The organism is Bordetella genomosp. 4 (genome assembly GCF_002261185.1).
Taxonomy (GTDB): Bacteria; Pseudomonadota; Gammaproteobacteria; order Burkholderiales; family Burkholderiaceae_B; genus Bordetella_A.
This window is the reverse complement of sequence record NZ_NEVQ01000020.1, coordinates 1-113420: the sequence shown is the minus strand read 5'-3', so window position 1 is coordinate 113420 and position 113420 is coordinate 1. Positions and strand designations below refer to the sequence as shown.

General features: G+C 58.1%; 107 protein-coding genes and 1 riboswitch. Of the genes, 73 read left to right on the top strand and 34 right to left on the bottom strand.

Going from position 1 to position 113420, the window contains the following annotated elements; genetic code table 11:
- The first annotated feature begins 51 nt into the window (after positions 1-51).
- Complete coding sequence (locus CAL20_RS20035; protein ID WP_094822823.1) at positions 52-972, top strand: LysR family transcriptional regulator; 921 nt, start codon at positions 52-54, stop codon at positions 970-972.
- 44 nt (positions 973-1016) lie between these two features.
- Here CAL20_RS20035 and CAL20_RS20030 read toward each other — a convergent pair whose 3' ends face one another.
- Positions 1017-1769, bottom strand: coding sequence for an anti-sigma factor family protein (locus CAL20_RS20030; RefSeq protein ID WP_094822822.1), 753 nt, complete (start codon positions 1767-1769; stop codon positions 1017-1019).
- A complete protein-coding gene (locus tag CAL20_RS20025; RefSeq protein WP_373558313.1) occupies positions 1766-2320 on the bottom strand; it encodes a sigma-70 family RNA polymerase sigma factor in 555 nt (184 codons plus the stop codon). The genes CAL20_RS20030 and CAL20_RS20025 overlap by 4 nt, the downstream gene beginning before the upstream one ends.
- 234 nt (positions 2321-2554) lie before the next feature.
- Between CAL20_RS20025 and CAL20_RS20020 the strand changes: the two genes are divergently transcribed.
- Positions 2555-3658 (top strand): catalase family peroxidase, encoded by a 1104-nt coding sequence (locus CAL20_RS20020; protein ID WP_094822820.1) that lies wholly within the window; start codon positions 2555-2557, stop codon positions 3656-3658.
- Positions 3655-4209 carry a cytochrome b gene (locus CAL20_RS20015; RefSeq protein ID WP_094822819.1) on the top strand — a complete coding sequence of 185 codons (555 nt, stop codon included), beginning with the start codon at positions 3655-3657 and terminating at the stop codon, positions 4207-4209. Before CAL20_RS20020 ends, CAL20_RS20015 begins: the two co-directional genes overlap by 4 nt.
- 21 nt (positions 4210-4230) lie before the next feature.
- Here CAL20_RS20015 and CAL20_RS20010 read toward each other — a convergent pair whose 3' ends face one another.
- On the bottom strand, positions 4231-4602 hold the full coding sequence (locus CAL20_RS20010) for a Rap1a/Tai family immunity protein (RefSeq protein WP_094822818.1): 372 nt from the start codon (positions 4600-4602) through the stop codon (positions 4231-4233).
- 145 nt (positions 4603-4747) lie between these two features.
- On the opposite strand from CAL20_RS20010, the gene CAL20_RS20005 reads away from it, so the two are divergent.
- The 3 genes from CAL20_RS20005 to dbpA all read left to right on the top strand — a co-directional run bounded on the left by CAL20_RS20005 (position 4748) and on the right by dbpA (position 7869).
- On the top strand, positions 4748-5203 hold the full coding sequence (locus CAL20_RS20005; RefSeq protein ID WP_179266706.1) for a bleomycin resistance protein: 456 nt from the start codon (positions 4748-4750) through the stop codon (positions 5201-5203).
- Between the two features lie 191 nt (positions 5204-5394).
- A complete protein-coding gene (locus tag CAL20_RS20000) occupies positions 5395-6372 on the top strand; it encodes a Bug family tripartite tricarboxylate transporter substrate binding protein (protein ID WP_094838770.1) in 978 nt (325 codons plus the stop codon).
- A gap of 108 nt (positions 6373-6480) precedes the next feature.
- The gene (dbpA, locus tag CAL20_RS19995; protein WP_094838769.1) at positions 6481-7869 is read left to right on the top strand and encodes an ATP-dependent RNA helicase DbpA; all 1389 of its coding nucleotides are present in this window, start codon (positions 6481-6483) and stop codon (positions 7867-7869) included.
- Here dbpA and CAL20_RS19990 read toward each other — a convergent pair.
- Positions 7826-8752, bottom strand: coding sequence for a LysR family transcriptional regulator (locus tag CAL20_RS19990; protein ID WP_094822815.1), 927 nt, complete (start codon positions 8750-8752; stop codon positions 7826-7828). The two genes, dbpA and CAL20_RS19990, sit on opposite strands and share 44 nt — an antisense overlap.
- Before the next feature lie 104 nt (positions 8753-8856).
- Positions 8857-9768 carry a LysR substrate-binding domain-containing protein gene (locus tag CAL20_RS19985; RefSeq protein ID WP_094822814.1) on the bottom strand — a complete coding sequence of 304 codons (912 nt, stop codon included), beginning with the start codon at positions 9766-9768 and terminating at the stop codon, positions 8857-8859.
- Positions 9769-9876: 108 nt separating this feature from the next.
- On the opposite strand from CAL20_RS19985, the gene metC reads away from it, so the two are divergent.
- From metC to CAL20_RS19935, 10 genes are all read left to right on the top strand, one after another.
- The gene (gene metC / locus CAL20_RS19980; RefSeq protein WP_094822813.1) at positions 9877-11028 is read left to right on the top strand and encodes a cystathionine beta-lyase; all 1152 of its coding nucleotides are present in this window, start codon (positions 9877-9879) and stop codon (positions 11026-11028) included.
- Between the two features lie 73 nt (positions 11029-11101).
- Complete coding sequence (locus tag CAL20_RS19975) at positions 11102-12181, top strand: amino acid ABC transporter substrate-binding protein (RefSeq protein ID WP_218830720.1); 1080 nt, start codon at positions 11102-11104, stop codon at positions 12179-12181.
- A gap of 24 nt (positions 12182-12205) precedes the next feature.
- Positions 12206-13348, top strand: a complete 1143-nt coding sequence (locus CAL20_RS19970; protein WP_094838768.1) for an amino acid ABC transporter permease — start codon at positions 12206-12208, stop codon at positions 13346-13348.
- 65 nt (positions 13349-13413) lie between these two features.
- A complete protein-coding gene (locus tag CAL20_RS19965) occupies positions 13414-14439 on the top strand; it encodes an amino acid ABC transporter permease (RefSeq protein ID WP_254924280.1) in 1026 nt (341 codons plus the stop codon).
- Between the two features lie 50 nt (positions 14440-14489).
- Positions 14490-15197 (top strand): amino acid ABC transporter ATP-binding protein, encoded by a 708-nt coding sequence (locus tag CAL20_RS19960; RefSeq protein WP_094838794.1) that lies wholly within the window; start codon positions 14490-14492, stop codon positions 15195-15197.
- Between the two features lie 142 nt (positions 15198-15339).
- Positions 15340-16545: a chromate efflux transporter gene (gene chrA, locus CAL20_RS19955; RefSeq protein ID WP_094838767.1), complete on the top strand. Its 1206-nt coding sequence runs from the start codon at positions 15340-15342 to the stop codon at positions 16543-16545.
- A gap of 27 nt (positions 16546-16572) precedes the next feature.
- Positions 16573-16962 (top strand): VOC family protein, encoded by a 390-nt coding sequence (locus CAL20_RS19950; protein WP_094822809.1) that lies wholly within the window; start codon positions 16573-16575, stop codon positions 16960-16962.
- A 76-nt stretch (positions 16963-17038) separates the two neighbouring features.
- The gene (locus CAL20_RS19945; protein ID WP_094838766.1) at positions 17039-17854 is read left to right on the top strand and encodes an alpha/beta fold hydrolase; all 816 of its coding nucleotides are present in this window, start codon (positions 17039-17041) and stop codon (positions 17852-17854) included.
- A 198-nt stretch (positions 17855-18052) separates the two neighbouring features.
- Complete coding sequence (locus CAL20_RS19940) at positions 18053-19009, top strand: tripartite tricarboxylate transporter substrate binding protein (RefSeq protein ID WP_094838765.1); 957 nt, start codon at positions 18053-18055, stop codon at positions 19007-19009.
- Between the two features lie 18 nt (positions 19010-19027).
- Positions 19028-19912 (top strand): amidohydrolase family protein, encoded by an 885-nt coding sequence (locus tag CAL20_RS19935; protein WP_094838764.1) that lies wholly within the window; start codon positions 19028-19030, stop codon positions 19910-19912.
- A gap of 127 nt (positions 19913-20039) precedes the next feature.
- Here the strand turns inward: CAL20_RS19935 and CAL20_RS19930 are convergent, their stop codons facing one another.
- The gene (locus CAL20_RS19930) at positions 20040-21425 is read right to left on the bottom strand and encodes a type III secretion system effector BopA family protein (protein ID WP_094838763.1); all 1386 of its coding nucleotides are present in this window, start codon (positions 21423-21425) and stop codon (positions 20040-20042) included.
- 236 nt (positions 21426-21661) lie between these two features.
- Complete coding sequence (locus CAL20_RS19925; RefSeq protein ID WP_254924279.1) at positions 21662-21997, bottom strand: glycine zipper 2TM domain-containing protein; 336 nt, start codon at positions 21995-21997, stop codon at positions 21662-21664.
- Between the two features lie 238 nt (positions 21998-22235).
- Here CAL20_RS19925 and CAL20_RS19920 point away from each other — a divergent pair, with 238 nt between their 5' ends.
- The 5 genes from CAL20_RS19920 to efeO (CAL20_RS19900) all read left to right on the top strand — a co-directional run bounded on the left by CAL20_RS19920 (position 22236) and on the right by efeO (CAL20_RS19900) (position 27154).
- A complete protein-coding gene (locus CAL20_RS19920) occupies positions 22236-22646 on the top strand; it encodes a lysozyme inhibitor LprI family protein (protein ID WP_256981654.1) in 411 nt (136 codons plus the stop codon).
- Positions 22647-22951: 305 nt separating this feature from the next.
- Entirely contained in the window at positions 22952-23785 is an 834-nt protein-coding gene (efeU, locus tag CAL20_RS19915; RefSeq protein ID WP_094822802.1) for an iron uptake transporter permease EfeU, read from the top strand.
- A gap of 24 nt (positions 23786-23809) precedes the next feature.
- Positions 23810-24967, top strand: coding sequence for an iron uptake system protein EfeO (gene efeO / locus CAL20_RS19910; protein WP_094822801.1), 1158 nt, complete (start codon positions 23810-23812; stop codon positions 24965-24967).
- A 23-nt stretch (positions 24968-24990) separates the two neighbouring features.
- Positions 24991-26286, top strand: a complete 1296-nt coding sequence (gene efeB / locus CAL20_RS19905; RefSeq protein WP_094822800.1) for an iron uptake transporter deferrochelatase/peroxidase subunit — start codon at positions 24991-24993, stop codon at positions 26284-26286.
- A gap of 40 nt (positions 26287-26326) precedes the next feature.
- Positions 26327-27154 carry an iron uptake system protein EfeO gene (efeO, locus tag CAL20_RS19900; RefSeq protein WP_094822799.1) on the top strand — a complete coding sequence of 276 codons (828 nt, stop codon included), beginning with the start codon at positions 26327-26329 and terminating at the stop codon, positions 27152-27154.
- 68 nt (positions 27155-27222) lie between these two features.
- Here efeO (CAL20_RS19900) and CAL20_RS19895 read toward each other — a convergent pair whose 3' ends face one another.
- Complete coding sequence (locus CAL20_RS19895) at positions 27223-28128, bottom strand: dihydrodipicolinate synthase family protein (protein WP_094838761.1); 906 nt, start codon at positions 28126-28128, stop codon at positions 27223-27225.
- Positions 28129-28265: 137 nt separating this feature from the next.
- Here CAL20_RS19895 and CAL20_RS19890 point away from each other — a divergent pair, with 137 nt between their 5' ends.
- From CAL20_RS19890 to CAL20_RS19845, 10 genes are all read left to right on the top strand, one after another.
- The gene (locus CAL20_RS19890) at positions 28266-29333 is read left to right on the top strand and encodes a LacI family DNA-binding transcriptional regulator (RefSeq protein WP_094838760.1); all 1068 of its coding nucleotides are present in this window, start codon (positions 28266-28268) and stop codon (positions 29331-29333) included.
- A 113-nt stretch (positions 29334-29446) separates the two neighbouring features.
- The gene (locus CAL20_RS19885; protein ID WP_094838759.1) at positions 29447-30592 is read left to right on the top strand and encodes a YbfB/YjiJ family MFS transporter; all 1146 of its coding nucleotides are present in this window, start codon (positions 29447-29449) and stop codon (positions 30590-30592) included.
- Positions 30593-30626: 34 nt separating this feature from the next.
- Positions 30627-30718: riboswitch (TPP riboswitch) on the top strand.
- 68 nt (positions 30719-30786) lie between these two features.
- Entirely contained in the window at positions 30787-31869 is a 1083-nt protein-coding gene (locus tag CAL20_RS19880) for a LuxE/PaaK family acyltransferase (protein ID WP_094822795.1), read from the top strand.
- Positions 31866-33329, top strand: a complete 1464-nt coding sequence (locus tag CAL20_RS19875) for an acyl-CoA reductase (RefSeq protein WP_094838758.1) — start codon at positions 31866-31868, stop codon at positions 33327-33329. Before CAL20_RS19880 ends, CAL20_RS19875 begins: the two co-directional genes overlap by 4 nt.
- Positions 33326-34090 carry an ABC transporter ATP-binding protein gene (locus CAL20_RS19870; RefSeq protein ID WP_094838757.1) on the top strand — a complete coding sequence of 255 codons (765 nt, stop codon included), beginning with the start codon at positions 33326-33328 and terminating at the stop codon, positions 34088-34090. The genes CAL20_RS19875 and CAL20_RS19870 overlap by 4 nt, the downstream gene beginning before the upstream one ends.
- Positions 34087-34851, top strand: a complete 765-nt coding sequence (locus tag CAL20_RS19865) for an ABC transporter permease (RefSeq protein WP_094838756.1) — start codon at positions 34087-34089, stop codon at positions 34849-34851. The genes CAL20_RS19870 and CAL20_RS19865 overlap by 4 nt, the downstream gene beginning before the upstream one ends.
- 19 nt (positions 34852-34870) lie before the next feature.
- Positions 34871-35887, top strand: a complete 1017-nt coding sequence (locus CAL20_RS19860; protein WP_094838793.1) for an ABC transporter substrate-binding protein — start codon at positions 34871-34873, stop codon at positions 35885-35887.
- 1 nt (position 35888) lies between these two features.
- Positions 35889-36668: a 3-oxoacyl-ACP reductase gene (locus CAL20_RS19855; RefSeq protein ID WP_094838755.1), complete on the top strand. Its 780-nt coding sequence runs from the start codon at positions 35889-35891 to the stop codon at positions 36666-36668.
- 62 nt (positions 36669-36730) lie between these two features.
- Positions 36731-38203, top strand: a complete 1473-nt coding sequence (locus CAL20_RS19850) for an L-lactate permease (RefSeq protein ID WP_094838754.1) — start codon at positions 36731-36733, stop codon at positions 38201-38203.
- A 93-nt stretch (positions 38204-38296) separates the two neighbouring features.
- Positions 38297-38914 carry a cysteine dioxygenase gene (locus CAL20_RS19845; protein ID WP_094838753.1) on the top strand — a complete coding sequence of 206 codons (618 nt, stop codon included), beginning with the start codon at positions 38297-38299 and terminating at the stop codon, positions 38912-38914.
- Positions 38915-39006: 92 nt separating this feature from the next.
- Here CAL20_RS19845 and CAL20_RS19840 read toward each other — a convergent pair whose 3' ends face one another.
- The gene (locus tag CAL20_RS19840; RefSeq protein WP_094838752.1) at positions 39007-41427 is read right to left on the bottom strand and encodes an ankyrin repeat domain-containing protein; all 2421 of its coding nucleotides are present in this window, start codon (positions 41425-41427) and stop codon (positions 39007-39009) included.
- 233 nt (positions 41428-41660) lie between these two features.
- On the opposite strand from CAL20_RS19840, the gene CAL20_RS19835 reads away from it, so the two are divergent.
- Positions 41661-42608, top strand: coding sequence for a LysR family transcriptional regulator (locus CAL20_RS19835; protein ID WP_094838751.1), 948 nt, complete (start codon positions 41661-41663; stop codon positions 42606-42608).
- On the opposite strand, the gene CAL20_RS19830 is transcribed toward CAL20_RS19835, so the two are convergent.
- Complete coding sequence (locus CAL20_RS19830) at positions 42580-44253, bottom strand: thiamine pyrophosphate-binding protein (RefSeq protein ID WP_094838750.1); 1674 nt, start codon at positions 44251-44253, stop codon at positions 42580-42582. The two genes, CAL20_RS19835 and CAL20_RS19830, sit on opposite strands and share 29 nt — an antisense overlap.
- Before the next feature lie 244 nt (positions 44254-44497).
- On the opposite strand from CAL20_RS19830, the gene CAL20_RS19825 reads away from it, so the two are divergent.
- From CAL20_RS19825 to CAL20_RS19815, 3 genes are all read left to right on the top strand, one after another.
- Positions 44498-45742, top strand: coding sequence for an alpha-hydroxy acid oxidase (locus CAL20_RS19825; protein WP_094838749.1), 1245 nt, complete (start codon positions 44498-44500; stop codon positions 45740-45742).
- 117 nt (positions 45743-45859) lie between these two features.
- Positions 45860-46858 carry a Bug family tripartite tricarboxylate transporter substrate binding protein gene (locus tag CAL20_RS19820; protein ID WP_094838748.1) on the top strand — a complete coding sequence of 333 codons (999 nt, stop codon included), beginning with the start codon at positions 45860-45862 and terminating at the stop codon, positions 46856-46858.
- 271 nt (positions 46859-47129) lie between these two features.
- Positions 47130-48692: an ABC transporter substrate-binding protein gene (locus CAL20_RS19815; protein ID WP_094838747.1), complete on the top strand. Its 1563-nt coding sequence runs from the start codon at positions 47130-47132 to the stop codon at positions 48690-48692.
- Between the two features lie 30 nt (positions 48693-48722).
- Here CAL20_RS19815 and CAL20_RS19810 read toward each other — a convergent pair whose 3' ends face one another.
- Positions 48723-49637, bottom strand: coding sequence for a LysR family transcriptional regulator (locus CAL20_RS19810; protein WP_094822782.1), 915 nt, complete (start codon positions 49635-49637; stop codon positions 48723-48725).
- Positions 49638-49821: 184 nt separating this feature from the next.
- Here CAL20_RS19810 and CAL20_RS19805 point away from each other — a divergent pair, with 184 nt between their 5' ends.
- From CAL20_RS19805 to CAL20_RS19770, 8 genes are read left to right on the top strand one after another with little or no spacing between them, the layout of a single operon-like run.
- Positions 49822-50961: an NAD(P)/FAD-dependent oxidoreductase gene (locus tag CAL20_RS19805; protein ID WP_094822781.1), complete on the top strand. Its 1140-nt coding sequence runs from the start codon at positions 49822-49824 to the stop codon at positions 50959-50961.
- On the top strand, positions 50942-51238 hold the full coding sequence (locus CAL20_RS19800; protein ID WP_094822780.1) for a (2Fe-2S)-binding protein: 297 nt from the start codon (positions 50942-50944) through the stop codon (positions 51236-51238). The genes CAL20_RS19805 and CAL20_RS19800 overlap by 20 nt, the downstream gene beginning before the upstream one ends.
- On the top strand, positions 51235-52635 hold the full coding sequence (locus CAL20_RS19795; RefSeq protein WP_094838746.1) for an NAD(P)/FAD-dependent oxidoreductase: 1401 nt from the start codon (positions 51235-51237) through the stop codon (positions 52633-52635). Before CAL20_RS19800 ends, CAL20_RS19795 begins: the two co-directional genes overlap by 4 nt.
- A complete protein-coding gene (locus CAL20_RS19790) occupies positions 52632-53771 on the top strand; it encodes an NAD(P)/FAD-dependent oxidoreductase (protein WP_094838745.1) in 1140 nt (379 codons plus the stop codon). The genes CAL20_RS19795 and CAL20_RS19790 overlap by 4 nt, the downstream gene beginning before the upstream one ends.
- Positions 53768-54709 (top strand): ABC transporter permease, encoded by a 942-nt coding sequence (locus CAL20_RS19785; protein WP_094822777.1) that lies wholly within the window; start codon positions 53768-53770, stop codon positions 54707-54709. The genes CAL20_RS19790 and CAL20_RS19785 overlap by 4 nt, the downstream gene beginning before the upstream one ends.
- Positions 54706-55578 carry an ABC transporter permease gene (locus tag CAL20_RS19780; RefSeq protein WP_094838744.1) on the top strand — a complete coding sequence of 291 codons (873 nt, stop codon included), beginning with the start codon at positions 54706-54708 and terminating at the stop codon, positions 55576-55578. Before CAL20_RS19785 ends, CAL20_RS19780 begins: the two co-directional genes overlap by 4 nt.
- Positions 55575-56570 (top strand): ABC transporter ATP-binding protein, encoded by a 996-nt coding sequence (locus CAL20_RS19775; RefSeq protein ID WP_094838743.1) that lies wholly within the window; start codon positions 55575-55577, stop codon positions 56568-56570. The genes CAL20_RS19780 and CAL20_RS19775 overlap by 4 nt, the downstream gene beginning before the upstream one ends.
- Positions 56567-57577: an ABC transporter ATP-binding protein gene (locus tag CAL20_RS19770; protein WP_094838742.1), complete on the top strand. Its 1011-nt coding sequence runs from the start codon at positions 56567-56569 to the stop codon at positions 57575-57577. The genes CAL20_RS19775 and CAL20_RS19770 overlap by 4 nt, the downstream gene beginning before the upstream one ends.
- 62 nt (positions 57578-57639) lie before the next feature.
- On the opposite strand, the gene CAL20_RS19765 is transcribed toward CAL20_RS19770, so the two are convergent.
- From CAL20_RS19765 to CAL20_RS19745, 5 genes are all read right to left on the bottom strand, one after another.
- Positions 57640-58455 (bottom strand): aspartate dehydrogenase, encoded by an 816-nt coding sequence (locus tag CAL20_RS19765; RefSeq protein ID WP_094838741.1) that lies wholly within the window; start codon positions 58453-58455, stop codon positions 57640-57642.
- 96 nt (positions 58456-58551) lie between these two features.
- Complete coding sequence (locus CAL20_RS19760; protein WP_094838740.1) at positions 58552-59118, bottom strand: FumA C-terminus/TtdB family hydratase beta subunit; 567 nt, start codon at positions 59116-59118, stop codon at positions 58552-58554.
- A 9-nt stretch (positions 59119-59127) separates the two neighbouring features.
- On the bottom strand, positions 59128-59970 hold the full coding sequence (locus tag CAL20_RS19755; protein ID WP_094838739.1) for a fumarate hydratase: 843 nt from the start codon (positions 59968-59970) through the stop codon (positions 59128-59130).
- 21 nt (positions 59971-59991) lie between these two features.
- Entirely contained in the window at positions 59992-61158 is a 1167-nt protein-coding gene (locus tag CAL20_RS19750) for an enolase C-terminal domain-like protein (protein WP_094838738.1), read from the bottom strand.
- A gap of 73 nt (positions 61159-61231) precedes the next feature.
- On the bottom strand, positions 61232-62194 hold the full coding sequence (locus CAL20_RS19745) for a Bug family tripartite tricarboxylate transporter substrate binding protein (protein ID WP_094838737.1): 963 nt from the start codon (positions 62192-62194) through the stop codon (positions 61232-61234).
- 174 nt (positions 62195-62368) lie between these two features.
- Between CAL20_RS19745 and CAL20_RS19740 the strand changes: the two genes are divergently transcribed.
- The gene (locus CAL20_RS19740; RefSeq protein WP_256981646.1) at positions 62369-63151 is read left to right on the top strand and encodes a GntR family transcriptional regulator; all 783 of its coding nucleotides are present in this window, start codon (positions 62369-62371) and stop codon (positions 63149-63151) included.
- Positions 63152-63210: 59 nt separating this feature from the next.
- The gene (locus tag CAL20_RS19735) at positions 63211-64227 is read left to right on the top strand and encodes an MBL fold metallo-hydrolase (RefSeq protein ID WP_256981645.1); all 1017 of its coding nucleotides are present in this window, start codon (positions 63211-63213) and stop codon (positions 64225-64227) included.
- Between the two features lie 85 nt (positions 64228-64312).
- Here CAL20_RS19735 and CAL20_RS19730 read toward each other — a convergent pair whose 3' ends face one another.
- A complete protein-coding gene (locus CAL20_RS19730) occupies positions 64313-64813 on the bottom strand; it encodes a MarR family winged helix-turn-helix transcriptional regulator (RefSeq protein ID WP_256981644.1) in 501 nt (166 codons plus the stop codon).
- Between the two features lie 220 nt (positions 64814-65033).
- Between CAL20_RS19730 and CAL20_RS19725 the strand changes: the two genes are divergently transcribed.
- The 9 genes from CAL20_RS19725 to CAL20_RS19685 are packed head-to-tail and all read left to right on the top strand — an operon-like array spanning position 65034 to position 73717.
- Positions 65034-66218, top strand: a complete 1185-nt coding sequence (locus tag CAL20_RS19725; RefSeq protein WP_094838734.1) for an amino acid ABC transporter substrate-binding protein — start codon at positions 65034-65036, stop codon at positions 66216-66218.
- 30 nt (positions 66219-66248) lie between these two features.
- Positions 66249-67133 (top strand): branched-chain amino acid ABC transporter permease, encoded by an 885-nt coding sequence (locus CAL20_RS19720; RefSeq protein ID WP_094838733.1) that lies wholly within the window; start codon positions 66249-66251, stop codon positions 67131-67133.
- Positions 67130-68080, top strand: a complete 951-nt coding sequence (locus CAL20_RS19715) for a branched-chain amino acid ABC transporter permease (RefSeq protein ID WP_094838732.1) — start codon at positions 67130-67132, stop codon at positions 68078-68080. Before CAL20_RS19720 ends, CAL20_RS19715 begins: the two co-directional genes overlap by 4 nt.
- Entirely contained in the window at positions 68077-68820 is a 744-nt protein-coding gene (locus CAL20_RS19710) for an ABC transporter ATP-binding protein (protein WP_306431402.1), read from the top strand. Before CAL20_RS19715 ends, CAL20_RS19710 begins: the two co-directional genes overlap by 4 nt.
- Complete coding sequence (locus CAL20_RS19705) at positions 68804-69517, top strand: ABC transporter ATP-binding protein (protein ID WP_094838730.1); 714 nt, start codon at positions 68804-68806, stop codon at positions 69515-69517. Before CAL20_RS19710 ends, CAL20_RS19705 begins: the two co-directional genes overlap by 17 nt.
- 59 nt (positions 69518-69576) lie before the next feature.
- The gene (locus CAL20_RS19700; protein ID WP_094838729.1) at positions 69577-70617 is read left to right on the top strand and encodes a porin; all 1041 of its coding nucleotides are present in this window, start codon (positions 69577-69579) and stop codon (positions 70615-70617) included.
- A gap of 48 nt (positions 70618-70665) precedes the next feature.
- Positions 70666-71649, top strand: coding sequence for a VOC family protein (locus tag CAL20_RS19695; protein ID WP_094838728.1), 984 nt, complete (start codon positions 70666-70668; stop codon positions 71647-71649).
- Positions 71650-71690: 41 nt separating this feature from the next.
- A complete protein-coding gene (locus tag CAL20_RS19690) occupies positions 71691-72833 on the top strand; it encodes an FAD-dependent oxidoreductase (protein ID WP_256981642.1) in 1143 nt (380 codons plus the stop codon).
- Complete coding sequence (locus CAL20_RS19685) at positions 72830-73717, top strand: alpha/beta hydrolase (RefSeq protein ID WP_094838727.1); 888 nt, start codon at positions 72830-72832, stop codon at positions 73715-73717. Before CAL20_RS19690 ends, CAL20_RS19685 begins: the two co-directional genes overlap by 4 nt.
- 25 nt (positions 73718-73742) lie before the next feature.
- Here the strand turns inward: CAL20_RS19685 and CAL20_RS19680 are convergent, their stop codons facing one another.
- The 3 genes from CAL20_RS19680 to CAL20_RS19670 all read right to left on the bottom strand — a co-directional run bounded on the left by CAL20_RS19680 (position 73743) and on the right by CAL20_RS19670 (position 76615).
- Positions 73743-75041, bottom strand: coding sequence for a TRAP transporter large permease (locus CAL20_RS19680; protein ID WP_094838726.1), 1299 nt, complete (start codon positions 75039-75041; stop codon positions 73743-73745).
- Positions 75038-75502, bottom strand: coding sequence for a TRAP transporter small permease (locus CAL20_RS19675; RefSeq protein ID WP_094838725.1), 465 nt, complete (start codon positions 75500-75502; stop codon positions 75038-75040). Before CAL20_RS19675 ends, CAL20_RS19680 begins: the two co-directional genes overlap by 4 nt.
- A gap of 96 nt (positions 75503-75598) precedes the next feature.
- Entirely contained in the window at positions 75599-76615 is a 1017-nt protein-coding gene (locus CAL20_RS19670; RefSeq protein ID WP_094822764.1) for a TRAP transporter substrate-binding protein, read from the bottom strand.
- A gap of 255 nt (positions 76616-76870) precedes the next feature.
- On the opposite strand from CAL20_RS19670, the gene CAL20_RS19665 reads away from it, so the two are divergent.
- From CAL20_RS19665 to CAL20_RS19640, 6 genes are all read left to right on the top strand, one after another.
- On the top strand, positions 76871-77938 hold the full coding sequence (locus CAL20_RS19665; protein WP_094822763.1) for a LacI family DNA-binding transcriptional regulator: 1068 nt from the start codon (positions 76871-76873) through the stop codon (positions 77936-77938).
- A 2-nt stretch (positions 77939-77940) separates the two neighbouring features.
- Positions 77941-78954, top strand: a complete 1014-nt coding sequence (locus CAL20_RS19660; protein ID WP_094822762.1) for an NAD(P)-dependent oxidoreductase — start codon at positions 77941-77943, stop codon at positions 78952-78954.
- Positions 78955-78971: 17 nt separating this feature from the next.
- Positions 78972-79802, top strand: coding sequence for an amidohydrolase family protein (locus CAL20_RS19655; RefSeq protein ID WP_094838724.1), 831 nt, complete (start codon positions 78972-78974; stop codon positions 79800-79802).
- Positions 79803-79821: 19 nt separating this feature from the next.
- Positions 79822-80262 (top strand): DUF6314 family protein, encoded by a 441-nt coding sequence (locus CAL20_RS19650; RefSeq protein ID WP_094838723.1) that lies wholly within the window; start codon positions 79822-79824, stop codon positions 80260-80262.
- Positions 80263-80382: 120 nt separating this feature from the next.
- Positions 80383-81927, top strand: a complete 1545-nt coding sequence (locus CAL20_RS19645) for an acetolactate synthase large subunit (RefSeq protein ID WP_094838722.1) — start codon at positions 80383-80385, stop codon at positions 81925-81927.
- Positions 81928-81994: 67 nt separating this feature from the next.
- Positions 81995-82975, top strand: coding sequence for a Bug family tripartite tricarboxylate transporter substrate binding protein (locus CAL20_RS19640; RefSeq protein WP_094838721.1), 981 nt, complete (start codon positions 81995-81997; stop codon positions 82973-82975).
- On the opposite strand, the gene CAL20_RS19635 is transcribed toward CAL20_RS19640, so the two are convergent.
- Positions 82927-83136 (bottom strand): hypothetical protein, encoded by a 210-nt coding sequence (locus CAL20_RS19635; protein WP_094838720.1) that lies wholly within the window; start codon positions 83134-83136, stop codon positions 82927-82929. The genes CAL20_RS19640 and CAL20_RS19635 overlap by 49 nt on opposite strands.
- On the opposite strand from CAL20_RS19635, the gene CAL20_RS19630 reads away from it, so the two are divergent.
- From CAL20_RS19630 to CAL20_RS19615, 4 genes are all read left to right on the top strand, one after another.
- A complete protein-coding gene (locus CAL20_RS19630; RefSeq protein ID WP_094838719.1) occupies positions 83135-84286 on the top strand; it encodes a metallophosphoesterase in 1152 nt (383 codons plus the stop codon). The genes CAL20_RS19635 and CAL20_RS19630 overlap by 2 nt on opposite strands.
- Positions 84287-84353: 67 nt before the next feature.
- A complete protein-coding gene (locus CAL20_RS19625; RefSeq protein ID WP_094838718.1) occupies positions 84354-85010 on the top strand; it encodes a response regulator in 657 nt (218 codons plus the stop codon).
- Between the two features lies 1 nt (position 85011).
- A complete protein-coding gene (locus CAL20_RS19620; protein WP_094838717.1) occupies positions 85012-86418 on the top strand; it encodes an ATP-binding protein in 1407 nt (468 codons plus the stop codon).
- Positions 86419-86558: 140 nt separating this feature from the next.
- On the top strand, positions 86559-86984 hold the full coding sequence (locus CAL20_RS19615; RefSeq protein ID WP_094822754.1) for a YgiW/YdeI family stress tolerance OB fold protein: 426 nt from the start codon (positions 86559-86561) through the stop codon (positions 86982-86984).
- An 89-nt stretch (positions 86985-87073) separates the two neighbouring features.
- On the opposite strand, the gene CAL20_RS19610 is transcribed toward CAL20_RS19615, so the two are convergent.
- Positions 87074-88513: an NAD-dependent succinate-semialdehyde dehydrogenase gene (locus tag CAL20_RS19610; protein ID WP_094822753.1), complete on the bottom strand. Its 1440-nt coding sequence runs from the start codon at positions 88511-88513 to the stop codon at positions 87074-87076.
- 359 nt (positions 88514-88872) lie between these two features.
- Positions 88873-90159 (bottom strand): MFS transporter, encoded by a 1287-nt coding sequence (locus CAL20_RS19605; RefSeq protein ID WP_094838716.1) that lies wholly within the window; start codon positions 90157-90159, stop codon positions 88873-88875.
- A 336-nt stretch (positions 90160-90495) separates the two neighbouring features.
- Here CAL20_RS19605 and frmR point away from each other — a divergent pair, with 336 nt between their 5' ends.
- The gene (frmR, locus tag CAL20_RS19600) at positions 90496-90771 is read left to right on the top strand and encodes a formaldehyde-responsive transcriptional repressor FrmR (protein ID WP_094822875.1); all 276 of its coding nucleotides are present in this window, start codon (positions 90496-90498) and stop codon (positions 90769-90771) included.
- Positions 90772-90825: 54 nt separating this feature from the next.
- Positions 90826-91935 carry an S-(hydroxymethyl)glutathione dehydrogenase/class III alcohol dehydrogenase gene (locus tag CAL20_RS19595; RefSeq protein WP_094838715.1) on the top strand — a complete coding sequence of 370 codons (1110 nt, stop codon included), beginning with the start codon at positions 90826-90828 and terminating at the stop codon, positions 91933-91935.
- 74 nt (positions 91936-92009) lie between these two features.
- On the opposite strand, the gene CAL20_RS19590 is transcribed toward CAL20_RS19595, so the two are convergent.
- From CAL20_RS19590 to CAL20_RS19560, 7 genes are read right to left on the bottom strand one after another with little or no spacing between them, the layout of a single operon-like run.
- Positions 92010-92732 carry a carboxymuconolactone decarboxylase family protein gene (locus tag CAL20_RS19590; protein ID WP_094838791.1) on the bottom strand — a complete coding sequence of 241 codons (723 nt, stop codon included), beginning with the start codon at positions 92730-92732 and terminating at the stop codon, positions 92010-92012.
- Positions 92729-93907 carry an SDR family NAD(P)-dependent oxidoreductase gene (locus CAL20_RS19585; protein ID WP_094838714.1) on the bottom strand — a complete coding sequence of 393 codons (1179 nt, stop codon included), beginning with the start codon at positions 93905-93907 and terminating at the stop codon, positions 92729-92731. Before CAL20_RS19585 ends, CAL20_RS19590 begins: the two co-directional genes overlap by 4 nt.
- Position 93908: 1 nt before the next feature.
- Complete coding sequence (locus CAL20_RS19580; RefSeq protein WP_094838713.1) at positions 93909-94667, bottom strand: SDR family NAD(P)-dependent oxidoreductase; 759 nt, start codon at positions 94665-94667, stop codon at positions 93909-93911.
- A gap of 9 nt (positions 94668-94676) precedes the next feature.
- A complete protein-coding gene (locus CAL20_RS19575; protein ID WP_094838712.1) occupies positions 94677-95621 on the bottom strand; it encodes an acyl-CoA dehydrogenase family protein in 945 nt (314 codons plus the stop codon).
- A complete protein-coding gene (locus CAL20_RS19570) occupies positions 95618-96823 on the bottom strand; it encodes an acyl-CoA dehydrogenase family protein (RefSeq protein WP_094838711.1) in 1206 nt (401 codons plus the stop codon). The genes CAL20_RS19575 and CAL20_RS19570 overlap by 4 nt, the downstream gene beginning before the upstream one ends.
- An 8-nt stretch (positions 96824-96831) precedes the next feature.
- A complete protein-coding gene (locus CAL20_RS19565; protein WP_094838710.1) occupies positions 96832-98964 on the bottom strand; it encodes an acetate--CoA ligase family protein in 2133 nt (710 codons plus the stop codon).
- Between the two features lie 2 nt (positions 98965-98966).
- Positions 98967-99737, bottom strand: a complete 771-nt coding sequence (locus CAL20_RS19560; protein WP_094822873.1) for an enoyl-CoA hydratase/isomerase family protein — start codon at positions 99735-99737, stop codon at positions 98967-98969.
- Between the two features lie 274 nt (positions 99738-100011).
- On the opposite strand from CAL20_RS19560, the gene CAL20_RS19555 reads away from it, so the two are divergent.
- Positions 100012-100890, top strand: coding sequence for an SMP-30/gluconolactonase/LRE family protein (locus tag CAL20_RS19555; RefSeq protein ID WP_094822872.1), 879 nt, complete (start codon positions 100012-100014; stop codon positions 100888-100890).
- Here CAL20_RS19555 and CAL20_RS19550 read toward each other — a convergent pair.
- On the bottom strand, positions 100887-101834 hold the full coding sequence (locus CAL20_RS19550; protein ID WP_094838709.1) for a LysR family transcriptional regulator: 948 nt from the start codon (positions 101832-101834) through the stop codon (positions 100887-100889). The genes CAL20_RS19555 and CAL20_RS19550 overlap by 4 nt on opposite strands.
- A gap of 109 nt (positions 101835-101943) precedes the next feature.
- On the opposite strand from CAL20_RS19550, the gene CAL20_RS19545 reads away from it, so the two are divergent.
- Together CAL20_RS19545 and CAL20_RS19540 are read left to right on the top strand one after the other, a co-directional pair.
- Positions 101944-103008, top strand: coding sequence for an LLM class flavin-dependent oxidoreductase (locus CAL20_RS19545; protein WP_094838708.1), 1065 nt, complete (start codon positions 101944-101946; stop codon positions 103006-103008).
- A gap of 11 nt (positions 103009-103019) precedes the next feature.
- The gene (locus tag CAL20_RS19540; RefSeq protein WP_094822743.1) at positions 103020-103817 is read left to right on the top strand and encodes a flavin reductase family protein; all 798 of its coding nucleotides are present in this window, start codon (positions 103020-103022) and stop codon (positions 103815-103817) included.
- Between the two features lie 103 nt (positions 103818-103920).
- Here the strand turns inward: CAL20_RS19540 and CAL20_RS19535 are convergent, their stop codons facing one another.
- The gene (locus tag CAL20_RS19535; RefSeq protein ID WP_094822742.1) at positions 103921-104883 is read right to left on the bottom strand and encodes a tripartite tricarboxylate transporter substrate binding protein; all 963 of its coding nucleotides are present in this window, start codon (positions 104881-104883) and stop codon (positions 103921-103923) included.
- 245 nt (positions 104884-105128) lie between these two features.
- Complete coding sequence (locus CAL20_RS19530) at positions 105129-106070, bottom strand: 2-hydroxyacid dehydrogenase (protein ID WP_094838707.1); 942 nt, start codon at positions 106068-106070, stop codon at positions 105129-105131.
- 403 nt (positions 106071-106473) lie between these two features.
- On the opposite strand from CAL20_RS19530, the gene CAL20_RS19525 reads away from it, so the two are divergent.
- Together CAL20_RS19525 and araD are read left to right on the top strand one after the other, a co-directional pair.
- Positions 106474-107553 (top strand): mannonate dehydratase, encoded by a 1080-nt coding sequence (locus CAL20_RS19525; protein WP_094838706.1) that lies wholly within the window; start codon positions 106474-106476, stop codon positions 107551-107553.
- 15 nt (positions 107554-107568) lie between these two features.
- Positions 107569-109302, top strand: a complete 1734-nt coding sequence (araD, locus tag CAL20_RS19520) for an L-arabinonate dehydratase (protein WP_094838705.1) — start codon at positions 107569-107571, stop codon at positions 109300-109302.
- A gap of 83 nt (positions 109303-109385) precedes the next feature.
- Here the strand turns inward: araD and CAL20_RS19515 are convergent, their stop codons facing one another.
- Entirely contained in the window at positions 109386-110393 is a 1008-nt protein-coding gene (locus CAL20_RS19515) for a LacI family DNA-binding transcriptional regulator (RefSeq protein WP_094838704.1), read from the bottom strand.
- 142 nt (positions 110394-110535) lie between these two features.
- Here CAL20_RS19515 and CAL20_RS19510 point away from each other — a divergent pair, with 142 nt between their 5' ends.
- Both CAL20_RS19510 and CAL20_RS19505 read left to right on the top strand, forming a co-directional pair.
- Positions 110536-111516, top strand: a complete 981-nt coding sequence (locus CAL20_RS19510; RefSeq protein WP_094838703.1) for a Bug family tripartite tricarboxylate transporter substrate binding protein — start codon at positions 110536-110538, stop codon at positions 111514-111516.
- A gap of 37 nt (positions 111517-111553) precedes the next feature.
- Positions 111554-112750, top strand: a complete 1197-nt coding sequence (locus CAL20_RS19505; protein ID WP_094838702.1) for an L-talarate/galactarate dehydratase — start codon at positions 111554-111556, stop codon at positions 112748-112750.
- The last annotated feature ends 670 nt before the right edge of the window (positions 112751-113420 follow it).

Sequence of the window (113420 nt, the reverse complement as noted above, 5' to 3'; positions counted from 1 at the left end):
TGGACGTAATAGTCCTACAATGGTGTTTTCATTTGTGCCGGATAGTCATCAATGGCGGTCGAACACTTTCACGGCCTCTCGGCATTTGTCCGGTCAGTCGAGGCCGGTTCATTTACAGGTGCAGCCAGGCTGCTGGGTACTACGCCGTCTGCTGTATCGAAAAGCATCGCCAGGCTGGAACAGCGCTTGGGCGTCCGATTGTTTCAGCGCTCGACCCGCGCTTTTGTTTTGACTGGCGATGGGCAGGCCTATTACGAGCGCGTCGCTCCGTTGGTGCGGGGCTTGGAAGAGGCCGGCGCGGAGCTAAAAACGCCAAATACTGCGGTCGGGACATTGCGAGTGAGCATGCCGGTCGATCTCGGGCGTTTATTGCTAGAGCCTATCACCTCGCGGCTCATGCCTCATCATCCGGCCTTGGCGCTCGATGTCAGCCTGAGCGATCGATATGTCGATCTGATCCGGGAGGGGTTTGATCTGGCATTGAGAGTTGGCACGATGATGGATAGTGGATTGCACGCCCGCAAGCTGATCGACTTGCCGCTGGTGCTCGTCGCATCCCCGCAATATCTCGCTCGGCATGGTGAGCCGCAAACGGTTGCCGATCTCGCCGCACATCGCCATGTGCGTTATCGACTAGATGGCCAGGTGTTGCCCATCATGTTGGCCAAGGGAGAGCGCGTCCCAATCGACGGGATGTTCGACGCCGATAGCGGGCAGGCGATGCGCATCGCGGCGGTCAATGGACAAGGCATTGCGCAAATCCTGAAAACGACAGTACAGGATGACCTCGACAGTGGAAGACTATGTCTTGTATTGACGCACTTGCCGCTCATGCCCGTTCCCCTGCAGGTGGTGCATGGATTCGGACGTCATCTGCCGATCAGGGCAAAGATATTCATAGATTTCATTGCCTCGCATCTCGCACCATTGGCCACGTCTACGCGCGCAAAATCACGCCGTCCGGGCCGCTGAAGCGTACGCCGAGGTGTTGGCCATTACACGTGGATTTTCGTCGCCTAGCTGCGCACCGCGTTCGACGGTGGCAGGACTTCGTCCGCTGCGCCATCACCCGCAGTCACCAATGCATAGTTGTATCCCTGTCCCGACCAATACCGAGCCAGCAGATCCCCATCGCGCCGACTGCCTCGTGGCAGAAACTGTTTGCCGGGCCCTGGTGGGCGGATGTAGAACGTCGCACGCTGTCCTGCATTGTCGTAAATCACGATTGCGGCGGGCCCTTGATCGGTTGCCAGTAGGCGAGCCGCAACGGGCTGAAAGCCGCTGGCGCTCAGATTAGGCAGGCGTTCGGCGTTAGCAAAATATTCGTCCAGCCAGCCTTGCAGATCTGCGGTATCGGCGCGCACATCGGGTTGCGGAGCATCCGCTGAAGCAAACAAACGATAGGCTTGCATGGCATCCTGCATGGGCAGTGGGCGGTTGGCAACTACCGCCGTGTCGCGCGCGCTCCAGCCAGTGACGCCGCCGATCGCCAGCGCCATGACGAGGCTGGCCGCCATCGCCAGGCGGCGCCGTGAGCGGGTGCGCAGCCGAGCGCGTACTGCCGTGGGGTCCAAGGCGGGATTCGGCGGCAGGCTATCGTGGCTACCCATTGCGCGCAGCCGCTGCGTATCGCGCTGCCAGGCGTCGAGTTCTTGCGATTCTTCAGGATGTTCCCGCAGATAGGCTTGCACGGCTTGCCGTTGTGCGGGATCAAGTTGGCCATCCACAAACGCGTTACGCGCCAGATCGTCGATAGAGCGTTCGTTCATTTCAAGATCCTCAGGTGGGACTCACCGTCCCGGCCTTCATGCAAATCGCGCAACGCCCTGCGTGCGCGGGACAGTCGAGACATCACAGTACCTAGCGGGACGTCGAACATGTCAGCGACGACCTTGTAGCTCAGGCCCTCCACACAAATCAGCCACAACAAGGTACGTTGCGCTTCGGGCAAGCGTTCGAAGGCATCCAGCGAAGCGCGTGCAATCGCCGTCCGTTCTGCCGATGGCACTGCTGCCTCGGATCCGGTGAACCAGTCGAGTAGCCGCGCATAACGGCGCGACCGCCGTTGGGAATCCAGAAACTGGCGGTACAGAATGGTGAACAACCAAGCACGTACGTTGCCTTGTGGGCGGCGGCTGGGCCAGCGCGTCAGGGCTCTTTCCAGCGCGGATTGCACCAGATCGTCAGAAGAGACGGGATCACGCGTCAAATGCAGCGCAAATCGCCGCAGCCGAGGCAATAGCTGGCGTACGACGGCATCGGACAATTCGTCCGCCTCTATCGCGTCATCATCGGAGGGTAACGCTTCGTGTATCGGCATGCGTACCGGCTGATTCATCAAATGCCTCAATAAACCCCGTATCAAACCGGGGAAGAGGGCGCGGAGAGAGAAGGAACGGCCACGCTGTTCCCGTCCAGGCGCTGCACCCGTGGCGTCAAAGATTGACAGGCTAATGTCGTGAGACGCCGCTCCCGTGAGTTTATTCCCTCACGGAATAAATTTTTTAGCTTGCCGTCCTACAGGGGTATTCGACGCCCCAGGGCAAGGACTCTCATGCACCAAGGATCTGAACGCGACGCCCGGCCGCTCAATGCCCGGCAAACCTGTCTTCGCCTTGCCGCAATCGGCGCTATCGTAGTGGTTTCCGGCACGGCTTTTGCCTATGTAGGCGGCTGGCTGGACCCGGATCGTTTGACTCCGGACCGGGTGGTAGATGCGCTGGAGGCCAATAGCGGCGTTCACGCAGGCTTTCGGCGTAATCACGCAAAAGGCGTCTGTGTCGTTGGTCATTTTGAAAGCAATGGCGCGGCGCATGCCCTGTCCACGGCAGCCCTGTTCGAGCGCGGCAATACCCCGGTAATAGGGCGGTTGGCGCTACCCGGCGGCAATCCCTATGCCCCGGACTCCAGTGTTCCTATCCGCAGCTTTGCTCTGCAGTTCACCTCGCCGAATGGCGAGCAGTGGCGCACCGGAATGAACAGCATGCCGGTATTTCCGCTGGCCACTCCGCAAGCGTTCTATGACCAGCAGCTTGCTGCTCGGCCCGACCCGAATACGCACAAGCCGGATCCAAAGCGCATGGGGGCGTTTTTCGCCGCGCATCCCGAGGCAGGGGCCTTTCTGGCGTGGGTCAAGACCGCAAAACCATCGGCCAGCTATGCGACGGAAAGCTATTACGGCCTGAATGCCTTTTACTTTGTCGATGCGCAGGGCAAGCGGCAAGCCGTGCGCTGGCATCTGGAGCCTTTGGGCGCTGAGGCCGCGCCAGCCGCCCAGCCGCAACATGACGCCAACTATTTGCAGGGCGACCTGCAGAGGCGCTTGGAACAGGGGCCTTTGCGCTGGCGTTTGGTCGTGACACTGGGGGCTGCCGGGGATCCTACTGACGATGCGACCAAACAGTGGCCGGCAGATCGGCCCACTGTCGATGCTGGCACTGTGGTGATAACTCGCAGCGCGCAGCAAGACGACGGCCCGTGCCGTGACGTGAACTACGATCCGACCGTATTGCCACGCGGCATTGCGATTTCCGATGACCCGCTGTTGCCGGCGCGTTCTGCAGCCTATGCTTCGTCTTACGAGCGTCGTACCAGTGAGGGGCCGCCTCAGAGCGCGCTGGCCCCATCTCATTCCAGTCAACCGGAGCGCGCGCAATGAACTTTTCTGTTTATCCCACTCACCGAGCACCCGCTAAATTCAGCTTTTTTGCTCGCCTGTTGCATTGGTTGATGGCCATCGGGATTGTGGCGATGTTGTTTATCGGCGTAGGCATGGTGGCCTCCGTTTCGGAACGGCATCAATGGCTGATGCAGATTCATAAACCTTTGGGACTGGCTCTGTTGGCGTTGGTGTGCCTGCGCCTGGGTAGACGTCTTGTTTATGGCGTCCCGGCCTTGCCGGCGGATATTCCGGCCTGGCAGCGCGTGGCAGCGTTGGGATCGCATATCCTGTTGTACGTCTTGATGTTCGCAATGCCGTTGATCGGCTGGGCAATGGTGTCCGCCGGCGGTTATCCGGTGATGGTGGGCAGTTGGCAGCTGCCTCCTATTGCGCCGACCGATGCTTCGTTATTTGCCTGGTTGCGGGGCGCGCATCGGTATCTCGCGTTTTTGTTGTTTGCCACAGTACTGCTGCATCTGGCTGCTGCTTTGTTCCATGGCTGGATACGGCGTGACGGTGTTCTGGAATCGATGACGCGAGGCCGGTAGCGATTATTTGTCCGGACGATCTCAGCGCTGCGAGCAGGGCAGCTCTTTCTGCAAGGCCTCGCCCACAAGCGAGGCCGCATTGCCACGTAGCTGTTCGGTCGACAGGCCCGACAGATAGGTATGGACGCGATCTGCCATCTCGTGTGGCAGGATGCCGGTGCTGGAACACCAACGCTTGCCGCGTGTGTCGTCAGCCACACCGAGGATATAGGCTTGCCCATACGCGCTCGAAAATTGACGCTGTGCCTCACCCTCGTGAAATTGAGTGGGCATTTTGCCTTCCAATGCAAGCGCCAGGTCAGAGCCTGACATCGCCCAGGTGCGGGTCATGTCAGCATGACAAGCCGAGGTAGCACTCAGCCCGAGAAAAACAGCCAGCATCTGTTTGCGCATCAATATTTCTCTGCCGCTCGTGTTTCCAATCAGGAGGAAGGCGATTTTCCACCTGTTTCCAGCATTTGTCGATAAGTGGCATCCTGGCCTGTGCATGCCGGGCTCGCGACTGGCGGTTGGTTTACAGTAGTGTAGGCAAGCGTAAATGGAACACATAATGGAAGAACTGCAGCGTGCCCAAATGGTGCCGGAGTTGTTGGTAAGCGATTTGCCGCGTAGTCTGGCATTCTGGATAGACGTGTGCGGCTTTGAAACGGCGTATCGCCGCGAAGAAGACGGTTTTATTTATCTGAATCGGGATGGCGCACAGTTCATGCTGGTCGAAGTCCGAGGTGACGATTACTGGATCACCGGCCCTCTTGAACCGCCGCTGGGTCGAGGTATCAATTTCGAGATCAATGTGGCGTCGATCGACTCTTTGTTGGACAAGCTGGCCGCTGCCAAATGGCCCTTGTATCGCGAGCCGCAGGAGTGGTGGTACCGCAGCGATAACATTGAATTGGGAGTCCGTCAGTTCCTGGTGCAAGATCCAGACGGTTATTTGCTGCGCTTTTCAGCCAGAGTTGGTGTCCGGCCTGTGTCTGAACCGCTTCACTGCTAGTTAAAGCTGCGGAGATTGTGAGGACGAGCTACCGTGACTGACACGAAGCAATATAAAAACATTATCGAGGCTGAGTTTTTAAATATTAGACACCGATAATTGGGCGGCATAGAGTCTCCGTGGCAATACGCACGGCAATAAAGGTTGAGGGCGCATTCCACGCAGTCCTCGCCATACCACGGAGACACGCCATGCAACGACGACTGCTTCTATCGGCCATGCTGGGCCTGACGCTGGCCGGTCTGGCCGGCCACACGCCTCGCGCCTTCGCGCAGACGTTTCCAGATCGGCCCATCAAATTCGTTGTGCCATTCGGACCAGGCAGCGGCACTGATACGTCGGCTCGATATTTCGCCCGTCAATTGCAGGAACTCACCGGCCAGCCGGTGGTAGTCGAGAACAAACCCGGTGCCAATGGTTTCATTGCCGTCAAGAGCGTGCTTTCTGCAGCCCCTGACGGCTACACCGTATTCATCGGCAGTAATTCAACCCTGGCCGTGAACGCCGCCTTGTTTAAAGCGCTGCCCTACGATCCCCTTAAGGATTTCGCGCCGTTGACGATGATGATGCGTTCGCCGGCAATGCTCGCTGCCAGCCCCAAGGCCCCTTATTCCACGCTACAGGAACTGATCCGCTACGCGCGCGAGAATCCTGGCAAGGTGAATTTCGGCGCTGGGTCGGCGGGTTATCAGTTGATGGGCGAATTGTTCAACGACGTTGCCGGTATAAAGACGGTCTACGTTCCGTTCAAGGGCGCGGGCGATGCTATTACGGCTGTCGCGTCCGATACGGTAGGCTATACCTTTGCCGAAGTGACGGCGGTGCAAGAACTGGCCAAGAGTGGCAAGGTAAGGGCATTAGCCGTAGCCGCCAACCGGAGGGTGGGTACCTCTGCCGACGTGCCGACCGCGGCCGAGGCGGGTTTGCCCGGGTTTGAGGCCTATACCTGGGTCGGCGCCATGGTCAGCGCCAAGACCCCAGCCGCGGAAACGGCCAAACTGGCCGAGCTGTTCACAACGATCTCAAAGACCAAGGAGATACAGGAGTTTTACGAACGCCTGGGGGCGATTCCCATGACAGGCGGCCCGGCGCAAATGCACGAATTTCAGAAAAAGGAAATCGCGTTGTGGCAGCGCATCGTCCAGAAGGCACACGTGCCGCAGCAGTGACGCCTTGGGGATTCGCCTTGCCCAGGCGCTGGAGCGTTGGCCTGCTGAATACAGAAAAGCCCACGAGCGCATACACTGTCGGTCAATTCAGCTTTTTCGCCCCTTATTGTGACCAACGCTTCTTTCTCCTCTCTGCCCCTCTTGCCCGCCTTGCTGGACAACCTGCAAGGCCTGGGTTTCGAACAGATGACGCCCATTCAGGCACAGAGCCTGCCGCTCATCCTCGAAGGCCGCGACCTGATCGCGCAAGCTAAAACCGGCAGCGGCAAGACCGCGGCGTTCGGCCTGGGCGTGTTACAAAAGCTGGATGTGAATCGGCTGACCCCGCAATCGCTGGTGCTATGCCCCACACGTGAGCTGGCCGATCAAGTGGCGCAGGAGCTGCGCCGATTGGCCCGTCAGATCCCCAATGTCAAAGTTCTGACCCTATGCGGCGGTGCTGCTGCGCGCCCCCAGGCGGAGTCGCTTGCCCGCGGGGCACATCTGGTGGTGGGCACACCGGGTCGCATCCAGGATCACTTGCAACGCGGCAGCCTGGATCTGTCAGGTCTGAATACCCTGGTGCTGGACGAGGCCGATCGCATGGTGGACATGGGGTTCTACGATGATATCGTCGCGATTGCCTCGCATTGCCCGACCAAGCGCCAGACCTTGCTGTTTTCAGCGACTTATCCCGAGAACATCCGCAAGCTCAGCGCGCGTTTTCTGCGCAATCCGGCCGAGGTCAAGGTCGAGGCCCAGCATGATGCCAGCCGCATCGAGCAGATTTTCTACGAGATCGAAGAGGGCAATAGACTGGACGCCGTCGTGACGCTACTGGCACATTTCCGGCCGGTATCCACGCTGGCGTTCTGCAATACCAAGATCCGCAGCCATGACCTGGTCGAACGCCTGCAGGCCGAGGGTATCAACGCACAGGCGCTCAACGGCGATCTGGAACAACGAGAGCGTGACGAAATTCTGATCCAGTTCGCGAACCAGAGTTGCGCCGTACTGGTCGCGACGGATGTCGCCGCTCGTGGCCTGGATATCCAGAATCTGGGCGCCGTGATCAATGTGGATGTGACCAAGGATACCGAGGTCCATGTACACCGCATCGGCCGCAGCGGTCGTGGCGATCAGAAGGGGCTGGCGTTAAGCCTGTGTTCCCCCAACGAAATGCGCTGGGCCAACCTGATTGAGGAATATCAGGGTTCCCCGTTGAAGTGGGCTGATATCAAGTCGCTACGCGCCAAGGCTGATCGCCCTTTGCGCGCGCCCATGATTACGCTGTGCATACAGGGCGGCAAGAAAGACAAACTGCGTCCCGGCGATCTGCTGGGCGCACTGACGGGTGACGGCGGCCTGACGTTCGAACAGGTCGGCAAGATCAACATCACTGAGTTCAGTTCGTATGTAGCGCTGGATCGCCAGATCGCTAAACAAGCTTTTTCACGTCTTTCCAACAGCAATATCAAGGGCCGTCGATTCCGGATGCGGTTTTTGGAAGAGTTCTGATTTTCTTGCTCGAGCCCTGAAATCGAACGGCAGCCTCCGCAATACGTTGCGCCAGCAAGGTCGCGACAGGTTGCCTCCGATCAGATGGGCGTTCGACCAAGCCGATTTCCCTGAAAAAAGTGGCATCGCCTAGATCGATGGCGGTGACCCCTTTGGGTATCCGGAGCGCGTCGCTCATAGGCAGCAGGGCGACTCCTACTCCCAGACGTACGAGTTGAGCGATGGCCTGCAATTCGTCGAGCTCGATGGTTTCTCTGACTGTGAAACGAGCGTGCCGCAGAAATTGATCAACCAGCCGCCCGCCAAACGAGCCTCGGTCGTACCGGATAAATGGTTCGGTTTGCAGTAGATCCTGCCAGCTGCGATCTTGCATCTTTTGCGGGGCCAGCAAGACAAACGGCTCGGCGTACAGTTCGCGCCATTGCAGGTCCGCCGGCAATGCAAAGGGCGGCTTGAGCATCACTGCTATGTCGATCTCACCAGAATCAACCTGGCCCAGCAGATTGAGCGATATGCCTGGCACCATGCGAATCCGGTATCCCGGATTGATTTTCCAGAATTCCGCCAGGGCCTCAGCCAGAAACGTTTCCTGCGCAGACGCAATCGAACCGATGCGGATCAATCCCGTTTTCGGGACATCCGTATTGCGTCCAAATTTTGAGTAAACCGACATCAACTCTTCTGCAACAGCGAGAGCCTCACGTCCATTGCTATTGAGATTGGCAGACCTGCCAGTGCGGTCAAAAAGGGGATAACCGAGTTCCTCTTCCAAGCGCTGGATTTGAGCACTGACCGCGGACTGTGTGAGGCCGATGTGAGCGGCCGCATTGGCAAACGTGCCGTAACGCACCACCGCCATGAAAGTCTGTAGTTCTCGGAGCATGATGTCGTTAAATCAAAAGGTGCGGTTCTGACCGAAGATACATTGTTTGGTATGCAGAAAAGTCTTTCAGCGCTGTGACGAGCATTGTCGCCCGGTTGACTGGCTTAATCCAAGGCAGCCTGCATCTTTTTCAAATCATTTTCCAACTGGATACGCATGACTTTCAGCATCGCTTTGGCATTGCCGGACAGCGGCGTACCGGAGCGGAATACGAGCAAACTGGTAAAGCTGATTTCTAACGATAGACGTTTAATCGTCAGGCCGCGAGATAAGTAATCGAGCGCCATGATCGGATGCACCATGCCAATGCCGACGCCGTTGAGGGCGAGTTCGCATACTGAATTCGAATACGGTGTCTCCAGCATCGGGCGAAGGTTGAGATCAACCGCCTGAAGTGCGGCCTCGAGCCGGCGTCGGCTGGCGTCCTCTGGATTGAGTGCGATGAATGGGTGTTCCACAAGGTCGCGTGCGTCGATGATTTTCTTGTCCGCCAGGGGATGGCGGCTGTGCATGGCGATCACTCCTGGCGTGCGCAGGAATACCGAATGCTCCAGACCCGCAACGGAAAGCTCATCAGCCATCAAACCAAAATCGAGCTGACCCGCGGCCACCTGACGCAGTACTTCTCGCGAGCTCATGATCTGAAACGACATCTGCAGTCCGCGATCGACCAAGCCGAACGCAGCAATCGCGCGCGGCATGAACCCCGTGCCCAGCGCGGGCAGTGAACCGATGGCCAGGCGGCCTACGCCAAAGGACTTGAGGCTGCGGATCCGGTGTTCGATCAGCTCAAAGCCAGCGAAGCATCGGTCGACTTCCTCCATCAGCGCGCCCGCCTCGGGTGTGGCGACCAGTCTTCCACGTACCCGTTCGAATAGGCGCAGGCCGGATGATTCCTCCAGCTTGCGAATGGATTGGCTGATGGCCGGCTGCGATATCCCGAGCAAATTGGCGGCTTTGCTGGTCGTGCCGGCCTGCATGACGGCTCGGAAGACCTGGATTTCGCGCATGTCCATATATAAGTCCTGCTTATTGACTAAGTTATTTCAATTGTTGAACGAATCGGCTCGACAAATCAAACTGCGCCTCATCGAAACACCTCTTGAGCGCAGCGAATAGACTAAATGAACTCCATCAGCCCTTCTAATACTGATTTCGCCAGCTTGTCACCGGCCATCCAGCGTGCCTCCACGGTGGTATTCGACTCGTTGGCCGATTTTGTCAACCGCAAGCAACGCCAGCCCGATGGCTACAGCTACGGGATCACGGGAACGCCTACCGCGCGATTGCTGGAACAGCGCATCGCGGCGCTCGAAGGCGCCCGGCACTGCGTGATCACGCCCTCTGGCGCTTCCGCATTGATGACCGTGGTGATGGGATTTGTGCGCGGCGGTGATCATTTGCTGGTCTCGGCCGCTTGCTATGGCGCGCTCAAGACTTTCGCTGAAAAGTGGCTGGCATATATGGGGGTGGACGTCGAGATCTATCCACCCGCGATGGGGGCGGAGATCGAGGCGCTGATTCGACCCACAACCCGGATGATCTGCATGGAGGCGCCGGGAACTGTCACGATGGAGATGGCCGACATCCCCGCCATCGCCGAGGTGGCGCGGCGTCATAAGGTGTTGACGATGATGGACAACACGTGGGCCAGTCCACTGGGGTTTCAGCCGCTCGCCCATGGCGTCGATTTCAGTGTGGAGGCCGCCACCAAGTTTTTCAGCGGTCATTCCGATGTACTGATGGGCAGCATCAGTATGAATGACGCTGAGCACTATGCCGTGCTGCGTGAAACGCAGAGCATCCTGGGTCAGCAGGTAAGTCCGGATGATTGCTTCCTGGTGCTCAGGGGATTGGAAACGTTGGCCTTGCGGGTACAGGCGCAGAGCGCTGCCACCCTGGACATCGCGCAGTGGTTACAGGCACAACCGCAAGTGGAGCGCTTGCTGTATCCGCCGCTGGAAAGCGATGCGGGACACACCCTCTGGAAGCGCGATTTTCGTACTAATGGCTGCTTGTTCTCTGTGATTCTGAAACCGGGGCCGGAATCAGCCTTCAACGGCTTCTTCGATACGCTGCAGCACTTCTCCATCGGCGCCAGTTGGGGGGGAGTGCATAGTTTGGCTGCCTATTATCCTGCGGCGTTACAAGCCAGCCGGGACCATCCTGCAACAGATCAACCAGTGGTGCGGTTATCCATAGGCCTGGAAGACGTGCAGGGGTTGAAAGACGACTTGCGCAATGCTCTGACTGCCTATGAGAGCCAGGCGCGCTGACTCCCGTTTTCAGGGCCAATAGCCGCTACGAGTTTCATGGCCCGTCTACCTATACATTGCAAGGGGAATTGCTATGCATCGCATTCGTACGCTTCAGGGCGCGTTTGTCCTGTTTGCCGCAGCCGTATTACCCAACGTGTCTCACTCGCAGAAGGCGGATCCCGCCGAGCCGGCGTCACCGGTTACCCCGGCCATGAGCAACAGCCCGACAGTGGATCAGATCCGTGCACGCGGCTATGTCATCTGCGGTTCGGGTCACGGCACCACGGGATTTTCGGCGCCCGATAAGGACGGCATTTGGAAAGGCCTGGACGCCGAAACCTGCCGTGCCATCGCGATTGCAGTCCTGGGCGATGGCAGCAAGGTACGGTTCGTGCCGCTGACTGGCCAGCAGCGCCTGACTGCACTGCAGACTGGCCAGATAGATGTGCTGCCGCGCACCACCTCGTGGACGCTGCGGCGCGATGCCAACGGCATCAATTTCACCTATCCCAACTACTACGAATATGACGCCTTCATGGTTCGCAAAGACCTGGGCATTACACAGACCAAGGACATGCAGGGCGCTACGATCTGCGTACAGACAGGCTCGACCAACGAGGTCACGGTCGCCGACCTGTCGCGGAAATTCAATTTGGGCTTGAAGACAGTGCTGTTTGACAACGTCGCTGCATCACGCCAGGCGTTTTTTACCGGACGTTGCGATGGTCTGATCACCGATGCGTCAGCTCTGGCCGCCGTGCGTGCCACGCAGGCTCAGAATCCAGATGACTACATTATTTTTCCCGCCAGCGGCAACAGCGAAGCGCTGACGCCATCGGTGCGCCATGGTGATGACCGTTGGTTCGATATCGTCAAGTTCGTCGTCCAGGCACCCATCGCAGCGGAAGACATGGGTATTACTCAGGCCAACGTGGACACCATGCTGAAATCCGATGACCCGCGTATCGCCCGTTTCCTGGGTACAGAGCCTGGAAACGGCAAGGCTTTGGGCCTGGACGAACGCTGGGCGTACAACATCGTGAAGCAACTGGGCAACTATGGCGAGATGTTCGAGCGTAACGTCGGAAAGAACAGCCCCATGAAGCTCGATCGCGGGATGAACCGGTTGTATCGCGATGGCGGGCTGATGTACCCGTACGTTTTCAATTGAGCATCACGCCGAGCGAGACGACGTATGTTCAAGCGACTCTGGTACAACTCGCGGGCGCGGTCCGTCATGATGCAGGTGCTCATCGCCTGCCTCTTTTTCGGGACGCTGGCGTGGTTGGTGTGGAATGCCCATTACAACCTGACCCAACGCGGAATCGCGACCGGCTTCGGCTACCTTTCCGACGCAGCGCGATTCCCCATCTCGGAAAGCCTGTTGGCTTATCGGCCGACGGACAGCTATGCGAGAGCATTTGTGGTTGGTCTCGTGAATACCTTGTACATCTCGGTTCTCGTGATCGTGGCATCGACCGTGTTGGGATTTATGCTCGCGCTGGCGCGTCGCAGCCGGCATCCGCTGGTAAATGGTATTGCTACCTTCTATCTGGAGATAACACGCAATACGCCGCTGGTGGTGCAGTTGTTGTTCTGGTACAGCCTGGTCACCATCAATCTGCCTTCCCCACGGCAGGCGCTTAACCCGCTGCCGGGAGTATTTCTATCGATTCGGGGGCTGTTCTTTCCCAGCGTGCAGATCGAGGGTTATTGGCTTGCTATGGGCTGGGTAATACTGGCGGCGTTGTTGGTCTGGGTGGGGCTGCGCCCCTTGCGTCGGCGTCGACCGACGTTGCCATTGGGTCGCGTATTTTTTGTCGGAGCGCTGCTTGCCTGCGTCCTGGCGTGGCAGTGGGGTGACGTGACGCTTACGAGCCATTCGCCGCAGTTGCGTGGGCTCAACTTCGTCGGCGGCACGGCGCTGACACCCGAATTCACCGCGCTATTGCTAGGCTTGACCTTGTATTCGTCCGTCTTTTCCGGCGAGATCATTCGCGGTGGTATCGATGCTGTCGCTCCAGGGCAATGGGAGGCTGCCCAATCCCTGGGATTACGGCCTTGGACGACATTGCGATGCGTCGTTGTCCCTCAGTCCTTGCGCGTGATCGTGCCTCCCATGACCAGCCAATACTTGTCCATTGTGAAGAACACCACGCTGGCCCTGGCGGTAGGGTATCCGGACCTTTCGTTCGTGATTACCACCACAATCAATCAGACCGGACAGGCCATCGAAGGCTTGGCGATCCTGATGGGCGTATATCTATGCATCAGCTTGAGCGTTTCGCTGTTCATGAATCTCTACAACCGCCGTATCCTGCGGACTGAGCGAAAATGACTACGATCTCGATATCCCCGGACGCCCCAGCACGATCTGCCCCGATTGATCGCCGGGATAGCGCCATGCATCGTTTGTTCGGTACGGCGGTCAGCAGCGTCGCGACCGTAGTCGCACTGGGGCTGGGTTTATACGTGCTGAGCCGATTCGCTGATTGGTCGCTTATCAACGCGGTATGGCCAGGGGAATCCGGTGCCATGTGCCGCGAAGCGACCGGAGCGTGTTGGGCCTTTCTGGGCGAGAAACTGAATCAGATTCTGTTTGGAATCTATCCTCCGGCCCAGCAATGGCGGCCTGCTCTCGTGTGCGCTTTCATTCTGTTCATGGTCGTCATGTCGCTGAATCCTCGGCAGTGGCGGCTGCGCACGGCGGTGCTTTGGCTGGTTGGTATGGCCGGCTCACTCGCGCTGATGCAGGGTGGTTGGTTTGGGTTGGAGCGTGTACCCACTGCCTCTTGGGGCGGACTGCCAGTCACGTTGCTGTTGGCGGTATGTGCGTTGGGAATCGGCATGCCTCTCGGCATCTTGCTGGCGCTGGCACGGCGGGGCTCGTTGCCCGTGGCGCGTTTCATTGCGACGTGCGTGATTGAGTTGATCCGTGGCTTGCCGCTGATCAGTCTGCTGTTCATGGCCTCGATTGTGTTGCCCATCATGTTGCCGGCAGGAATGACCATAGACAGCCTGTTGCGGGCGGGAATTGCTCTGACGATCTTTTCTGCCGCCTACTTGGCCGAGGTGATTCGTGGCGGGCTGCAGTCGTTACCCGTTGGCCAGTTGGAGGCTTCGCGAGCACTTGGCCTGTCATGGTGGCAGATGACACGATTGGTGGTGTTGCCGCAGGCCATGCGAAAAGTGATTGCGCCGTTGACCAACACCGCCATTGTGATGATCAAGAACACCAGCCTCGTGTTGATCGTGGGGCTGTTTGATTTGCTGAGTTCCGGGCGTGCGGCGTTGACAGATCCTGCCTGGCCGACGCCGTATGTAGAGACTTATTTCTTTATCGCCGCGATCTATTTTTGCATCTGCTTCGGTCTTTCGCGTTATTCAATGTGGCTGGAGCGGCGCTTCAAAAAAGGGGACCTTCGTTGAATAGGAAAAATAGCGGCCCGTCCGTGCCTTTGGCCGTAAACATCGCGGGAATGAGCAAGTGGTATGGCGAATTCCAGGTCTTGCGTGATATTGATCTGCAGGTCGCGTCCGGAGAACGTCTGGTGATCTGCGGACCGTCAGGCTCCGGAAAATCCACCATGATCCGTTGCATCAATCGGCTGGAACGCCATCAGGAGGGCAGCATCATCGTCAACGGGGTGGAGCTAGCTGACGATCTGCGGGCCATTGACGAAGTACGTGCCGATGCGGGGATGGTGTTTCAACACTTCAACCTGTTTCCGCATCTCACCGTGCTGGAAAACTGCATTCTTGCGCCTATGCACGTCAAGCGTATGCCGCGGGAACAGGCGACGGATCTGGCGATGCAGTACTTGGAGCGAGTACGCATCCCCGATCAAGCCAGCAAATTTCCGGCGCAATTGTCGGGCGGGCAACAACAACGCGTCGCCATCGCCCGGTCGTTGTGCATGCAGCCGCGCATCATGCTGTTCGACGAGCCTACCTCCGCACTCGACCCTGAGATGGTCAAGGAAGTGCTGGACACGATGACTTCTCTGGCCGAGGACGGCATGACCATGCTATGCGTCACCCACGAAATGGGCTTTGCACGCAGTGTTGCGGACCGTGTCGTGTTCATGGACGGCGGACGCATTCTGGAGTCAGCCGATCCGGGCTCGTTTTTCGACCACCCCCAACACGAGCGAACCCGCGCGTTTCTTGAGCGGATACTGCATTGAGGACCGCTTGTGCAGGGCTGTTCGATATAGTGGCGGCGCGCGCGCGCGTAGTGTTGCGTTGATCTTACGATAAGCAATGTAATGGAGCGCATTGGTCCGTTTTCGATTAACGTTGGCGAGTCCACACCATGCCGCGCCAATCATGACCGAAACCCCCGCGAACCGCCACAGCCCTTGGGATGTCTTTCTGATTTTTCTGCGATTGGGCTTGACCTCATTCGGCGGGCCCATCGCACACTTGGGCTACTTTCGTGACGAATTCGTGACACGCCGGCAATGGTTGAGCGAGCGTAGCTATGCGGACTTGGTTGCCCTATGCCAGTTTTTGCCTGGGCCTGCCAGTAGCCAGGTAGGGCTGGCGATCGGATTGTCTCGCGCGGGATATACGGGAGCCCTGGCTGCCTGGGCCGGTTTTACGCTGCCTTCGGCGATCGTCTTGATTCTGTTTGCGCTGGGTATATCCAGCTACGGAGACGTGGTGCCATCTGGCGTGCTGCACGGTCTGAAGGTGGTTGCCGTGGCCGTCGTGGCGCAGGCCGTATGGGGCATGGCTCGTAATTTATGCCCTGATGCGCCACGCGCCACCCTCATGGCTGCAGCCAGTTGTTTTGTGTTGCTGGTTCCATCTATTTGGGGCCAGGTAGCAGTGATTGCCCTGGCAGCCGTCGTCGGTCTGTTGTGCTTCAAGCCGCAACAGGCGTCTTCCGATGACCGGTTCCCTGTGCCGATCACACGCCGGGCCGGCGTGCTGTGGCTGACTGCATTCTTTGCCTTGCTGATTGCGTTGCCGATGGCGGCGACGGTATTCCCGAACCAGTCTCTGGCAATGGTTGACGCGTTTTATCGTGCGGGGGCGCTCGTTTTTGGTGGCGGGCATGTTGTCCTGCCGCTGTTGCAAGCCGAGGTGGTGCCCACTGGGTGGGTCAGCAATGAGTCTTTTTTGGCCGGCTATGGTGCTGCGCAGGCGGTTCCCGGTCCGTTGTTCACCTTTGCCGCGTTTCTGGGCGCCTCGATGAATGTGGCGCCTTCGGGTTGGCTGGGGGCTTGGGTTTGCTTGCTCGCTATCTTTGCGCCCGCCTTTTTACTGGTGGCAGGTGCATTGCCATTCTGGGAAAGCCTGCGCCGCAGCACGCGTATGCAGGCCGCCTTGTCCGGCATCAATGCGGGCGTGGTGGGCTTGCTGTTGGCGGCGCTTTATCAGCCCGTATGGACGAGTGCCATTCACGCGCCGCAGGACTTTGCACTAGCATTGGTGGCATTGATTGCCTTAATGTTCTGGAAGCTGCCTCCATGGTTCGTAGTCCTGGGTAGTGCGCTGGGTGGTTGGTTGTTGAGTATCGTTCTATAGAGGCATAAAGCCAAAGAGGAACTCACCATGTTTTCACACATATTCATCGGCGTTACCGATTTCGAGCGGGCAATGCGTTTTTATGATCGCTTGTTTTCCGTCTTGGATATCAAGCGGCGGTTTTATCATCCGGAAGTGCCTCGGGTGGGCTGGAACCCCGCATCAGGCGGGCGCCCATATTTCGTGATCAGCAAACCATTCAACGGCCCGCACGACGTCGGCAATGGCCAGATGACGGCCTTTCTGGCATCTTCTCGTGAACAGGTTCGTCAGGCATATACCATCGCGCTAGCCGAGGGCGGTACGGACGAAGGCGAGCCCGGTTTGAGACCTCAGTATCACCCCGACTATTTCGGCGCCTATTTCCGCGATCCTGATGGCAACAAGCTTTGCGTGGTGTGCCATCAGCCCGAGTAGGACGTCCCATGTCCCTTTCTGAAGGGCATATTTTCTTTCACAGCCGGTGGCTGCGCAGGTAGCCGGGAAACACGTTATGCATTCCCACGAATTCGTCACCTCGGGACAAGCAGAGCTCTCCACATACATCGTTGGCCAAGGGCGCCCGGTTGTCTTTTTGCATGCCAGCGTCAGCGACCATCGGATGTGGTCGGATCAATTGGATAGCGTGGGCGAAAACGGCATGGCTGTCGCTTATGATCGGCGCGGCTACGGCGAAACGAGATCCGAGACAGAAAGCTATTCTCTCGTCGCCGACTTGATGGCAGTCCTTGAACACGTGTCCGGCGATCAGCCCGCGATCCTGGTTGGCTGCTCACAAGGCGGAAAAATTGCAATCGATGCTGCCTTACAGCATCCCTCGCGTATCGCCGGCCTCGTACTGATCGCTCCCAGCATAAGCGGGTCAAAAGAGCCCGTATATACGCCGGAGATTCACCACCTGATGAGCCTACAGAGGAACGCCGAAAAGGCCGGAGACTTCGACCTGGCGCATGCCATCAAAGCGCGCCTCTGGTTGGACGGACCTCTCGCTACTGAGGGGCGCGTTCAAGGGCAGGCTCGCGAGCTTTTTTTGGAAATGAATCGTGCGGCAGAGCAGGCTGCGGCGGTAGGCGAAAACCTCGATGTCGCTTCGGCATTTGATCGGCTCGCGGAAATTCACGCACCAACGCTTGTCATGTGGGGCGATCTGGACTTTCCGCATATCCAAGAACGATCGCGTTGGATCGCGCAGACGATTCCAAACGGCAAGGCCTGCGAGATAGCTGGCGCTGCGCATCTGCCCAGTCTGGAGCAGCCGCGCACTGTGACGGCGCAGCTTGTGACTTTCTTGAAAGACACTTTTCGCTGAGCAGAACAACGGTGCCGGACCTCGGCTCATGGCGCGCCCGCCTGGGGGCGGGCCTGGCAGTCCCTTCATGCCCCATTTCATCATATAGAACATGTTGCGTATGGTGCGACAACGTTGTATTAAATGAAACGCCATCCCACAATACGCCAGCCTGCAGACGTCAGTCGGCAGCGCACATAACGATCCTGGGAGACATGAATGAAAAGATCCATTGGCGCCTTTGCCCTGGCCGTCTTGGCCATCCCCACCTGGGCCGCAACTGCCTATCCCGACCAGCCTATTACCCTGGTGGTGCCGTATGCGCCCGGCGGAACGGCTGACGCATTGGCTCGCGTTATCGCGCTGAATCTGGGGAAAAAGCTGAATCAGAGCGTCATCGTCGAGAACAAGTCCGGTGCGAGCGGCATGATAGGCGAGGCCTATGTCGCCCGGGCAAAGGCGGACGGCTACACCGTGCTCTACGACGCGACACCGTTGTCGATCAATCCGGCGTTGCACAAAATGAATTTCGACCCCGCAGCCGATCTGATGCCGCTGACGATGGTATCGGTCACGCCCAATATCCTGGTAGTGCCCAAGTCGTCCGCATTGAACAACTTGAACGATGTGGTGGAAACGGCAAAAGCGAAACCTGGACAATTGACGTTCGCCTCGGGCGGCACGGGAACGGTGCAGTTCATGGCGGGCGAGTTGTTCCGGCAGGGCCGTGAGTTGAACATGTTGCACGTGCCTTATAAGAGCGGCGGCCCAGCCATCATGGCCACGGTTGGTGGACAGGTGGATATGATGTTTACGAACATTTCGTCCTCGCTGCCGTTGTTCCAGAGCGGACAGGTCAAAGTCTTGGCAATTACCTCTCCTAAACGCAGTGCGCTGCTGCCGGACGTTCCGACCGTTGCCGAGTCGGGATTGACGGACTATCAGGTCTACGAGTGGAACGGTATGTTTGTGCCGAAGGGCACGCCCGCGGACATCGTCGACAAACTGCAGACAACGATTCGCGAAGTGTTGAAGGAGCCTAGCGTCAAAGAGAAATTCGACTCTCTGGGCGCGGATATCGTGGCTGCGGGCCCAGCGGATTTCAAGCAATTCCTCGACAAGGAGTTTGCCAAATGGGCCGGTGTTGTGAGCAAATCCAATCTCACAAAGCAATGACATCAATATCGGTTTGCGATGAACATGTCCCGTCCTGACATAGCAGTTCCTCACTCCCTCGGCGTGAATCCGCCTGCGCACGTGTTGCCGGCGGGAGCGTGTGACAGCCACATGCATATCTTCGATCCACGGTTTTCACCGTCGCCGCATTGGACGCGTACGCCTCCTGTGGCGCAAGTGAGCGCGTATCGGAAATTGCAGCAGAGGCTAGGCACATCGCGCACGGTTGTCGTCACGCCGTCGACGTACGGCACCGATAATGCCTGCACCCTAGATGCTTTGTCGCAGTTGGGTGACAGTGCCCGTGGTGTTGCTGTGGTCGATGCCAGCGTGCCGCCTGAGGCACTCGATCAACTGGCTGCGAGCGGTGTTTGTGGTCTGCGGGTCAACTTTGTGACACCTCAGTCATGGGGAGAGACAACGGTTGATATGGTGACCACACTGGCACGCAAAATCGCTAGGCTCGGATGGCACATACAGATCTTTGTGCATCCTGAGCAGCTTATTGCGTTGGCGCCGGTTTTGTTCGAATTGCCTGTGCCGTTGGTGATAGACCATATGGCGCGAATCCCGCCCGGCGAGGGCGAGCAGGCCGAGGCGTACGCCGTCCTGCGCCGCTTGCTGGACCGGGGCAATACCTGGGTCAAGTTATCGGGCGCATATATGCGGTCAGTGGTGGGCGAGCCTGATTACGCGGACACGTTGCCGCTGGGGCGCGCGCTGGTCAGCGCTGCGCCAGAACGACTGGTCTGGGGCAGTGATTGGCCGCATACGACCCAGCCCTTGAATAGCGTCAATGATGCGAGTTTGATTGAGGTGCTATATCAATGGTGTGGAACGGAAGCCGTCGTGCGGCGGGTTCTGGTTGACAATCCCTGTCGACTATATGGGTTCACGTCTTGATCGCTACATGTAAATCGGCGCATCGTTTGATGCGCCGATTTACACCCCCCCTGATGCCGAGTCGTAATGGCGAAGCGATTGACCGGCACGAGCACAGAGGATCTCGCCGTTTTTCCTATCTGCGATTTCAGGCGCGCGGCAGGAATTTCTCCGGCATACCAAAGTTGACGTCGCTGGCGGCCTGGAGCGGGGGACAAACACGCTCTCTGCCAGTGACCGCGAAACTGATCATTTTGGCTTGTTCATCTGACCTAATTTTTTTTCCGCCTTCCACGGTGGCATCATCGTGCAGTGTCCACGAGCCACCTCCATGCCGACTGTACATGTAATAGTGGCCCGCGCTGTCAGAGGTGCCGACGGCACCGCCCCTGTGGATGATGATGTCCCTCGGCTCCAGGGCGAGCAACCACTCGGCGCCTGTTTTTTGGTCAATGACGGGGATGCTTACCCCTTTTGTCAGGTCTGTATTCAGGACGAAACGCGCCAGGCCGGCGCTATAGTCCATGGCATTGATATGCAGGTTGAATCGGTCAACCTTGTGGACGTCTGGCGTAATCCACTGGTAAATGCGTTTAACCTTTGTGTCCTGGCTGTCGTTGTCATTCCATCTGACGCTGATATCAGCCTCCGTCGCAGTGAGCGTTTCTACGATTTTCTGCAGATCGAAGTCCGCATGCTCAGGTCTCGTTAGGTTGACATTCTGGCAATAAGCCGCGCCAGCGATTTTAGGTTCGCGTTTTTCTTCGTCATTGACAAGAGTCGACTGTATCTGCAAGACGTTGGTATTGAGATCGTCGAGATCAAAGCAATCGGAAAGTAGCAGCAGAAACTCCTGCGCATCATGCTGACGGCCTACGATTGTGAAGCTTGAGTGATTCGAATTGGCGCAAAAATTTTCTTGCTTCTGCAAGCTGCTAAAGAAATCCCGCAGTTCTCGATCCAAGGGCTTTTCGCTATTGCAGGCGGCTTTGATCAAATCAATGAATGCATTTGCACATTCCTGTTTGCTCTGGTCGGACGCGTTTTGCGCGATATGTTCCAGATGCGCAATGAGTCGCTTTTTGCCAATGGAACCGATCAAAAATTTCAACGCTGTATTGGCATAGCAGGTATGCCCCAGATTGTGAAAACCGCAAAGGCCGGGCCTGGCTATCTCAATGAGACGTTCGATAGTGCTGCTTTGCAGCGGGGTGGCACCCGTCAGATCCAGATCGCGAATTGCAACCTCTGCTTTCGCCGAACCGTAGTGTGTCGATAATGAATGAATAAATAAGCCTAGGACCTGAGCATTTTTCATCTCGAGGTCCCGGGTGAACGTCACTACCGGTTCCCAGTATTTCAGGACGGGAACGTAGCTAAATGCGTAAAGAATTCTGTCATTCAGCGTGAACTGCGCTGCTCGCAATGCAGGATCGCCGTCAATGTCACAAATTTCGATTTGGTGACCCGCGTCGGCGAGGGCGCGGAAGCTGTCTAGGGGAATGGTGTGACGGTGGAAACTGGTGGGGGTCATGATGGTTTGCGTGTCGGAACAACGGCGATGCCGGTTGGTGGCGCGGGAGGTGTACCCACATGGACATCCCACGTTGGTAACGCTGTCTTGCTTACAGTTCCACCATACCCCTGGTGTAACGATATTTTTTCAGCCAAAAAACGAACCCCCAGCGGTTGGAGGGATGTCCAACGTGCTGGGGGCTGCTGGCGGTTCGTTTAAATCAACGGGCCCGTGTCGCCGTCATCGCGATGTACTCAATCGCGATGGCGCTTCCAGTGCTTGTCGCCACGATGCCTGTCATGATCGCGGTAATTGGCGCGCCGATAAGAGTCACGGTGGCCTCGATCCCGGTCCCAGTGATGGCGACGGCCGCCACGGTCATCGTCGGTGATCACATGTCCCAACACACCGCCGGCAGCTGCGCCGCCAAGCGTATACAGGGGATCACCCTCTGACAGCAATGCGCCCGCTACGCCGCCCAGACCCGCACCGATGATTGCGTTACGGGTTTGTTTGTCAGCCAGTGCTGTCGTGCTGACGCCCAATGCCAGCACACCGGCGAGCATGGTTTGAATCAGTCGTTTAGTCATGGTCATATCTTGTTCTCCTATGTCGGCTGTCCCTGCGATGCAGCCAGCATGTCGTATCGAGTAGGACGATAAGTCACTCGTCTAGGGTGAAGTTAGCATCTCAGGCTTGTATCAGTCGCACAGGCCGGGCTACGGTGTGTATAAGCTGTTTCAGTCGCTTTCTCGGCGAAAAAGCAGGCAGTGTCGTTCGTCAGTAATAGAATCTGTAAATCCCGACCCCCAACGGAGCCGTCCTCTCATGCGTCGACAATTAATGCTCTTGGCCTTTCCCCTGCTGGCCTTTCACGGCATGGCATGTGCGCAATCCGATCCCTGCGCCGATGCAGCCACTCAAGCGGATATCAACGAATGTGTAGGAAAAGCTTACAAAAAGGCCGATGCTGATCTGAACGCCGCCTACAAGGAGGCGGCTGCGCGCGTGAAGGGCGATGATGGCCAGCACAAAAAGCTGGTCGCTGCTCAACGAGAGTGGATCAAGTTTCGCGACGCCGAGTGCGATTTCGTCACAGCTGATGCCGGCGGAGGCTCTGCTTATTCAATGGCTTTGTCGGCTTGCTTAACTACATTGACACGAGATCGTACAAAACAACTGAGGGGCTATTTAGTGTGTCCGGAAGGCGACGTTTCATGTCCCATTACCAAACCGTAATCTAAAAAGATTTACGCAGTTTGCTTTGAGCTCATCGGCTGCCGATTTCGTGGAGTCGGCGGCCCTATACACTCTGTATGAGCGCAGATATCGAGGCTGCATCCAGCACCAAAATCGCCACCGAAAAACTCGAAAAAATACGGCGAAATTTTCTCTCTTAACCCTTCATTAGAAGGGCTTTTTACTTACGTGGTCCTGAATCATTTAAGCAGCCCTAACAGGGCTGTGGACTTCGTATATGCTTCGCGCTTTGGTTTGTAAAATCAATAGCTTCTTATTCTCATTCTGCTCTTGGACGGTTGTTAATGTTAGTGCCATTTCTGATCATGCTTCGGGAAGGGATCGAGGCCGCGCTGATTGTTGGCATTGTCGCCAGCTACCTTAAACGCAGCGGTTCTTCGTCGATGATGCCCGGCGTCGTGATCGGCGTGCTGTTGGCAGTTGCCCTTTCTTTTTTTGTCGGCGCAGGACTGCAAGTCGCGATGGCCGAGTTCCCTCAAAAAGAGCAAGAGTTCTTCGAGGGTGTGGTCGGTTTGATCGCCGTCGTGATGCTGACGTCCATGGTGTTCTGGATGCGCAAAGCGGGACCTTCGGTGCAGGGTGATTTGCAAGAGTCTGTGCGTTCGGCACTTGCAGGCGGCAAGCGTCGTGAGTGGGCGCTGATCGGCGTGGTGTTTCTTGCCGTGGCTCGCGAGGGGCTGGAGTCAGTATTTTTCCTGTTGGCGATTTTTCAGCAGAGCGCTGGTTGGCATGCACCATTAGGAGCGGTGTTGGGATTGCTCTGCGCAGTTGTGATCGGCTATGGCATTTACAGCGGCGGCTTGCGTTTGAACTTGCGCCGGTTTTTCCGCATCACGGGTGTGTTCATTCTGCTGGTCTCCGCGGGCCTATTGGCCGGCGTGCTGCGCAAGCTCCACGAGGCAGGCGTGTGGAATCATTTCCAGAATGTCGTGTTTGACATCGACCATGTCCTGCCGATGGACAGTCCTGTCGGCGCAGTGCTCTCGGGCATGTTCGGCTATCAATCCGCGCCGGTGACAGGCGAGATCGTTGTGTATCTCGTTTTCCTGGCGGTGAGTCTTTATTTCTTTCTGCGGCCTAGACCTCAAGTCTTTTCTCAGCCGAAAACTTCTTCTTGATTCTGGGCTAGCACCTTATTCACGATGTCATCTTCACCACAAAAAAAACGCTCCCCTCTGATATGGGTCGCCGTTCTGGCGTCTGCTGTGCTGGCGGTGGCCGGGCTGGCCACGTTCTGGTGGGCCTCGACGGCAAAACGCCCCGCGACGCAGGTTGATGCAAACGCCATCAAGGTCACTATCCATGATGATGTTTGTGAGCCCAACGATATTACGGTACCGGCCGGCCGGACCACGTTCGTGATCACGAACGCTTCGAAGCGGATCCTGGAATGGGAAATCCTCGACGGCGTCATGGTGGTCGAGGAGCGCGAGAACATCGCGCCCGGTTTCTCGCAAACGATGAAGGTCAAGCTGCAGCCGGGCAAATTCGAGATTACCTGCGGCCTGCTGAGCAATCCGCGCGGCACGTTGACGGTGACGCCGTCCGCCGCCTCTGACGCCGAGGCTGCGAAGCCATCTATGGTTGCCTATATCGGCCCGCTGGCTGAATACCGTGTGACCTTGTTGACCCAGGCCGCCGCCTTGCAAAAGGCGCTGAAAGCACTGGACGCAGCGGTCAAGGCAGGCGATCTGGACCAAGCTCGCCAAGCGTACTTGCAGGCTCATCAAGCCTACGCGAGGCTGGAGCCTATGTCGGATCTGTTCTCCGATCTGGATGCGCGTTTGAACGTGCGTCCGGAATATCTCGAAAAGCGCGAAGACGATAACGCTTTTGTCGGATTGTTCCGTTTGGAGCGGGAACTGTATCGCGCAAACAAACTCGACCAAGCACAGCCTATCGTGGATCGCTTGATCGCAGATGCAGACACGTTGCGTGAGCGTGTGCGCGCGCTGAACATCGAGCCGCCGCGTCTGGCGACCGGCGCATCGCGTTTGATGCAGCGTTCGGCCGACCGGTTCGCCAATGATGCGCAATCCTTGCCTGTAGAGGTCGCCACTAACTACCTGCAAGGCAGTATCGCGGGCGCCAAAGGGATCGCACAGTTGCTTTCACCGCTGGTGACCAAAGCGGATGCGGCGCTGCAGGAACAGGTCGATAGCGCATTCACGGCAGTCGATTCGCAGCTGAGCGCTTATCAGCAAAAGCAGAACGACAGTACTAGAGAGGCACTGACTCAAGCGCTGAAGCACGCCGCAGCGACGCTGGAGCAGATCAATGCCAAGCTCGGACTGGATTAATTTTATTTGTACAGGTTTTCATCATGTCAGGCAGTCATTCAGATTCCCGCGAGCCGTCGGGCTCGCTGTCGCGCCGTCATTGGCTAAAGGGCGCAGCGTCCCTGGCAGGCCTGGGCGCGTTGCCCGTCCACGCGCAAAAGCCGCCCGCCGACAGCCAGGTGACCGATGCACCGCACAGCTTGCGCACCGATGAGCGCGTCAGCTGCTGGGGCGAACATCAGGCGGGCATCGTGACGCCGAGACCCTCTGCCGGGATGGTGGCGTCCTTTGACGTCATTGCCACAGATCGCAAAGAACTCGAACGCCTGTTGCGTGGGTTGTCTGAGCGCATTGTGTTTTTGACGCAAGGCGGTGAGGTGCCCAAACTGGATCCTCGCCTGCCGCCCGCGGACTCCGGCATCATGGGTCCCCGCGTGCAGCCGGACGGTTTGACGATTACCGTATCTGTAGGTAATTCGTTATTCGATGATCGCTTTGGTTTGCAGGATCGCAAGCCGAGGCATCTGCAGCGCATGAGCGCGCATCCTAACGATGCACTGGATGCCGCACTGTGCCATGGCGATCTGTCGATTCAGTTCTGCTCGAATACGCCCGATACCAACATTCATGCACTGCGAGACATCATCAAGCAGTTTCCGGATTTGTTGATTCTGCTCTGGAAGCAAGAAGGTACCGTGCCACCGGTGCCAGAAAAACCCGGTGTTCCGCCCGAAAGCGCCAGAAATTTCCTGGGTTTTCGTGATGGCTCAGCCAACCCTAATGCCAACGACAGTACGGCAATGAGCCAGATCGTGTGGGTAGGGCCGGATGACGAGGGCGAACCGGCTTGGGCTCATGGTGGCAGTTATCAGGCAGTACGAATCATTCGGAACTTCGTCGAGCGTTGGGACCGCACACCGCTACAGGAACAAGAGGCCATCTTCGGCCGGCAGCGCGACAGCGGTGCGCCATTGGACGGTGGCAAGACCGAGCACGACGTGCCCGACTTCACTAAAGACCCGGAAGGCAAGAAAACGCCGCTGGATTCACATATTCGCTTGGCCAATCCACGTACTAAAGGGTCTGAAAAGAATCTGATTCTGCGCAGGCCTTTTAATTACTCGAATGGCGTGACCAAGTCGGGCCAGCTCGAGATGGGGCTGCTTTTCATCTGTTATCAGTCCAATCTGGAAAAAGGCTTTATCACCGTTCAGAAACGATTGGACGGAGAGCCGCTAGAGGAGTACATCAAGCCTATCGGCGGTGGATTCTTCTACACGCTTCCAGGGATGCGCGACAAGCAGGATTGGCTCGGGCGTACGCTTCTGAGCGCTGCCTAGCAAGTCGCTGGTCATTGTTTACATTACACAAGGAGATCTCATGCCGTTTTCCCGCAACCGTCTGATCGTCGCAGCGATTTTTGCTGGCGCGATGACGATGCAAGCCCATGCTGCTGTGGCGCCGCTGGAATTGGTCGGGCCGGTAGCCGAGTACAAGCTTTACGTGAATGAGAACATCGACAAGTTTGTCGAGGACGTTCGCAAGTTCACCGATGCCGTCAAAGCCGGCAAGATCGATGAGGCCCGTGCGCTGTTTGCACCTACGCGGATGAGCTACGAGCGTATCGAGCCGGTGGCCGAGCTGTTCAGCGATCTGGATGCATCAATCGACTCGCGTGCCGATGATCATGAGAAAGCCGAGAAAGACCCAGGCTTCATCGGTTTTCACCGCATTGAATATGCACTGTGGGAAGAAAAAAGCACCGACAAGGTCCGCGACGTGGCGGACAAGCTGATGGCCGATGTCCTGGAGCTGCAAAAGCGCTTGTCGCAGTTGACCTTTCCGCCGGAGAAGGTCGTAGGCGGCGCCGCCGTGCTGATGGAAGAAGTCGCGGCGACCAAGATCTCGGGCGAAGAGGACCGTTATAGTCACACCGACCTGTGGGACTTTCAGGCCAACTTCGAAGGCTCGTATCACATCTTTGAATTGCTGCGCCCGTTGGTAGAGCGCGAAGACAAGGCTTTTGTCGAAAAGACGGATGGCAATTTCAAGACTGTGTTCGACACGCTTGCCAAGTACAAAACGGCCGAGGGTGGGTTTCAGTCATATGAGAAACTGAGCGATCGCGACCGAAAGATCCTGGCCGGCCGCGTCAATACGCTGGCCGAGGATCTTTCGCAGATGCGTGGAATGCTGGGCCTGGATTGAGTGAATAGCCGATAGCGCGCCTAAGAGGTGGTGCTGCCCCGACAGATTGATGCCGAGGCAACACCACCTTATTTCCTTTCAGCAACAGCTTTTTCGACGCGGCTGACCAGCAGGTCAATGTCTTTCAGATCAGCCGCAGTCAACACGGGGCCCGGTGAACGCATCGTGGCAGAGCGTATTGCACCGCGGCGCTTGAGCACTTCCTTGCGCACAGCCACGCCCCATTGCGATTGGTTTTCAAAGTTCAGCAAGGGCAGGTAGGTGTCAAAGAGATCGTGCGCTTCTTGCACCTTTCCTGCGCTGTACAGCTTGTACACGCCAGAGAGCATTTCTGGATAAGAGAACCCGGCCATCGGCCCTTCAATGCCGTGAGCGAGTTCTTGCAGCAGGAATACGCCGTTGTTGCCCGTCAGGATCGGTACAGGGCGGGGCAGGGCGGCCCGCATGCGAGTGATCTTGGCTGCGCTCGGGATGTCTTCTTCTTTGATCGCCTGGATTTGCGGATGGCGTTCAACGAGGCGGGCAATGGTCGGCACAGACAGCCAGACCCCCGTGGAAAAAGGAAAGTCCTGCAACACCGTTGGCACATCGCCGATACGCGAGAACACCGCGTTGAAATAACTGAAGATGTCCTCTTCGGTCTTCAGCCCGGTCGCGGGCGCGATCATCACGCCATAGGCGCCAGCCTCTACGACGTCTTTAGTCAGTGCTGCCAATTGTGCAACGCTGGGATTGCTGACGCCTGCGATCACGGGCTTGCCCTGTGCGCGCGCCACGTAACGGCGGACGGTCGCGAGCGATTCTTCCATCGAGAGTTTGGCCGCCTCCCCAGCAACCCCCAGTACGGTGAGTCCGGCAGCACCATGCTTGATATAGAAATCGCAAAGCGTATCGACGCTTTCGAGATCCAAGGCGCCGTCATCGGTGAATGGAGTCTGCGCGACCACAAATAGGCCGCTGAAGGTCTGGGACATCGTTCGTTCCTGTATTTCTGCTTGGTCGGTGTTTGTGTTAGCGCTAATATTAGCGCTAACATTTGTGAGCGTGATGCTAGGGTTATCCCTTGATAGTTCACCGTAGCTCATTCTGCAACCGTGCTATCTTGCTCGCCATGAGTCAGCCACCGACATTCTCCGCTCCGGATATTCTGCCGCCGCCGCGACGCTCCCGACGTGGCGCCGGGCGTGCGACTTTGGCTGACGTGGCTCGCGTTGCGGGAGTGTCTGCACAGACCGTTTCGCGTGTGCTTAACAGTCCCGAAACGGTGCCGCCTGCAACACTAGAGCATGTACGCGCTGCCATTGCCCAGGTGCGATATGTGCCGAATCGGCTCGCAGGCAGCCTGGCCTCCGGACGCAGTAAATTGGTCGCTGCTCTGGTGCCCACTATCGCGTCACCCGTGTTCCAGGAAACGATACATGCTTTGACGCGAGCGCTGGCCGCCAAGGGCTATCAGTTGATGCTGGGCGAGAGCGGCTTTGATGATGCCGATGAAATCGAACTGCTGGAAAACTTGATCAGCCGCGGCCCTGACGGCATTGTGCTGACGCGTGTCGTGCAATCTGAATTGGCCCGACAACGGCTCGCGTTGTCGGGAATACCAGTGGTCGAGACCTGGGATCTGACAGATACGCCGGTCGATATGCTGATTGGGTTTTCACACGAACATGTTGGTGCGGCCGTTGCCGATTTGCTGATCGATCGAGGCAGCAAGGCGCCCGCGTTGGTCTCGGGTAATGACCCTAGAGCGCGCCGGCGCCGAGCCGGATTCGTGAATCGCTTGGTCGCACGCGGGGCTATTCGTGCGGAAGCTGATTTGCCTGTGGTCGAAATCAGCGCCCCTGCGCATTTTGGCGATGGCCGGCGAGCGTTCGTTGATCTACTGGCGCGAGATGGGCATGTTGACGGATTGTGGTGCAGTACAGACGCCCTGGCATTAGGTGCGTTGATCGAGGCCAAAGAGAGAAACATTGCTGTACCCGATCAATTGGCGGTAGTAGGGTTCGGCGATCAAGTCACCTCGCCCTACACCAGTCCGGCGCTCACGACAGTGCGTATTGACGGCCGAAAAATAGGGCAACTCGCCGCGCAATTCATCTTGGAGCGTGCGCGAGGTGAACGGGTCTTGGAACGGATTCAAGACATTGGCTTCGAGGTGATCAAGCGCGCCAGTGCTTGAGCACGGTCGTCGGCATCGCATGTTCTCAAATAAGGAACAACTCGGATGATTTATTCTTAAATAAGGAATAAAATAAAAACCTGTTCTTGATTTGAGAATAAAGAGAGCCAGACATGGAACTCGCGGTGACACCTTCTCGCCATTCCCAATTCCGTTCTGCGATCGAAGCCGCCTTGATTCTGGCTGTTGGAATGGGATTTGGACGTTTCGCATTTACTGCCATCTATCCGCATATGGTCGAGGAGGGCGTGATCAGCATGCAAGGCGGCAGTTGGGCGGCTTCGGCCAACTACGCGGGATATCTGCTTGGCGCGGTGCTTGCCGTGCGGATGCGGGCCCATGATGCGCATCGTCTGTGTATCTGGTCCGCCGTCGGCACTGCGATTTGCCTGGCGTTATTAGCCTTTCTCGATACTACCAGCGCCATCGTTGTCGCGAGAGGAATTGCAGGCATATTCAGCGCGCTTTCCATGGTCGCTGCGTCATTGTGGCTGTTGGAGCACAGGGGCCATGGCAGGGGCGCGCCGCTGTTGTATGCGGGGGTAGGCGTTGGCATCGCCTTGTCCTCGGAAATATTGGTATTGGGAGCGCATACGGGACTCCAGAGCCAGGGCATGTGGCTATTGCTGGGGGTTGTGACATTGGTGCTTGGTTTGGTGGCCGTGCCAGGAATACGTTCGGCCGCTCCTATTTCGACCTCCAATACCGCTCTAGCGACCGACGATGCTGTGACTGTTGCGGCATGGCCTCTGATCTGCATGTACGGCTTGGCAGGGTTGGGGTACATCGTGACGGCGACGTATCTGCCTTTGCTGGTCAAAACGGCGTTGCCCACTCTGGACGCTGCGCATGTGTGGGCCGTATTCGGCCTGGGCGCGGCGCCTTCCTGTTTCCTTTGGCACAAACTCCACCAGCGCATCGGTACGAGAAACGCATTGCTCGCCAATCTGGTGCTGCAGGCTATTGGCGTCGCCCTTCCGGCTGTGTCGCAATCTGCCGCCAGTTATCTGCTGAGCGCGCTGCTGGTGGGTGGCACCTTTATGGGAACCGTAACCATAGCCATGCCGGCCGCACAACGTGTCGCCCGGGCAACGGGCAGGAACCTGCTCGCGGCAATGACGCTGGTCTACGGTGTAGGCCAGATACTCGGGCCGGCGCTGGCTGAACGCTTGTATGCGTCCAGCCAGAGCTTTTCCAGCTCGCTTTTGGCGGCAGCGGCGGCCTTGCTCGTGGGGGCGTTGCTGTGTTTTCGGCTGTAGCGGTTCTGCATGGCTGTCATTGCGGGTTAACATACCCGTTGCTCCGGGGTGCACGCCAGTGCTGAGATTCAGACCCGCGAACTTGACCCGGTTCATACCGGCGTAAGAAGAGCATTGACCTTGACAGGGCCGCGCGTATGGCCGGCCTGTGCAGGCGGGCTTCGGAGCTTCCATGTATAGGACTCACGAAAGCCATGAACTACGCCGAACCGCCTGACGCTGATATTCTCGAATTCATCGCCCAGGATGGCTGCACTGACGAGCAGTTCGATCAGCTCGCCTTGCGTCTGTTTGCCTACCAATACAATGCCAATGCGCCGTTTCGCAGCTTTTGCCAGCGGCGTGGCGCGACCGTACGCAACGTGAAGTCATGGCGCGATATTCCGGCTGTGCCCATTGACGCTTTCAAGGCAATGGAGCTGCGTTGCGAGCCGCCGTTGCCGGCCGAGCGCGTTTTCATGACCAGTGGGACGACTCGCGCCGATATGCGCGGGCGGCATTTTCATCCTCGGCTGGATGTTTACGATCTGTCGATGACGCGCAATTTCGCCCAGCGCTTTATGCAGGGCGTCGAACGTATGCCGATGGGGATTCTGTTTCCGGACGAGATCGCCATGCCTAACTCGTCGTTGGCGCATTATCTGGCCTTGGCGAAATCCACATTCGGCAGCGCAGGCAGCCGTTACTTCATGTCGCCGGAAGGGATCGATCTAGAGGGGCTGTGGTTGCGGCTCGAGCAGGCCGAGCGCCTTGGTGAGCCGTATGCCCTGCTGGGGGCGAGCTATAGCTTTGTGCACGTGATTGACGCGTTGCGCCAGTCGGGCCGGTCTTTTCATCTGCCACCGGGCAGCCGTATTCTCGATACGGGAGGGTACAAGGGCCAATCCCGTGAACTCCCATTGGAGGCCTTCTACGCGGCGCTGACCGAGCTGTTAGGCGTGCCACGTGAACTGTGCATCAATATGTATGGCATGACGGAGTTGAGTACGCAGTTTTATGACGACGGCAATGCGGTGGTGCCTTCTGTTAAATCCGGGCCTCATTGGATTCGCTCGCGTTTGGTCGATCCCGCAACGGGGAACACGGTACCGGATGGTGAGCGCGGCATCCTCGCGCACTGCGATCTGGGTAACTTCAATTCGGTCAGTACGATTCTCACTGAAGACGTGGGTGAACCGGCCGAGAATGGTTTCCTGTTGTTGGGACGCGCCGAGGGGGCGCAGGCCAAAGGCTGCTCCTTAGCTGTCGAAGAGTTCATTCGGTCGGCGGCATCATGAACACACTGCGGGTCGAGGCCGGCTATTTACCGGGGCTGTCAGCCAATGAGGCGCAGTGGCAGATATTGCCATTTGCTCAAGGAGCTCAACACGTCGAGGTATCGGTGCCGGTGTTGTCGCCGGATCAGATGAGGACGCTGGCCGAACGCGTCAAGCGAGCGAGTGCGCAGCATCTCAAGACTTTGCCGGTATCGGAGATTATTTCGGTCATCGATCGTGCGGTTGCCCGTTTGCTGGATTCCAATGATCCGTATCGCCAGCGAGCAGATGCCTTGTTGCCGCTGGTCAGCGGTTATGACACAGAGATGGTGCGCCTGGGGCTGACTGGTTTTTTCAAGACCTTCAGGGCGCCACAGCTGCATCGGTTCATCGTTGAAGATTTCGCCAATCCCAAGGTCCTGGATGCTTTTCAACCAGCCCCAAAGGGTGGCGCGGTGCGAGCCTATGGGCCCGAGTTGTTGGTGCATAGCTGGGCGGGGAATGTACCTGCCTTGTCGTTGTGGAGCTTCGTTTGCGGCTTGCTGGTCAAGGCGGGCAATATCGGCAAACTTCCTAGCGCTGAGCCCTTATTTGCGGGATGGTTTGCGCGGCTGCTGGCCGAGGTGCATCCGCCGTTAGCGGATTGCTTTGCGGTAGTGTGGTGGCGCGGGGCCGGCGGCGAAGACGCAGACGCACTCTATGCTCAGGCCGACACGGTGGTGGCCTACGGGGGCAATGATGCACTGCAGGCGATTCAGCGACGTCTGCCTGTTACGACACGATTCCTGCCGCATGGACATAAGCTGGGTTTCGGCGTGATCAGCGCCTCTGCGCTTGACACGTTAAAGGCGCCTGCCCTTGCACGACGTGCCGCCTGGGACGTGATGCGTTACGACCAGCAGGGGTGTTATTCGCCGCAGGTGTTTTATGTGCAGCGTGGCGGACAGGTTGCTCCACGCGAATTTGCCGGCTACCTTGCCGGCGAATTGGCAAATCTGCAGCGCCGCTATCCGCGGCGTGCATTGGATCTGGCGGAATCGGTATCGCTGGCGAAATGGCGGCAGGCCATCGAGTGGAATACCTCAGCTCCATCCGGCGTTGACGGGCTGATCGGCGACCATGAGGCGCAATGGAGTGTTGCCTATACGGACGATGCTCAACCGCTGGCGCCGTCTGCGTTACAGCGCAGCATCGTTGTTGCGGCTATCGATGCTTTAGATGATGTGGGGCCGACGGTGCAGAATCGCAGCGCGTTCCTGCAGACTGCGGGCGTCGCCGCTACACCGGAGGAGCTCTACCGTGTGGCCGAGCAGCTCGGGGCAGTAGGCGTGACGCGCATCAGCGCCATTGGATCGATGAGTATGCCCGAGGCCGGCTGGCATCATGATGGCCGCTTTAATCTGCTTGACCTGGTTCGCATGGCCGAAATCGAGCAATCGGCTGAGGCGGCGGCTGAGCCCTTCGCTCCGTACGAGCCATGAGCGTGGATTTGGATAAGCCCTTTCTCGATATGCGGCAGGTGGTGTACACCTATGCGGGTGGGCGGCCTATTGTGGACGGTGTTGACTGGCAATTGAAGGCCGGCGGTTTTCATTGTCTGGTCGGCCGCAGTGGTTGCGGCAAGACGACATTGCTCAAGCTCGCTGCCGGCCTGTTGGTGCCGCAATCGGGGCGTGTCGAACAATGGGATGGAAAGCGTGTCGTGCCCGGGCCGCAATTGGGCTACATGTTTCAGGCTCCGACACTATTGGAGTGGCAACGCGTCATAGACAATGTGCTGTTGCCGGTATCGTTGCAGCGCCGGCTGCTCGACGATGATGTCACGCGAGCGCAGGAGCTGTTGGCCATGTTGGGACTAGCGCAGCATGCGCAACACTATCCCCGGCAATTGTCTGGCGGGCAGCAGAGCAGGGTAGCCTTGGCGCGGGCGCTGATACTGGAACCTGCACTGTTATTGTTGGATGAACCGTTTGCGGCGTTAGACGCTATCACGCGCGGCGAACTGCAGGATGATCTGGTGCGGATGTGCCGCTCGCGCGAGACGACGGTGTTGTTCGTCACGCATGACATAGGCGAGGCGGTTTATTTGGGTGATCGTATCGGCGTCATGCACGCAGGGCGATTGCTGGCTGATATTCCAGTGGAATTGCCTGCCCCTCGTACGCAGTCCATGCGTCATGGTGCGGCGTTCAATGCGTATTGCGCGCAGATATTCGACACGATGACGGGTGTGACGAAATGAGGCAGGTGCTGAGCCGCCGTGTGCTGCCCGTCGTGTTGCTGATTGTGCTGTTAGGCACATGGGAGCTCGTCGTGCGGCAAGCGGGCATTTCCGCGCTCGTGTTGCCTGCGCCGTCGGCGGTGGTGCGCACGTTGTGGACGACGCTCTCCTCGGGATATTTATGGCCGCACATCGGGGCCACGCTGGCAGAGATGCTATTGGGATTGGCCCTTGGCGGTGCGGCGGGGCTGGCAATGGGCATCGCGTTAGCGGAATCAGTATTGCTCGATCGCGTCTTCAAGCCTTATGTCATCGTCAGCCAGGTGGTGCCGAAGCTGGCGCTGGCACCGCTGTTTGTGCTGTGGTTCGGTTTTGGCATCGCACCTACCGTGGTGATGACGGCGCTGATCTGCTTTTTTCCGCTGATGGAAAACACGTTGACCAGTTTGCGGCAGGTCGATCCGAATCGCCTGCAGTTGTTCCGCATGTTGGGCGCGTCGCGTACGCAGACGTTGTTGCGGCTGAAACTTCCGGCGGGATTGCCGGGAATTTTGGCGGGATGGCGCGTCGCGCTGGTGCTAGCCCTGGTTGGCGCCGTCGTCGGTGAATTCATTGGCGCCAGCCGTGGGCTGGGCGCAGTCATTATCGCGGCGCAGGGCATGATGGATACCCCGTTGATGTTCGCCGCGCTGACCGCTATCGCTGCCATCGGATTGTTGTGCTACCAGGCAATGCTGATGATAGAGCGGCGTTTGTTGCGTCCGTATGGCGATCATCTTTGAAATCTATCAGGACTTTTTCATGCTTTCTTCGCCCTCTCGTCGTGTCTTCTTGACTGCTGCTGTGAGTCTGACTATCACATCGTTTTTTGCATCGATTGCGCGGGCGGAAGACGCAGTGTCCGGCAAAGTCACGTTGGCAGGTTGGAGCAAACCCATCTCGGAAATCACCAATCTGTTGGTGGAACCGGACAAGGGATTTTTCAAGGCCCAGGGTATAGAGCTAGTCTATCTGCCCGGTACCGGCGGCGGTGATGCCATTCGCAATATGCTGAGCGGGCAAGCCGATGTGGCCTTTACCGATCCCGGGTCCTTTTTCATGGCATTGGACAAGGGCGAGAAATTACGCGCGATCTATGACATCTATCCGCAGAACGTTTTCAACGTAGTCTCGCTCAAGTCCGCCAACATCACACGCCCAGAGGATCTGAAAGGCAAACGTATAGGTGTCTACAGTCTGTCCAGCGGTACACGGCAAAATCTACTGGTGATGCTGCACCAGGCAGGTTTGAACGAATCCGACGTGGAGATCGTCGTTACAGGCGTGTTGAACTTTGCGCCGTTACTGCAGGGGCAGGTCGATGCTACTGCTGCTACGGACACGGGTCTGCTGGTTGGCAGACGGCGCGGTTTGGGCGATGTCAACGTAATGCAGGTGCGTGATCACATCAACGTGTCCAGCGATTTGTTCGTTGTGCGCGAAGAAACCTATCAACAGAAGCAAGCCTTACTGCGTGCGTTTCTCAAAGCCTATCGGGACAGTGCTGCCTGGATGATTGCTCAGCCCGAGGAGGCCGCTACGTTGGCGGGCAAAAGGGCGATCGACGGCACAGACCGGGACATCAACCTGGAAGTCATCCGATTACGTAACGATTCAGCGATGGCACCTGCGGGCTCAGATGGAGCCAAGCGCGCACTGGGCGCTTTTGATCTGGTGCTGCTGCAAAAGGCTGCCGACGCTTATCGTCATCTGGGCTTGATCCAGCATTCGATTGACGTCTCGAGCGTTGTAGACACCAGCTTGTTACCGGAGTCTTGATATGAGCGCCACCCCGAAATTCGCAGGAAAAGTCGTGTTGGTGACAGGCGCCAGTCGAGGCATCGGCGCTGAGATCGCCCGCAGCTTCGCTCGAGAAGGTGCAACCGTCGTCGTCAACTATTTGAGTAACGCAACCGCGGCCGAGGCGGTGGTCGCGCAATGCCAGGCAATGGGCGGCGATGCCTGGGCGATACAGGCCGATGTAGGCTCAGTCGAAGCAGTGCAGGACATGGTCGACGCGATAGTGCAGGAGGCCGGCCGGCTTGATGTGGTGGTCAACAACGCGCTGCGCCACTATGCGTTCGATCCGCGACGCCGTACGGTATTCGACGATCTGACGTGGCAGGATTATCAGTCGCAATTTGATGGAGCGGTGGGTGCGGCCTTTCATGTTTGCCGTGCCGCGTTACCGCATTTCAAACAGCGGGCTCAGGGGTGCATCGTCAATATCTCGACGAACCTGGTCGAGAACCCGGTGATTCCGTATCACGACTACACTACCGCCAAGGCCTCATTGCAGGCATTCAGCCGTAATCTGGCGGTTGAATTGGGCCCGTTTGGCATCCGGGTGAACTGTGTCGCAGCGGGTCTGGTCTATCCGACCGACTCCAGCGGCGGAACCCAGGAATCATTCCGCGATTCGTTGATCGCTGCCACGCCGTTACGGCGTATCGCCAGACCGGAAGATATTGCGGGGCCGGTGCTATTTCTGGCCTCGGATTGGAGCGGCTTCATGACGGGGCAGGTTCTGTTTGTAGATGGTGGCTTGGTGATGCGCTAATCTGCTGATCTTACGCTTCGGGTTTTTGTCCCCGACTTCTGGATAAACGCACCACTGTATCTGTGACGCTCAAATTCTGGTTGTACTTTTCTCCGTTCTGGGTACCCATCGCGTTGATGTTGACGCGCCGTGTACCTATCTCCATGGCGGCTCTGGCAGCCGCCATGGTGTCGGCAGCCTTGTATGGGTTTTCAGGCGAGGCGACAGTCGCCCCAACATTGTCCTCTGCCGGCGTTGAGCTGCTAAAGGGCGCTTGGCTGGCCATGCCGATTGTCAGCGTGATCTTGGCGGGGCTGTTGTTTCACTCTCTGATCAGTACGTGCTGGTCGCCTCGGGTCCGCGGGCAGCAGGCGGATACATCTGCGGCAGATCTTCGATTGACGGTATTTGGCGCCTGTTTTCTCATAGGCCCGTTTACAGAGACGGCAACAGGTTTTGGAGTTGGGCTGGTGGTTTCGCTGGGTATCCTGTTGCGCGCAGGTCTTCCCAAACACGAAGCTATCGTCTTCTCGCTGTTCAGCCAGATACTGGTCGCTTGGGGGGCGTTTGCAGTCGGGACGATGCTCGGGTTCTCGCTGGCCGGTATCAGCGATCCTCGGGAACTGGGATGGCGATCAGCCGTATTGGTGACACCTATTCTCATTGCCTGGCTGGGTGTCTATTGGTCGATGTGCCGTACTCTCGGGCTTTCCAATCGGCCTCGAGACCTGATTCGAGAAGCGCTTTGGATCGCCGCGATCTTGGCAGGGTTGGTAACGCTCAGCCGCTACGCCGATCCGGACATGGTCGGGTTGATGGTGTTGGGAAGCGCCGCAGCACTTTACGGTTTTTTTAACGGCGGACAGTCGCTGCGAACGAAACTCACCGAGGCGGCTCCTTATGTGGCGCTGTGCGTCTGCCTCGTGGCGTGCCGTTTTTGGCCTGTGCTCCACGAGTCTTTACTGAGCGTGCAGATCAAGCCTTTTGCCGATGAAATGGCTTGGCCCGTGCTGTTGTCGCCGGTGTTCTGGTTGATGCTGATCGGACTGGGCTTTGCCTTACTGAAAGCCCCGTTGCGAGACGTCGGCCGTGTGCTGATGACGACGTGGCAGCGTGGCAAGATCACCGTTGGTGTGACGCTGTTGTTTGTTATTTGTGCACGGTTCATGATGGCCGGAGGCATTCCGGGAATCTTGGCGCACGAGCTGCAGGCAACGATCGGTACTTCTGCCGCGGTTGTGCTTTCCCCGGTTTTGGCTGCGATCACGGGGTTTTTGACAGCGAGCAACGCAGCATCGAACAGTTTGCTCATGCCCAATGTTGTGGGGTTGGCGCACGCGGGGAATTGGAGTGTGGAATGGATCGCGGCTATTCAGAACGTTACAGGTAGCGCGTTGTCCATGTTGTCGCCTGTGCGGATTGTCATGGGCTGCGCCATCGCGGCGCTCGGGGCAGGGGCGATGGGCGGTATTTATCGGCGAGCATGGCCTCTGGGCCTGATACCGGTGACGTTAATGGTCGCCGCCGCTGGTGTCGTGGTGACGGTAACGCATTAACTGTGTCTCCATTGCCCGTAGAGCGATATGATGGCTTTACTGAAACTCAGCCAAATAGAATAGTTATCCGATCTGGATAATTTAGACGCCGCTATGAACCATCTCCCCGCTACGCCCAACATCGCCGCTTTACGCACGTTCGTGGTCAGCTTTGCGGATCTGTTATCCCGCCATTCTGACGAGCCGACGATCCTGCGCGAGGGCGGTGCATTATTAAGCGAACTGGTGTCACGAGACGATTGGTTGCCTGACGAGTATGCGCAGCCTGACCCTGTTTACTACCGTCAGTATTTACTGCACGCCGATTCCGCTCAGCGGTTCTCGGTGGTGAGTTTTGTCTGGGGGCCGGGGCAAGTCACTCCCATCCATGATCATACGGTATGGGGTTTGATCGGCATGCTGAGGGGTGCGGAGTACTCGCAACCGTATGTGCTGAACCCTTCAGCCGGTGTCACAAAATCAGGGGATGCTGTCAGGTTGGAGCCCGGACAGGTAGAGGCTGTTTCCCCTACCGTCGGTGATGTACACCAAGTCTCTAACGCCTACGACGATCAGGTTTCTATCAGCATTCATGTATACGGTGCGAATATCGGCGCCGTGAGCCGTTCCGTTTATACGCCGGAGGGTGAGCGCAAGCCGTTCATCTCTGGCTATCACAATACAAGCCTGCCCAACCTTTGGGATATTTCCAAAGAGCTCAAACGCAAATAGGCACTGGCGGCGCACTTGGGGGCAGAATCCACGAGTTATACGGTTTTCTTGGAGGCTCTTTGGCGATTTGCTCGCCCTCGTCCATGTCATGGCTAGTGCGCGGTCTTTGCGCGATCTCGCGCATAGGTTAAAGCAAGTCCCAGCACGGTTATCGCTTCTGTCTCGTTGCTGATCTGCAGGGTACGCATGGCAGTGATGTAATCTGCTCCGGCACTAATGAGAGTCTGGGCACTAAGCCGATCGCGTTTCTTGCATAGATCCATCAATGGGCCTACAGTGGGTACTCCCGATGCGATTAGCCCCTTTAGTTGAGAAGTCTTACCCTCCTCGGCCCACATCATCATTACCTCATCAATCTGTACTCCGGAAAGTTGCAAGAACGTCAGCGTTGCACGCGTCTTCGTGCCGACAGGCATCGCGATTAGTTGCAATAGGGCTTTTTCTCCCGTTGATACGTCCGCGCGCATCACGCGTCTTGCAGCGAAGAGGTTGTTGGAATCGGCCGCTCGCAGCAGCGCGATGGATGAATCAGCTCCACTTATTATCAGCGCGCTTCGTACAGCAGCGATGGCTTTTTTTTGGACAGAGGTCCCGATGGAGTCGATCTCACGATACGTCAGCATCAGTGTTGTATGAATATCTACTCCCCAAGCAACCAATCTGCCTGCTGTCTCGTAATTGTTAGTTTGTATTAGGTTCAATAATGCGGTTGGCCCATCTGCACCGAGCGCAATCAGTCTTTTTGCCAGATTCCTATCATGACTCAGGGTCGCCTCGATAAGTGCCTGAACGCCGTCTGTGAAGGCCGGAATGATCGTGCGGGCAGTGTCCTCGTCGCCTCGTGCAAGGAGCTCAATGAGCGCGAGGGTGGCCACGGGTTTTCTGAGCGAACTGATTGCCTTCGCTAAATCTTGGGCGGTGTTCATGTCTGTGGCTTTCACGCGATCAATGAACGCCTCGGTCGCGCTCATGCCGCCCTTGATTAACGTTCGTATTCCGCGGAGGTTGCGATCTTGACTCAGTTTCTGCAGGGCGGCAATTCGGTCGACCCCCTTATCTAGCACTAGCGCCACATCCACCACGTCTTCGCGTTCGGCTGCGGATAATAGCAGCTCCATCCTCTTGTCTGGTGGCGAGGACTGTATTCTATTGTTTGTCTGTTTGTTCAGAATGAGTTGTCGCTGTGCGTCGCCCGTTGACAGTGATGTGTGTTCTTTGGGCAGTGCTGACCAAGGTACTCCTGCAGCAATTAATAGCTTTGCTTCCGGAAGCCGATCTTTGTGCGTCCGATGGCCCCAGTAATGACAGGCCCCCGGACTGGTGAACATCTTGACGCCTGCATTGAGAAATTTCGTGGTCGTGGAAAGGTCTCGTTCGAGAGCGTAGTCATTCACAATTTTCTCTGGCTTCTTCAAAGACGCAATTACTGCTCTTACCGCGTAGATGGTCTCATGATTTAGCAACTCATCCCACACGAGTGTTCTCACATTCACCGCTTTGCTCAAAGCGGTCATGGCGGATGTGTTCTTGCTTTTCGCTAGAGACAACATCAAAACGGTCATCATGCGACCGGAAGGCACCGCATGTTTTCTCTGCGTACCTTTTTCGATGAATAGTAATTTTCTGGCTAGCTGGTCCGCATTATCTCTGGCGTCTTTCACTAGGTTGATCAGCGCTGTCGTGACATCCGCCCCGCCCAGGATCAACCGCTTCGATAACCCTGTTTTGTCTCCAATCACCGCTGATGTCAGCGCGTCTGAGCCTTTGGCTCCGAGTAAAGACAATGTTCTTAGAGCGCGCAAATCGTCGTCCGCAGCCGTATAATCCATCGCGCTCGGAGGGTCTGTCCAGCTCAACGGACCGGCCCATTCCGGGGCGCGCATTGCCCTCGTTTCGGGCATACGGCTTTTCGTAATAGCCATCACCAGCGCATCCGAAGCGTCCGCTCCCAACGATCGTAGCAACTTCACTGCGCCGGCTTTTGTCACGTCGGACATACAGTTGTCTTGAATCACCATTCTCAGAGCGTCCGATGCGGCCGCACCAGCCGAGATTAGGCGCTCAGCTGTTTTCGTGTGACCTTTCGCAGCCGCATACATCAGCATATGTGTTCGGTCGTCACTGGCGCCCGCATTGATCAGCGCATCGGCCAATTCGACGTTATCGGTCGGTGTGTCGATCGCATACATGAGCGGGGTGTGTCCTGTGCTATCCCTGCTATTGATCAGGTCGCCCGGCAGCGCATGAGAGGTTTGTGCCAGGTACAGAGCAATTGAAATACTCCCCAGCTTTATGGCGGCATGCAAACAATTTTGACCGTTATCGAACAAGCCATCGGCTACATTGAGCGAACCCCGGTCTATCAATGCTTTAAGCGCGACTGCATCGTTGGTTTTCAAGGCCCGCAGTGCATCGGATTCCGGGGCCGGAGTTTGAGCATTCAGCCTCAGCGCCAAGTCCTGTGAGCCGTTTATTGGAGAGAGATTCGGAGAGGGCTGGAATTTGCTGTGCATCTGGTTGGCCTCTAGGAGCAAAGAGGCGGTTATGTGTTAAGTGGTAATCGCTGCCGCTGGTAGCTACCCCAATTGCCAGGGATCAGAAACACCTGTGTGATGGAATGTTCCAGCGCGTGCTAAAAATAGGACGAAAAGGAAATTTGAGGCAGATGGCGATCAGAAAACTGACTGAAGTCATTTCGCCTAATGTCAAACATTGCCCGTAACCCTCTGATTTTGAAATCATTCCGATGGACCTCGTCGCGCTTGAGTATTTTTATGTCGTCGCACAGGCTGGCAGCGTGTCTCGTGCCGCCTCCGATTTAGGTATTGAGCAGTCCACGTTGACCCGGCACATCACGCGCCTGGAGAATAGCGTGGGCATGAGGCTCTTTCACCGTTCGGGACGGGGGATGGTCCTGACAGAGAAGGGACAGGCAATGTTCCGGGCAGCGGAAGAGGTTGTGGGCGCTGTGTCACGCGCGCGCCGCACAGCGGCAGAGCTGGCTTCGTCCGGTCCAGGAAAAATTACCATCGCGTCACAGCCGACTATCGCGAACACGACTTTTGGGGCAATTGGCCATGCATTGAAAGCGCAGTTCCCACGTTCGACGATCCGATTTGTCGAAGGGCTGGGATCTCACATCATCAGTATGCTGCAGGACGGCGAGGTCGATGTGGCTCTCTTATATCAGCCTACGCAGTCCAAACTCATCGACTATGAGGAACTGCTACGCGAAGATTTGTACTGCATTTGCTCATCATCGATGACCAGTCCGCGCACCAAGTTCAGCGGTGCGGAGTTGCTCAAACTGCCTATGGTGCTGCCCAGCACTGCGCATGGTCTGAAAACCTGGCTGGAGGCTCTGGCTCAGGATATCGGCCAACCGCCGAATATCGCCATTGAGTGCGATGGCTCCACGCATTTGATGCGTAGGCTGGTGCAGCAAAACCATGGCTACACCATTTTGCCCCTGGCGGCGGTCACGGCAGAGCTGGCCGCGGGAACGCTGAAGGCCGTACGTATCGACCATCCCAGAGCCACCCGTACGGTCGCGTTGGCGACACCGCGCGGGCGGGCTCAGGTGGATAGTTACTGGACCGTTGTACAAATCATCAAACAGACTGTCGCGGATCTGGTGCGCTCCGGTCAATGGCCGAACGTTCAGGCTACGCCTGGATCCGCTTGTCAGGCGTGATCTGCAACGGATCGGTGACCAGTTCGAGGACGGCAACGCCACCGGCTTTTTGCGCGCGCTCGAATGCCTGGGGAAAATCGGCCGCGTCCTGCACACGCTCTGCGTAGGCACCCAGCGAGGTCGCCAAGCCCACATAATCCGAGCCGTGAATACGGGTGCCTGACACACGGCCCGGATATTCGCGTTCCTGGTGCATGCGGATGGTGCCATACATGCCGTTATTGACGAGCAACACGATCAATGGGGCACCGAATTCGACGGCGGTTGCGATTTCCTGCGGGTACATCATGAAGCATCCGTCGCCTGCGACGCAGACAACCGGGCGTTGACCCTTGAAGCGCAACCCGGCGGCGACTGCGGCGGGCAATCCATATCCCATTGCACCGCAGGTCGAGGCCAACTCAGTTCGGGCCGTGCGATAGCGGTAATAACGGTGCAGCCAGACAGAGAAGTTGCCTGCTCCATTCGTCAAAATGGCGTCCTCTGGCAGCACCTCATTCAGATGCAGCATGACTTCGGTGAGATCTACGCCATTGAGCGATGGGTTTGGTTCACGGCGCGACGTGAATGCGACAAAGGCTTCACGTGCCTGGGCTGTGCGCTGACTCCACGGAGCTTGGTTCGGGGCTTGCAGTTGCACCAGCGCACGCAGGGCGGCGTCCGAGGTAGCCTGAATCGCCAGGTCTGGCCGGAAAACGCGCCCGATCTCATCGGGCGACGGGTGGAAGTGAATCAGTTTCTGTTTCGGCGTGGGCAGGTCCAGCAGCGTATAGCCGTCGGTGGGCACATCACCCAGGCGCGTGCCGACAGCGATAATCAAATCCGAATCCTGCACTAGGGCTTTTAGTGCCGGGCTCATACCCAGGCTCATATGGCCAACGTATTGCTTGTTCTCGTTGTCCAGCAGGTCTTGGCGGCGGAACGAACAGGCCACGGGCAGATTCCACGCCTCGGCAAAGGTACGGAGATCCTCGCAGGCTTGAGCCGGCCAGTTGCTGCCGCCAATGATGACGAGAGGACGCTGTGCAGTCTGCAAAGCGGAGGCGATCTGTTCCCGCGTGGCTGCACTGACCTCAGATGTTTGCAGTTGAATCGGCTGGCAATCGGGGGCGGTCGTGAGTTCGGTCAGCATATCCTCCGGCAGCGACACGACCACTGGCCCGGGACGGCCTGAAACGGCAACGTTGAATGCTTTGGCCAGCAGTTCGGGAACACGATGCGGGTCGTCGATTTCGATGACAAGCTTGGCGATGCTGCCGAAAAACTGTTGGTAGTCCACTTCTTGAAAAGCCTCGCGGCCACGATGGCTGCGGGCGATCTGGCCCACGAACAGGATCATCGGCGTGGAGTCCTGCTGAGCGATATGCAGACCAATGCTGGCATGTGTGGCGCCGGGGCCGCGCGTCACCATGCAGATGCCGGGTTTGCCCGTCAGCTTGCCATCGGCCTCGGCCATGTTGGCCGCTGCACCCTCGTGTTTGGTGACGATCAGATCGATCTGGTCTTCGACGTCCTTCAGGGCGTCCAGGACTTCCAGGTAGCTTTCACCTGGAACGCAGAATACCCGCTCTACACCGTGAGCGACGAGCGAGGAAACGAGGGCACGGCCAGCGGTGCGCCCGGCCTGTTGGACTGGAGTGTTCATGGGCGAGTGTCAGTAAAAAAGTCAGTCGCCTTGGGCGGATCGGCGCGATGCCGGGGCTTGCGGCAATGGATGGCGGCAGGTTATCCCGCTTTAGGGGCGTTATGCGCTGCATTTCGTGCATACCTGATGTGCCGAATCCGCATAGCGGTTCCCTACGCGCGCGTATAGCATCGTCGATGCTGCTGGTCCGAAAGATGTTCCTGATCGCGGCACATAAAGGGGATTGTTCCCAGAAAAACGAGACATGACCGCTCCTACGAACTACACAACCTCGATTCCTCAAGATACGAGCGAGGCGGCCGATACGAAGCCCGTCGCTGCCAAGCCCCTACCTGCGGTGCTAAAGCAGGTGCACTGCCTGGACGATTTTCAGCCGCTTGCTCGCAACAAGCTTCCTCGACAGCTCTATAGCTACATTGCCAATGGCGCGGACGATGAGGTCTCGATGGGCCGGAACCGCCAGGCGTTCAACCGTTGGGCGTTTTCTCCGCGTGTGCTGGAGGGCGTCGAAAAACGCACGCAAGGCATCACGTTGTTCGATCAGCAGTACGCGAGCCCATTTGGGATCAGCCCCGTGGGATTGGCGGCAATGTGGAGCTATCGCGGGGATATCGTCCTGGCCAAGACGGCTCGTGAGCATCGCGTCCCGGCGGTCATGAGCGGCGCATCGCTCATCCGGATGGAAGACGTCGCCGAGGCGGCCCCCGGGACGTGGTTTCAGGCCTATCTGCCGGGAGATGAAAAGCGTATCGCAGAGCTGCTGGCGCGTATTGAGGCGGCGGGCTTTGGCACCTTGGTCCTGACAGTGGACTTGCCGGTCCAGGTGAATCCCGAGCGCTATGTGAAAAATGGCTTTTCTACGCCGCTGCGGCCCAGTGCGCGTTTGGCCTGGGACGGCATCAGCCATCCACGTTGGCTGGCGGGGACGTTTTTGAGAACTCTTACCCGCCATGGCATGCCTCATTTTGAAAACTGGCGTGCCGAGCGCGGTGCGCCGATTCTGTCAGCATCGGTGAAGCGCGATTTCGTCGCGCGCGACCATCTATGCTGGGAACATGTCAAAGTTGCCCGCAAGCTCTGGAAAGGTCCCCTGGTCATCAAGGGGATCATGCGCAAAGAGGATGCCCAGCTCGCGCGTTCGGCAGGAGCGGACGGCATCATCGTATCCAATCATGGCGGACGTCAGTTGGACAGCGCGCTCTCGCCGCTGGACGTGTTGCCAGAGATCGCCGAGACGGCCGAGGGCCTCGTCGTGATGATGGATAGCGGTATTCGGCGCGGCACAGATGTCCTGAAAGCGCTGGCTTTAGGGGCCCGCTGTGTTTTCAATGGCCGCTCGTTCAACTATGCTGCAACCGTGGCGGGCGAAGCGGGCGTGGCACATGCTATCCACATTCTGCGCACCGAAGTCGATCGTGATATGGCTTTGCTGGGGATCAATCATCCCTATGAGATCGACCACACGTTATTGCGCAGGGCACCTCTCTAGGGGCCGGATATCGCCGGCAGGCAGGCTGATCCCCACAGATCATCGCCAAGGTTCAGGCTGACTGGACTGGCCTTGGATCATTGAATTAGAAAATCCAATATTGAGGAGCGTATAACCATGTCACGTGTCATTGACCACCACCGTCGTTCGCTGTTGAAAGCCAGCGCTGCTGCCGTTGCTGCCGGCGCTGTCGGATTGCCCTTTACTGCACTGGCGGCAGAGTGGCCTGATCGGCCCATCACTTATACAGTGCCATTTGCGCCAGGAGGCGCGACCGACATTATTGGCCGCATTTATAGTGTCTCGGCAGCGAAAATCCTGGGTCAACCTATTGTTGTGGAAAACATGGGTGGTACCGGCGGCAGCCTCGGTTCTGCCAAGGTCGCGCGCGCCAAGCCTGACGGCTACAACATTGTCGGCGGTACGATCAGCTCCCACGCGATCAATGTCAGCATTTATCCCGATATCGGTTATGACCCCGTCACGTCGTTCAAGCCCGTCATCCTGACAGGGAGCTTGCCCAATGTATTGGTAGTGCGAGCCGACAGCCCGTACAAGACGGTCCAGGATCTGATCGATGCGGGGAAAAAACCCGACAGTCAATTGAATTTTGGTTCGTCTGGTGTGGGCAGCTCGCAGCATTTGACCGGGGAGTTGTTCATGGATGTCACCGGCGTGAACATGCTGCACGTCCCGTACAAGGGTAGCGCCCCGTCCTTGCAGGCACTGGTGAGCGGCGAGATCGACCTGGTTTTCGACAACATCACGTCGTCGGTGCCGCTAATCCAGGCAGGTAGATTGCGCGCGTTGGGTGTGACGTCGACGACGCCGTCGCCCGTCCTGCCGGACGTCGCTCCGATGGACAAGCTGGGCCTGCCCGGTTTCGAAGTCCTATCTTGGCAAGCCGTTTTCGCGCCCGCTGGCACGCCGGATGACGTAATTCAAAAACTGTATGCCGCGATGAGCCAGACGCTAAAGCAGCCGGAAGTGCTGAAACAACTCCAAGGACTCGGATTGGATGTTTCCGGTGCAGGCCCAGAGGAACTCGGTAAGTTCCAGAAGGCCGAAGTGGCGAAATGGGCCGACGTCGCCAAGAAGGCGAACATCAAGATGTAAAGAGGGACCCGCAGGCGGTGTAATTCGCCTAGTGTTTTCCCTAGGTTCGAAAATTTCGGGGCATCAGTAATAACCATAAGCCCCGTGCATCGCTTCCTGGAGGGCGAGTACGCACCAGGCCGACCTTATAACCTTTGAGAATAGTTGGTGTAGTTGAAGGACTTTGACGGGGTGAGTGGCACGCGCCTAAGGTGGCGACCGTGCCGCTCCATTCGCGGCTGATGTGTCAACCAACCATCGCCGCGTGCGTCACGTGGCCCCAAGGGAAACCATGAAACGTCCTGCACTTACTGTTCTGGCCGCTGCTCTTTTTGCTTTGGGCGCGGGATTGCAATCTACGGCTTACGCTCAAGATCGTCCGACGCTGCGTATCAGCTCGGGTGCTGCCGACAACGCGACACTCGATCCCCATCGTGCCACGTCGACAGCGGACAAGGGCGTCGCGTCGGAGATGTTCGATGGCCTGGTTCGTTTTCCGCCGGGGAGCGCCGATCCAAAGGCCCTTGAGCCGGACTTGGCAGAAAAATGGGAGTCCTCGCCGGACAGCAAGGTCTGGACCTTTCATTTGCGTAAAGGTGTGCAGTTTCATGACGGGTACGGAGAGCTGAAGGCCGCTGACGTGGTGTACTCGATTGAGAGAGCGGCAGACCCCAAGCGTTCCAGTTTCGCGGCGAATTTCGCCATCCTGGATAAGGTCGAAGCCATCGACGACTACACCGTGAAATTCACATTGAAGTACCCAGACGCAGCATTCCTGGGGCGCGTGTCTGATTATCATGGTGGCAACATCGTCAGCAAGGCCGCGGCAGAAAAACTCGGCGATAAGTTTGGACAGTCGCCGATAGGTACGGGTCCATTCGCCTTTGGCGAGCATGTGACGCAGCAGTATGTAAAGCTCGTCGCCAATGATGCCTATTTCCGTGGCAAACCCAAACTGGCCGGCATCACGTATCGCATGATTCCTTCGGATAGTGCTCGCGAACTGGCTTTTACGTCGAACGAAATCGACGTGATGCAGGGCAAGCGGGAACAGCGTTGGGTAGAACGATCCATCAAGCGCGGGATGAAGGTCGATATTTTCGAGCCCGCCGAATTCCGCACGCTGTTCATCAATCGCAGTATCAAGCCTTTGGACAATCTGAAGGTACGTCAGGCGATTGCCGCCGCCATCAACGTCGATGAGATTGTGCGTTATGCAGGCAAGGACGTGGCTGAAAAGGGCTGTTCGGTTGTGCCGAACGGGTATCTGGGCCAAGACTGCAGCGCGGGCGCATATGCCTATGATCTGGACCGCGCCAAGGCGCTATTGACCGAAGCCGGCTTTCCGAATGGTATTGCGATCAAATCGATCGTCTCGAATATTTCGGCGCAACAGCCCATCATGGAGATTATCCAGGCGCAGTTGGCCAAGGCGGGAATCAAGCTGGAAATGGAGGTCGTAGACCATGCGACCTATCAAGCCAAGAGCCGAAAGGACCAGAGTGCGCTGGTGTTTTACGGTGCGGCGCGGTTCCCTAATGCGGATGTGTACCTGAGCGAATTCTATGATTCGGCAGCCGCTATCGGTGCCCCTGCTGCGATGTCGAATTTTGGACATTGCGCGGTAGGGGATGCGGACATACGCGCCGCACGCATCGAGCCGGATCCACAAAAGCAGCTCGCCCTCTGGAAAGACGCGCAAGCCAAGATTCATGACGACGTCTGCTCCGTGCCGCTTTTTGGGTTGAAGCAAGTATGGGCGCGGGGCGACGGTGTGAACTACGGCTATGACCTGAAGGGGGCGCTGAATCTGCAGCCGTCCATCACAGAGGCAGCCACGTTGTCGGCTCCTTGAGTGGCGAGGGGCCTTGGCCGGCCCTCTTTGTTAACCCTTTAGCACCTCGCGGGATACTTGCGACGCGACGTTCCGGGCTTCCTGGATAAAGGTATCCGTCAAGCTCGCGTTGCGCGATGCATGTGCGCGGCAGAGCTGGAAATGGAACTGCATTTCGGGATCAAACCGTCGCAATACCAGGCGATTTTGCAATCCATCGGCAAACAACGGATGAATCAAGGACACACCCAAGCCAGCGGCGACCAATTCGCATGCGGTGGGTGCCGTGTTCGCATCCAACACCACATTCAAGGTGGCGTTGCTGCGTTCGAATGCGGCCTCTACCAGTTCATGTGTCTGGCTGTCCGACGCAAAGGCCACGAAAGGCTCGCCGCTCAAGTCCCGCGGGCGAATCACACGTTTGCGTGTCAATGCGTGATTGACATGCATGGCACAGACCAAGGGGTGTTGGAACAACGTCTCTCGCTCGATATACGGATTGTCTACGCGGCTGCCGACCAGCGCCACATCGATCTGGCGAGTGGCCAGCCAATTTGCCAGAAACAGCGAGGCGCGGTTCTGGACGGATACATGCACATCGGGATGAATCTTCAGAAAATTTTCGATGACACGGCGTATGAAAGAGCCAGACAACGCCGGCATCACGCCCACCACCAGATTGCGCGCTTCGTTGCGACGGATCGAGTCGACGGCTTGCTCGACCTGGCGCAGACCGGCAAAGACTCGATCGACCTCGTGATAGAGCTGCATGCCTTGCGGTGTCGGGGCGAGCTTGCCGCGCACGCGGTCGAACAAGGTCAGTCCGGTATCTGCTTCCAGATGCGCCAGCAGTTTGCTGACAGCGGGTTGGGACACGTTCAACACCAGCGCTGCCTGACTGACAGTGCCGTGTTCGATGATGGCTTTGAAGGCCTCTACTTGTCTCAGATTCAAGGGTTGCTGCATGACCGCGGTCCTATAACTTTCAATCGATTGGTGAGTGGTAATTCCTGTTTTGGTTATAGGGTGATTTATAGCGCAAACCGTCCCACGCAGCATAGGCGAGGGCACCAGCGAGGGATGTATGGCAAATCAGTGTTCTATCGTCGCGCCGATGCGCGTCGTACTGTCAATAGAGGGCTGAACTGCCATGGCTAAGGACTACGACTACATCGTTGCTGGCGCAGGGATGGTGGGTGCCGCGATTGCCGCAGGTTTGGCCGGGCAAGGGAAACGGGTGCTGATGCTGGACGGTGCAGACACCGACTTGCGCGCCGCCAAGGCGAATTTCGGTCTGGTCTGGGTGCAGGGAAAAGGCTACGGTAATCCGCACTACCAGCGTTTATCCCGCTTGGCTGCTCAGTTATGGCCCGCGTTCGCTGACGAACTGGAACGCGAAACGGGGATAAAGCTGGATTACGAGCAGCGAGGCGGCTTGCATTTTTGTCTAGGGCAGGCGCAATGGGAGGCGCGTGCATTGCGCATGGGGCAATGGCAGGCACAAGCCGCCGAGACAGAGTCCTGTATCGACATGCTGGATCGTGGCGGACTCGAGCGCATGTTCCCTGCTGTGCGGTGGGGGGCCGAGGTCTCCGGTGCGAGTTTTGGCCAGATGGACGGGCATGTGAATCCCCTGCGTCTGCTGGCTGCTTTACAGGCAGCATTCCTGTCGCGCGGTGGGGCATTGCGCAGTCAGCATCCTGTTCTGAATATTCAAGCCCAGCAAGGCGGTGGGTTTCTGGTGCATGCGGGTACAGAAGATCGCCCCGCCGTGTATGGCGCTTCGAACGTCGTATTAGCTGCTGGTTTAGGGTCCGTGGCATTGGGGCCGATGGTGGCGCTGGACGTGCCGCTGCGCCCTCAGCGTGGTCAGTTGCTCGTGACCGAGCGTGTTGCACCGCTGTTGCCCGTGCCTGCCAGCGGACTGCGGCAAACCGGCGAAGGCACGGTAATGATAGGCGTGACCCAGGAAGAGGTCGGCTATGACCTGAGCACGACCACCGATGCTGCCGTGCGCATGAGCCGCAAGGCACTGCGCGTTTTGCCGGATCTGGCTGATGCGAGATGGGTGCGTCATTGGTCGTGCCTGCGTGTGATGACTCCCGATGGTGTACCGGTCTATGCCGAGTCCACCCAGTATCCCGGCGCGTGGACCGCGCTTTGTCACTCTGGCGTCACGCTGGCGTCGTTCCACGCCGGGCCCTTTGCCCGTGCTTTGGCCGAACGCAAGCTGCCGGATTCTTTGGAAATTTTTCACCATGAGCGCTTCGATGTTTCGCAAGCTGCATGAACCTGGCGCCCAGGCGCTGACTTTGACGATAGACGGGGTGCCGGTCCGTGCCGAGCCCGGCGAAACGGTAGCGGCCGTATTGCTGCGCCAGCAAACGGCAGCATCGCGTACGACGCCGGTAAACGAAAGCCCGCGCGCGCCGTATTGCATGATGGGGGTGTGCTTCGATTGCCTGGCTATTGTGGATGGCGTGGCGTCTACACAGACCTGTCTCGTGACAGTGCGTGAAGGCATGCGCGTCGAACGTCAATTCGGAAAACGGAGTGTCCTGCCATGACGCGCGAAGTAAATGTGTTGATTGTGGGGGCGGGGCCTGCCGGCATGAGCGCGGCGATACGTTTGCGGGCGGCGGGATTGTCGGTGCTGGTGGTGGACGAGCAGCCTGCGCCGGGAGGCCAGATCTGGCGCGCAGTAGAAACCGTGGCTGCTACCACGACAGGAAAGCTACTGGGCGACGAGTATCGCGCTGGGCAGCATTTGGCGGCCGCATTTCGTGCGTCGGGGGCGGATTATGAATCTCAGACGCAGGTCTGGCAGATTGAGCCGGGCTGGCATGTGTATAAGAGCCGCGCAGGCCAGGCCGAAGTCATACGTGCCGATCAGGTGTTGCTGGCCACAGGAGCACAGGAACGGCCCGCACCATTTCCGGGCTGGACCTTGCCCGGTGTGTTGACGGTGGGGGCTGCACAGATCCTGTTGAAAACCTCGCAGCAAGTTCCTGCCGATCCCATTTGGGTGGTTGGCAGCGGCCCCTTGCCATTGTTGTACATGGCGCAGTTGGTGCGCGCAGGCGGCCGTGTTGCAGGGTGGCTGGATACTTCGCCTGCCGGTGGTTGGCGGCGTGCCATGCCTTATCTGGGTGACGTGTTGCAACGCTTTGGCGAAATCCGCAAGGGTTTAAGCTGGCTGCGTGAGTTGAGACAGGCGGGTGTCAAACGGATCCGAAACGTGCAGTCGTTTCGTGCACTGGGTGACGGCAAGCTGGAAACGCTCGAGTACACCGTGAATGGCGGAGCTACGCAACGAGTCCCTGCGAAGGTCGTCTTGGTTCATGAGGGTGTGGTGCCGTCCATCCATATGACGCGCGCGCTCGACTGTACACATCATTGGAGTGATCAGCAGGCATGCCTGGTGCCCGATGTCGACGAGTGGGGGCAAACTTCGCAGCGCGGCGTATATCTCGCAGGTGATGGCGCCGGTATTGCTGGGGCCAACGCCGCTTGCACCCGCGGCGAACTTGCGGCAATCGGGATAGCGTTGCAGGCGGGCAAGTTGACTGCACAGCAGGCTGCCGAACAGGCGCTACCGTTGCGAAAACAATTGGCCGACCAGCAACGATTGCGTCCTATGTTGGACGCTATGTATCCGCCGCGAGCAAGCATCTTTGTGCCGAGTGACGATACGATTGTCTGCCGTTGCGAGGAACTGACCGCGGGTGATATCCGTCGCGTAGCAGCATTAGGGCAACCGGGCCCTAATCAGATCAAGTCATTCACACGAGCCGGGATGGGGCCATGTCAGGGCAGGCAATGTGGCTACACCATCGCGCATATCCTGGCTGCCGAGCAGCAGCGGCCAGTGGCGCAGGTGGGTTTCTATCGTATTCGTCCGCCACTGAAACCTCTGACACTGGGTGAACTCGCCAGCTTGGATCTGGATGGTGAAAAAGAATGACTCAGGCCTATGACGTTATTGTGATTGGGGGCGGCCTGCACGGGTTGTCTGCAGCGCTGCATCTGGCACGGCGTAGCGCGCGCGTATTGGTGGTGGAAAAACATTGGGTAGGCCGCCATGCCTCCGGTGCTACGGCGGCCGGTGTGCGCACGCTGAACCGGGATCGGGGCGAGTTGGATCTGTCACTGGAGGCACTCGATATGTGGCATGCGCTGGAGTCCCTGGTGGGGGACGACTGCGGATTCCATGCCAATGGACAAATCTGCGTGGCCGAGAATGCCGGTGCTTTGAGCAAGCTGGAAGCGCGCGTAAATGGTTTGCGCGCAGATGGCTATACGCACGAGGAGATGATAGGCCCAGCGGAGTTGCGCCGTTTGTTGCCGGAGTTGTCGCATCATTGCCTCGGCGCATCCTACACGCGGCGTGATGGCGCGGCAGATCCCCATCGCGCATTGCGGGCATTTCGAAGCAGCGCAGTCGATGCGGGTGTGACATTGGTCGAGCACTGTGGTGTAAATGCCCTGAAAAAAACCAGCCAAGGTTGGCTCGTGTCGGCCGATGGCGGCCGCGAATGGAGTGCGGGCGCGATTGTGAACGCCGCAGGAGCATGGTCCGGGCGGGTCGCAGCGATGGCGGGTGACGATATCCCGCTGGCTACCAAGTCATCGATGATGATGGTCAGCGAACGATTGCGCCCATTCATCAAACCGGTGGTGGCCATCATGGGGCGTTCGTTATCGTTCAAACAATCCGATCAAGGGACATTGGTCATAGGCGGCGGCTTGCAAGGCATCCCCGATCTGGACCGCGAAACGTCCACGGCGCGTATGCAGGTGCTCGCTAAAGGAGCACGTTCGGCCACCGATCTCTTTCCCTCTGTGCGGGATATCCGGATCGTGCGAGTGTGGGCAGGGTTGGAGGCCAAGACGGATGACATGCTGCCCGTAGTGGGACCCTCGCCCAATGCTCCCGGGGTGTTCCATGCTTTCGGATTCTCTGGCCACGGGTTCGAACTGGTGCCCGTCGTCGGCGCGACGCTGGCCGATCTGATACTGACGGGGAAGACGTCTCGGCCCATTCAGGCCCTGGATGCACGCCGGTTGATGCCAGCCTTTGCCAAGGAGAAAAGCTCATGATGCGCTATGCAGCCAAGCGATTGTTGCTGGCTATTCCCACGCTGCTGGCGATGTTGACGGCGGTGTTCATTCTGGTACGTCTCGTGCCTGGCGATCCCGCCGCAGTGATGCTGGGCGATCAGGCCAGTGCCGAGGCCCTGCAGGCGCTGCGTGCGCGTTTGGGGCTGGATTTACCGACGCATATTCAATATTTGGATTTCCTGAAAGACATGTTGTCGGGCAATTTTGGCGTGTCGATGGCCAGCGGCAGGACGGTGCTGCACGAGGTGTCGCTGGTGTTGCCCTGGACGATTCAGCTCACGCTGGCGTCGATTCTGATTGGGGTGGTGTTCGGATTGCCGCTAGGTATCTGGGCGGCGCTGCGGCGCAATGCCTGGCCGGATTACCTGGGACGGCTGCTGTCGTTGACGGGTCTGTCCTTTCCCGCCTTTGTATCCGCGATACTGATGCTGTTAGTGTTTGCGATCCAGTTGCGTTGGTTCCCGGTCATCGGCAGCTCGGTATCAGGCGACTGGAAAACACAGCTGCACAATTTGGTATTGCCCGCATTCAACCTCGGTCTGATCATGACGGCCTACGTCATGCGCGTGACACGTTCGTCAATGCTGGGAGTGCTGGGGGAAGACTATGTGCGCACCGCCAAGGCGAAGGGTGTCAGGCCTATGCGCTTGATTTTGCGGCACGGCTTGCGCAACGCATTGATTCCCATCGTGACCGTGGTAGGGCTGTATTTCGGCACATTGATCGGCAACTCCGTGTTGACCGAGATTGTGTTCAACCGCCCGGGTCTGGGCAAGCTGATCCTGGGCGCGTTGAACGCGCGTGATTACACGCTGCTGCAGGGTCTGATGGTGGTCTTTGCATCATGTGTGATTGTGGTGAATCTATTGACTGACCTGGTGTATGGGTTAGTGGACCCGAGGGTGAAATACAAATGAGCGCTATCGCCGCACCTGTAGCCGCGAGGCCGAATGCCTTGTGGCAGGCTCTACGCAAAAACCGGCTCTCCTGGCTGGGAATAGGATTGTTGCTATTGATCGTGCTGGCCGCAGTGTTTGCGCCATGGCTGGCGCCGCACGATCCGTTGTCGCAAAACATCGCTTATCGTCTGGAGCCGCCGTCTGCCGAGTTCTGGCTGGGCACCGATAGCTATGGGCGTGACGTGTTATCGCGCTTGATTTATGGAGCTAGAGTTTCATTATTAGTAGGGTTCGTGGCGATTCTGATCGCCATGTGTATCGGGTCGGCGCTGGGGATTCTGGCAGGCTATGTCGGTGGTGTGGTCGACCAACTCATCATGGGGCTGGTGGATGTCCTGCTGTCCTTTCCGACGTTGCTGTTGGGCCTGATGGTGGCGGCCATGCTGGGCGCGAGCCTGGAAAACCTGATCATCGCGATTGCGATTACCGAGATTGCGCCATTTGTGCGCGTGGCTCGCGCGCCCACGATTGCTTTAAAGCAACGGGATTTTGTGGAGGCTGGCCGCGCACTGGGTTATGGCCCATTCCGCTTGATGGGTGTGCATATTCTGCCCAACATGATTTCGGATGTGGTGGTGTTGGGGTCATTGTGGATGGCTTCTGCTATACGCACGGAGGCGTCGCTGAGCTTTATCGGCTTGGGCGTGCCGCCACCCGCAGCGACCTGGGGCAGCATGATTCGCGAGGGTTTTGAAAACATCCTGGACGCCTGGTGGCTGACCGTATTTCCCAGTATTGCGATTCTGTTGACGGTATTGGCATTGAATCTGTTGGGCGATGCCTTGCGCGACGCCATTGATCCCAAACTCCGATCGGAGCGCTCATGAGCACACAAGATGCTGTCCTGGAGCTGCGCAACCTGCGCACTGAATTCCGTGTTGGGGGCGCCTGGCATGCCGCTGTACGGGATGTGTCGCTGACGGTGCGGAAAAATGAAACGCTGGCCGTTGTGGGCGAATCGGGCAGCGGCAAGAGCGTGACCGCCTTATCGGTGTTGCGTCTGCTGCCCGAGGCAGGGTCACGTCATGGCGGCGGCCAGATACTGCTAGAGGGCCGTGACCTCGCGTCGATAACGGAAAAACAGATGGCGGCGCTGCGTGGCGATGCGATCGCCATGATCTTCCAGGAGCCGATGACCTCGCTGAATCCGACGATGACGGTGGGCGACCAGATTGCCGAGGCGATTCGCCAGCATCGCCATTTGTCATGGCGCGAGGCGCGCGCGCTGGCGCTGGAGGCCTTGGAGGAGGTAAAAATACCTGCCGCAGCAAGCCGGTTTGGCGACTATCCCCACCAGTTCTCGGGTGGCATGCGTCAACGTGTGATGATTGCCATGGCGCTGGCCTGCAAGCCCAAGGTTCTGTTGGCTGACGAGCCAACAACAGCATTGGACGTCACCATACAGGCTCAGATTTTGAGTCTGTTGTCAGAGTTGAAAGAGGCGCACGGCATGGCCGTTGTCTTTATCACGCACAACCTGGGCGTGGTGGCCCAGATCGCGGACCGCGTCGCCGTGATGTATGCCGGCGAGGTAGTGGAAACCGCGGATGTGAAGACCTTGTTTGCGCGGCCTACGCATCCATATACCGAGGCCTTGTTGCGGGCGATGCCTCGTGTGGACCTGGATACCGCAGTACTGGAGCCCATCCCAGGCAGCGTGCCGGCAATCACTGCCATGCCACGGGGCTGTGCCTATGCGTCTCGCTGTCCGCTGCGAGAGGCTCGCTGTGAGGAGCAGGCGCCCGCGCTGGAACCTATCAGTCCGGATCATCAGGTCCGTTGCGTCGTGCGCGTTGAATCGAAAAAGAGGCCCATATGACTGACATCCTGCAAGTCCATAACCTGGTCAAGCGTTTTGAGAGCGGCGGCGGCTTTCTCGGCGGGAGGAAAACCATCGTCCGTGCGGTGAACGATGTGTCGTTCAGTGTGGCGCGGGGGCAGTCGCTGGGCCTGGTCGGAGAGTCCGGCTGCGGAAAATCGACGGTGGCCCGTGCCCTGCTGCGTCTGGTCGAGCCCGACGAAGGCAACATCGTATTCGACGGGCAAGATCTGAGGCAGGCCAGCGCATCGCAGATGCGGGCGCTGCGTCAACGTATTCAAATCGTGTTCCAGGATCCCTACGCCTCATTGAATCCGCGGCGTACAGTGCGTCAGACCTTGTCAGAGCCCTTGATCGTGCATGGTTTGGGTTCTGCACGCGAGATCGAGGCAAAGGTTCAAAGCACGATTCAGGAAGTGGGTTTGCCCTCGAGCGCGTTGGAACGCTATCCGCACGAATTTTCAGGAGGTCAGCGTCAACGTATCGGTATCGCACGAGCACTGGTGCTGGACCCGGAACTGATAGTGGCGGATGAGCCTGTATCGGCTTTGGATGTCTCGGTGCAGGCGCAGATTCTGCAATTGCTGGATCGGTTAAAGCGCGAGCGTGGATTGTCTTTCGTCTTTGTGTCCCATGATCTGGGCGTAATACGGCATTTTTGCGATACGGTCTGCGTGATGTATTTGGGCCGTATTATCGAACAGGGGCCGACACAGCAGGTGTTGGATGCGCCGCTGCATCCCTATAGCCGTATCTTGCGGGACTCATCCCCGGTACCCGATCCCGGCGCACGCATTGCGTTGTCTAGGATCGTAGGGGAAATCCCCGCACCGACCAATCTGCCACCGGGATGCACGTTTCATCCTCGATGCTCGCGGGCGCAGGATGACTGTCATCGGCAGATTCCGCTGCTGACCTGTGAAACAAGCAAGGATAGATCGGTTGCCTGCTTCTATCCTTTGGCTGTAGAAGGTGTGGAGCGGACCCCGGAAGCCATCATGCAATGATGGTGACATCGCATCATGATTTCCACTGCTCGCACAGCGTCGCTGTGCGAGCAGTGGGTACGTCAGGTGCCGATACGTAATGGCGCCACGAGCTTGCGCAGCGCGGCTATGGCAGACAGCGCCGTAATCCGGCCGGTCTTTGGATTCTCGCTGGGCACGTTCTGAATTTCCATGCTCAGCTTGGCGTCATCCGAATCCACTTCGATACGGTGGATATTGCGGGATATCGTCGGATCGGCCCAGATCTCGAGGATCGTGCGATCCGGCCCTACGCCAGCCAGCGATAAGGACACGGCGACGTTCAAGTTGGCGGGGAAACCCGTCGCGGCCTCGCGCGCCGTGCCGGTGTAAATGCGGGTGGGCTCTTTGATCGCGTCCAGATCGATATTGTTTTGAACGACGTACGGCGCCCCGGAAAATCCTATCGGAGGTTTGCGGCTGACCATTCGTACCTCGTTGATCTTGCCTTCCGCCGCAGCGGTCACGGCGTCCAGTCCGAGCAGCGCCCCGGTAGCTACGATAATCTGCCCGCCGTGTTCGCGCGCGACCTCGATAAGCTGCTCGGTCAACAGCAGTGCTCCGGAACTCAGTACCAGCAGCTTTTTTCCTGCCTTGAGTACCGGTTCGGCGATGCGAGGCAACAGCGCAGCTGGCGCGCACTCGACCACCACGTCGCAATGCTCCACCAGATGATCTATGTCGGTGTAAACAGGCGGTGTGGCAAAGTTGTGGGCGCTGCGCGCCTTGTCGACATCACGAACGCCGAGGGCGCTCAGTTGCAGGCCGGGGATGCCGGCATCGATCTTTTTCGCGATCGACTTGCCTATCGATCCGAAGCCGGCGATGCCAACACGCAGGGTAGGGGATACAGCACTCATTCGGTTTCCTTGTGGCTTGATGTGGGCAAGTATAGGCCGAACTGTGACGACTCCCCCTTTGCCCCGACCCGTGGAATATGCGTCGCAGGATGTCTCTTAGCTTGCGTTCAACTGGGACCGGTATTTTTGGACTTCCTCTTCGTAAAGGTCCCGGCCATGTGCGTCATTCGTGACCAGAAGCGGAAAGTTCTCGATTTCCAGCCGTTGGATAGCTTCTGTTTTCAGGTCTTCATAGGCGACGATGGTTGCGCTTTTGATGCACGCAAACAGTGTGGCCGATATTCCCCCTATGGCCGAGAAACCTACGGCGCAATTCTCCTGGCAGGACTGCCTTATGTCGGTCCCCCGATTGCCTTTTCCGATTGCAGCCTTGACGCCATAATCAAAGAGCACCGTGGCATAGGGGTCCATACGATAAGCGGACGTAGGGGCCACCACACCAATGACATGGCCCGGCTTTGTCGGCCCTGGGCCGCCATAGAACACCGTTTGTCCGCGCAGATCCACGGGCAAGGGCTTATTCTCGCGCAGCAGATCGATCAGGCGTTTGTGTGCCGCATCGCGTGCCATGTAGATGATGCCGCTGAGCAGTACTTCGTCGCCGACGTTCAACTGTTTGATGGCATCATCCGTCAACGGCGTGGTCAATCGATATGTGGTCATGCTTTTCCCCTAGATGACGGCGGTTTTTCGGCGCGATGCATGGCATTGAATATTGACTGCGACGGGCAGGGCGGTGATATGGCAGGCGTAGGTTTCTACCGCTACCCATAAAGCCGTGCTGGATCCGCCGTAGCCTTGTGGCCCTATGCCGGTTTTGTTGATGTCTTCCAGGAGCTCGCGTTCCAGTTGAGCGATATGGGCGTCGTGGTGATGTACACCGATGTCGCGCAGAATGGCTTTTTTCGCGATTTCGGTGACTTTGTCGAAGCTGCCTCCCAGGCCGACCCCCACCGTCAGCGGCGGACAGGCGCTGCCGCCGGCGGCATTGATCGCATCCAGGACAAAGCGCTTTACCCCGGCGGCGCCTTCTCCGGGTAGCAGAAATTTCATCGTGCTCCAGTTCTCGCTTCCGCCGCCTTTGGGCAGGACGGTGATGCGGACTTGAGATCCCGGCACGATTTCCGTGTGTATCACGGCAGGCGTATTGTCATTGGTGTTCACGCGCAGCAAGGGGTCTCCCACAACCGACTTGCGCATGTAGCCCTTGGCGTAACCCTGGCGAACGCCTTCATGTACAGCCTCTTGATAAGGGGCGCCAGTCAGATACACCTCTTGGCCAATTTCGACGTACACAATCGTCAAGCCCGTATCATGGCAATAGGGAACCTGGTTATCGCGCGCGATTTTGTCGTTTTCAATGAGCTTGAGCAGTACCGATTTCCCTAGTGGCGAGATTTCATTCTGCGCTGCACGGTGAAAGCCTTGTACTACGTCCTCAGGCAAGTTGTGCGTGGCATCAACACACAGGTCGGCTATGCATTGCGTGATCAGATCGGTGTCTAGTTGTCGCATGAGCGAACTCTCTATGAATGGTCAGGCCAGCAGCTGCTGGAACTCTTGCAGCAGCGCGTTTTTGTACTCAAATCCAAATCCTGGATGATCTGGAACACGAACGAATCCGTCGGCAAAACGGCTGTCGTCGCAGAATCCGCCCAAGGGTTGAAAGATGCCCGGGTAGGCTTCCGAGCCGCCCAAGCCAAATCCGGATACGGCATGCAGGCCCAGCAATTGGCCACTGTGCGGATAGCATTGGCGCCGGTTAAATCCACGGCCTTCCAATACGCCGAGCATGCGGTTGTATTCGGTCATGCCGTAGCTCAAGCCTGGATCCATCTGGAAAACATCTTTGCCGCGCCGGCATCCGCCAAACAATGCCAGATTTTTGACGTCCTGATGGGAGAACAGGTTCTCGCCTGTCGCCAGCGCACCGCTGTAGATATGGGACAGTGCAGCATTGAGTTCCAGGTCCAAGGGGTCTCCTGCTTCTTCGAACCACATCAGTCCATAGGGTTCGAGGGCACGTCCATATTCGAGCGCTGTTTGCAGGTCGAATCGGCCGTTGGCGTCGACGGCCAGATTGGACGCGGCACCTGCCACAGTGAGCGCGGCGTCAATGCGCTTCAGATCGGATGCCAGGTCTGCTCCGCCGATTTTTATCTTGTAGCGAGTGAAGCCCATTTGTTGATAGTGTTTCAGCTCATCGATGAGCTTGGTACTGGCTTCGCCGTCATAGTAGTAGCCGCCTGCTGCGTAGACCGCTACCTGCTCGTCACGCCCGGGCCTGTCGAAATGGCGGGCGATAGTGGCGCTGACGGGTTCGTCGTTCAGTTTGGCGTTCAGATCCCAGATAGCCATTTCCAGGGCGCTGGCGGCCATGGCCCGATCTCCGTGTCCACCGGGTTTCTCGTTTTTCAAAGCGCAGGCCAGCACTTTTTCCGGGCTGATTCGCGACCCGCATTCAGTCAGCAGATCATCCGCAGAGGCCTGCAACAGCCGAGGGGCCATGCGTTTGTTGATGATGTCGCTTTGCGCGTAGCGGCCGATAGAGTTGAACGACAGTCCGACTAGCGGCTTGCCATGGAGCATCTTGTCTGTGACGACGGCGAGCAAAGAGACGGTATGTTGCGAGAAGTTCACGTACGCGTTGGAAATATTGCTGCGTAGCGCGATGGGAGCTTCGATGATGCGCGTGATTTTCAATGCAGACTCCAGAGGGAATCAAGAGCGCGGCTGCCGCCGCGCGTGATTTTGGGCCGGTATGGTCGAGCCGGCGTCAGTCAATCTTGGCGTCCGCGTCGTCCACGATTTTTTTGTATTTGCCAACTTCGGACGTCAGATATGCGGCAAATTCGGGCGCCGTTTTCAACTTGGCCGGTGTGAGTGCCAAGGTCTGGAATCTGGCTTGGACCTCGGGGGTCTGCAGAATCTGATTGACCGTGGTGTTCAACTGATCCACGATCGGCTGGGGCGTACCCTTGGGCGCCATCAAGCCAAAAAATGCCAGGGTGCTGACCGTCGGATATCCCTGTTCATTCAAGGTCGGAACGTCGGGTAAAAAGGCGCTGCGCTCCGTATCCACGACTGCCAGAGCCCTCAGTTTGTTTGCCTTGATCTGGGGCAGGATGGCAGGCAGAGAGTCGGACGTCACCGGGATCAGGCCGCTGATGACTTGGGTCTGCGCCTCTGCACTGCCCTTGAACGGGATGTGCGTCATCTTGAGGCCAGTCTCCTTGTTGAAGACTTCCATCGTCAGATGTTGAGTGGAGCCGTTGCCGGCAGAGGCGAACGACAGGTCTTCTTTCTTGGCCCGGGCGATCAAGTCTTTGATCGACTTGATGCCCGAGGCTTCATAGGTGGCCAGGATCTGCGGCGTGGCAGCAATGTCCGCGACCGCCTCGAAATCCTGCAGGGGCTGATAGGCCAGCTTGGAGTACAGCGACGGCGCAATGGCAAATGGACCGGTACTGGTCAAGAGCAGGGTGTAGCCGTCCGGGTTGGCGCGGGCGGCATAGCCGGTACCTAACGTTCCCCCGGCGCCTGGGCGGTTCTCGACGATAAAGGGTTGACCCAGTTTCTTGGCCAATTGCTCGCCGATCGTCCTGGCGATGATGTCGCCAGTCTGCCCGCCGGGGAAGGGGACGACGATGGTGACGGGTTTGTCCGGGTAGGCCGCCAGGGCGGGGCTCGCATGCAGGGCACAGGCGCTCAGCGCGACCGACAGGATTTTCTTGAACACGACGTCTCCTCGATTTAGGATTATTAGTAGGTACTAATTAATAGTACGTACTAATTGTAGGCAAAATTTTTTGGAATGGTCAATGCATGCCGGAAGGCCTCGCCGCCAGGGGGAGGGGCATAGGACTGGATCTGTACAATGGGCTGCCCCTGGATCGGTCCTTTGCGCCGGCCTATGTCCGACCCTGTTGCAACACGCCGCACCTATTCTCAGAACACTATGGAAGTCCGCTACACCGAGCTTGCGAACCTGTTGGTCAAGCAGATTACCGACGGTAAATACGTCGTGGGTGACCGCCTGCCCAGCGAAGTCGAGTTGGGTGAGCAATTTCAGGTCAGCCGCACGACCGTGCGGTCGGCGTTGAACATCGTCGAGGGGCTGGGGCTGATCTCGCGAAAACGGCGCGCGGGTACGGTCGTGCAGTCCACAGAGACCAGCAACAGCTATACCAAATCCCTGCACAGCATCGAGGATCTGGTGAACTATGCCAGCTATACGGAGCGGCATATCCTCGGTATTGCCGACATTGTTGCCGATGAACATTTGGCGGCCGCTTTGGAGTGCAAACCGGGTCAGCATTGGCTCAAAGTGCAGATGTTGCGTTCAGAAAAAAACGAGCCAAAGGTGCCAATCTGCTGGACCGATGCGTATCTGGATCCCAAAGAGGGTCACGATATCGTGCACTTGATCCAGGACGGGACAGGTTTGATTTGCAACCTGATCGAAAAACATTCCGGCCGCGCGGTCCAGGATCTGAAGCAGCAAATCGGCGCGACTTCGATTTCAGAAGAAATGGCGCCGCATTTGCAGGCAGAGGCGCATACTCCGGGGCTGGAAATTACGCGCCAGTATCTGGACCAGGCCAAGCAGAAGTTCCTGATCACGGTCAGTACATATCCCGCGGATAAGTTTAAATTCACGTTCTGGATGCATAGAACGGTGGCAACGGAGTTGTAGATCGATAGGATTGTGTGACACCCACAACGGAGGCGAGGATGCAGCTTTTCAGAAGATGGATGAACGGCAATAACGATAGCCAGGAGGTGTCGCCCAGCCGGCGCTACTTTCTCGCGGCGGGGTGCGTCTGCTGCGCAGCGTATGCATTGAAGATCACTCCCGCACAGGCTGAGTCCGCCGAGGTGCAACGCCATCTGGCCGCAGCGCGCGCCGCCGCCGGCGACGATCTGAAACAGTATCTGAGACTCGCGGAGGTCGCGCAGCCTATCCCTGGAAAGAAGTCTCCCTCGATAGAGGAACTGATGGCGCTGCCTGCGCCGCCGCCTGGCAAAGCGTTCGACAATCTCTATTTCGTGGGCGGAAAATGGGTCAGCGCCTGGGCCATTCCGACGTCGGAGGGCATTATCCTCATCGACGCCATGAACAATGCCGATGATGCCGAACACGTGATCGATGCAGGCATGCGCAAGCTGGGCTTGGACCCCGCACAAATCAAAATGGTCGTGATCACGCACGGTCACGGCGATCATTACGGCGGCGCAGATTATTTTGCGCAGAAATATCAATCCAAGATCGTTGCCAGCAAGGCCGATTGGGACATGATGGAAACCAAGCTGGAGTTCGATATACCCAGCTGGGGCAAGCCTCCGAAACGTGATGTCGCGGTGGACGATAGTGCGAAACTGACGCTGGGTGATACCACTGTGGACGTGGTGCTGACGCCTGGACATACGATGGGCACCATTTCGCTGGCATTCGACGTCAAGGATAACGGCAAGACGCACCGTGCTTTATTGTGGGGCGGCACGTCGTTCAATTTTGGCAAGCAGCCCAATCGCATGGAGCGTTTGCAGGCCTATCTCGATGCGACGGCTCGTGTGCACGAGCTGGCCGGCAAGCAGAATATCGACGTTTTCATCTCGAACCATGCAGGTTTTGATTTGGCTGACGTCAAATTGGCGCAGATGAAATCGGGTGGTCCGAATCCGTTTGTGATGGGGGTGGATACGACGCAACGTGCATTGACGGTGATGCGTGAATGTGCATTGGCGACGCAGGTGGTCTGGACTGCCTGACGCATTTTTTGATGGGAGCGCTTTCGGAAAGGATAGGGCGGGCCTCCGCGGACGCAGTGTCGGGCAGGCCGGCGCATCGGCCTGTTCAACACTGCAAATGGCTGTCCATACGAATCAGAATATCCAACAATAATTGACGCTCTTCAGTCGTGACCACGGTCAGCGCGCGTTCAACAATACTGTGTGCCGAGGGCCAGGCTTCCTCATAGCGACTGCGGCCCAGCCAGGTCAACCAGACCTGTATATACCGGCTGTCCTCGGGGTTGGCTTCGCGCCGCACGAGCTCGCGCTCTTCCATTTGATCAATGACACGGCTCAGGGCCGGTTGCCGGACCACGATGGTGCGCGCGATATCGCCGATCATTTGACCGTCCGACTCGTACAGCACCTGCAAGACACGGAAATGAACATAAGTCAGGTCCAGGTTGCGCAATACGGTGTCGCGCAGGTCCTGGTCCATTCTGGAGCTGACACATGCCATACGGTAGGCGATGTTCTTTTGCAGACTCCAGTCGGAATCGTCCATGGGAAGTTGTTCTTGAACCTTCACTCGCCGCCCGGGCTTTTTTACAACTGATTTATTCATAGTTGGCATTCCGTCTCAAGGCACTTATCTGGTTGGTCTTCGGATAACGCCCATGAGGCGAACAATAGCAGAGGGTGAGGTCTTAGGGTTTACTCGAAGAGGGAAAGCGCGCATATGATATGTATATACATATGAAATAGCATGTATCTCGTCAGTGTAGTTGATTCAATTTCTGGCGGACGTGTGCTGGCACGTGCGCCGCTCCTTTGGAGTCCCGGCAATGAAGCGACTGATTAGCACGTTGGCCTGTACCGTGGCGCTGGGTTTCAGCGCACTGACCGCCCATGCGGTAGAGCCTGTCCGCATCGGCTTGGGCATCGCCAAGACAGGACAGTTCGCTGGGCCCGCCGCCGGGCCGCTGGCGGCCTATCAGATGTGGATAGACCAGATCAACGCCAAAGGCGGGTTGGATGTAAAAGGGGTCAAGCGGCCGGTGGAACTGGTCATGTACGACGATCAGTCCGACACCGCCAAGACTGTGTCGATCTACGAGAAACTGATTACTGACGACAAGGTAGACATACTGCTGTCTCCTTGGGGTTCGCACTCGCATTTTGCTCTGGTAGGTGTGTTGGAGCGCTATCAATTTCCCATGGTGGGCAGTACTGCGGCATCGATGCAGATTCGCAGTTTGAAGGCCAAGAACATCTGGTTTCCTACCTCGGCAATTCCTGACCAGCAACAAGCTGCGCTGGCCAAATTCCTGAAGACGCAAGGCGTGAAGACCGTCGCCATCAATACCGTCCAGGTCGGCTACCCGCAGGAGAACCGCCGGGAGCTGCTGAAGGCCTTGAAAGCCGAAGGCATCGATGTCGTGCTCGATAGCGAATACGCTGCCGGCGTCAAGGACATGACCGCAACAATATCTGCCGTTAAACGCGCCAATCCAGACGCGGTGGTCAACATGTCGTATCCGCCAGATGCTGTGCTTTATATGAAGACTGCTCGGGAGCAAGGATTGACGGTGCCGTTCCAGTTCCTGTTGGTTGGACCGACGGCGGCATTCTTCAAGCCTCTCGTCGGTGAGGACAATCTCAACAACATTGTGACGATGGGCCATTGGTCCCCGGAGAAGGCCGATTGGCCTGGTGCCCGCGAGTTTTTTGACACATATAAAGAGCGCACAGGCGAAGACCCGGATTACCTCGATACGGTGCTGGCTTACGTATCGTGCCAGATCATCGAAGAGGCAGTGGCGAAATCCGGTCTGGACAAGGACGCATTTCGCCAGGCGGTGGCGAGCATGACGTTTTCCACCATCGACGGGCCCATACGTTTTGATGGCGTACAGAATGTGGCTACGCCCAGCATGTTCCTGCAGTTCCAGGAGGGGAAAGCGCAGATCGTCTATCCCCCCGAGGTAGCTACTGCCGCGTTCGTGCCCAAGAAGGGTTGGGCTCAATAGGGCTGCTTACTTTTTTCGGAGCGCGAACCTATGCACGAACTGCTCAGCCCCGAGCTGTTGACGGCTGCTTGTACGGTGGCATCGATCTATGCGTTGGTGGCACTGGGGCTCAACCTGATCTACGGCACCCTGCGCCTGCTGAATGTGGCGCATGGCGAGATCATGATGATCGGCGCGTATCTTTCATATTGGATGTTCGCCAATTGGCAGATTGGCACGCTGACGTCGATGTTGCTCGCCATGGTCGTGGCTGGCCTGCTCGGCGCGCTGTGTTATCGGCTGCTGTTTAACAAAACCGAGCAGTCTCGCAGACTGTCGAGCCGTCTGGAAGGGAATTCGCTATTAGTCTTTTTTGCATTGTCGGTGATCCTGCAGAACCTGGGTTCCTTGGTTTTTACGCCTAGCCCACGCAGCTACAGCTATCTCGAGAATCTCGTCAATCTCGGCGGTGTCACGATTACCGGGAATAGGCTGGTGATCGTTGCTGTCAGCGTCGTCGTTACCAGTCTGGTTCTGCTGTTTTTTCGGTATTCGCTCCAGGGACTGGCGATCCGCGCCATGATCCAGCAGCGTGATGCGGCTTCGCTGATCGGCATCAATATTGAGCGGACCAAAATGACAGTGTTCTGTATCGGGTTTGCCTTGGCGGGCTTGGCCGGATCACTCATCAGCATGACGGACAGCATCACGCCGTTTTCTGGATTTCCGTACACCATGGCCGCGTTCATCGTCGTGATATTGGGCGGACTGGGGTCTATTGGCGGCGGCCTGATTGGCGCCGTGTTGTTGGCGGTAGTCGAAGTGTATGGCTCTGCGCTGACCTCGCCCGCCTATCGCTCTATTCTGCTGTATGGGGTCTTTATTTCCATCCTGTTTATACGGCCTCAAGGCCTGCTGGGCCGGAGGTTGGCATGATGCATGATCGTTTGTCTGCCGTGGGCTATGGGGCGCTATTCGCGGCGGCAGCAGCCGCGCCATTTCTGACTGGTGTCTATGGTCAGGGTGTGCTGTTGCAACTCTATTGCTGGATTGCGCTGACGGCCAGCTGGTCCGCATTCTCAGGGATGACTGGCTATATCTCCTTGGGGCACGCCGTCTTCTATGGCCTGGGAGGCTATCTGCTGGCCCTGACGTGGGGCGGTGCGCCAATGGGAGTGATCCTGGTTGTGTCGGCCGCCGCCGCAGCCTTGTTGGCGTTGATCCTGGGCTTGCCCTCATTGCGAGTGCGAGGGCCCTATTTCGTTATCCTGACATTTGGTTTGGCCGAGTTTGCCAAGTACGTCATCGTGGCGATTGAGTCCGCGCTTGGCTCGAGCGGGCGCCTGCTGATGGATGCGCCATCGACGCTCACGCTTTGTCTGGCGATGCTGGTTCTGGCCGTCTTGGGCGTTGCATTACTGATCTGGCTGAACCGGTCCAAGCTGGGCGTTGCCTTGCGGGCCGTTCGAGAGGATGAGGTCGCGGCTGCAACGCTAGGGGTAGCCACGACGCGAGTCAAGCTGATCGCCTTTGTCCTTTCGGCGATGATTCCTGCATTGGCCGGCGCGATTGCGGCATTGCGTTCGACATTCTTTGAACCGATGCAGATGTTCAACCCCATGACATCATTCACGATCGTCACGATGGCGATGATCGGCGGCAGTGATAAACCCGCTGGCCCGATTTTGGGCGCGCTATTACTCACGCTCCTGTCCGAACTGTTGTGGGCTCGCGCCCCTGAGGTTTACATGATCGCATTGGGCGGGCTGCTGCTGTTTTTTGTATTTGTCATGCCCGAAGGGCTGGTGGGGCGTCTCGGCCGTTCGGTCCGGAAGCCGGCGGTCAGTAGATCCAAGGCACGCACGGAGCTTCGCACATCATGACGTTACTGCAGACGGAGAATGTGACTCGACGTTTTGGCGGCATCGTCGCTGTCAATGAGGTGAGTTTCTCGTTGGAGGACGGCGAGATACTGGGATTGATGGGCGCCAACGGGGCGGGCAAGACGACGTTGTTTTCCATGCTGGCGGGCAACCAGGCGCCTTCGTCGGGGCGTATCCTGCTTGACGGAAAACCGATTCAGGGGTTGCGTCCAGACCAGATCTGCCGCTTGGGGGTTGCCCGTACGTTCCAGATCGTGCGCCCGTTTCCCTCAATGACGGTTCTGGAAAATGTGATGGTAGGGGCGTTGTTCGGACGTGGGCATCTGCGTTCGCGCCGCGCCGCCGAAGCCGCGTGCCACGAGTTGCTGGAACAAGTCGGCCTTGACGATCGCGCTGGTACCCCTGCCGCGGAACTTAACCTCGCCGGTCGAAAGCGCCTGGAGATCGCCCGCGCCTTGTCTACGGATCCGCGTGTCCTGCTGCTGGATGAAGTATTGGCCGGGCTGAATGCCACAGAGGTCTCTGAAGCGCTGGCCATGATCGCAGCGCTGCACCGTAGCAGGAAGCTGAGCATCATCATTATTGAGCATGTGATGAAGGCTTTGATGCGTTTGAGTCACCGCATTGTCGTGCTGCACGAGGGCAGCAAGCTCACCGAAGGCGAGCCTCACGCCGTCAGTCAGGACCCACGCGTCATCAAAGCCTATCTGGGAGAGCATCCGCATGGCGCCGCTGCTTGAAACCCGTAGTTTGAATGCCGGCTATGGCGAGATGCAGGTGCTGCATGAGGTCGCCATCACCTTTGCGCAAAATCGCATCACCGTCATTGTCGGCAGTAACGGCGCAGGAAAAACCTCGCTGATGCGCACGTTGGCGGGCTTGCTGCCGGTGGCCAAGGGGCTGGTCTTGTTTGACGGACAGGATATTTCGCATATCCCTACCCATCAACGTCTGGCCGGCGGGTTGGCGATGGTTCCTGAAGGGCGTCTGGTGTTTCCTGATTTTACGGTCGAGGATACGTTGCGGGTCGGGGCTTATACCTGCCGTGCACGTCGTGGCTGGCAGCAACGGGTACGGTCGATGTTTGAAATGTTCCCGCGATTGCAGCAACGCAGGGCGGTGCGGGCAGGCTCATTGTCTGGCGGTGAGCAGCAAATGTTGGCATTGGCCCGGGCGCTGATGTCCGAGCCAAAGATGCTCCTGCTGGACGAGCCCAGCCTGGGCCTATCGCCCGCCATGGCGCAAGAAGTATTTGAGGCGATGAGGCATATCTGTGCGCAAGGCGTCACCATCGGTCTCGTCGAACAGAACGCGTACGCGGCACTGTCTCTGGCGGACTATGCCTATGTGCTGGAAAACGGAGCAGTGACGATGTCCGGTCCGAGTACCGAATTACTGGAAAGCCCGGAAGTCCGGCGCAGCTATCTGGGTATGTAGTACCGGCGCCGTTCATTACCGATTCGCATCTGCCTGCAGGCAGAGCACAAGGGGAAGTCATGAAACGCAAGATGGTCATGGCATTGCTGACAGTCTGTCCCGCAATGGCGTTTGCGCAGGGAGCAGAGGTCACGTTGTACGGTGTAGTGGACATGGGGGTGCAGGCATTGAGCAGTGGTGGCGGAGGAAGCAAAATCGGAACTCAGTCCGGCAACGCGATACCGTCGCATTTTGGTCTGCGAGGCAGAGAGGACCTGGGAGACGGTTATGCGGCGACATTCCGCCTGGAAGCTGGCATGAACGTAGCCAACGGCCAGCAAGTCGTGCCCGGGACGCTGTTCAACCGCTATGCCACGGTAGGTTTACAAACGCCCGTCGGCAGCTTCGATTTTGGCAAGCAGTACAACCTGATGTATGCCAATACCTTGTTCTTTGATGCGACTTTGCTGGCGCAGTACTCCGTGATGTCCGCCAATCTGATTCCTGTGCAAACGTCCAACCCGGACAACTCGATCCGCTGGACATCTCCGAATATGGGCGGACTGACTGCGTACGCCCAGTATGGTTTTGGCGAGCAAAGCTGGGACGACAAAAAGGCTGGCCAGTACATGGGATTCGCCCTGAATTACAAATCTGGTCCATTTGCGATTCGAGGGGTCTACGAGCAAGCACAAGGATCAAGCAGTGCGGTGACCGGCGCAGGCAGTCAGTCGGGCCGTAAAGATCAACGCTACAGCGTCGCCGCGAGCTATCAATTCGATCAGTTCAGCTATTACGCGGGCTGGGCGGGCATTCGTGGCGACCTGGAATTGTCCCCTCGCGGGAATTTTTACTGGCTGGGTATGGGGTATCAGACCGACAGTCCTCTCTCGTTCGTAGGTCAGGTGATGCACTACGCCACCAGCGATGACAAGGGCTCGCCTAATTGGTACATCCTGGGAGCAACTTATCGCTTGTCCAAGCGTACTTCGCTCTATACCTACGCAGGTTATTACGACAATCGCGGAGCGAATGACTTCGTCCTCAATACCTTTGATTTCGAATCGCCTCGTGGTCACAACCAGCGTGGCTTGCAGGTGGGCGTGACCCATATTTTCTAAGTGTGCCAGGCCCGGAAAATGGGCCGATGATTCAACGGAGCAACCTCGATGCAAAATCCGACCTCTAGCGAGACCTTCTTTTCACCACGGCGGCTCGGCCACGCCAACTTGTGGGCGGAGAATATTGACGTTTCGGCGCAGTTCTATCGCGATATTTGCGGGCTGACATTGGAGTTCAGCGAGCCCGACCTGAAGGCTCATTTTCTAGGCACGGGGCATACGCCGCATGATCTGGGCATGATGGAGACGACCAAAGGCGTCAATCGATATGGCCGCAATGGATTGCTGCAATTGCCCGGCACTATCGGTTTGAAACCCGGTTTGAATCATCTGGCCTGGGAACTCGAAAACGAGGCGGAGCTGGTGCAGGCGTTTCGCCGGTTGAAGGCTGCAGGTATCCATACCGACATGACGGTCGATCATCAGGTGGCGCATAGCGTCTACATTTTTGATCCGGATCGAAATTACAACGAGTTCTACTGCGACACGGTAAAGGACTGGCGGTCCGTGCTGCAGGGGGAAATGGAGTTGCTGACCAGCGCCTGGGACCCCTTGCAGGCCGAGGGTTTTACCGAGGGCCGGTACGATACGGATCCTGAATTGCGTGTCGTCGCGTCCGCACCCATTCATCCACGGCGAGTCACACACGCCGTGCTGGTGACGCCCCAGTTGGAGGCGATGAGGCAGTTTTACACGCGCGTCGGCGGGCTGAGAGAGATCGAGCGGACCGACAGCGTTGTCTATCTGGCTCCCGGATTGCAGTCATATTCGCATGCGCTGGTGCTCGTCGCGGGGGCTGCGGCTGCCTATCATCATGTCAGCTTTGAGCTGCAGAACGATGAAGCATTGGACCATGCGCTTGAGGATTTGCAGGCGCGAGGCATGCAACCTGTCCGTGTCGTCGATCTGCCCTGGAAACGCTCGTTCTTTCTAAAAGACCCTGACGGATTGCAAAGCGAATGGTATGTCCCTCGACAGGGAGTCAGAGACCTGCATACGATTGCCGATACCCCCATGCCATTCGCGGTGTAAATCGCTATTGCTTATTTGTTCGTTCAGAAAGGCGAATTGAAATGAAAAAAATGCATGCACTGATCGCCGGTGGTGGCCTGGGAGGACTGGCGACCGCCGCCGCTTTGGCTCAGCGAGGATGGGACGTCACGGTTTACGAACGGCAGACAGAGCTGCGGGCGGCCGGATCCGGGATTTATGTCTGGGAAAACGGTTTGCGCGTACTAGAGGCGATAGGGGCGTATGAGGACGCAACGCGCGGCGCTTTCCATGGCAGCCATTTTGAGCAGCGCGATAATCATAATCAGATCATCGAGTCGGCTCCTATTGCCGAGGGCCGCCGGTTGCTGACAGTGCCCCGCCGCCAGTTGCTGGGCGCGTTGCGCGACGCGGCGTTGCGGGCAGGTGTGAAGGTCGTGACGAGTACGGAGATTCTGGGGGCGAGCGCCCACGCGCAGTTGCATCTCGGCAATGGCCTGACGGTACAGGGCGATTTGGCTGTTGGCGTCGACGGAGTATGGTCTCGGGTGCGTCAATCGCTCGGATTAGAGCTGATGCACGAGCAGTTGCGAGAAGGAGCATTGCGGACCGTGATTCGGGGCGGGCCCGAGGACATTCCTGAATCGGGGCGTGGGAAATACATCGAGTGCTGGAACGGCAACCGCCGCTTTCTCGTGACCCCTATAGACGATAAACAGATTTATTTGGCATTGACTTGCCCCGGGACCGATGAGCGCGGCCGCCAGACCGTGGTGGACAAGGAATACTGGTGCGAGGCATTTCCGCATTGGAAGCATCTCATCGAGCGAATCGGCACTGACGTATCTTGGGGACTGTATAGTGTGACCAAGTGTTCGTCATGGTCTGCCGGACGCACCGCTATTCTGGGTGATGCCGCACACGCGCAGCCGCCCAATTTGGGGCAAGGCGGCGGCATGGCGATGCAGAACGGTCTGGCGCTGGCCCATGCACTTCAGGATGTGAAGGATGCGCGGGATATTCCTGCAGCGCTGCAAGATTGGGAGGCCAAGGAGCGTCCCATTGTCGAGAATTGTCAGTATTGGTCGTGCATGTACGGTGAAGTCGCTTTCCTGCCTGATGAGGTGCGCACTCGCGTGATTCGTTCCGCGATGAGCGACCCGTGGGTGGCATCGACTGTATTCAGCGCGGCGAACCATATCCCTACCGGAACGGAGCATCGATGAGCAGCAAGCTTTATCGCGATTTTGATCATGCTGAACTGGATGTTCAGTACAACGCCCGCAATACGGTGCCGCTGGCGTTGTTCCAGTCGCTCATGCAGCAGTACGCCGATCAAAGCCGGGCGGCACGGACTGCGTTGCCTTGCACCTTGGATGTCGCATTCGGAGACCATCCGGACGAAACCATGGACATATTTCCGGCAGTTGGATTGGCGCCGGGCCTCGCGCCGGTGTTTGTATACATACACGGCGGCTACTGGCGAGCCTTGTCCAAGAATGAGTCCAGCAGCATGGCGCCCGCCTATACCAAAGCGGGGGCGGTCTATGTGGCGCTGAATTATTCATTGGCCCCTGGTGCAAGCCTGGACCAGATCGTGGACCAATGCCGGCGTGCTATGGCTTGGGTATATCGCAACATCGAAAAATTCGGCGGTGACCCGGAGCGCATCTATATCGGCGGCAGTTCGGCTGGCGGGCATCTGTGCGGGATGATGCTGGCCAGTGGCTGGCACGCTGATGCGGGTGTGCCAGATAATCTGATCAAAGGGGCGCTATTGTTGTCCGGACTGTACGATCTGACGCCGATTCCGCATACGCACATCAATGAGTGGATGCATCTATCCGCTGCTGAGGCGGCACGCAACAGTCCGGCTCAGTATGAGCCTGCCTATGGTTGCCCTATCATCGTTTCCTATGGCGACAACGAGACGGATGAGTTCAAGCGTCAGAGTATGGACTATCTGGCCCAATGGCATGCATTGGGATACCCAGGGGAATACCTGCGTGTCCCAGGGTTGAACCATTTTGATCTTGTGCTCGAATGCGGCATATCTGATAGCCCGTTGGCAAAAGGCATGTTCAGCATGATGGGGCTGACTCGAGATTGAGTCAGCCCTGTGTTGGCGGGGCGCCTTAACCCCCGCCGATGACCTTGTTGGGCAGCCACGTCACGATTTCTGGGAATAGCATGATCGATATCATCACCAGAACAACGACGCCGAGGAACGGCCAGACGGCGTGAACGCCTTGCGCGAATGGGATTTTGGCAATACTGGTGGTGATGAACAGCAAAATGGCAACGGGAGGCGTCAGGCCGCCGATTTGCGTGATCATCACCATGATGATGCCCAACTGCAGCGGATCGATGTGAAAGGCGCTGCCGACATAGACGATCGTGGGCACCATGACAACGACGACCGCCAGTCCATCGAGGATCATCGTCAAGACCAGCATGATGACGACCAGCAGAGTCAGCATCAGCAGTGAGCTGTCGGTCACTCCCTTTAATGCACCCAGGACGGTGTCGTTGAAATCCAGATAGTTCAACAGCCAACCGAGCACGCCTGCCATGCCGAGTACGCCGGCCACCATGGCCGTGGTGACAGCGGCATCAACGAGAACACTGGGCAGATCCTTCCATTGCAGCTGTCGATACCAGACTTTGCTCACGATCAGGCTATATACGCATGCCACCACGCCTGCCTCAGTAGCCGTGAATATGCCACTGAGGATGCCGCCCATGATCACGACGGGTGCCATCAGGGCCGGCCAGACGCGCAAGGTTTCCTTGTAAATCTGCTTCAGCGATGACCGCGGTTGCGTAGCGCGCAGTGCGGCATTAGAGGGCAGATACGACAGTGCATAAATCACCGCCATCAGCAGCGCGGCGATCATCAGGCCTGGAATCACTCCCGCCATGAACAGCCCGCCGATAGATACCCCCGTTATCGAACCATAGACAATCATGGTCATGCTGGGGGGGATAATGGGGCCGATGGTCGCGGCTGCGGCCACGATGGCGGCGGCCAGGCCAGGTTTATAGCCCCGCTCTTTCATGGCGGGAATCGTCACCGAGCCTACGGCCGCTGCCTCTGCCGTGGATGAGCCGGAAATGTTGGCCATCGCCGTGCAGGAAAGTACTGCTGTATGCCCCAAGCTGCCGCGGATGTGCCCGACCAACGCTTGCGAGAATTCAATGAGTCCACCGCTCAGGCCGCCCCGCGTCATGATGGCGCCCGCCAGAATGAAGTAGGGCAGGGCCAGCAGGCTGAACGAGTCCAGCATGGCGAAGGCCTTTTGCGGCACCAGGGCTGGTACCAGTCCTGGTATCACCATGGCTCCAACGAGACTGACTGATGCAATGGAGAGCAGAATGGGAATGCCGAAGAAAACCAGCACCAGCATCGCTGCAAAGATGATGATCAATGTCATGATGGGCGTCCCTCAGCTTTGATCCGAACTGCCATGTTTGTCAGCACACACAGCACAAGATACGCGCCGCCGATGACCATGCCCGCGTAGACGAGCGACATGCTGATGCCCAGGCCAGGGCTTAGCTGATATTTCGTGACTTGCATCAATCGCCAGGTGTATGTGACCAGTGACACCCCCAAACCGATCCATAATAGATCGATGATCGATTGCATGACGCGCTGCATGGATGCCGGGAATCGCTCAAAGAAGGTATCGACCCGCAAATGGGCTGCGCGGTTGTAGGCGACCGGAATGGCTAAAAAGACCAGCCATACGAACGCGAATTTCTGAAATTCCTCGCTCCAGCTGAGCGAGATATTCAGAACAAAGCGGTTAAAGACCTGCAGTGTGCCAACGATGACGATGGCCGTGAATAGCAGGGTGATCAGGGCCTCGACAAACTTGTTGATGTAGCGCATCGGCTTTCCGGAGGGGCGGGATACGGAATCGGACGGGTGCCTGTGAATACACGCGGGGTAGCGCACTGGCTACACCCGCGCGGACCGTAGCAGGCGTTACTGGACGGCGCGAATCTCGGCGAGCAGCTCGGTGCCGCCTATGTCTGCAGCGATCTTGTCTTGCAGCGCAGTGGCTTTTTCACGGAATACCGTAGTGTCCACGGTGGTGATGGTGACACCTTTGCTGCGCAGGAAGTCCAACGCTTCTTTCTCACGGATGGGCGCGAGCGACCTGTTGATATCGCTGGCCAGTTTGGCACCGTCCATCACGACTTTCTTTTGGGCATCGGTCAGCTGATTCCATTCATTCATCGAGCAGGCAAACACCGCCGGGCCCAGGAAATGATTAGTGATGGCGATGTTTTTGGCGACTTCGTAGAGTTTGTTGGTGACTACGACTGCCGAGCCGTGTTCGAAACCGTCGAGTACGCCGGTTTGCATGGCGGTGTAGACCTCGCCAAATGACATGGGGGTGGCATTGGCGCCCATGGCATTGATCGTTTCGACATATACCGGGCTCTGGATCGTGCGTATTTTCAGGCCCTTGAGGTCTTCGGGCTTGTTGATGGTCTTTTTCGCGGTGACCACATTGCGGGATCCCCAGTTTGTGGTCCAGGCCAGCACCTTGAAGCCGGACTTTTCGAGATCGGCTGCGATTTCGTCGCCGACTTTGCCGTCGAGAGCGCGATTCATGTGATCGTAGTCTTTCCAGAGAAAGGGCAGGTCGATCACGCCTACGCGTTTGGAGAAGTTGTTGAGGATGGCGGTACCTGCAACGGCGCAGGATGCGCCAGCACCCAGCTGCATCGCCTCGAAAACCGCTCGCTCATCGCCCAGGGCGCTGGTAGGGTAGATGCGGGCGGACAAGGTATCGGAATGGTCTGCCAGGTAGCTCTGGAATACCCACGCGACCAAGTGATGCTCGGACGTGACGTCGCCGTGGGCGGAGTGGGAAATTTTCCACTCTTTCTTGGCTTGGGCGTGTGCGGTCGGCGCAACGGCAACGACCATTGTGGAAAGCAGGGCGGCGAACAGAGGTTTTGCTCGGAAACGCAGCGACGTGGGGCTCTTCATTTTTGCCTCCTCCTGTGGTTGATTCGATTCTGTTAAAAATTCAGGTGTATCGATTTAGTAGATCGTTTTACTAATAACATATCACGGCCAGATTTTTATCGACAGCCGTCGCATACTAGGCTTTACCCTTATATCCAAAATTCCCTGTAGTACCTCTAATGAATACCTGAATAGAACTATGCGCGGCGTGCGTGATATAGTGAATAAAACGATTTACTATAACGATTTACTTGATCAGCAAAAGCGAGGAGCCTGATGGCAACGATTCAGGATGTCGCCCGGTTGGCCAATGTCTCGGTCAGCTCGGTGTCCAATGTGCTCAACGGCCGTGCCGAACGGATGCGGCAGGACACATATGCCCGTATTGAGCAGGCCATCGAAAAGCTGGGATATCGTCCGAATCAAATCGCCCGGCATCTGAAGACCGGGCATATCCCTATTCTGGGTTTGCTCGTTCCTACGACGTCCAATCCGTCCTTCGGTCAATTGGCGGTCGCCATCGAACAAGTGGCGCAGGCCAAGCACAACTACCGCGTGTTGGTGTGCAACACCTATCGCGACAAGCAGCTCGAGTCCAAGATGTTGGACGACCTGATCGGTTTGGGAATCCGTGCCGTCATTGTCATTTCCTCGCTGAATGACGAACGGCATATCGAGGCTGCTATCGACAAGGGGCTGGCTGTCGTCAGCTACGACTTGGGCATTGATCCGTCAAAACCGGCCAAGCATGACCACGTATTGCCCGACAATCGCCTGGCAGGCCGGCTGGCTGCGAATCATCTGATCACGCACGGCCACAAGCGTATCGCTTTCGTTAAACCGAAAGGCGCCACCATCAGCCGCAGAGAGAAAATCGAAGGCTTCTTGGGGGCTGTGGGCGAAGCCGGCCCAGAATATTCTGCCCAGGTTATCGATATCGATGGCGGTTCGAGATTCGGTGACAACGAGCTGGGGCAGCTGGGCTTTGAGGCTGCCCAGCAAATCGCTGCAATGAGGCCGAGACCGACCGGTATCGTGGCAGTCAATGATATGACCGCGATTGGTGTGATGGCGGGGTTGCGTCATTGCGGCTTGTCCGTTCCCGAGGATGTGTCGGTAGTGGGGATGGACAATGTGACAGTCTCGGAATACGTGTGGCCGCCACTCACCACCGTTGCAACGCCCGTGCAGGAAGTCGCGGAGACGATGGTCGAGCAAGCCATCGCGCGCATAAACGAACCTGGGACGCCTCCGCGGGAATTCAGTTTTCCTCCGCATCTGGTCGAGCGGCAATCGGTGTCTGCGCCAGGAAAACCTTTTCAACCCAATATTTCATCCGATTGATCATGACTCGGATTTTTCTGACGCATAACCGCGCCGCGCTACGCCATTACTACGGCGATCGCGCCTTTCAATTGCTGACGGCCTTGGGCGATGTGAGGTTTCACGACAGCGACGCCGAGACGACTAGAGACGATGTTATTCGGCAGGCCCATGATTGCGATATTTTGGTGAGCTTTCGCGTGCCGGCGATAGATGCCAAGTTGATGCAGGCTTTGCCCAACCTGGCCGCAGTGTGCCGGGTCGCCGTGGATATCCGGAATATCGATCTCGACTGCGCGAATCGTCTCGGTATTCTGGTGACTCGTGCCACGCCGGGTTTTGGTCCGTCGGTGGCGGAATGGATCATCGGCGTCATGATCAGCATGGCGCGCCATATTGACGCCGCCTCGGCGGCGTACCGCGCCGGCCGTGAACCTGTGCCGTTGATGGGACGCGAGCTGCGTGGCGCGACGCTGGGTATCATCGGCTACGGAACGATCGGCCAGTACTTGGCCAAGCTGGCCAACGGTTTCGGCATGAATGTTCTCGTTAATGATCCGTACGCTGTTGTTGATTCCCGGTCAGGTGTGCAGGTGCGTTCGCTTGAGGATCTGCTGGCGCAGGCGGACTTTGTCGCGTGCCTTGCGCCTGCAACGGCGGAAACGGCCAATCTGATTAATCTATCCCGCTTTCATCAGATGCAGCGCTCTGCCTACTTTATCAACGCATCGCGAGCGGAATTAGTCAATGAGCAGGACTTGCTGCAGGCTTTGGATGAGGGCCTGATCGCAGGATGCGCCCTGGACGTGGGGTCGGCCAAAGATCAAATGCCCTCTCTGAGGCTGGCGTCGCATCCCAAGGTCCTCGCCACGCCACATATAGGAGGCCTGACGCCGGAAGCATCGGAGCACCAGGCGATGGATTCGGTGCGGCAAGTGCAGGCTTTGCTTGCTGGCCAGATCCCTGAGCCGAGCGTCAATGCCGCTCATGCCAGCCGAGCTCGTGACCGTTTTGGATTGGCGTTACCGCAGGTTTGATCACACAGGAGAATGCCATGATCCAGGCACGCTGGCCGATTCCCGTCGATGGTTGCGATTGTCATCAGCATGTCTATGACTTGGATGCCTATCCATTGCCACAGCAGTCTCCGGTTTCTCCTCCCAGGGCCAGCTGGGCCGATTATCTGGTTTTGCGGGAAAAACTCGGTATCGGTCGCTGCGTGATTGTGCAGGCGATGGGCTACGGGTTCGACAACCGCTGTACGCTCGACGCGCTGAAGGCCGCTGCAGGATCGGCTCGCGCCATCATTTCCATGCCGCTAGAAGCGACCGACGAGGCGTTGGCATTGCTGGGACAAGTCGGCGTGATGGGTGTGCGTTTTCAGATGGTGCCCAACAGCGGCAACATCATGACATGGGATGATTTGTCTCCGGTCGCTCAACGTATTGCTCCACTGGGCTGGAATATCAATCTGCAACTGGATGGCCGCACGCTTGCGGATTACGAGGCCTTGATTGCACGGCAGCCTTGCCGGATCGTGATCGATCATGTCGGAAAATTCCTGGAACCGGTGACTCCCCAGGACCCCGCCTTTGCCGCATTGAGACGGCTGTTGGACACCGGCAATACCTGGGTCAAACTCTCGGCCATGTACGAGACATCGCGTACGGGCGCACCGGAATATCGTGACGTGGGCTTGTTGGCGGAAACGCTGGTCCGTCATTATCCAGAGCGTTGTCTATGGGCAAGCAACTGGCCCCACCCCGGCCAGCTGCAACGTCCGGATGATCGGTCTTTGCTGGCGTTACTGGACAGCTGGTGCCCGTCGCAAACCGTGAGAGACCTGATTCTTGTCGATAATCCGGCTAATCTATACGGGTTTTGATAGTCGGCAGACGGGCGTTATGGGTGTTTCCCAGTTATTGGACCAATTCGAAGGGCACTGGCAGCTCAGTCGCAGCATCGAGCAAGAGCACGCAACGATGCGAGGCAACGCGACGTTTTCCCGGATAGAGAATGACGTCCTGCTCTATCACGAAGAAGGGGTGTTGAGACTGCATAACGGCCACACTGTCCGATGTACGCGCCGCTACAAGTTTCTCGCGCAGGGCGAGTCTCTGGTGATTCTGTTCAATGATGGGCCGGACGAGGGAAAGACCTTTGTCGAACTGGCTTTCAGCGGCGAGATCACGGGGGTGTTGACGGCCGCGGACAAGCATTATTGCGGTAAAGATATCTATTCGGTGGTGTATCGCTTGAGTCTGCCGGATGCGTACGAGACCGATGTTTGTGTCTCTGGGCCGAATAAGGATTATCGGGCAGTGACCCGATATACCAGGGGCTGAGCCAGACGTACGCTCATCGCTTTACCTGACAGCCAGATCAGCATGGTTTAATGGCTCTACGTCGCCGCTTATCTCGTAAGAATCGACGCGTTTAGCGATAAAACATGATGGAGAGCTTGCATGAATGGTGCTGAAAGTCTGGTCAGGACGTTGTTGGCTTCGGGTATAGACACTTGTTTTGCCAATCCAGGGACAAGCGAAATGCACTTTGTCGCGGCCCTGGACCAAGTCCCAGGCATGAAATGCGTGTTGGGTCTGCAGGAAAACGTCGTGACGGGGATGGCAGACGGCTATTTCCGCATCGCTCGCAAGCCAGCATGCACGCTGTTGCATTGCGGCCCCGGCCTGGCCAATGGCATGGGTAATCTGCATAACGCACGCCGCGCTCGCAGCGGCATTGTGAATATCGTCGGTGACCAGGCGACTTTCCATCGTCCCTTTGATGCGCCGCTGACGGCCGACACAGCCGGGATGGCGCAGACGGTTTCTCAATGGGTGCGCACGAGTGTGCAAAGCGAGCATCTCGGCCGCGATGCGGCAGAGGCTATCGCGGCGGCTCAAGTGTTCCCGGGGCAGATCGCCACATTGATTCTCCCGGCGGATGTGTCGTGGAATGACGGGGGCGTGGTCGGCGCTCCGTTGGCCGTGCCCGCTGCACCTGAAGTGGACGGCAATGCGATCGAGAACGCTGCGAGAACACTGCGTTCATACGGTCCGGATACGCTGATCCTGGTCGGCGGGCCTGCGGCGTTGAGCGAGGCCCAGGGGCTGCTCTGGCGTGTGGCGCAGGCCACGGGGGCTACGTTGATGGCGGACTTTGTCACGGCACAGGTGGCGCGCGGCCGGGGGCGTTTGCCGCTTGAGCGCACGCCTTATGTCATGGAGGCCGCACTCAAAGCGCTAGAGCGATTCAAGCACATCATTCTGGTGAACGCCAAGGCGCCGGTCGGCTTTTTTGGCTATCCTGGAATGCCCTCGACGCAGTATGCGCCGGACACACAAATTCAAGTGTTGTCGCGGCCGGATCAGGACCCGGTGAAAGCCTTGCGGTCGCTGGTGTTGGCGCTGAATGCTCCCGAGGCCGAAATTCCCGATCCGGGTCCGCGTCCGGAGGTGGCAACGGGGTCGCCCACGCCCGAAGGGCTGGCGCAGACGGTGGCGGCATTGATGCCCGATAACGCGATTGTGTCGGACGAGAGTGTTTCGTTCGGCCGCGGATTTTATAAGTTCACCCACGCAGCGCCTGCGAACGATTGGCTGCATCTGGCGGGCGGTGCCATCGGCGATGGCTTGCCGGTCGCGACCGGGGCGGCTATTGGCGCGCAGAAACAGCGGCGCGTCATCAGTTTGCAGGCAGACGGCTCGGCGATGTATTCCCTGCAGTCGCTGTGGACACAGGCGCGCGAGCAACTGCCGTGCACCACGATCATTTTGAACAACAGCAAATACAACATCCTGATTGGAGAATATAAGAACGTGGGCGCGACGCCCGGTGAGACTGCAATGAGCATGCTGGAACTGGGCAATCCCTCGCTGAATTGGGTTGGTCTTGCGAACGCAATGGGGGTCGAGGCAGCGCGGGCGAGCACATTGGAACAGTGCGGCGATCTGATGAAGAGCAGCTTCGGCAAGCAAACTCCTTTTCTGATTGAACTAATGGTGTAGCGGTCAATAGCCCGGTTCGAGGCCCGGGCATTTCCAACAAGCCTCAGATGGATGGAGACAACAAACGATGAAACGACGTCAGCTATATAAAGCCCTGGGCGCGATGGTCATTGGCAGTATGGTCTTTGCCGCACACGCGGAAACGTATCCATCGAGGCCGATTACGTTGATTGTTCCTTATCCCGCCGGTGGCACGACTGATTTGGCGGCACGTACGATAGGCCAGGCCATGGGGCCTTTCCTGAAGCAATCCATTGTCATTGACAATCGTCCTGGCGCGACGGGAAACATCGGGATGGGAATGCTCAAACGTGCGGATCCTGATGGCTACACCATCGCCATGGGGACCGTGAGTACGCAATCCATCAATCAGTTTTTGTTCAACGACATGCCCTATGATCCGGGCAAGGACTTTGTCCCTCTGGCGATGGTGTTCACGACTCCGAACGTCATCGCGGTGCGTAAAGACTCGAAGTTCAAGACGTTGCAGGATCTGGTTGCCCAGGCCAAGCAAAGCAAGGACAAGCCCGTTTCGTATGCATCGCCGGGGGTCGGGTCGTCGGTGCACTTGACCGGAGCCTATCTTGAACAAGCCGCGGGTATTGACATGCTGCATGTACCGTTTAAGGGCGTGTCGGGGTCGATGCCTGCGCTGATCGGCGGGCAGGTTGACGTGTTGATGGACAACCTGCCTAGCACGATCACCCAATTGAAAGACGGCTCGCGGATTCGCGCGCTGGCCGTTACCTCGGCAGAGCGCTTGCCGTCTTTGCCCGATGTGCCGACAGTTGCAGAATCTGGCTTCAAGGACTTTGATGTGACGGCGTGGTTTGCGTTGTACGCGCCAGCCGGTACCCCTGATGCAGTCCAGGCAAAGCTGATCGATGCTGCGACTCAGGCACTCGCAACGCCCGCGGTGAAAGCGCAGTTCGAAGCCTTGGGCGCGACGGCGGGTACTGTCAGCGGGCAGCAGCTCGCCGCATTCGAGCAAACAGAGCGTCAACGCTGGAGCCAGCTCATCAAAGAACGCAAGATCACGATCAACTGAGACACCGTGGCAATGCCGGCGGGCGCCGGCAACGCAGACATCGCGTTGTCATCGTCAAGGGCGGCATTGTTGCGGGCAAGCGCGTAAGATGGCAACCGGTTCTCTTCCAATTGCTGCGTTGCCGTGATGGTCATGGCGGCGCGGCGCGCCTCGCTGATCATGCCTAGAGTATTTTTTCTGCTGCGTCTTGTTGCCATAGTGGCTGTCGCCCATGTCTACGTCGGGCTGCGGCTGATTCCCGATTTGCATCTGACGAGGGACCAGCAGTGGGCTGCGTGGGCAGTCCTCGTCACGTCTTGCATCCTGATGCCTGTTTCCTTGGTCATTCGGCCGTTTGCGGCGCGCCCTTGGGCCGATTGGGTGGCTGGCGTCGGGCTGGTGATGATGGGCCTGTTCTCGTCGACATTCGTGTGCACCTTGCTGCGGGACGCCGTATTGACGATCGTCTTTGTCGTGGGAGACCTGACATCCGCGACCTTGCCGCTGACTCAGCTCAAGTTCATCAGCGCCGTGGTTGTCGTGGTTTTGGCGTCGACTGCCACGCTGGTGGGAGCGTTCAATGCCAGGCGATTGGCACGTGTGCGGCGAGTCGATGTGCCTATCGCCGGTCTGCCTTCAGCACTACAAGGGTTTGCTATCGCGCAGATCAGCGACATTCATGTCGGCCCCACGATCAAGCACGGTTATGTCGAGCATATTGTGCAGGCCGTCAATGCGTTGCAACCTGATTTGATCGCGGTGACGGGGGATGTCGTCGACGGGCCGGTGGCGCAATTGTCCGTACACACTCAGCCGCTGGGCCGATTGACGGCGCGTCATGGTGCGTATCTGGTGACAGGCAATCACGAGTATTACTCGGGCGTGAATTCGTGGGTGGCTGAGTTTCGCCGTTTAGGGTTGCAAGTGTTGATGAATGAGCATGTTGTATTGCGGCATGCGGATGCACAGCTCATTGTTGCTGGTGTGACGGACTATAGCGCCGGCGCTTTCGATCCGGCGCAGGCCAGCGATCCGGTCAAAGCGGTGGCGGGGGCGCCCGCCGGCGCCGTCAGCGTGTTACTGGCGCATCAGCCCCGCAGCGCGTCGGCGGCTGTTCAGGCGGGCTACGCCTTGCAGTTGTCGGGCCACACGCATGGAGGTCAGTTTTTTCCATGGAATCTATTCGTGCGTTTTCAGCAGCCTTTCGTTGCAGGTTTGCATCGTGTCGAGGATATGTGGGTTTATATCAGCCGTGGTACGGGCTATTGGGGGCCGCCCAAGCGATTGGGGGCACCCTCCGAGATCACTCTGCTGAGGTTAGTGGCCGCTTGAGGCACATGATGTCTGGGCAGCCGTTCCATTTTAAGATTCACTTCATCTCCGGGCGTATAGTCGACGAATGCGTATTCTCCTGGCCGAAGACGATATTTCATTGGGCGAGTCCATCGAGTCATGGCTGACTCTCGATGGCTATGCGGTCGACCGTGTCACGCGCGGTGATTTGGCGCAAACCGCCTTGAGCACGCACGATTATCAATGCCTGCTGCTTGACCGTGGTCTGCCGGGCTTGACCGGAGATGCGCTGTTGCGCGCGCTGCGGATACGTAGAGAGACCATTCCCGTCATCATGATTACTGCGCGCGATGCCGTGCGAGATCGCATCGAGGGGCTGGACCTCGGGGCAGACGATTATCTGGTCAAACCCTTTGATCTGGAGGAACTGTCGGCCAGGATCCGCGCGGCGATACGCCGGCATGACGGACGTCCGGATGCGGCCCTGTCTCATGGGGCGTTGACGATGGACCTGGCTGCCAAACAGGTTACGTTCCAGGGCCGGCCTGTCGAACTGACTGCTCACGAGTTTGCCGTGTTGCATGCGCTGCTGCGCCGTCCGGGGCACGTCGTCTCGCGGGCTCAACTCGAGGAGTCCCTGTATGGCTGGGGCGACGAAGTAGAAAGCAACACGATCGAGGTGCATATCTATAACCTGCGCCGCAAGCTCTCGGCTGAGTCGATCAAGACGATCCGGCGCCAGGGTTATCGGCTGGCGGATTGATATGCGTTGGCGCCGTACTAGTAAAGGCTCACCGGCTGATTCGCCTCGCGGTTATTCGCTGCGTCGGAGGCTGATCTCGACCACGCTGGGTTCGAGTATCGCCGTGGGTGTGATCAGTACGGTCATCGTGCTGGCTCTGGCCTGGAAAGAGGTCAGCGATACGTTTGACGATACGCTCGAAGAAGGCGCCCGGCTCGTGTTGGCGCTGGGCGAGGGAATATCGGCAGGGGGATTGCCTGCGCGCAGTCGCGATGACGATGCGCAACCCGCGTTGCGGCTTGATTATCAGATCATTTCGCGCGAGGGTGTCGTGATCCGTCGAGGCGAGGATGCGCCGAAACGTCCTTTTGTAGATCCCGGCAAGCGCGATGATCGCTTTTATGATGTCAAGGCGTCTGGAAAGCGTTGGCGTGTTTATATACGCAAGCATGATTCCTTGGGGTTTTCCGTGCAGATCGGCCAGGAATGGGAGGATCGAACCGATCTCATCGTCGATATGCTGGAATCTTTGGCCTGGCCCTTGATCGGATTGTGGCTCTTGTTGGGTCTGGTCAATTGGTGGTTGATCCGGCGCCTGGTTGCCCCGTTAGAACGGATGGCCCGCGAAATGGAAACCAAATCCCCCGCGGATCTGTCAGCCTTGATGTATGACGGCAACGCACGAGAGGTGCGCACGGTAGTCGTTGCCCTGAACCGCCTGTTGTCGCGTCTCGCTCAGGCGCTCGAGGGCGAGCGCCGGTTTACCGCCGATGCCGCGCATGAATTGCGTACGCCTTTGGCCGCACTGGCCTCGAGGATTCAGGTGATGCAACGTCGCCTATCTACCGAAGGTGCGCAATCTGTTGCGACAGATCTGCAACGGCTGCGAGACGATGTCGCCCGCAGCACCGCCTTGGTCGAGAACTTGCTGCAACTGGCACGTCTGGACCCAGAATCGGCCGACGCCCTGGTCTCGAACACGCTCGATACCCGGGCGTTGCTGGAGGAGGTGGTCAGGGCCTGTGCACCAGAGGCCGCTGCCAGAAATATCGCGATATCGGTCCACTGCGACGTTGCGACGCTTGCCGGGAATCGCGATGCGTTGTTAACGGCATTGCGCAATCTCGTGCACAACAGTATTAGCTACGGGCGAGTGGGCGGCAGGGTCGAGATCACTGCCAAGCGTGCCGGCGACACAGTTACGCTGGCTGTGCGCGATGATGGCGATGGCGTTTCGGATGCTGATTGTCAACGGCTGACGCAACGCTTTTTTCGCGTGCTGGGCAGCGGGGTGCAGGGCAGTGGCTTGGGATTGTCGATTGTGGCCAGAGTGGCGGAGCTGCATCATGCTGATTTGCAATTCGGTCCTGGATTGGACGGCCGCGGATTAGGGGTAGTGTTGGCGTTTCCGCTAAAGTCCCCACGCTGAGGGGGCAGATCTCCGCGTATTGACCGCTGGCAAATGGACTTTGAAGTGTTGGGTGGGCGGCTCAGATTCACTTAATCTTCGTTGTATTTAATAGCGCTGTGTTCAACAATGATCGCGCAATGCGCACTAGGAGCCATGCTATGACCCACTCTTTTCGTTTCATGACTGTGACCCGTACTTTGCTGGCCAGCGCCGCTCTCACCGGGGCGTTGGCGGCCGGTGGCGCATCCGCTCAGGGGTACACCGGACCGAGCTCCGTGCCCGCTGGCGCGCAACGGGGCTATACGGGGCCGTCTTCAGTCGCAGTGACGTCGGTCAAGACACTGATCGAGACCGGACGAGACGACCAAAAGGCTATATTGCGCGGCCGCATTGTGTCGCACGATGGTGGTGATCACTACACCTTCGACGATGGTACCGGGCGTATTCGTGTCGATATCGACGATCATGATTTTCCGGCTGGCGTGAAGATCGACGATAAAACGACGGTCGAGCTCCACGGGGAACTCGATCTTGATCGCAAAGGGATTGAGTTCGATGTGGACGTGATTCGAGTGGTGCAATAGCAGATATCTGCACTGCCCAAAGCACACCGCCCGCCGATCATCACTGATCGGCGGGCGGTGTGATTTTAAACGTCAGTCAGCGATGGACGTCAGACGCCGACCACGGAAACCGCCTTGGTCACCAGATAGGCTTCCAGGGCTTCGGGGCCGCCCTCGGAACCATAGCCAGAGTCCTTGACGCCGCCGAAGGGCAGCTCGGCCGACGGCGATGCGGCTTGGTTGATCCAGACCATGCCGACTTCGAGGCGGCGCGACAACTCGGTGACCGATTTGAACGAACGCGTGTAGGCGTAAGCGGCCAAGCCATAGGGCAGGCGGTTGGCTTCGCGGATGGCTTCGTCCAGGGTCTCAAAGCTGCGGATCGCGGCGATGGGGCCGAACGGTTCTTCGTTAAAGACGTCGGCATCCAGCGGCACGTCGGACAGAATCGTCGGGGCGAAGAAGTTGCCGGCAGTGCCGACTCGCTCGCCACCTGTGGCGATGCGCGCGCCTTTTTCGCGTGCGTTTTTGACGATTTTGTCCATGGCGGCCAGACGGCGGTCATTGGCCAGCGGGCCCAGGGTGGTGCCTTCGGTCAAGCCATCACCCAATTTGAGCTTTTCGGCGTGAGCCACAAAGGCCTTTTCAAAGTCGGCCTTGACGGCAGAGTGCACCAGGAAGCGGGTCGGCGAGATGCAGACCTGGCCGGCGTTGCGGAACTTGGCGCCACCAGAGGCCTTGACTGCCAATTCGACATCGGCGTCTTCGGCCACGATCACCGGGGCGTGGCCACCTAATTCCATGGTGACGCGCTTCATGTGCTGGCCAGCCAGCGCGGCCAATTGCTTGCCGACCGGGGTGGAGCCGGTGAAGGTCACTTTACGGATGATCGGGTGCGGAATCAGGTAGCTGGAAATCTCGGCCGGCGAGCCGAATACCAGGCCGATCACGCCCTTCGGGATGCCGGCGTCGACGAAGCAGTTCAACAGCGCGGCTGGCGAGGCAGGGGTTTCCTCGGGGGCTTTGACCAGGAACGAGCAACCCGATGCCAGCGCTGCGCCGAGTTTGCGCACGATCTGGTTGACGGGGAAGTTCCACGGCGTGAAGGCGGCGACCGGGCCGACGGGCTCTTTGAGCACCATCTGCTGGGCGGCGGTGTTACGGGCCGGGATGATACGGCCGTAGACGCGCAAGGCTTCGTTGGCGAACCAGTCGATGATTTCCGACCCTGCCAGGACCTCGATACGGGCTTCGCCCAGCGGCTTGCCCTGTTCCTGGGTCAGCAGACGGGCGATGTCGTCGGCGCGCTCACGCACCAGAACGGCAGCCTTGCGCATGATGCTGCAACGCTCATGGGCAGACATTTCGCGCCAGGTCTCGAATCCGCGTTGCGTGGCGGCCAGAGCGTCGTCCAAGTCCTCGCGCGACGCGTTGGCGACCTGGCCGATCTTGGCGCCGGTCGCCGGGTTGACCACGTCAATGCGCTTATTTCCTTTGGCTTCGCGCCATTCGTTGTCTATCAACAGGAGAGTGTCGGGATAACTGCTCATGAATGCTCCAAAGGGAATGTTGTGATCGGCTTGACCGGTAGCCGGATCCCGAACAAAACCATGAGGCCCTATCGGGAAATGACTGCCGGAGAAAACGACGGCCGTCTCGCGGCCATGTGAATATACGAGTTAACTACTGCTAGCGTTCTATGTCAAAAACCCACGTGGAAATTGTATAGGGAGAACAGCCCGAAAACGGCTGGTCGCCTGGTGGTTGTTCCGTTACAAATCTATCTGAGATAGCAGGCAGCCGGGGGGCGCACGTGGTGGCGTTCACGAGGTCGGGCTCCAAATGCGAAGCCGCACAAGCATCGGGCGCCGATCCTGGAATTCCGGCGACGTGGGCTGCTTAGGTCGCGTCAACCAACCGGTTGTTCCACTTTTTCCAGCGGTTCCACCATTTCGTGATCCAGCGCGCCCTGGACCAAGTCTTCTGTGACACGCAATTCCACACCGACCGGCGACATCTGCGCTGCCGCAGTAAACGGCGCGATAGGTGCCGGCGCAGGGCGCGTTTTACGGCGCATGACAAAATAAATCGTCAGCCCGATATTAAGCACGAGAAATGCCCAAAACAGGCCGGGGGCGCCCATTTTTGTCATGACAGGCGAGATCAGCAGGGGGCTGATGGCGGAACCCAGAGAGTTGATCAGCAACAGGCCCTGAATCATGCGTACCAGTGCATCCGCCGGAGCCCGGTCAGCCGCATGGCTTACCGCTACTGGATAAATGGCGAATACGCCGCCGCCCAGCAAGAACAGCAGGATCATCAACAGCGATGGCGAGTTAGGTAGCAACAGGATCGCGAGCGACAGTATCGCGCAAGCTGCGCTCAGTACGATGAGCGTGACCTGGCGGTCTTTGAGGTCAGACCAGCGGCCTACCGGGTATTGCAGCAGCATCGCGCCCAGGATCACGATACTCATCATCTTGCCGACCTCGTCGACATTCAGGTCGATGCGTTGCAGATAGAGGGGCAGCAGCGTGTAAATCGCGGCGATGGCCAGGCCTGAGCCAAAGCAGCCCATTACACCGGTGGGCGTCATGCGCAGCAACTGGCGCGGAGATAGCGGTTCCACGCGTTCGACTAAAGGGGATACCCGAGGAATCATCACCATGGGCAGCACAGAGAGCGAGGCCAGCATGCCAGCCACCATGTAGGGGGCCATCTCTCCCCACTGCGTGATGGTGCCGAGCTCCAGCTGTCCCAACATGCCGGACCCGTACAGGGCGATCATGTATATCGCCAGCAGCCGGCCGCGTATTTTCGGGTCGCTGGCCAGCAGCAACCAGCTTTCGACTACCAGATAGACGCCGACACTGGCCCAGCCGTTGATCAATCGCAGGACGAACCAGGCCGTATGGTTAAAGATCAGGCCTTGTAACAGGACCGTCACGGCAATCAGCGATACGAATCCGCTATAGGCCCGGATGTGGCCGATGCGCACGATCAGGCGGTCGTGAAAAATCGCCCCGATCGTGAGGCCCACAAAATAAGAGGAGGAAATGATCCCGATGACAGTGGCTGAAGCGCCGGCGGCGTCCAGCTGTAACGTGCTCAATGAGGAAATAAAAGCGTTGCCGATACAGACAACAAACAAACCCAAAATGGGAGCCAGCACCAGGGCCAGCAACTGCCGCGACATGATGTCCTCGTAAGAAGCGACTGAGTAAAACACCTCACCCTGTCGGGGGCGACCGGGCGTAGTGGGGAAAACAAGGGAGGTGTGCTTCGCGAGGGGGCCTGACGCCAGGTGATCGGCCCGGCGTGCGTAGTCTGCTGGCTCACACGGCCTGTAAAAACGACGGGAATTGTACTGCGGTGGTAAACCGATTGAGCCAGCCGTCCCCGAGGATGATGGGGCGTTACAACGTTGGAGGTTTTCGCCTCACGTTATACGGGGCTCTGTAGGGGGACTTGCTTCATCCGCCACATGTTCAATATACTCCCCTCTAGTATATTTTTATGCCCATTTTTCGCCATGCCCCATTCTCCTGACGAAAAAAAGCGTGTGCTCGCGCGCGTGCGCCGTGTCCGTGGACAGTGCGACGCCCTGGAGCGGGCTCTCGAGGCAGGGGCGGATTGCGGCCCGGTGCTGCAGCAGATCGCCGCCATTCGCGGGGCGATCAACGGACTCATGTCGGAAGTCCTGGAGTCGCATATTCGCGAGGGCTTTAGCCAGCCGTCCGAATCCGAGGCCCAATACGATCAACGCGTACAAGAGCTCTTGACTCTGGTTCGCACTTACCTGAAATAATCAATGCATCAGCCAGGCTGACGCAGTTTGCCTTTTCCCTTTACGGAGCTACCCATGAAATCACGTGCCGCCGTCGCTTTTGCCGCAGGCCAACCCCTGCAGATCGTCGAGCTCGATGTCGAACCTCCCCGTAAAGGAGAAGTGCTCATCAAGATTACGCATACCGGTGTTTGCCACACCGACGCATTCACGCTGTCCGGCGAGGACCCCGAAGGTTTGTTCCCAGTCGTCCTGGGCCACGAAGGTGCGGGTATCGTGGTCGAAGTAGGCGAGGGCGTCACCAGCGTCAAGCCGGGTGACCATGTCATTCCGCTCTATACGGCCGAATGCGGGGAGTGCCTGTTCTGCAAATCGGGCAAGACCAATTTGTGTGTGGCCGTACGCGCCACGCAGGGTAAAGGTGTGATGCCTGATGGGACGACGCGTTTTTCCTACAACGGCCAACCTGTCTATCACTACATGGGTTGCTCGACCTTCAGCGAATACACGGTGGTGGCGGAGGTGTCGCTGGCCAAGATCAATCCGAATGCGAACCCGGAGCATGTTTGTCTGCTGGGTTGCGGCGTGACCACGGGTATCGGTGCTGTGCATAACACTGCCAAGGTCCAGGAGGGCGATTCCGTTGCGGTGTTCGGCCTAGGTGGCATAGGCTTGGCTGTGATTCAGGGGGCGCGTCAGGCCAAGGCAGGCCGTATCATTGCTGTCGACACGAACCCTGACAAATTCGGTCTGGCGAAGGTTTTTGGTGCGACTGATTGCTTGAACCCGAAGGACTTTGACAAGCCTATCCAGGAAGTCATCGTGGGCATGACTGGCTGGGGTGTGGATCATTCGTTCGAATGCATCGGCAACGTCAATGTCATGCGCGCTGCGCTCGAGTGTGCGCATCGTGGCTGGGGACAATCTGTTGTGATTGGGGTGGCTGGCGCCGGCCAGGAAATCTCGACGCGTCCGTTCCAGTTGGTGACGGGGCGCCGGTGGCTGGGGACTGCATTTGGTGGCGTGAAGGGCCGCACGCAATTGCCGGGTATGGTCGAAGACGCGATGTCGGGCAAGATCGAGCTGGCGCCGTTTGTGACGCACACCATGGAGCTGGACGAGATCAACAGTGCGTTTGATCTGATGCACGAAGGCAAGTCGATTCGTAGCGTGGTTCACTACTAAGCCGACAAAAAAGGCAGGTATTCGGCTGAGTGAGCGAGTACCTGCCTATTTGCGATCAGGCGCTGCCGATGTAGTCATTCTGCAGGCGGCGATATTTTTGCATGTACGGTCGCTCCCAACGCTGCGCCATGTACCGCGAGATGTCCTCCTAGTTGCATGCTTTGCAACAGCTCGGCGCGGGTCAGTCCAAGCGTCAATCCCTGGTTTATCAATGCGCGCGTGGATTCCATATCGCCGTGAGTAAAACACGCATGTAGAGCAAGGCGTACCAAGAGGCGCTCGGAATCGTTCAACCCGCCCTCGGGCAGTCCGCCTTCTACAAAATCCAGCAATACCGATACGTACCCCGGGTCTTGGCTGGCCAGGCGTCGCAAGCGCTTTGCTTCTGCGGGCCATCGCTTTTCGATGCGAACGCATAAGGGGTCGTCGTCGGGCAATGCAGGCAGAGGGGCCGCCTCATGCAGCAGGTCGGCTGCATGCAGAACGGCGCTGACGCCTTGTAGCGTCACTTGATGCAGTACGTCGAAGATGTCCGCTTCGCTTGCACCTGCTTGCTGCGCGAGACGCATGTGAGTGGCAACGCCTGCCTCGTATAGATGGGTTGCCGATGCATCGAGCGCTACGTAGATCAATTCGACCATACGTGCGCTGAGAGGACCGGTTTGTGCCGGATAACCCGCGTATTCAGCGTAGTGAATCAGAAACGCCGGATTGGCCTGCAACAGGCTCGCTGTCCAGGGACGCCAATAACCCCGCAGCGCGATAAACCGCGACTTGATGGCTTCGAGGTCGTTCATCGTGCGCACAGTGTTTGTCCTGTCAGATATTGCGCTTTGGGGCCGGCGATAAAGTGCAGCAGGGGTGTCAGTGTTTCGGGTATACAGCGCCGGGTGATTGTCACGGCATTAACGCGTCGCCCGCTTGGGCCCCATTCGCTGGCCAGAGTGGACACCAGCATTCGCGTCGATGCGAGATCGCCGGCGTCTTCCCAATCGCCACTTTCTTCGTTGGGCAATAACAGCGTCAAGCTGCCTGGCTGAGCCAGATCGAAGCGGCGGACGGCATCGAATGCTGCGTTCAGGCGCTGTCCCACTGGGCTGGCCAGAATGGTTGCGTCAATGGTGGCAGGGTAGCCGCGACCGACCGGACTGCTTTGCAGGTTGGCCCATTCTCCCCGCATGGTCAACGCCAAAGGGAAGTCTGCCGGGACCCTGACATGGTCAGTCGGCGTATAGGCCTGACTGCCTCCAAAAACCGACGATCCGCCATCCACGGAAAGTACGCCTCCCGAAATCGGGGCAGCCTGAGGGCTGGCAAGAAACGCCAAGGCGTAGGCCATCTCTTCGGGTTCCGCCATGCGTCCCAACGGGATTTTCGACATGGCTTTGGCGGGATCGAGGCGTCCTGAGGCGATCAGTGCATCGACTAATTCCGTGCGCACGAACCCGGGACACAACACACTGACGCAGTACTCCGGGTGCGCTTTAGCCAAAGCCTGGGTCTGTGCGATCAGGCCTGCCTTGCTCGGGCTATAGGCGCCACGCCAAGGAATCGCATGCAGGCCGGCGCCTGAAGCGACGTTGACGATGCGTGCCCCTTTGGCGAGCTGCCCTTGCAGCGCATGGACCAGGCGAGCGGGGGCGTGAAGGTTCAGCGCCAACAATTGCTGCCAATTGGCAGGATCCTGATCAACGATCGGGAGATTGCTGCGATCAGTCATCCCCGCGTTATTGATGATGGCATCCAGCGTTGGCACCAGATGAGCCAACGCCTGGATTTGGTCTGCCTGAGTCAGATCGACCGTCAATGCGAGATGAGGGCCGCTGGCGGCGGCCGGCAGCGCATCACGTAGCGCCTCGATCGCTGCGGTATTGCGATCCACGAGCACACACCGTATCCCGTTGCGGGCCAGTTCATGCGCCGTGACGCGGCCGATACCGCTGCCTGCGCCCGTCAGCAAGTAGACGCCCATATCAGAGCGTCGTGAACGTAATGCCGCCGTCTACTACCAGGGCCTGGGCCGTGATGAAACGGGCCTCATCACTGGCCAGAAATACGATACCGCTGGCGATATCTTCGACGGTGCCCAGACGCCCGAGCGGGGTGCTGGCAACGCGTTTTGCATCGCGCTCCGCGTTGCGATTACGCTGTGTGCCTTCGGTGGGAACAGCCGACGGGCAAACGGCGTTGACGCGAATGCCTCGGCCGCCCAGCTCGGCGGCGGCAGCGCGGGTAATACCCAAGATGCCGGATTTGATACCGGAGTACACCACGGAGAGAGGCGCCGATTTCAGGGCCGCTGTGGAGGCCACGTTGACGATGGCGCCGCCGCGTTCTGGATCCATGACTTCGGTAGCCGCCTGGATGCCCCAGATCACCGCCTTGAAGCCGATATCCAGCATCCGGTCCACTGTTTCCGGCATGATGTCCGGCACGCCCTGGTAGCGGACCCATGCGGCATTGTTGACCAGGATATCAAAGCGAGACCCGTGTTCCGCAGCCATGCGTACGGCCTGGGTGATGCCTTCGCGCGAAGCCACGTTTTGCACGACAGGAAAAACTTTTCCTCCCTCTGCGGAAATGTCCGCTACCGCAGCCGCGACCAATTCCTCTTTCAGGTCATTGATCCCCACGAGGGCCCCGCGTGCTGCGAGCAAACGCGCCGTCGCGCGCCCTATGCCGGCGCCTGCGCCGGTGACGAGCGCCACGCGCCCAGCCAGATCTTGTTGCATGATGTCTCCCTATACCGATTGTATGTATGCCCGGCCGTTCTCTTGTGCCTGGCTGTCGAATGCTGCGCTGAGTTTGCGTACCGCTCGCAAGGCGCGGTGCAATGGCAGTTCCCAGGTAAAGCCCATTCCACCATGCAGATGAATTGCTTTTTCGATGACGAAAGCCGCATTGGCAATGGCGCCGGCGAGGGCAGGGCGCGTATCGCGTGTTTGGCCGAATTCGTCGGTATGGATGGTACGACGAATGGCAGCGCTCGATACTTCCTGCAAGAGCCGCATGCGCGCCAACAAATGTCGCACGGCTTGTTTCGCTGACAAGGGGCGTCCGAATTGAACGCGAGTAGCCATGTAGTTGGCCGTCTCTTGCAGTGCGCCTTCTGCCGCGCCATTGGCGAATTCGGCCAACAAGATATGCGCCTGACGCTGTAGTACCGGCCAGGATTCCGAATCAAGCCGCGCCAGTACTCGTGCGTCTTGCGTTGCAATCCACGTCTGCGGATGATCGGGATCCAGTGTGGGCTGTTCCTCGCGCGATAGGCCTTCGATGTCGATCAGCACCGCGCCGTTGTCATCCGCCACGAGCACCCAGTCCGCATTGCCGTGATCGACACGAATCCATGCGTCGTTCAGGCTGCCTTGCCAGGCAATCGTTGCGATGCGTTCGCCAGAGGCCAGCGCCTGTCCTTCAGCGGTGTCGACGAGCGTATGGGCCAGCAGGATCTGCTCGGCCAGGGGAAATGGCAGGCGCAGTCGGCCCGCAGCATGCACGATGGGTAATGCAAAACTGATATCTAATCCCAGGCCCCCGTCGGCCTCAGCTGCCATGACGCCACACAGGCCAGCTTGGGCCAGAATTTCAGCGGTTTTGCGCGGGTCCTGGTGGCTGAGGGCATCGGTGATCGCCGCATCGGCCGCTTGTGCGAATTCTTCGGGTTGCAGGTCTTCCATAGTCATGCCAAGTCCTTGGGAAAATTCATGACGCGTTGTGCAATCACGTCCAATTGCACCTCTGTCGTGCCGGCATAGATCGTTTCAGCGCGAGAGAAGAGATAAGCTTGCGTAAAGGCTTTTTGCGCCCGGCGAGCCAATGGGCTGGATTGCGGACCAACCTGAGAAACCAGCGACAGGGCGAAACTGGCAAAGGCCTGATGGCATTCCGACCAATACAGTTTGGTCAACGAGCCGCGTGCGCCGATGGACTCGCCTTTTGACAGGCGTTCTACGGTCAACTCAACCAGTCCTTTCAACCCATCGATTTCGGCGACGAGATCGCCCACGCGGCGTTGAACGTAGCCATCGTTCAATACCTGGGATAAGCGAGAGTCGGATTTGCATGCCGCAATCAGTTGGCGCAGTTCGCATTCGAATCGCCATGGGCGATACATGCGATTGGTCGCACGCTCGATCGACAGCACGCGAATGGCGGCGCTCCAGCCTTCATCGGGCGAGCCGAGGCGAGCACTGTCAGGAACCACGACATCATCAAAGAAGACCTCGGCGAACGATTCTTTGCCATCGATGGATTTGATGGGGACGACACGAATACCCGGTGTGTTCATGGGAACGGCAAACATCAAGAGGCCGCGATGCTTGTCCGCTACTGTGCCAGTGCGGGTCAGCAGCAGGCAGTAGTGGGCCTTGGCCGCGCCGCTGGTCCATATCTTCTGACCGTTGATGCGCCAATGGTCGCCTTCCTGTACGGCTTTCGTGCGCAGGCGCGCCAGATCCGATCCGGCATCCGGTTCGGAGAATCCTTGGCACCAGTATTCGCGCATAGCCAGAATGGCAGGCAGGAAACTTTGCTTCTGCGCTTCGGTTCCCACTGTCATGATGATGGGGCCGGCCAGTTCTTTGCCGATAGAGCTGACGCTCTCGGGCATGGGCAAGGCGCCGATCTCTTTATTGACAGCGAGGTGTTCGCGCAATGTCAGGCCATGGCCGCCATAGGCTTTGGGCCACGTCATGCCGGCTAGGCCGGCATGGTACATGGCGGCTTCCCACTCGCTGCTTTCAGCGAGCGTGGCGGCTCGCCAGTTCAGGCTGTCGCTGCGCATGAAGTCGGGAAGATTCTTTCCCAGCCACTCGCGCGCGTGGCGTCGGTAGATATCTGGCCCTGCGGAGGGATCCGGCACAGCCACGTGTTGGTCAAAATGCATGCTATTCCTCAGCGAGCAGATGCAGAAACAGGGATCATCAACGCGTCGAGCACGATCGTGCCCTGGCCCTGCGGGCGAACCAGAATCGGATTCATGTCGATTTCCGCGATGTCGTCGCGATGCCGATAGGCATACTCGGATAAGCGTGCCACCGTGCGTGCCGCTGCTGCAATATCGGCTTTGGCTTGACCGCGTGCTCCATCCAGCAGGGGAAACATCTTCAGCGACCGAATCATGTCGGCGGCTTCGTCTTCGCTGACCGGTGCGGCTTGCAAGGCGACGTCTTTCAGTATCTCGGCGTAAATACCGCCCATGCCGACCATGACCACAGGGCCAAAGACGGCGTCCTGCGAGACGCCGGCAATCAACTCCGTGCCACCTTGAACCATCGGCGCGACGAGTATGCCTTCGATACGGGCGTCGGGCGCATGCCGGCCGACGCTATCGAGAATATTGGCGTACGCTGTCCGGACTGCCTCCGCATCATGCAGATGCAGTGCGACGCCGCCGACTTCGGTTTTATGCGCAATGTCCTCAGAGACAATCTTGAGCACAACGGGATAACCGGTTGATTCCGCAGCGCGTACCGCGTCGTCGGCAGAGGTGACGATGGCTTCGCTGGGAACGTCGATGCCGACTGCTGCGAGTGCTCGTTTGGCGTGAAACTCGCTGCGAAACACGGCGGGATCGACCGGTTCGGCAGCCGATCGAGTCGGGATATGTATCGGCGCATGCGCGAGTTGTCCCAGTCGCACCAATCCCGCCAGCCCGCTGGCAGCCGCGTCGATCGAAGGGAATACGGGGATGCCTAACGCGTTGATCTGTTCGACGGCTTCGGCCGGGCCTTGACTGATGACCATCAGCAGCCTATCGGGATGACTGGCGCGTACTTGCGTGAGGGCTTCCAGGTAGATGCCTCGCAGCCGCTTGTTGTAGAGCGAGAGCGACAGCAGCAGCACCAATGTGCTCTCGGCGGGATCCTCTAACAGGGCGGTCAACATCTTCAGCAGGATGTCGGGACGGGCCGACATCTGCGCCGACGCATCGACAGGGTTCCCTGTGCTGGCCGTCGGTACGGCTTCACGGATACGTGACTTTGTCGAGTCTGCCAGTGCCGGCAGTTGCAGGCCGGCTTCGCTCATGGCATCAGCCATCATGATGCCAAAGCCTCCCGAGGCGGCCACGAGTGTCACGCCGTTTGTCTGAGGCAGCCGGTTGGGCATCAGGAGCGACGCGGCATGGCCGATGTCGATCAAGGCTTCGACCGAGCGGACGCGTAGTACGCCTTGACGGCGGAACACCGCGTCGAACACGGCGTCTGAGCTGGTCAATGCGCCGGTGTGCGAGGCGGCGGCTGCCTGGCCCTCTGCGGTCGAGCCGATTTTCAATACGATCACGAGCTTGCCGCGTTCACGGGCGATGCGCAACGCTTCGATCAAGCGATCGGCGTGGCGGCATGTTTCCATGCAGCATAGGATGATGCGAGTGCCATCATCCTCGGCCAGCGCTGCAATGCCGTCTGCAACATCGACATCGGCTTCGTTGCCGGTCGCGATAAAGCGGCTGACGCCCAGGCCGCGGCGCGCCACGCTCTGCATGGTGTAGCTGCCGACGTTCCCGGATTGCGAGACAATGCCTACCTGCCCGACGGGAGGCATGTTTTCCTCCAGGGCGATCGAAAAAGAGCCGATCAGCTTGTCGGCGACATTGACCGCGCCCAGGCAATTTGGTCCGAGAACGCGCATGCCGTATTCCCGTGCGATGGCCACCAGTTCTGTCTGCAGGGCCGCGCCTTCGGTGCCTGCTTCGGTAAACCCTGAAGACAATACGATGGCTGCTTTGACGCCGCGTTCACCACACTCGCGCACTGCGGCAATCGTTGCCCCTGCGGGCACAGCGAGGATGGCCAGGTCAGGCGCCGTGGGCGTTGCCAAGACGGACGGATATGCGGACAGTCCCTGAATCGTTCCCCCCTTAGGGTTGATGGGATAGACGGGGCCGGCATATCCGTATTTGATGAGCATGCTGACGGGGCGTCCGCCGATCTTGGTAGGATCATCCGATGCGCCGACAATGGCGATGCCTTGGGCTTCGAAGAACGGCGCCAGACCCTGTCCGGGCCGTTGGGATGGTTGCAGCATGCTTAGCGTCCTTTGAACTGCGGCTTACGCTTTTCCAGGAAGGCCATGCGGGCTTCCTTCGCGTCCTCGGTCTTGGCCAGCGCCATGGTGAAATCTTGTTCGAAACGATATGCGTCGCGCTGCGGCATGAGATCGACCATATTGGCTGCGCGTTTTGCATAGACGACTGCCAGGGGGGCTTTCGAGGCAATTTCGTGTGCCAAGGCCAACGCTGTGGGCAGCAATTCCTCGGCGGGCAGGACGTCCTCCAGGACATTGCGGCGCAATAAGTCGTGAGCGCTCAGGCGCTGGCCGGTAAAGAACATTCTGCGCAGGGTGGAGCGGCCGACGAGGGTGCGCAACATGGACGCGCCGCCTGCCAACCCCACGTTAATCTCGGGCATGCCAAAAGTGGCATCGTCTGATGCGTACATGATGTCGCACGCCGCCATCAAACCCAGTCCTGCGCCCAGTGCTGTGCCATTCACTGCCGCAATGACGGGCTTGGCGCATTCCCGGATCGCATTGCCGGTCTCACGGGTGATGCGATTGTGCTCCAGAAAGTCGCCCGCGATATCGGCGCTGGGGCGGTCTTTCAGGTCGGCGCCGGCGCAGAATACTTTGCCTGCGCCGGTCAATACGGCGCAGCGGATGTCTTCGCGTTCTGAGATCTCATCGAAAATCGCGACAATACGGCGTCGCATGTCGCGGTTCAGGGCATTGACAGGGGCCCGATTCAGGGTGACGAGTGCCACCCCTTCGTTGACTTCCAGTATGACAGATGTGTCGCTCAATTTTTCGCTCCTGATTTGAGGAGGACACACGGCGAATACCTTTGATGGCGCACACGCGGCATGAGAGTCTCCTGATTCGAAATACATAAGCTGCTTGGTTTCATATCGGGCCCGCAGCGCTTTTTTTGATTATATGGACGCGATTTGTACAGATTTACATCGGAAAAGTTGGTTGTGTTCTGCGCAAAAGCGGCATATTCCCGTGCAATGGCAACCGATACGATATGGGCTCTGATCCCCCTTGAAACCATCCGAAATGGAGCCGGAAAAGCAGATGAAAATCACGCGCATAGGACAATTACGGGCTGCTCTTGGGGAGTGCCCGGTCTGGGACGCGGAAAATGGCCGACTGTGGATGGCGGATTGCCGCAAAGGGGAGATCCACAGCATTGACGTGCAGACGGGGGTATCGGAGACTTACGAGCTGCCCGCACCAATAGGGTCCTTTGCGCTGAATGCGACGGACGAGCTGGTGGTGGCACTGAAATCAGAGTTCGGCCTGTATGGATTGGCTGACCGGAGTTTGCGGATACTCGGTCATATCGGAGATAGTCATCCCAATTTGCGGCTGAATGATGGGGCGCCGCTGCCCGACGGCAGCTTTGTTGCTGGCACCATGCATATATTCCGGCAGCCAGGCGAGGAGCCCTTGGGTGGGTTGTTTCATGTGAGCCGGCAGGGACAGTTGACGCGACTCGCCCGAGGATTCGGTGTGGTCAATGGGCCGGTAGTTCATCCAGAACTGCCATTGTTCTTCGTGGCAGATAGCAGTCAACGAAAGATCTACCGCTACACGATCGGGCATGACGCCGTTCTGAGCGACCGTCGTGTTTTTGTCGATACTGAAAGCTTGGGAACGGCTCCAGACGGCTGTTGTTTCGACAGCAGCGGCGGATTATGGACCGCGTTGGTTCACATAGGAGCTATTGCACGATTTGATGCGGCAGGCGTGCTGACCGATCGCATTGATCTGCCAGTCAAGCATCCTGCTTCGCTGTGTTTTGGAGGGCCCGACTTGGCAGATGTATTTGTCACCACAATCAGCGACAGCGGCCGTTTGAAGGCAGAAGGGAGGCTCGATGGCGCCTTGCTGCGCATAGAGGGCAGCGGTTACCGCGGCGCGCCGCGGCCGCGTTGTTCTATTGGGGTCTAGTCGCTATCTGTCGCCGTGGATTTACCGTAGGCGGTAAAGCGGAGCTCGTCTCCAGAGACATGAGAGGCCACGAAGTCCAGGAATAGCCGTATTTTGGCCGGGATCATGGCCGTGTCCAGTATGGTCGCGTACATACCTTCTTCGAAGGTCGTGTTCGTGACGCGGTATTCCGGGCACAGGCGGATCAGTGTGCCGCGGGCAATATCATGGTGCACGGTGTAATCGTCGAGCAAGGCGACGCCCTCGCCAAGACGGGCCAATTCCAACAGAGCTACGCCGTTATTTGTGACGTGCCGGGGGGTGATGAGGACCTCTTCAATGGCGTCAGCCTGCTTGAACCGCCAGCGATATTGATCACCAGGCAAGAGATAGGCCAGACAGTCATGCTGGGCGATGTCTGCGGGCCGTTCGGGCCGCGCGCGCTTGGCCAGATAGGCCGGGGACGCCACGAGATAACGCTCGCTTTTGAACAAAATGCGCCGTTTTAGGCTCGCCTCTACCGGGGGCGAGATCCGAAAATCGATATCGAAATTGTTGCGTCTGAGGTCCGTTTTGGCTTCGGAGAGCACCAGCTCGATATGAATATCGGGATACTTCTGCCGGAATGCCGCGACCAAGGGCGGCAGCACGCCCAGGCCGAACATCATTCTGGAGTGCACGCGCAGCGTGCCCTTGGGGGCGGCGCGGATCTCGGTAATGTTCCGATGGGCCTGGTCTATGTTCCAGAGAATCCCTTCCAGTTCGCGCGCGTATTCCTGGCCGGCCTCGGTCAGTACGACCTGCCGCGTAGAGCGCAGCAACAGTTTGACGTTCAGTTCACTTTCAAAGTCCGTGATCATGCGGGAAACGGAGGTGGCCGAAACCCCAAACTGACGCGCGGTTTCTGAGAAGCTCTCTGTTTTTGAAATGGATAAAAAAAGCTCCATTGCGCGTAATCTGTCCATCATTCCTCCATTTTATGCATCACAGAACGCCGCTTTTCTTGTATTCCAGTAAGGGATGCCCGGCATCTAGAATTTCCTCAAAGCATCATGCGATTTTTGAGGAGGCATTATGGAATTCGGCGTATTCATCCTGGCGCAGCAGCGAGGTTACCACCAGTCGTCCAAGCAGGTCATTAACAACTCTATCGAACAGACCGTGGTGGCCGAGCAGGCTGGGTTCAATAATGCTTGGTACGCGGAGCACCATTTCAATAACTACTCTTTGTCGCCTTCGCCCTTGATGACCATTGCCCACGCGGCGGCCAAGACGCAGCGTATTCGCTTGGGAACGGCGGTGTGCATTTTACCGTTGTATCACCCGGCGCGTTTCCTGGCCGAGGTGGGTTTTGTAGACACGGTGTCAAACGGCCGGCTGGATCTGGGAGTCGGCTCAGGCTACCAAGAGTTCGAGTTCGAGCGTTTCGGCGTAAAGATCGCTGAATCGGGCGCGATTTTCAACGAGTTCCTGGATCTGATTCCCAAGGGCCTGACTCAAAAGATCTTCGAGCACGAGGGTGAGCATCTGAAGATTCCGCCCAGCTCCATCGCGGTACGTTGCCTGCAGGATCCGATGCCCCCGTTGTGGATCACCTCGGGCAATCCTGTCACTTTGGGGCGAGGCGTGCGCGAAGGACATAATCTGTTCGTAACCGCGTTGCTCAAGGGCAATGAAGGGATTGCGGAATTGCGCGCACGCCTGGAAGGCGTCGCTCAAGCCAATGGCAAGGACCTGGATCGTGACGTGAAATTCGGTTTCTTGCGTTGCGGCTACGCTTCGGACAGTAAGGCCGAGATCGATGCCTATCTGGATTGCGCCCGCTTCCAACGACGCATCTCGGAAAGCTTGAAGTATCGCCGTGCGCAGAGCGACGATGGCTATATGGTGAAAGAGGTTCCGTCCGAGACCGACCCGACCTTTGAACAACTCCGCCAAAACCTGCCGGTCGGATCGGTCAATGAGGTCATCGACAAGATGCTGGAAGAAATCAGCATCTTGCGGCCCAAGCATATTGCGCTGCAAACACAGCTGGGCGATTTTGATCAGAAAACCATGCTCAAACAGATCGAGCTCTGGGGCGACAAGATCATCCCGGCAATTCGTAAAGAGATTGAGCAGCCGGCGACGGCAGCCTGAGGAGGCGAACCATGCGGATATACCTGAGTAACGCAGGATCCATCAGCTTGCGCGATCCGGCCGATTTCAAACGCCTGGATGTGCTCGTAGATCCACAGCCGCAAGAACGTTTGGAGCAGGCGATTGCGCGGGTAGGGCGTCGAGAGGACGATCAACACATACGTCTGTCGCCGTCCGTATTGCGATTCCTGTCGCAGCACGCTGGCGATCCCGAGTGGGAGGCTGGATTTTCCGCCATGGTGCAGTACGCATCGACTCACGGCTGGGTAGACGACCGTGGCGACATCCGTGCGCATATGGTGCTGAACGAGCGCGACGAGGTCGTGTCATTGGACGATTTCAAGGCCGCCATGCGGGCCTTGCCGGCGGGCATCAGTGCGGTGACGACCGGTGATGGCGACGCGCCGGCCGGATTGATCGTTTCAAGCTTGACGTCGATCTCCGCTGAGCCTCCCATGGTGGGATTCTTTTTGCAGCAGACCTCGTCGGCCCGGAGCAGCCTGCTCAATAGCGGACGCTTTGTGGCGAACATCCTGGGCGAAGACCACGGTGATGTCATCGAGACCTTTCTGAGGCAGCCGCAAGGGATGCCGCGATTCTCGCAAGGCAGCTGGGTCGCGGGTGAGCAAGGGGGGATGGTGCTCACCGATGCCGTGGCCAGCATCGAGTGTGAGATTGTGTGCACCGAGGTGCTGGGCACGCACGATTTCATCGTCGGCAAGATTCGCAAGACATCGTGCCGTCAGGCGCAGCCGGTCATCAATTTCAATGCGGCCACACATCGTATCGCGCCCGCGTACTTACAGTAAAAGAATAATTGCCGAGTAGGGGAAAGCCCGCCAGTTCAATATCTGGCGGGCTTCTTTTTGACGGATGGGACGACGCTCGGGCGCCATCCCTCTTGCATCGCTATTAATCCAGTACGATGTGATTCTCGGTAATGACTTCGCCCCAATAAGCACGGTCTGCTTGGAGTTGCGCGTCCAGCTTTTCAGGACCGCCGGCCTTTTCTGTTTGCCCGTTGCTCGCGAGCATCTGCCGAAAACTGTCGGACTGGACCGCCTTGATGGCGGCTGCTGAATACTCCTGGATGATATTGGCTGGCGTGCCTTTAGGCGCGTGCAGGGCGGTCCAATAACTGGCCTGCAATTTAGGATAGCCCAACTCCGTGACGCAGGGCACCTCGGGCAAAGCGGGATCGCGCTGATTGGTGGTCAGCGCCAGGATCTTTATCGCTCCCGATTTTTGATGATCGACCAGCGCGATAGGCGTCATATAAGAAAGGTCATTGCGTCCAGCGATGAGGTCAAGCAGGCTGGTAGGCGTGCTTTTATAGGCCACCGATGTCAGGGGTATCCCCAGCGTTTTGGACAGTATCAGGCCATACAAGTCTGTCACACTGCCGGGACCCAGAGAACCGTAGGTCAATGGACGGTTGGTGCTTTGGGCATAGGCGACCAGGTCCTTGAGAGAATTGACGCCGATCTTCGAAGAGACTGTGATGGTCAGAGGGCCATCAAACAGCATGGCGACGGATTCAAAGCTGTCGAATCCATACGCCAACTGCGGGCGTAGCAGAATATTCAACGAGATGGGTCCCGACCCGCCCATAAACAGTGTGCTGCCGTCCGCGGGGGCACGCGCGGCGAAAGTCGCGCCTATGATGCCGTTAGCACCAGGCCTGTTTTCAACGATGAATGAGCGTCCCAGCTGGCCGCCCATGCTCTCGGCCAGCAATCGTGCGAAATTATCATTGGGGCCGCCGGCCGCATAGGGAACGATCAGCGTTACTGGCTTTGGCGCCGCACGCAACGGGCGGGTAAACATCATCAGTGTGCCGGCCGTGATCAGGCTGCGGCGCATAGGCTTGAACATTGTCTCTCTCCTCGGTTCCGCCGTGACTCATCGACTGTGCCTGGCGGCACAAGAGCTGGGTGGGCGAGACGCATCGGCGCTGGGGGCCGATTATTGGGTTGTCTCAGGAGACGATGATAAGTTTTATCAGGGCGGCCGATTACCCCGTCGTTACGCAAAACAGTTCTGCGAAAGTATCCGGATCTGCCGCCCTATATCACTCATTATCGAGGAGCCGTTGCTTATTGATGCCTACCGGCGTGATGTTAGATGGGGGTCAGCAATGGCTCTCCAGCATACAGGCGGTGCGCATTTTCCAGGAACTTATCGACCGTGAGCTGGATGGCTTCGGGCGACCAGCCGGCGACGTGGGGCGTCAACACCAAATTGGTCAGGTCGAATAGCGAGGGCGGAACATGGGGTTCGTCTTCGTAGACGTCCAAGGCCGCGCCCTTGATGAGGCCATGGCGCAGCGCATGTTCCAGCGCAGCAGTATCGACCACGCTGCCGCGGGCAATGTTGACTAGATAACCCTCGCTGCCGAGTTGGTTGAGGATATCCGCGTTAACGAGATGCTGAGTGTCGGGCCCGCCGGGCGTGGCGACGACGAGAATATCCGCCCATTCGGCCAGCGCCTTAAGCGATGGGAAATACGTGTGTGCGCCATCTACGCGCTGGCGGCGATTGTGGTATCCGATTGCCATGTCGAAGGCTTGGGCCCGCTTGGCGATTTTTTCGCCGATAGCACCCAGCCCCAGAATGCCCAGTTTTTTGCCCGATACATGAAGCGGCCATGGGATTTCCGTACGCCAGAAACCCTTGCGGGTGAGTTGATCCAATTGAGGCACGTTGCGGATCATGGCCAGTATCAGGGCCATGGTGTGGTCGGCTACACAGGTGTCATTGGTGCCAGCGCCGTTCGAGGTGGCGATACCGCGCTTTTTGGCATGAGCCACGTCGATTTTTTCGTAGCCTACGCCCAAGGCGTGCGCCAGCTTCAGTTTGGGCAAGGCGTCGATTTGTGCGGCGGTGATCCCGATTGAGCCTATGCTCAGTGCGACTTCGATGCGATCTGCCGCTGCCGCGATGGTTTCAGCAGCCAGCTCCGGTGTCGGGGCGTACAGGACCTCGAAGTGTTCGGCAATCTGTTCGCGATGAGCTTCCGAGACGGGATTGAAGATGATCAGGGCAGGCTTTGGGGATGGCATAGTGGATCGTGAGGGCAAGGAACTATTGGATTGACAGCTACATGAAAGTAGCCGTCGAGCCGGGGATCGTCAATATGCCAAGTGTAGTGGACGCGGCGTATTAACGTGAGTATCCATTGCGCAGAGACCAGGGCTGCTGCCAAGCCCGGTCACTGCTTAATTGTCAACGATCAAAACCATATAACTGGGCGGGATTAGTGACCAGAATACGTGCGCGGATCGAGGTATCGGGAATCCATTCGCAAAAGCGGTCGATCTTTTCGAGATGGCGACGGCTTGAACGCCACACACTTGGCGTTTGTCTCACACTGTGGGACGGCCAGCACAGTGTTGGCACGATGGCCTTGAGCTGTGCGACGTCTCTCTACAAAATGGACGCGTGCTAATTCCGTGTGAAATCTCCATGTACATCAGCGAACAGTTGTTAAACCCTGATGAGCGCCGTCTGCGCTTATCCACTCAGTTGGGTGTGCAGAATGTGGTGCTCGACAATCGCGGCACCGAACTGGTCTCCGCTGCAGGAGGGGTGAATGCTTGGGATGCGGGGAGGTTGCGTCGCTATCGTGAATGGATCGAAGCCTTTGGTCTGAAGTTGGATGTCTTTGCGCTCGATGTCGGCAGTATCTTGCTGGACTCGTTGGTAGACCTGGATAGCGCTCGCCGGCAGCGCGATGTGCTGGCACAGAATGTTCAGAAGGCTGCGGATGCGGGCATTACCTGCCTGAAATATAACGTCCAGATGGTGGGAATCACACGCACCGGCTTGAAGCCCGGACGAGGCGGGGCGCGCAATTCCGGCTTTGTGCTGACGGAGTATTCGCCAGAAGATGACAGCAAACACTCTTATTGGGGGGTAGGCTATCCCAGTAATCAAGAGGAGGGCGGTTCGGCTTCCGCCATGTTATGCGGCCAGAAAATGGCGCGCGAGGTGCCGCCCGTCAGTGCGCAGGCAGGGTGGGACGCGATCGAGTTTCTCGTCGAAGGTTTGGTGCCCGCCGCAGATGCCGCGGGCGTACGGCTCGCTTGCCATCCGCATGATCCGGCCTATCCAATAGGAGGCTTGAATGGTATCGAGCACGTAGTGGGATCGGCGGATGGGTTGCGCCGTTTTCTGTCGCTGTCGTCCAGCCCTAATCATGGGCTCAATTTTTGCCAGGGGACCGTGGCGGAAATGTTTAAAGAGCCTGCGAAGCATATGAATGCGGTCATTGAGGAGTTCGCGGCGACGGGGCGGATTTTCATGGTGCATTTCCGCAATATCCGCGGCGGCTACCTCGATTTTCAAGAGGTGTTTCCGGACGAAGGAGACGTGGATATGCTGCAGGCCATCAAAGCGTATCAACGCGGCGGCTATGCCGGGCCGCTCTGTCCGGATCATGTGCCTGTGTCGGACATTGACGAGGGGCGTGAGCGCTTTATGGCTTTCGCCTTGGGGTACACACGAGGACTCTTGCAGGCCGCAGGCGTGTGGTCGGTGCGATAGCAAACAGAGGCATACATGGAAAAGCCCTTGAATTGGCGCAGCCAGCGCTGGTTGGCGCGAGAGGATTTTCGCAGTTTCAATCATCGCAGCAGATTTATGCAAATGGGCTATGAAGAGCAGGATTGGGCCGGCAAACCGATCATTGCGATATTGAACAGCTGGTCGGAATTCAATCCCTGTCATCAACATTTTCGCGATCGCGTCGAGGACGTCAAGCGCGGCATTTTGCAAGCGGGCGGTTTCCCTCTGGAAATGCCGACGATGTCGCTGAACGATGCGATCGTCAAACCCTCGGCATTGTTGTATCGCAACCTGATGGCGATGGAGGTCGAGGAAATGATCCGATGCCATCCGGTGGATGGCGTGGTGTTGATGGGAGGCTGCGACAAAACGACGCCAGCCATGTTACTGGGGGCGATCAGCGCGCAAGTCCCCGCGATTTTCTTGCCTGCCGGTCCAATGCTGCGAGGCCATTCGCGCGGCCAGACACTGGGTTCGGGCTCCGATGCGTTCATGTTCTGGGATGAGCGGCGTGCCGGGCGGATATCCGAATCGACGTGGGAAGGCATCGTGGGTGGGATTGCACGCAGCCCTGGGACATGCATGACGATGGGGACCGCCAGCACAATGACCGCCATCGCAGAGGCACTGGGCATGGCGTTGAACGGGTCCAGCAGCATGCCGGCTGTTGATGCGGGTCATCGGCGTATGGCCGCGCGCTGCGGCCGCCGTATTGTGGAGATGGTAGGCGAGGACTTGCATCCGGGGCGCATCCTGAGCCGGGATGCTTTCTTGAATGCCATTGTGGTGGCCATGGCGATGGGCTGTTCCACCAATGCCATCATCCACTTGATTGCCATGGCGCGCCGTGCTGGACATGCCGACGTCGGGTTGGATGATTTCGATCGAATCAGCCGCGAGGTGCCCGTTCTGGCCAATATCCGGCCGAACGGGGATAGTCGTTACTTGATGGAAGATTTTCATTATGCCGGGGGACTGCCAGCGTTGATGACACGCTTGTCGCGGCATTTGAGGTTGGAAGCGTTGACGGTGACTGGCCAGTCCCTGGGGGAAAATATCCGTGAGGCCCAGATCTATAACGACGAGGTGATTCGTCCCTGGGATCGCCCGATCTATGCGGAGGGTGCGTTGGCGGTGTTGCGCGGCAATCTCGCGCCTGATGGTTGCGTGATCAAGCCTAGTGCGATGAGCGAGCGGTTTCTGAAGCACTGCGGGCCTGCCGTGGTATTTGACGACTATCCCAGCCTCAAGCAGATGCTGGATGACCCACAAGCAGACATTACTGCCGATCACGTCATCGTGTTGCGCAATGCCGGCCCCAAAGGCGGGCCCGGGATGCCCGAGTGGGGCATGATTCCTTTGCCACTGAAGCTTGTACGCGAAGGCGTTAAAGATATGCTGCGTATCAGTGACGCACGGATGAGCGGTACGAGCTATGGGGCTTGTGTATTGCACGTGGCGCCAGAAGCCTATGTGGGCGGGCCGCTGGGGCTGGTGCGCACCGGCGATCTGATTTCAGTGGATGTGGCCGCGCGCAGTATTCACCTGGATGTCGATGAGAACACCTTGATGCGCCGCCGGGCTGAATGGATATCACCGCCTCCACGCTATGCGCGAGGTTATGGCCGCATGTTGCTGGATCACATTTTGCAGGCGGATCAGGGGTGCGACATGGATTTCCTGTTGACGCAGGCGGGGCCGGCCGTGGGCGAGCCAGATATTTTCTGATTGTTCTGTGTGGTCAAGGCATCGGCGAACTGACCGCGCGTGAAATCATGACGTTGGCAGCATTCGCGGCACGCGCTAGCCAGTCATGTGCTGGCTCGCTGAATGACTTCGAAGCCGATGTCGCAGGGTTTGCTGCTCTTGCGGCCTCCTTGAGCCATGCGTTCCAACAGTAGGCGGCCGGCTTGCGCCCCTATTGCGGCCCGGTCAATACGCAGTGTGCTCAGGGCGGGATGGGCTGCTCGTGCAATAGGCAGATCGCCAAAACCCATGACGGCCAGACTCCCAGGCACAGCCAAGCCGCGTTGCTGACAGGCAAACAGCACACCGGCTGCGAGCAGATCGTTGTTGCAGAAGACCGCGGTGATGTCGGGACGGCGTGCCATCAGCCGATGCAGGCTGTCGGCGGCAGCGTCCACCTGCACGGGGGGAACAATCAATTCGGCCGCGACCTCACGGCGTGCCGCCGCTGTGAACCCGGCCAGGCGTTCACGAGCCCGGGGCTCGTCAGCACCGATAAAGGCGAGCGTACGGTGTCCTCGTTGCAGCAAATGGCCTGCTGCTGCAGCCCCTGCGGCTCTGTTTGAAAAACCGACGAGCATGTCGATCGCTTTGTTTCCATTATCGCCAGGCAAGTCCCAGGTCTGTACGACGGGGATACCGGCGTGGCGTAGCTTGGTGCGTAGTGAGGCGGGTTGGTTTGTGCCTGTGAGGACGAGGCCATCGACGCGACGCCCCAGAAAGGCGTCGATCAAGGCGGCTTCTCTATCCAGGCAGTAGCCGCTTTGACCCAGCAAAAGTTGATAACCGTCTTGCGTCAGTCTTTGTGCCAGCGCTTCGACGGTCTCGGAGAAGACCAGGTTAGAGATGGTCGGCACGATAGCCGCGACGATACGAGAACGATTGGACGCGAGGCTGCCGGCCGTCAGATTAGGGACATACCCCAATTTATCGACCGCCGCCTTGACTGCTGCCAAAGTATCGGGGGCCACGAGGTCCGGCGTGTTGATGGCTCTGGATACGGTTACCAGCGAGACGCCAGCAGCATGGGCAACGTCGCTCATCCGGGCTTTGGCTGAGGGTTGGCGCGGCATGGTTGGTGAAATTTCCAAATTATGGGACTGTCGAGGGCAGGGCGCGGAAATCGGGATTGCGAAATTTCCACCAGCCGTCAAAATGAAAGCGCTTTCAAATTCTACATAAAACTACGGCGATCAGCCGAAAAAGGAGACCACGATGAATCGCAGAACTCTGTTGATTACGCTCAGTCTGCTAGCCAGTGCGGCGAGCATTCCTGCCACGGCGTTTGGGCAGAATGACGATTATCCGTCTCGTCCAGTGACGATCATTGTGCCGTTTCCTGCAGGCGGTACGAGCGATTTGATGGGGCGCTTGATGGCAGATGTGTTGGGACGGCAGCTGGGAAAGCCATTCGTGGTAGAGAACAAGGGCGGTGCGGGTGGGGCCATAGGCACTGATCAGGCGGCGCGCGCCAAGCCTGATGGCTATACCTTGCTGCTATCCGGCATCGGCAGCAATGCCATTATTCATGGCTTCAGCCCCAAGCCTCCTTACGACTCTGCAACGGACTTTGTTCATATCTCTCAGTTGGCGGCCGGCCCCAATGTGCTGGTGGTCAACCCGTCGTTTCCGGCCAAGACGTTTGGCGAGTTTGTCGCATGGGTCAAGGCGAATCCCGGCAAATTCAATTTTGGCCAGGTCAATGCCTCATCGGGGCATGTGACGACCGAGTATCTGAAACAGGTTGCCGGTCTGGACATGGTAGGGATTCCGTATAAAGGCGGCGCGCCCGCGTTGAATGATGTGCTGGCGAATCAGATCAACGGGATGTTCACCAATCAGGATGTGGTGCTGCCTCATGTCCAGGCAGGCAAGCTGCGCGCGCTGGCGGTGACCAGCGAGCAGCGTAACCCGCTCTATCCCGATGTGCCGACGGTTGCTGAATCCGGGTATCCCGGCTTCAGTGCGGTGTCATGGACGGGTCTGTCTGCCCCTAAAGGGACGCCGCCTGCTATCGTGAAGAAACTGGAAACCGCCATGATCAAGGGATTCGCGGATCCGGCGGTACGTCAAAAACTGGAGGTGGCCGGGTTTGTCGTGGTCACCTCGAAATCCGAGGATTTCACTCGCTTTGTCGACAGTGAGATTGCCCGTTGGGGGCAGGTGGTACAGAAAGCAGGCATCAAATTGAATTGAGCGGACGCTCGTTAATTCCGATATTGGAACACCCATCATGAAAGCCGTTGAATCGAATATTGTTTCTTATGCCAAGGCGGATGCTAATGCGCGCACTGCTGCCGAAAGTGGTGATCGCATTGACTGGATCAAGGTGTCGTTGATCTATCTGCCATTGGATACTCCTGTCAGTGACGCAAAGGTCCTGACTGGCCGTCAAAAGCCTTTGACGGAAATTGCCTTTATCTTTGCCGAGATTCGCACGCGTGATGGGCACGAAGGCATCGGGTTCGGTTATTCGAAACGTGCGGGTGGCCCTGGGATGTACGCGCATGCCAAGGAGATCGCGCCGAATTTGCTCGGAGAGGACCCCAGCGATATATCGCGCCTGTTTACCAAGCTGCTCTGGGCTGGCGCTTCTATGGGACGCAGCGGTTTGACGACGCAGGCGATTGCGCCGTTCGATATCGCGTTGTGGGATCTCAAGGCCAAACGCGCGGGACTGCCTTTGGCGAAGTTGCTGGGCGCTCATCGTGACTCGGTGCAGTGCTACAACACGTCGGGCGGCTATCTGCACACGCCGTTGGATCAGGTGTTGAAAAATGTGCAGATTTCCCGCGAGAGCGGCATCGGCGGGATCAAGCTGAAAGTCGGTCAGCCTGATTTGTCCATCGACATTCATCGCGTGCGCGAGGTCCGCAAACTGTTGGGTGATGATTTCCCGCTGATGGTGGATGCCAATCAGCAATGGGATCGCCAAAAGGCGACGCGGGCATGCCGTGCGTTGGAGCAATTCGATTTGACCTGGATCGAAGAGCCTCTGGATGCGTACGACTTTGAGGGGCACGCGTTACTTGCGGATCGTTTTGATACGGCAATTGCGACGGGAGAGATGTTGACCAGCGCTGGCGAGCATGCTCAATTGATCATGGCAGAGGGCAGCGACTTCATTCAACCCGATGCGCCGCGTGTGGGGGGGATTACTCCGTTCCTGGAAATCATGGCCCTGGGTGCGTTCAAGGGGCGCAAGCTCGCGCCGCATTTTGCGATGGAAATCCATCTGCATTTGGCTGCAGCGTATCCGATTGAGCCGTGGCTGGAGCATTTCGAATGGCTGGGGCCGATGTTCAATGAGCAGATGCAGCTGAAAGATGGCCGCATGTATGTGTCGGATCGGCTGGGGTTGGGATTCTCGTTGAGTGAGCAGGCTTTGCGGTGGCGTGCGGATTCGGAGGAGTTTGGTAAGCGGCCTTAGGGCTAGTCGTTGCGAGATTATTGTGGGTTTCGTCAGAGGCTTGGGTGTGGCCTAGGTCTGTGTGCTTATGGACGTCGAGCCGAGGCAATCGGGCCGTGAGGGCTTCACAAAGCCGGTCCGGCGCGCGGGCGCCGGACACCGTGTTCGCTCACCTCGTCCGGCCCGTTCGGGCCTACCTACGGTATCCGCTCCACTCGGCTTTGAGGCGCCCTCACGGCCCGATTGCCTCGGCTCGACTCGCAGTAATTCAAGCTCATCACATCGCTGGCACGGTTGTCTTGCTTGGCGTTTTTCTGCTGCCCTGTTGGCAAAGAGGAAGATCTTGCAGGGCTGCTATTCGCGCGTGCCCTGCACACGCGCGAATAGCGATCAGTCCGGGCATGCGGCGGGGTGGCGTGGTGCCAGTTTGGAAGATCTGCTTGGCTAGAGTTGGAGCATGTGACGATGATGCGTAGCTCATCTCTGGGTATAACGAAATCGTAGCTCGAGAGATCTTCTGTTCATCTCCAATGCCAAACCCTTCGCATGCAGATCACGAACGCTCTTCATGGACGCGCCCGTAGGCGGCCATGAAGAGCAGCCCTGCAAGATCTTCCTCCTTGCAAACGCCAGTTCCTACGAAGCCTACGAAGACCAGCCGTGCCAGCGATGAGGGAATCAGAGACTCTGC

Excerpts from the sequence above, each read along its gene's own strand:
- CAL20_RS20035 (WP_094822823.1), top strand. The coding sequence starts at position 52 with ATGGCGGTCGAACACTTTCACGGCCTCTCGGCATTTGTCCGGTCAGTC.
- CAL20_RS20030 (WP_094822822.1), bottom strand. The coding sequence starts at position 1,769 with ATGAACGAACGCTCTATCGACGATCTGGCGCGTAACGCGTTTGTGGAT.
- CAL20_RS20025 (WP_373558313.1), bottom strand. The coding sequence starts at position 2,320 with ATGCCGATACACGAAGCGTTACCCTCCGATGATGACGCGATAGAGGCG.
- CAL20_RS20020 (WP_094822820.1), top strand. The coding sequence starts at position 2,555 with ATGCACCAAGGATCTGAACGCGACGCCCGGCCGCTCAATGCCCGGCAA.
- CAL20_RS20015 (WP_094822819.1), top strand. The coding sequence starts at position 3,655 with ATGAACTTTTCTGTTTATCCCACTCACCGAGCACCCGCTAAATTCAGC.
- CAL20_RS20010 (WP_094822818.1), bottom strand. The coding sequence starts at position 4,602 with ATGCGCAAACAGATGCTGGCTGTTTTTCTCGGGCTGAGTGCTACCTCG.
- CAL20_RS20005 (WP_179266706.1), top strand. The coding sequence starts at position 4,748 with ATGGAACACATAATGGAAGAACTGCAGCGTGCCCAAATGGTGCCGGAG.
- CAL20_RS20000 (WP_094838770.1), top strand. The coding sequence starts at position 5,395 with ATGCAACGACGACTGCTTCTATCGGCCATGCTGGGCCTGACGCTGGCC.
- CAL20_RS19990 (WP_094822815.1), bottom strand. The coding sequence starts at position 8,752 with ATGCTCCGAGAACTACAGACTTTCATGGCGGTGGTGCGTTACGGCACG.
- CAL20_RS19985 (WP_094822814.1), bottom strand. The coding sequence starts at position 9,768 with ATGGACATGCGCGAAATCCAGGTCTTCCGAGCCGTCATGCAGGCCGGC.
- metC (WP_094822813.1), top strand. The coding sequence starts at position 9,877 with ATGAACTCCATCAGCCCTTCTAATACTGATTTCGCCAGCTTGTCACCG.
- CAL20_RS19975 (WP_218830720.1), top strand. The coding sequence starts at position 11,102 with ATGCATCGCATTCGTACGCTTCAGGGCGCGTTTGTCCTGTTTGCCGCA.
- CAL20_RS19970 (WP_094838768.1), top strand. The coding sequence starts at position 12,206 with ATGTTCAAGCGACTCTGGTACAACTCGCGGGCGCGGTCCGTCATGATG.
- CAL20_RS19965 (WP_254924280.1), top strand. The coding sequence starts at position 13,414 with ATGCATCGTTTGTTCGGTACGGCGGTCAGCAGCGTCGCGACCGTAGTC.
- CAL20_RS19960 (WP_094838794.1), top strand. The coding sequence starts at position 14,490 with ATGAGCAAGTGGTATGGCGAATTCCAGGTCTTGCGTGATATTGATCTG.
- chrA (WP_094838767.1), top strand. The coding sequence starts at position 15,340 with ATGACCGAAACCCCCGCGAACCGCCACAGCCCTTGGGATGTCTTTCTG.
- CAL20_RS19950 (WP_094822809.1), top strand. The coding sequence starts at position 16,573 with ATGTTTTCACACATATTCATCGGCGTTACCGATTTCGAGCGGGCAATG.
- CAL20_RS19945 (WP_094838766.1), top strand. The coding sequence starts at position 17,039 with ATGCATTCCCACGAATTCGTCACCTCGGGACAAGCAGAGCTCTCCACA.
- CAL20_RS19940 (WP_094838765.1), top strand. The coding sequence starts at position 18,053 with ATGAAAAGATCCATTGGCGCCTTTGCCCTGGCCGTCTTGGCCATCCCC.
- CAL20_RS19935 (WP_094838764.1), top strand. The coding sequence starts at position 19,028 with ATGAACATGTCCCGTCCTGACATAGCAGTTCCTCACTCCCTCGGCGTG.
- CAL20_RS19930 (WP_094838763.1), bottom strand. The coding sequence starts at position 21,425 with ATGACCCCCACCAGTTTCCACCGTCACACCATTCCCCTAGACAGCTTC.
- CAL20_RS19925 (WP_254924279.1), bottom strand. The coding sequence starts at position 21,997 with ATGACTAAACGACTGATTCAAACCATGCTCGCCGGTGTGCTGGCATTG.
- CAL20_RS19920 (WP_256981654.1), top strand. The coding sequence starts at position 22,236 with ATGCGTCGACAATTAATGCTCTTGGCCTTTCCCCTGCTGGCCTTTCAC.
- efeU (WP_094822802.1), top strand. The coding sequence starts at position 22,952 with ATGTTAGTGCCATTTCTGATCATGCTTCGGGAAGGGATCGAGGCCGCG.
- efeO (WP_094822801.1), top strand. The coding sequence starts at position 23,810 with ATGTCATCTTCACCACAAAAAAAACGCTCCCCTCTGATATGGGTCGCC.
- efeB (WP_094822800.1), top strand. The coding sequence starts at position 24,991 with ATGTCAGGCAGTCATTCAGATTCCCGCGAGCCGTCGGGCTCGCTGTCG.
- efeO (WP_094822799.1), top strand. The coding sequence starts at position 26,327 with ATGCCGTTTTCCCGCAACCGTCTGATCGTCGCAGCGATTTTTGCTGGC.
- CAL20_RS19895 (WP_094838761.1), bottom strand. The coding sequence starts at position 28,128 with ATGTCCCAGACCTTCAGCGGCCTATTTGTGGTCGCGCAGACTCCATTC.
- CAL20_RS19890 (WP_094838760.1), top strand. The coding sequence starts at position 28,266 with ATGAGTCAGCCACCGACATTCTCCGCTCCGGATATTCTGCCGCCGCCG.
- CAL20_RS19885 (WP_094838759.1), top strand. The coding sequence starts at position 29,447 with ATGGAACTCGCGGTGACACCTTCTCGCCATTCCCAATTCCGTTCTGCG.
- CAL20_RS19880 (WP_094822795.1), top strand. The coding sequence starts at position 30,787 with ATGAACTACGCCGAACCGCCTGACGCTGATATTCTCGAATTCATCGCC.
- CAL20_RS19875 (WP_094838758.1), top strand. The coding sequence starts at position 31,866 with ATGAACACACTGCGGGTCGAGGCCGGCTATTTACCGGGGCTGTCAGCC.
- CAL20_RS19870 (WP_094838757.1), top strand. The coding sequence starts at position 33,326 with ATGAGCGTGGATTTGGATAAGCCCTTTCTCGATATGCGGCAGGTGGTG.
- CAL20_RS19865 (WP_094838756.1), top strand. The coding sequence starts at position 34,087 with ATGAGGCAGGTGCTGAGCCGCCGTGTGCTGCCCGTCGTGTTGCTGATT.
- CAL20_RS19860 (WP_094838793.1), top strand. The coding sequence starts at position 34,871 with ATGCTTTCTTCGCCCTCTCGTCGTGTCTTCTTGACTGCTGCTGTGAGT.
- CAL20_RS19855 (WP_094838755.1), top strand. The coding sequence starts at position 35,889 with ATGAGCGCCACCCCGAAATTCGCAGGAAAAGTCGTGTTGGTGACAGGC.
- CAL20_RS19845 (WP_094838753.1), top strand. The coding sequence starts at position 38,297 with ATGAACCATCTCCCCGCTACGCCCAACATCGCCGCTTTACGCACGTTC.
- CAL20_RS19840 (WP_094838752.1), bottom strand. The coding sequence starts at position 41,427 with ATGCACAGCAAATTCCAGCCCTCTCCGAATCTCTCTCCAATAAACGGC.
- CAL20_RS19835 (WP_094838751.1), top strand. The coding sequence starts at position 41,661 with ATGGACCTCGTCGCGCTTGAGTATTTTTATGTCGTCGCACAGGCTGGC.
- CAL20_RS19830 (WP_094838750.1), bottom strand. The coding sequence starts at position 44,253 with ATGAACACTCCAGTCCAACAGGCCGGGCGCACCGCTGGCCGTGCCCTC.
- CAL20_RS19825 (WP_094838749.1), top strand. The coding sequence starts at position 44,498 with ATGACCGCTCCTACGAACTACACAACCTCGATTCCTCAAGATACGAGC.
- CAL20_RS19820 (WP_094838748.1), top strand. The coding sequence starts at position 45,860 with ATGTCACGTGTCATTGACCACCACCGTCGTTCGCTGTTGAAAGCCAGC.
- CAL20_RS19815 (WP_094838747.1), top strand. The coding sequence starts at position 47,130 with ATGAAACGTCCTGCACTTACTGTTCTGGCCGCTGCTCTTTTTGCTTTG.
- CAL20_RS19810 (WP_094822782.1), bottom strand. The coding sequence starts at position 49,637 with ATGCAGCAACCCTTGAATCTGAGACAAGTAGAGGCCTTCAAAGCCATC.
- CAL20_RS19805 (WP_094822781.1), top strand. The coding sequence starts at position 49,822 with ATGGCTAAGGACTACGACTACATCGTTGCTGGCGCAGGGATGGTGGGT.
- CAL20_RS19800 (WP_094822780.1), top strand. The coding sequence starts at position 50,942 with ATGTTTCGCAAGCTGCATGAACCTGGCGCCCAGGCGCTGACTTTGACG.
- CAL20_RS19795 (WP_094838746.1), top strand. The coding sequence starts at position 51,235 with ATGACGCGCGAAGTAAATGTGTTGATTGTGGGGGCGGGGCCTGCCGGC.
- CAL20_RS19790 (WP_094838745.1), top strand. The coding sequence starts at position 52,632 with ATGACTCAGGCCTATGACGTTATTGTGATTGGGGGCGGCCTGCACGGG.
- CAL20_RS19785 (WP_094822777.1), top strand. The coding sequence starts at position 53,768 with ATGATGCGCTATGCAGCCAAGCGATTGTTGCTGGCTATTCCCACGCTG.
- CAL20_RS19780 (WP_094838744.1), top strand. The coding sequence starts at position 54,706 with ATGAGCGCTATCGCCGCACCTGTAGCCGCGAGGCCGAATGCCTTGTGG.
- CAL20_RS19775 (WP_094838743.1), top strand. The coding sequence starts at position 55,575 with ATGAGCACACAAGATGCTGTCCTGGAGCTGCGCAACCTGCGCACTGAA.
- CAL20_RS19770 (WP_094838742.1), top strand. The coding sequence starts at position 56,567 with ATGACTGACATCCTGCAAGTCCATAACCTGGTCAAGCGTTTTGAGAGC.
- CAL20_RS19765 (WP_094838741.1), bottom strand. The coding sequence starts at position 58,455 with ATGAGTGCTGTATCCCCTACCCTGCGTGTTGGCATCGCCGGCTTCGGA.
- CAL20_RS19760 (WP_094838740.1), bottom strand. The coding sequence starts at position 59,118 with ATGACCACATATCGATTGACCACGCCGTTGACGGATGATGCCATCAAA.
- CAL20_RS19755 (WP_094838739.1), bottom strand. The coding sequence starts at position 59,970 with ATGCGACAACTAGACACCGATCTGATCACGCAATGCATAGCCGACCTG.
- CAL20_RS19740 (WP_256981646.1), top strand. The coding sequence starts at position 62,369 with ATGTCCGACCCTGTTGCAACACGCCGCACCTATTCTCAGAACACTATG.
- CAL20_RS19735 (WP_256981645.1), top strand. The coding sequence starts at position 63,211 with ATGAACGGCAATAACGATAGCCAGGAGGTGTCGCCCAGCCGGCGCTAC.
- CAL20_RS19730 (WP_256981644.1), bottom strand. The coding sequence starts at position 64,813 with ATGAATAAATCAGTTGTAAAAAAGCCCGGGCGGCGAGTGAAGGTTCAA.
- CAL20_RS19725 (WP_094838734.1), top strand. The coding sequence starts at position 65,034 with ATGAAGCGACTGATTAGCACGTTGGCCTGTACCGTGGCGCTGGGTTTC.
- CAL20_RS19720 (WP_094838733.1), top strand. The coding sequence starts at position 66,249 with ATGCACGAACTGCTCAGCCCCGAGCTGTTGACGGCTGCTTGTACGGTG.
- CAL20_RS19715 (WP_094838732.1), top strand. The coding sequence starts at position 67,130 with ATGATGCATGATCGTTTGTCTGCCGTGGGCTATGGGGCGCTATTCGCG.
- CAL20_RS19710 (WP_306431402.1), top strand. The coding sequence starts at position 68,077 with ATGACGTTACTGCAGACGGAGAATGTGACTCGACGTTTTGGCGGCATC.
- CAL20_RS19705 (WP_094838730.1), top strand. The coding sequence starts at position 68,804 with ATGGCGCCGCTGCTTGAAACCCGTAGTTTGAATGCCGGCTATGGCGAG.
- CAL20_RS19700 (WP_094838729.1), top strand. The coding sequence starts at position 69,577 with ATGAAACGCAAGATGGTCATGGCATTGCTGACAGTCTGTCCCGCAATG.
- CAL20_RS19695 (WP_094838728.1), top strand. The coding sequence starts at position 70,666 with ATGCAAAATCCGACCTCTAGCGAGACCTTCTTTTCACCACGGCGGCTC.
- CAL20_RS19690 (WP_256981642.1), top strand. The coding sequence starts at position 71,691 with ATGAAAAAAATGCATGCACTGATCGCCGGTGGTGGCCTGGGAGGACTG.
- CAL20_RS19685 (WP_094838727.1), top strand. The coding sequence starts at position 72,830 with ATGAGCAGCAAGCTTTATCGCGATTTTGATCATGCTGAACTGGATGTT.
- CAL20_RS19680 (WP_094838726.1), bottom strand. The coding sequence starts at position 75,041 with ATGACATTGATCATCATCTTTGCAGCGATGCTGGTGCTGGTTTTCTTC.
- CAL20_RS19675 (WP_094838725.1), bottom strand. The coding sequence starts at position 75,502 with ATGCGCTACATCAACAAGTTTGTCGAGGCCCTGATCACCCTGCTATTC.
- CAL20_RS19670 (WP_094822764.1), bottom strand. The coding sequence starts at position 76,615 with ATGAAGAGCCCCACGTCGCTGCGTTTCCGAGCAAAACCTCTGTTCGCC.
- CAL20_RS19665 (WP_094822763.1), top strand. The coding sequence starts at position 76,871 with ATGGCAACGATTCAGGATGTCGCCCGGTTGGCCAATGTCTCGGTCAGC.
- CAL20_RS19660 (WP_094822762.1), top strand. The coding sequence starts at position 77,941 with ATGACTCGGATTTTTCTGACGCATAACCGCGCCGCGCTACGCCATTAC.
- CAL20_RS19655 (WP_094838724.1), top strand. The coding sequence starts at position 78,972 with ATGATCCAGGCACGCTGGCCGATTCCCGTCGATGGTTGCGATTGTCAT.
- CAL20_RS19650 (WP_094838723.1), top strand. The coding sequence starts at position 79,822 with ATGGGTGTTTCCCAGTTATTGGACCAATTCGAAGGGCACTGGCAGCTC.
- CAL20_RS19645 (WP_094838722.1), top strand. The coding sequence starts at position 80,383 with ATGAATGGTGCTGAAAGTCTGGTCAGGACGTTGTTGGCTTCGGGTATA.
- CAL20_RS19640 (WP_094838721.1), top strand. The coding sequence starts at position 81,995 with ATGAAACGACGTCAGCTATATAAAGCCCTGGGCGCGATGGTCATTGGC.
- CAL20_RS19630 (WP_094838719.1), top strand. The coding sequence starts at position 83,135 with ATGCCTAGAGTATTTTTTCTGCTGCGTCTTGTTGCCATAGTGGCTGTC.
- CAL20_RS19635 (WP_094838720.1), bottom strand. The coding sequence starts at position 83,136 with ATGATCAGCGAGGCGCGCCGCGCCGCCATGACCATCACGGCAACGCAG.
- CAL20_RS19625 (WP_094838718.1), top strand. The coding sequence starts at position 84,354 with ATGCGTATTCTCCTGGCCGAAGACGATATTTCATTGGGCGAGTCCATC.
- CAL20_RS19620 (WP_094838717.1), top strand. The coding sequence starts at position 85,012 with ATGCGTTGGCGCCGTACTAGTAAAGGCTCACCGGCTGATTCGCCTCGC.
- CAL20_RS19615 (WP_094822754.1), top strand. The coding sequence starts at position 86,559 with ATGACCCACTCTTTTCGTTTCATGACTGTGACCCGTACTTTGCTGGCC.
- CAL20_RS19610 (WP_094822753.1), bottom strand. The coding sequence starts at position 88,513 with ATGAGCAGTTATCCCGACACTCTCCTGTTGATAGACAACGAATGGCGC.
- CAL20_RS19605 (WP_094838716.1), bottom strand. The coding sequence starts at position 90,159 with ATGTCGCGGCAGTTGCTGGCCCTGGTGCTGGCTCCCATTTTGGGTTTG.
- frmR (WP_094822875.1), top strand. The coding sequence starts at position 90,496 with ATGCCCCATTCTCCTGACGAAAAAAAGCGTGTGCTCGCGCGCGTGCGC.
- CAL20_RS19595 (WP_094838715.1), top strand. The coding sequence starts at position 90,826 with ATGAAATCACGTGCCGCCGTCGCTTTTGCCGCAGGCCAACCCCTGCAG.
- CAL20_RS19590 (WP_094838791.1), bottom strand. The coding sequence starts at position 92,732 with ATGAACGACCTCGAAGCCATCAAGTCGCGGTTTATCGCGCTGCGGGGT.
- CAL20_RS19585 (WP_094838714.1), bottom strand. The coding sequence starts at position 93,907 with ATGGGCGTCTACTTGCTGACGGGCGCAGGCAGCGGTATCGGCCGCGTC.
- CAL20_RS19580 (WP_094838713.1), bottom strand. The coding sequence starts at position 94,667 with ATGCAACAAGATCTGGCTGGGCGCGTGGCGCTCGTCACCGGCGCAGGC.
- CAL20_RS19575 (WP_094838712.1), bottom strand. The coding sequence starts at position 95,621 with ATGACTATGGAAGACCTGCAACCCGAAGAATTCGCACAAGCGGCCGAT.
- CAL20_RS19570 (WP_094838711.1), bottom strand. The coding sequence starts at position 96,823 with ATGCATTTTGACCAACACGTGGCTGTGCCGGATCCCTCCGCAGGGCCA.
- CAL20_RS19565 (WP_094838710.1), bottom strand. The coding sequence starts at position 98,964 with ATGCTGCAACCATCCCAACGGCCCGGACAGGGTCTGGCGCCGTTCTTC.
- CAL20_RS19555 (WP_094822872.1), top strand. The coding sequence starts at position 100,012 with ATGAAAATCACGCGCATAGGACAATTACGGGCTGCTCTTGGGGAGTGC.
- CAL20_RS19550 (WP_094838709.1), bottom strand. The coding sequence starts at position 101,834 with ATGGACAGATTACGCGCAATGGAGCTTTTTTTATCCATTTCAAAAACA.
- CAL20_RS19545 (WP_094838708.1), top strand. The coding sequence starts at position 101,944 with ATGGAATTCGGCGTATTCATCCTGGCGCAGCAGCGAGGTTACCACCAG.
- CAL20_RS19540 (WP_094822743.1), top strand. The coding sequence starts at position 103,020 with ATGCGGATATACCTGAGTAACGCAGGATCCATCAGCTTGCGCGATCCG.
- CAL20_RS19535 (WP_094822742.1), bottom strand. The coding sequence starts at position 104,883 with ATGTTCAAGCCTATGCGCCGCAGCCTGATCACGGCCGGCACACTGATG.
- CAL20_RS19530 (WP_094838707.1), bottom strand. The coding sequence starts at position 106,070 with ATGCCATCCCCAAAGCCTGCCCTGATCATCTTCAATCCCGTCTCGGAA.
- CAL20_RS19525 (WP_094838706.1), top strand. The coding sequence starts at position 106,474 with ATGTACATCAGCGAACAGTTGTTAAACCCTGATGAGCGCCGTCTGCGC.
- araD (WP_094838705.1), top strand. The coding sequence starts at position 107,569 with ATGGAAAAGCCCTTGAATTGGCGCAGCCAGCGCTGGTTGGCGCGAGAG.
- CAL20_RS19515 (WP_094838704.1), bottom strand. The coding sequence starts at position 110,393 with ATGCCGCGCCAACCCTCAGCCAAAGCCCGGATGAGCGACGTTGCCCAT.
- CAL20_RS19510 (WP_094838703.1), top strand. The coding sequence starts at position 110,536 with ATGAATCGCAGAACTCTGTTGATTACGCTCAGTCTGCTAGCCAGTGCG.
- CAL20_RS19505 (WP_094838702.1), top strand. The coding sequence starts at position 111,554 with ATGAAAGCCGTTGAATCGAATATTGTTTCTTATGCCAAGGCGGATGCT.